Origin of the sequence: Pseudomonas sp. PGPR40 (assembly GCF_022014505.1) — a bacterium.
Classification (GTDB): domain Bacteria; phylum Pseudomonadota; class Gammaproteobacteria; order Pseudomonadales; family Pseudomonadaceae; genus Aquipseudomonas.
The window spans coordinates 1-98,642 of record NZ_JAKLSP010000029.1; the positions used below are offsets into that span (position 1 = coordinate 1).

General features: G+C 58.4%; 96 protein-coding genes, 1 tRNA gene and 3 pseudogenes. 46 read left to right on the plus strand and 54 right to left on the minus strand.

All coding sequences use genetic code 11. From position 1 onward, the window contains the following. The 9 genes from MEB48_RS22500 to ppsA form a co-directional block, all read right to left on the minus strand. Nucleotides 1–283: hypothetical protein (locus MEB48_RS22500; RefSeq protein WP_237886091.1), on the minus strand; the 283-nt coding region annotated here is incomplete at its 3' end. Between the two features lie 92 nt (nucleotides 284–375). Continuing rightward, entirely contained in the window at nucleotides 376–1,410 is a 1,035-nt protein-coding gene (locus MEB48_RS22505) for an OmpA family protein (RefSeq protein ID WP_237886092.1), read from the minus strand. Nucleotides 1,411–1,517: 107 nt separating this feature from the next. Next, nucleotides 1,518–2,108, minus strand: coding sequence for an RNA polymerase sigma factor SigX (gene sigX / locus MEB48_RS22510; RefSeq protein ID WP_237886093.1), 591 nt, complete (start codon nucleotides 2,106–2,108; stop codon nucleotides 1,518–1,520). Nucleotides 2,109–2,192: 84 nt separating this feature from the next. After that, nucleotides 2,193–3,017 (minus strand): mechanosensitive ion channel family protein, encoded by an 825-nt coding sequence (locus MEB48_RS22515; RefSeq protein ID WP_237886094.1) that lies wholly within the window; start codon nucleotides 3,015–3,017, stop codon nucleotides 2,193–2,195. A gap of 2 nt (nucleotides 3,018–3,019) precedes the next feature. After that, nucleotides 3,020–3,268: a hypothetical protein gene (locus MEB48_RS22520; protein WP_007940635.1), complete on the minus strand. Its 249-nt coding sequence runs from the start codon at nucleotides 3,266–3,268 to the stop codon at nucleotides 3,020–3,022. A gap of 63 nt (nucleotides 3,269–3,331) precedes the next feature. Then, a complete protein-coding gene (locus MEB48_RS22525; RefSeq protein WP_237886095.1) occupies nucleotides 3,332–4,327 on the minus strand; it encodes a zinc transporter ZntB in 996 nt (331 codons plus the stop codon). Nucleotides 4,328–4,352: 25 nt separating this feature from the next. Further along, nucleotides 4,353–4,844 (minus strand): ribonuclease E activity regulator RraA, encoded by a 492-nt coding sequence (rraA, locus tag MEB48_RS22530; protein ID WP_084318739.1) that lies wholly within the window; start codon nucleotides 4,842–4,844, stop codon nucleotides 4,353–4,355. A 174-nt stretch (nucleotides 4,845–5,018) separates the two neighbouring features. After that, entirely contained in the window at nucleotides 5,019–6,008 is a 990-nt protein-coding gene (locus tag MEB48_RS22535) for an alpha/beta fold hydrolase (RefSeq protein ID WP_237886096.1), read from the minus strand. Nucleotides 6,009–6,098: 90 nt separating this feature from the next. Beyond that, nucleotides 6,099–8,474 carry a phosphoenolpyruvate synthase gene (gene ppsA / locus MEB48_RS22540; protein WP_237886097.1) on the minus strand — a complete coding sequence of 792 codons (2,376 nt, stop codon included), beginning with the start codon at nucleotides 8,472–8,474 and terminating at the stop codon, nucleotides 6,099–6,101. A gap of 174 nt (nucleotides 8,475–8,648) precedes the next feature. On the opposite strand from ppsA, the gene ppsR reads away from it, so the two are divergent. Next, a complete protein-coding gene (ppsR, locus tag MEB48_RS22545; RefSeq protein WP_237886098.1) occupies nucleotides 8,649–9,467 on the plus strand; it encodes a posphoenolpyruvate synthetase regulatory kinase/phosphorylase PpsR in 819 nt (272 codons plus the stop codon). Between the two features lie 134 nt (nucleotides 9,468–9,601). On the opposite strand, the gene prpD is transcribed toward ppsR, so the two are convergent. From prpD to MEB48_RS22575, 6 genes are all read right to left on the minus strand, one after another. Then, nucleotides 9,602–11,086 carry a 2-methylcitrate dehydratase gene (prpD, locus tag MEB48_RS22550; protein ID WP_237886099.1) on the minus strand — a complete coding sequence of 495 codons (1,485 nt, stop codon included), beginning with the start codon at nucleotides 11,084–11,086 and terminating at the stop codon, nucleotides 9,602–9,604. 199 nt (nucleotides 11,087–11,285) lie between these two features. Next, complete coding sequence (gene prpF, locus MEB48_RS22555; RefSeq protein ID WP_237886100.1) at nucleotides 11,286–12,476, minus strand: 2-methylaconitate cis-trans isomerase PrpF; 1,191 nt, start codon at nucleotides 12,474–12,476, stop codon at nucleotides 11,286–11,288. A 54-nt stretch (nucleotides 12,477–12,530) separates the two neighbouring features. Further along, on the minus strand, nucleotides 12,531–15,128 hold the full coding sequence (acnD, locus tag MEB48_RS22560; RefSeq protein WP_237886101.1) for a Fe/S-dependent 2-methylisocitrate dehydratase AcnD: 2,598 nt from the start codon (nucleotides 15,126–15,128) through the stop codon (nucleotides 12,531–12,533). Nucleotides 15,129–15,336: 208 nt separating this feature from the next. After that, nucleotides 15,337–16,464: a bifunctional 2-methylcitrate synthase/citrate synthase gene (gene prpC, locus MEB48_RS22565; RefSeq protein ID WP_237886102.1), complete on the minus strand. Its 1,128-nt coding sequence runs from the start codon at nucleotides 16,462–16,464 to the stop codon at nucleotides 15,337–15,339. 139 nt (nucleotides 16,465–16,603) lie between these two features. Next, nucleotides 16,604–17,494, minus strand: coding sequence for a methylisocitrate lyase (gene prpB / locus MEB48_RS22570; RefSeq protein WP_038979899.1), 891 nt, complete (start codon nucleotides 17,492–17,494; stop codon nucleotides 16,604–16,606). Then, nucleotides 17,491–18,213, minus strand: a complete 723-nt coding sequence (locus MEB48_RS22575) for a GntR family transcriptional regulator (RefSeq protein ID WP_007902102.1) — start codon at nucleotides 18,211–18,213, stop codon at nucleotides 17,491–17,493. The genes prpB and MEB48_RS22575 overlap by 4 nt, the downstream gene beginning before the upstream one ends. A gap of 298 nt (nucleotides 18,214–18,511) precedes the next feature. On the opposite strand from MEB48_RS22575, the gene rloA reads away from it, so the two are divergent. The 4 genes from rloA (at nucleotide 18,512) to pabB (ending at nucleotide 23,142) form a co-directional block, all read left to right on the plus strand. Further along, nucleotides 18,512–19,048, plus strand: coding sequence for a retropepsin-like aspartic peptidase RloA (gene rloA, locus MEB48_RS22580; protein WP_237886103.1), 537 nt, complete (start codon nucleotides 18,512–18,514; stop codon nucleotides 19,046–19,048). Nucleotides 19,049–19,053: 5 nt separating this feature from the next. After that, nucleotides 19,054–20,589 (plus strand): osmotic stress tolerance membrane protein RloB, encoded by a 1,536-nt coding sequence (gene rloB, locus MEB48_RS22585; RefSeq protein WP_237886104.1) that lies wholly within the window; start codon nucleotides 19,054–19,056, stop codon nucleotides 20,587–20,589. Continuing rightward, on the plus strand, nucleotides 20,589–21,575 hold the full coding sequence (locus MEB48_RS22590) for an alpha-L-glutamate ligase-like protein (RefSeq protein WP_123720822.1): 987 nt from the start codon (nucleotides 20,589–20,591) through the stop codon (nucleotides 21,573–21,575). The genes rloB and MEB48_RS22590 overlap by 1 nt, the downstream gene beginning before the upstream one ends. Nucleotides 21,576–21,804: 229 nt before the next feature. Beyond that, nucleotides 21,805–23,142 carry an aminodeoxychorismate synthase component I gene (gene pabB, locus MEB48_RS22595; protein WP_237886105.1) on the plus strand — a complete coding sequence of 446 codons (1,338 nt, stop codon included), beginning with the start codon at nucleotides 21,805–21,807 and terminating at the stop codon, nucleotides 23,140–23,142. A gap of 127 nt (nucleotides 23,143–23,269) precedes the next feature. On the opposite strand, the gene thrH is transcribed toward pabB, so the two are convergent. Next, nucleotides 23,270–23,887 (minus strand): bifunctional phosphoserine phosphatase/homoserine phosphotransferase ThrH, encoded by a 618-nt coding sequence (gene thrH, locus MEB48_RS22600; RefSeq protein ID WP_008074130.1) that lies wholly within the window; start codon nucleotides 23,885–23,887, stop codon nucleotides 23,270–23,272. A gap of 173 nt (nucleotides 23,888–24,060) precedes the next feature. Between thrH and MEB48_RS22605 the strand changes: the two genes are divergently transcribed. Further along, nucleotides 24,061–24,801, plus strand: coding sequence for a phosphoadenylyl-sulfate reductase (locus MEB48_RS22605; RefSeq protein WP_237886106.1), 741 nt, complete (start codon nucleotides 24,061–24,063; stop codon nucleotides 24,799–24,801). A gap of 190 nt (nucleotides 24,802–24,991) precedes the next feature. On the opposite strand, the gene MEB48_RS22610 is transcribed toward MEB48_RS22605, so the two are convergent. Beyond that, entirely contained in the window at nucleotides 24,992–25,915 is a 924-nt protein-coding gene (locus tag MEB48_RS22610; RefSeq protein ID WP_237886107.1) for a LysR family transcriptional regulator, read from the minus strand. Between the two features lie 124 nt (nucleotides 25,916–26,039). Between MEB48_RS22610 and MEB48_RS22615 the strand changes: the two genes are divergently transcribed. Next, nucleotides 26,040–26,786: a 3-oxoacyl-ACP reductase family protein gene (locus MEB48_RS22615; RefSeq protein WP_237886108.1), complete on the plus strand. Its 747-nt coding sequence runs from the start codon at nucleotides 26,040–26,042 to the stop codon at nucleotides 26,784–26,786. Between the two features lie 109 nt (nucleotides 26,787–26,895). On the opposite strand, the gene MEB48_RS22620 is transcribed toward MEB48_RS22615, so the two are convergent. Further along, on the minus strand, nucleotides 26,896–27,591 hold the full coding sequence (locus MEB48_RS22620) for an HAD-IA family hydrolase (RefSeq protein ID WP_237886109.1): 696 nt from the start codon (nucleotides 27,589–27,591) through the stop codon (nucleotides 26,896–26,898). Between the two features lie 264 nt (nucleotides 27,592–27,855). On the opposite strand from MEB48_RS22620, the gene MEB48_RS22625 reads away from it, so the two are divergent. After that, the gene (locus MEB48_RS22625; RefSeq protein ID WP_237886110.1) at nucleotides 27,856–32,733 is read left to right on the plus strand and encodes an RHS repeat-associated core domain-containing protein; all 4,878 of its coding nucleotides are present in this window, start codon (nucleotides 27,856–27,858) and stop codon (nucleotides 32,731–32,733) included. Further along, nucleotides 32,730–33,125, plus strand: a complete 396-nt coding sequence (locus tag MEB48_RS22630; protein ID WP_237886111.1) for a hypothetical protein — start codon at nucleotides 32,730–32,732, stop codon at nucleotides 33,123–33,125. The genes MEB48_RS22625 and MEB48_RS22630 overlap by 4 nt, the downstream gene beginning before the upstream one ends. Before the next feature lie 53 nt (nucleotides 33,126–33,178). Here MEB48_RS22630 and MEB48_RS22635 read toward each other — a convergent pair whose 3' ends face one another. The 9 genes from MEB48_RS22635 to MEB48_RS22675 form a co-directional block, all read right to left on the minus strand. After that, a complete protein-coding gene (locus MEB48_RS22635) occupies nucleotides 33,179–33,532 on the minus strand; it encodes a hypothetical protein (protein ID WP_237886112.1) in 354 nt (117 codons plus the stop codon). 102 nt (nucleotides 33,533–33,634) lie between these two features. After that, a complete protein-coding gene (locus MEB48_RS22640; protein ID WP_237886113.1) occupies nucleotides 33,635–33,883 on the minus strand; it encodes a hypothetical protein in 249 nt (82 codons plus the stop codon). Between the two features lie 108 nt (nucleotides 33,884–33,991). After that, complete coding sequence (locus MEB48_RS22645; protein WP_237886114.1) at nucleotides 33,992–34,162, minus strand: hypothetical protein; 171 nt, start codon at nucleotides 34,160–34,162, stop codon at nucleotides 33,992–33,994. Nucleotides 34,163–34,290: 128 nt separating this feature from the next. Then, nucleotides 34,291–34,716, minus strand: a complete 426-nt coding sequence (locus MEB48_RS22650; RefSeq protein ID WP_237886115.1) for a glycine zipper domain-containing protein — start codon at nucleotides 34,714–34,716, stop codon at nucleotides 34,291–34,293. A gap of 183 nt (nucleotides 34,717–34,899) precedes the next feature. Next, nucleotides 34,900–35,265, minus strand: coding sequence for a hypothetical protein (locus tag MEB48_RS22655; protein WP_007902140.1), 366 nt, complete (start codon nucleotides 35,263–35,265; stop codon nucleotides 34,900–34,902). A gap of 347 nt (nucleotides 35,266–35,612) precedes the next feature. After that, nucleotides 35,613–35,807, minus strand: coding sequence for a hypothetical protein (locus tag MEB48_RS22660; protein WP_095051910.1), 195 nt, complete (start codon nucleotides 35,805–35,807; stop codon nucleotides 35,613–35,615). 225 nt (nucleotides 35,808–36,032) lie between these two features. Next, a complete protein-coding gene (locus tag MEB48_RS22665; RefSeq protein ID WP_007902143.1) occupies nucleotides 36,033–36,353 on the minus strand; it encodes a YbjQ family protein in 321 nt (106 codons plus the stop codon). A 296-nt stretch (nucleotides 36,354–36,649) separates the two neighbouring features. Then, entirely contained in the window at nucleotides 36,650–36,832 is a 183-nt protein-coding gene (locus tag MEB48_RS22670; RefSeq protein WP_237886116.1) for a hypothetical protein, read from the minus strand. 199 nt (nucleotides 36,833–37,031) lie between these two features. After that, nucleotides 37,032–37,286, minus strand: coding sequence for a hypothetical protein (locus MEB48_RS22675; protein WP_237886163.1), 255 nt, complete (start codon nucleotides 37,284–37,286; stop codon nucleotides 37,032–37,034). Here MEB48_RS22675 and MEB48_RS22680 point away from each other — a divergent pair. After that, nucleotides 37,179–37,924: pseudogene (locus tag MEB48_RS22680) on the plus strand (tyrosine-type recombinase/integrase); the annotation flags it as partial. The gene MEB48_RS22675 and the pseudogene MEB48_RS22680 sit on opposite strands and share 108 nt — an antisense overlap. A 108-nt stretch (nucleotides 37,925–38,032) precedes the next feature. On the opposite strand, the gene MEB48_RS22685 reads toward MEB48_RS22680, so the two are convergent. Both MEB48_RS22685 and MEB48_RS22690 read right to left on the minus strand, forming a co-directional pair. After that, the gene (locus MEB48_RS22685; protein ID WP_237886117.1) at nucleotides 38,033–38,719 is read right to left on the minus strand and encodes a hypothetical protein; all 687 of its coding nucleotides are present in this window, start codon (nucleotides 38,717–38,719) and stop codon (nucleotides 38,033–38,035) included. A gap of 50 nt (nucleotides 38,720–38,769) precedes the next feature. After that, nucleotides 38,770–39,564, minus strand: coding sequence for an endonuclease NucS domain-containing protein (locus MEB48_RS22690; RefSeq protein ID WP_237886118.1), 795 nt, complete (start codon nucleotides 39,562–39,564; stop codon nucleotides 38,770–38,772). 66 nt (nucleotides 39,565–39,630) lie between these two features. Here MEB48_RS22690 and MEB48_RS22695 point away from each other — a divergent pair. Further along, nucleotides 39,631–40,599 (plus strand): annotated as a pseudogene (locus tag MEB48_RS22695) (tyrosine-type recombinase/integrase). A gap of 107 nt (nucleotides 40,600–40,706) precedes the next feature. On the opposite strand, the gene MEB48_RS22700 reads toward MEB48_RS22695, so the two are convergent. After that, nucleotides 40,707–41,396 (minus strand): Abi-alpha family protein, encoded by a 690-nt coding sequence (locus MEB48_RS22700; RefSeq protein WP_237886119.1) that lies wholly within the window; start codon nucleotides 41,394–41,396, stop codon nucleotides 40,707–40,709. A 237-nt stretch (nucleotides 41,397–41,633) separates the two neighbouring features. Beyond that, a tRNA-Ser gene (locus MEB48_RS22705) sits at nucleotides 41,634–41,723 on the minus strand. 307 nt (nucleotides 41,724–42,030) lie between these two features. Here MEB48_RS22705 and MEB48_RS22710 point away from each other — a divergent pair. The 3 genes from MEB48_RS22710 to MEB48_RS22720 all read left to right on the plus strand — a co-directional run bounded on the left by MEB48_RS22710 (nucleotide 42,031) and on the right by MEB48_RS22720 (nucleotide 44,766). Further along, complete coding sequence (locus tag MEB48_RS22710) at nucleotides 42,031–42,720, plus strand: crotonase/enoyl-CoA hydratase family protein (RefSeq protein WP_237886120.1); 690 nt, start codon at nucleotides 42,031–42,033, stop codon at nucleotides 42,718–42,720. A 214-nt stretch (nucleotides 42,721–42,934) separates the two neighbouring features. Continuing rightward, on the plus strand, nucleotides 42,935–43,657 hold the full coding sequence (locus tag MEB48_RS22715; RefSeq protein ID WP_237886121.1) for a lysophospholipid acyltransferase family protein: 723 nt from the start codon (nucleotides 42,935–42,937) through the stop codon (nucleotides 43,655–43,657). Between the two features lie 137 nt (nucleotides 43,658–43,794). After that, nucleotides 43,795–44,766, plus strand: a complete 972-nt coding sequence (locus tag MEB48_RS22720; protein ID WP_237886122.1) for a magnesium and cobalt transport protein CorA — start codon at nucleotides 43,795–43,797, stop codon at nucleotides 44,764–44,766. A gap of 93 nt (nucleotides 44,767–44,859) precedes the next feature. On the opposite strand, the gene MEB48_RS22725 is transcribed toward MEB48_RS22720, so the two are convergent. The 3 genes from MEB48_RS22725 to MEB48_RS22735 all read right to left on the minus strand — a co-directional run bounded on the left by MEB48_RS22725 (nucleotide 44,860) and on the right by MEB48_RS22735 (nucleotide 49,078). Then, entirely contained in the window at nucleotides 44,860–45,594 is a 735-nt protein-coding gene (locus tag MEB48_RS22725) for an amidotransferase (RefSeq protein ID WP_237886123.1), read from the minus strand. 95 nt (nucleotides 45,595–45,689) lie between these two features. After that, the gene (locus MEB48_RS22730) at nucleotides 45,690–47,834 is read right to left on the minus strand and encodes a 3-hydroxyacyl-CoA dehydrogenase NAD-binding domain-containing protein (protein ID WP_237886124.1); all 2,145 of its coding nucleotides are present in this window, start codon (nucleotides 47,832–47,834) and stop codon (nucleotides 45,690–45,692) included. A 38-nt stretch (nucleotides 47,835–47,872) separates the two neighbouring features. Then, nucleotides 47,873–49,078, minus strand: coding sequence for an acetyl-CoA C-acetyltransferase (locus tag MEB48_RS22735; protein WP_237886125.1), 1,206 nt, complete (start codon nucleotides 49,076–49,078; stop codon nucleotides 47,873–47,875). A gap of 639 nt (nucleotides 49,079–49,717) precedes the next feature. On the opposite strand from MEB48_RS22735, the gene MEB48_RS22740 reads away from it, so the two are divergent. Next, nucleotides 49,718–50,539, plus strand: coding sequence for a c-type cytochrome (locus MEB48_RS22740; protein ID WP_237886126.1), 822 nt, complete (start codon nucleotides 49,718–49,720; stop codon nucleotides 50,537–50,539). A gap of 169 nt (nucleotides 50,540–50,708) precedes the next feature. On the opposite strand, the gene MEB48_RS22745 is transcribed toward MEB48_RS22740, so the two are convergent. From MEB48_RS22745 to MEB48_RS22785, 9 genes are all read right to left on the minus strand, one after another. Continuing rightward, nucleotides 50,709–51,518: a transglutaminase family protein gene (locus MEB48_RS22745; RefSeq protein WP_237886127.1), complete on the minus strand. Its 810-nt coding sequence runs from the start codon at nucleotides 51,516–51,518 to the stop codon at nucleotides 50,709–50,711. Continuing rightward, nucleotides 51,515–52,465: an alpha-E domain-containing protein gene (locus MEB48_RS22750; RefSeq protein WP_095051902.1), complete on the minus strand. Its 951-nt coding sequence runs from the start codon at nucleotides 52,463–52,465 to the stop codon at nucleotides 51,515–51,517. Before MEB48_RS22750 ends, MEB48_RS22745 begins: the two co-directional genes overlap by 4 nt. Before the next feature lie 12 nt (nucleotides 52,466–52,477). Next, nucleotides 52,478–53,887, minus strand: coding sequence for a circularly permuted type 2 ATP-grasp protein (locus tag MEB48_RS22755; RefSeq protein ID WP_030131628.1), 1,410 nt, complete (start codon nucleotides 53,885–53,887; stop codon nucleotides 52,478–52,480). A gap of 356 nt (nucleotides 53,888–54,243) precedes the next feature. Continuing rightward, entirely contained in the window at nucleotides 54,244–54,585 is a 342-nt protein-coding gene (locus MEB48_RS22760; protein ID WP_007902188.1) for a ribonuclease E inhibitor RraB, read from the minus strand. A 215-nt stretch (nucleotides 54,586–54,800) separates the two neighbouring features. Next, nucleotides 54,801–55,034 (minus strand): hypothetical protein, encoded by a 234-nt coding sequence (locus MEB48_RS22765; protein ID WP_237886128.1) that lies wholly within the window; start codon nucleotides 55,032–55,034, stop codon nucleotides 54,801–54,803. A 235-nt stretch (nucleotides 55,035–55,269) separates the two neighbouring features. Beyond that, complete coding sequence (locus MEB48_RS22770) at nucleotides 55,270–55,461, minus strand: PLDc N-terminal domain-containing protein (protein WP_063342991.1); 192 nt, start codon at nucleotides 55,459–55,461, stop codon at nucleotides 55,270–55,272. Nucleotides 55,462–55,532: 71 nt separating this feature from the next. Continuing rightward, the gene (locus MEB48_RS22775; protein ID WP_237886129.1) at nucleotides 55,533–56,063 is read right to left on the minus strand and encodes a hypothetical protein; all 531 of its coding nucleotides are present in this window, start codon (nucleotides 56,061–56,063) and stop codon (nucleotides 55,533–55,535) included. Between the two features lie 67 nt (nucleotides 56,064–56,130). After that, nucleotides 56,131–56,649: an ankyrin repeat domain-containing protein gene (locus MEB48_RS22780; protein WP_237886130.1), complete on the minus strand. Its 519-nt coding sequence runs from the start codon at nucleotides 56,647–56,649 to the stop codon at nucleotides 56,131–56,133. Nucleotides 56,650–56,745: 96 nt separating this feature from the next. Then, nucleotides 56,746–58,584: a long-chain-acyl-CoA synthetase gene (locus MEB48_RS22785; RefSeq protein ID WP_237886131.1), complete on the minus strand. Its 1,839-nt coding sequence runs from the start codon at nucleotides 58,582–58,584 to the stop codon at nucleotides 56,746–56,748. A 355-nt stretch (nucleotides 58,585–58,939) separates the two neighbouring features. On the opposite strand from MEB48_RS22785, the gene MEB48_RS22790 reads away from it, so the two are divergent. After that, nucleotides 58,940–59,218, plus strand: coding sequence for a DUF3509 domain-containing protein (locus tag MEB48_RS22790; protein ID WP_237886132.1), 279 nt, complete (start codon nucleotides 58,940–58,942; stop codon nucleotides 59,216–59,218). A 113-nt stretch (nucleotides 59,219–59,331) separates the two neighbouring features. Here the strand turns inward: MEB48_RS22790 and MEB48_RS29475 are convergent. The 4 genes and pseudogenes from MEB48_RS29475 to aroC all read right to left on the minus strand — a co-directional run. Continuing rightward, nucleotides 59,332–59,430, minus strand: a pseudogene (locus MEB48_RS29475) (acireductone synthase); the annotation flags it as partial. A gap of 12 nt (nucleotides 59,431–59,442) precedes the next feature. After that, nucleotides 59,443–59,988, minus strand: a complete 546-nt coding sequence (locus tag MEB48_RS22795; RefSeq protein WP_237886133.1) for a 1,2-dihydroxy-3-keto-5-methylthiopentene dioxygenase — start codon at nucleotides 59,986–59,988, stop codon at nucleotides 59,443–59,445. A 20-nt stretch (nucleotides 59,989–60,008) separates the two neighbouring features. Continuing rightward, nucleotides 60,009–61,181 (minus strand): MFS transporter, encoded by a 1,173-nt coding sequence (locus MEB48_RS22800; RefSeq protein WP_237886134.1) that lies wholly within the window; start codon nucleotides 61,179–61,181, stop codon nucleotides 60,009–60,011. A 34-nt stretch (nucleotides 61,182–61,215) separates the two neighbouring features. Continuing rightward, complete coding sequence (gene aroC / locus MEB48_RS22805) at nucleotides 61,216–62,307, minus strand: chorismate synthase (protein ID WP_030131637.1); 1,092 nt, start codon at nucleotides 62,305–62,307, stop codon at nucleotides 61,216–61,218. A gap of 85 nt (nucleotides 62,308–62,392) precedes the next feature. Here aroC and MEB48_RS22810 point away from each other — a divergent pair, with 85 nt between their 5' ends. Next, on the plus strand, nucleotides 62,393–63,403 hold the full coding sequence (locus MEB48_RS22810; protein ID WP_237886135.1) for an alpha/beta hydrolase: 1,011 nt from the start codon (nucleotides 62,393–62,395) through the stop codon (nucleotides 63,401–63,403). 99 nt (nucleotides 63,404–63,502) lie between these two features. Beyond that, complete coding sequence (locus MEB48_RS22815) at nucleotides 63,503–64,294, plus strand: hypothetical protein (protein ID WP_237886136.1); 792 nt, start codon at nucleotides 63,503–63,505, stop codon at nucleotides 64,292–64,294. A gap of 119 nt (nucleotides 64,295–64,413) precedes the next feature. Here the strand turns inward: MEB48_RS22815 and prmB are convergent, their stop codons facing one another. Further along, nucleotides 64,414–65,322: a 50S ribosomal protein L3 N(5)-glutamine methyltransferase gene (gene prmB / locus MEB48_RS22820; RefSeq protein ID WP_237886137.1), complete on the minus strand. Its 909-nt coding sequence runs from the start codon at nucleotides 65,320–65,322 to the stop codon at nucleotides 64,414–64,416. 238 nt (nucleotides 65,323–65,560) lie between these two features. Here prmB and MEB48_RS22825 point away from each other — a divergent pair, with 238 nt between their 5' ends. From MEB48_RS22825 to MEB48_RS22845, 5 genes are all read left to right on the plus strand, one after another. Further along, entirely contained in the window at nucleotides 65,561–66,151 is a 591-nt protein-coding gene (locus MEB48_RS22825) for a cysteine hydrolase family protein (protein ID WP_008005646.1), read from the plus strand. Between the two features lie 131 nt (nucleotides 66,152–66,282). Further along, nucleotides 66,283–66,603, plus strand: a complete 321-nt coding sequence (locus MEB48_RS22830) for a hypothetical protein (RefSeq protein WP_237886138.1) — start codon at nucleotides 66,283–66,285, stop codon at nucleotides 66,601–66,603. A gap of 75 nt (nucleotides 66,604–66,678) precedes the next feature. Beyond that, complete coding sequence (locus MEB48_RS22835; RefSeq protein ID WP_237886139.1) at nucleotides 66,679–67,236, plus strand: Smr/MutS family protein; 558 nt, start codon at nucleotides 66,679–66,681, stop codon at nucleotides 67,234–67,236. Between the two features lie 77 nt (nucleotides 67,237–67,313). Beyond that, entirely contained in the window at nucleotides 67,314–67,859 is a 546-nt protein-coding gene (gene folE / locus MEB48_RS22840) for a GTP cyclohydrolase I FolE (protein ID WP_205889605.1), read from the plus strand. A 102-nt stretch (nucleotides 67,860–67,961) separates the two neighbouring features. Continuing rightward, a complete protein-coding gene (locus MEB48_RS22845) occupies nucleotides 67,962–68,333 on the plus strand; it encodes a glutathione S-transferase N-terminal domain-containing protein (protein ID WP_237886140.1) in 372 nt (123 codons plus the stop codon). Nucleotides 68,334–68,523: 190 nt separating this feature from the next. Here MEB48_RS22845 and MEB48_RS22850 read toward each other — a convergent pair whose 3' ends face one another. Beyond that, a complete protein-coding gene (locus MEB48_RS22850; RefSeq protein WP_237886141.1) occupies nucleotides 68,524–69,690 on the minus strand; it encodes an aminotransferase-like domain-containing protein in 1,167 nt (388 codons plus the stop codon). 83 nt (nucleotides 69,691–69,773) lie between these two features. Between MEB48_RS22850 and MEB48_RS22855 the strand changes: the two genes are divergently transcribed. The 3 genes from MEB48_RS22855 (at nucleotide 69,774) to MEB48_RS22865 (ending at nucleotide 72,590) form a co-directional block, all read left to right on the plus strand. Continuing rightward, the gene (locus MEB48_RS22855; protein WP_237886142.1) at nucleotides 69,774–70,220 is read left to right on the plus strand and encodes a MarR family winged helix-turn-helix transcriptional regulator; all 447 of its coding nucleotides are present in this window, start codon (nucleotides 69,774–69,776) and stop codon (nucleotides 70,218–70,220) included. Nucleotides 70,221–70,535: 315 nt separating this feature from the next. Then, the gene (locus MEB48_RS22860) at nucleotides 70,536–71,885 is read left to right on the plus strand and encodes an NCS2 family permease (protein ID WP_442969118.1); all 1,350 of its coding nucleotides are present in this window, start codon (nucleotides 70,536–70,538) and stop codon (nucleotides 71,883–71,885) included. 78 nt (nucleotides 71,886–71,963) lie between these two features. Continuing rightward, nucleotides 71,964–72,590 carry a LysE family translocator gene (locus MEB48_RS22865; protein WP_237886143.1) on the plus strand — a complete coding sequence of 209 codons (627 nt, stop codon included), beginning with the start codon at nucleotides 71,964–71,966 and terminating at the stop codon, nucleotides 72,588–72,590. 191 nt (nucleotides 72,591–72,781) lie between these two features. Here MEB48_RS22865 and uraH read toward each other — a convergent pair whose 3' ends face one another. Further along, on the minus strand, nucleotides 72,782–73,135 hold the full coding sequence (gene uraH / locus MEB48_RS22870; RefSeq protein WP_237886144.1) for a hydroxyisourate hydrolase: 354 nt from the start codon (nucleotides 73,133–73,135) through the stop codon (nucleotides 72,782–72,784). Between the two features lie 435 nt (nucleotides 73,136–73,570). Here uraH and puuE point away from each other — a divergent pair, with 435 nt between their 5' ends. From puuE to MEB48_RS22900, 6 genes are all read left to right on the plus strand, one after another. Then, the gene (gene puuE, locus MEB48_RS22875; RefSeq protein WP_237886145.1) at nucleotides 73,571–74,497 is read left to right on the plus strand and encodes an allantoinase PuuE; all 927 of its coding nucleotides are present in this window, start codon (nucleotides 73,571–73,573) and stop codon (nucleotides 74,495–74,497) included. Then, a complete protein-coding gene (uraD, locus tag MEB48_RS22880; protein WP_237886146.1) occupies nucleotides 74,494–75,009 on the plus strand; it encodes a 2-oxo-4-hydroxy-4-carboxy-5-ureidoimidazoline decarboxylase in 516 nt (171 codons plus the stop codon). Before puuE ends, uraD begins: the two co-directional genes overlap by 4 nt. A gap of 88 nt (nucleotides 75,010–75,097) precedes the next feature. Then, nucleotides 75,098–76,093 carry an allantoicase gene (gene alc / locus MEB48_RS22885; RefSeq protein WP_237886147.1) on the plus strand — a complete coding sequence of 332 codons (996 nt, stop codon included), beginning with the start codon at nucleotides 75,098–75,100 and terminating at the stop codon, nucleotides 76,091–76,093. 139 nt (nucleotides 76,094–76,232) lie between these two features. After that, a complete protein-coding gene (locus MEB48_RS22890; protein WP_052963640.1) occupies nucleotides 76,233–76,736 on the plus strand; it encodes an ureidoglycolate lyase in 504 nt (167 codons plus the stop codon). Between the two features lie 50 nt (nucleotides 76,737–76,786). After that, nucleotides 76,787–78,091: a urate hydroxylase PuuD gene (locus MEB48_RS22895; RefSeq protein ID WP_237886148.1), complete on the plus strand. Its 1,305-nt coding sequence runs from the start codon at nucleotides 76,787–76,789 to the stop codon at nucleotides 78,089–78,091. 657 nt (nucleotides 78,092–78,748) lie between these two features. Continuing rightward, entirely contained in the window at nucleotides 78,749–79,534 is a 786-nt protein-coding gene (locus MEB48_RS22900; RefSeq protein ID WP_095051876.1) for an outer membrane protein OmpK, read from the plus strand. 205 nt (nucleotides 79,535–79,739) lie between these two features. Here the strand turns inward: MEB48_RS22900 and MEB48_RS22905 are convergent, their stop codons facing one another. Next, the gene (locus MEB48_RS22905; RefSeq protein WP_237886149.1) at nucleotides 79,740–80,912 is read right to left on the minus strand and encodes a patatin-like phospholipase family protein; all 1,173 of its coding nucleotides are present in this window, start codon (nucleotides 80,910–80,912) and stop codon (nucleotides 79,740–79,742) included. Between the two features lie 35 nt (nucleotides 80,913–80,947). Further along, nucleotides 80,948–81,880, minus strand: a complete 933-nt coding sequence (locus tag MEB48_RS22910; RefSeq protein ID WP_237886150.1) for a lipid A biosynthesis lauroyl acyltransferase — start codon at nucleotides 81,878–81,880, stop codon at nucleotides 80,948–80,950. Nucleotides 81,881–81,998: 118 nt separating this feature from the next. Between MEB48_RS22910 and minC the strand changes: the two genes are divergently transcribed. From minC to MEB48_RS22940, 6 genes are all read left to right on the plus strand, one after another. Further along, complete coding sequence (minC, locus tag MEB48_RS22915) at nucleotides 81,999–82,736, plus strand: septum site-determining protein MinC (RefSeq protein ID WP_237886151.1); 738 nt, start codon at nucleotides 81,999–82,001, stop codon at nucleotides 82,734–82,736. Nucleotides 82,737–82,937: 201 nt separating this feature from the next. Then, the gene (minD, locus tag MEB48_RS22920) at nucleotides 82,938–83,750 is read left to right on the plus strand and encodes a septum site-determining protein MinD (RefSeq protein WP_095051873.1); all 813 of its coding nucleotides are present in this window, start codon (nucleotides 82,938–82,940) and stop codon (nucleotides 83,748–83,750) included. Beyond that, the gene (gene minE / locus MEB48_RS22925; protein WP_223487640.1) at nucleotides 83,750–84,004 is read left to right on the plus strand and encodes a cell division topological specificity factor MinE; all 255 of its coding nucleotides are present in this window, start codon (nucleotides 83,750–83,752) and stop codon (nucleotides 84,002–84,004) included. Before minD ends, minE begins: the two co-directional genes overlap by 1 nt. Before the next feature lie 182 nt (nucleotides 84,005–84,186). Beyond that, nucleotides 84,187–84,822, plus strand: coding sequence for an RluA family pseudouridine synthase (locus tag MEB48_RS22930; RefSeq protein ID WP_030131660.1), 636 nt, complete (start codon nucleotides 84,187–84,189; stop codon nucleotides 84,820–84,822). A 330-nt stretch (nucleotides 84,823–85,152) separates the two neighbouring features. After that, the gene (locus tag MEB48_RS22935; RefSeq protein WP_237886152.1) at nucleotides 85,153–86,442 is read left to right on the plus strand and encodes a M18 family aminopeptidase; all 1,290 of its coding nucleotides are present in this window, start codon (nucleotides 85,153–85,155) and stop codon (nucleotides 86,440–86,442) included. 206 nt (nucleotides 86,443–86,648) lie between these two features. Then, nucleotides 86,649–86,825, plus strand: a complete 177-nt coding sequence (locus tag MEB48_RS22940) for a hypothetical protein (RefSeq protein WP_237886153.1) — start codon at nucleotides 86,649–86,651, stop codon at nucleotides 86,823–86,825. A gap of 45 nt (nucleotides 86,826–86,870) precedes the next feature. Here MEB48_RS22940 and MEB48_RS22945 read toward each other — a convergent pair whose 3' ends face one another. Then, nucleotides 86,871–87,584: a UTRA domain-containing protein gene (locus tag MEB48_RS22945; protein ID WP_007898856.1), complete on the minus strand. Its 714-nt coding sequence runs from the start codon at nucleotides 87,582–87,584 to the stop codon at nucleotides 86,871–86,873. A gap of 351 nt (nucleotides 87,585–87,935) precedes the next feature. Here MEB48_RS22945 and MEB48_RS22950 point away from each other — a divergent pair, with 351 nt between their 5' ends. The 6 genes from MEB48_RS22950 to MEB48_RS22975 all read left to right on the plus strand — a co-directional run bounded on the left by MEB48_RS22950 (nucleotide 87,936) and on the right by MEB48_RS22975 (nucleotide 93,289). Beyond that, nucleotides 87,936–89,000, plus strand: a complete 1,065-nt coding sequence (locus MEB48_RS22950; protein WP_237886154.1) for an ABC transporter substrate-binding protein — start codon at nucleotides 87,936–87,938, stop codon at nucleotides 88,998–89,000. 179 nt (nucleotides 89,001–89,179) lie between these two features. Continuing rightward, nucleotides 89,180–89,986: an alkaline phosphatase family protein gene (locus MEB48_RS22955; protein ID WP_237886155.1), complete on the plus strand. Its 807-nt coding sequence runs from the start codon at nucleotides 89,180–89,182 to the stop codon at nucleotides 89,984–89,986. A 5-nt stretch (nucleotides 89,987–89,991) separates the two neighbouring features. Further along, nucleotides 89,992–90,828, plus strand: coding sequence for an ABC transporter permease (locus MEB48_RS22960; protein ID WP_176466872.1), 837 nt, complete (start codon nucleotides 89,992–89,994; stop codon nucleotides 90,826–90,828). Continuing rightward, complete coding sequence (locus MEB48_RS22965) at nucleotides 90,815–91,615, plus strand: ABC transporter permease (protein ID WP_237886156.1); 801 nt, start codon at nucleotides 90,815–90,817, stop codon at nucleotides 91,613–91,615. Before MEB48_RS22960 ends, MEB48_RS22965 begins: the two co-directional genes overlap by 14 nt. Continuing rightward, the gene (locus MEB48_RS22970) at nucleotides 91,612–92,601 is read left to right on the plus strand and encodes an ABC transporter ATP-binding protein (protein WP_237886157.1); all 990 of its coding nucleotides are present in this window, start codon (nucleotides 91,612–91,614) and stop codon (nucleotides 92,599–92,601) included. Before MEB48_RS22965 ends, MEB48_RS22970 begins: the two co-directional genes overlap by 4 nt. A gap of 34 nt (nucleotides 92,602–92,635) precedes the next feature. Further along, a complete protein-coding gene (locus MEB48_RS22975) occupies nucleotides 92,636–93,289 on the plus strand; it encodes an HAD family hydrolase (RefSeq protein WP_237886158.1) in 654 nt (217 codons plus the stop codon). A 124-nt stretch (nucleotides 93,290–93,413) separates the two neighbouring features. On the opposite strand, the gene MEB48_RS22980 is transcribed toward MEB48_RS22975, so the two are convergent. Beyond that, on the minus strand, nucleotides 93,414–94,376 hold the full coding sequence (locus MEB48_RS22980; RefSeq protein ID WP_237886159.1) for a zinc-binding dehydrogenase: 963 nt from the start codon (nucleotides 94,374–94,376) through the stop codon (nucleotides 93,414–93,416). A 138-nt stretch (nucleotides 94,377–94,514) separates the two neighbouring features. Here MEB48_RS22980 and MEB48_RS22985 point away from each other — a divergent pair, with 138 nt between their 5' ends. Together MEB48_RS22985 and MEB48_RS22990 are read left to right on the plus strand one after the other, a co-directional pair. After that, the gene (locus tag MEB48_RS22985; protein ID WP_237886160.1) at nucleotides 94,515–96,596 is read left to right on the plus strand and encodes a carboxy terminal-processing peptidase; all 2,082 of its coding nucleotides are present in this window, start codon (nucleotides 94,515–94,517) and stop codon (nucleotides 96,594–96,596) included. A gap of 126 nt (nucleotides 96,597–96,722) precedes the next feature. Beyond that, nucleotides 96,723–98,507, plus strand: a complete 1,785-nt coding sequence (locus MEB48_RS22990; protein ID WP_237886161.1) for a bifunctional diguanylate cyclase/phosphodiesterase — start codon at nucleotides 96,723–96,725, stop codon at nucleotides 98,505–98,507. Nucleotides 98,508–98,642 lie beyond the last annotated feature (135 nt).

Below are 98,642 nucleotides of genomic sequence, written 5' to 3' on the forward strand. Positions count from 1 at the left end.
CCAACTTGACCATGACACTGGCCGGTGCCTTTTTTTCAAACCGCGCTAGAACTTCTGCCCACATCGTTTTCGTCACCCTGACTGGAGTTTTGGGGGAGTTTAAACGAAGACCTTGAAAGGGCTGGCTGTAAAAGCGAAACCGCCAGCGGCCGTTACCGCAGAAACGGATATGTACCCCCAACACCAAGCACCAAGCACCAAGCACCAAGCACCAAGCACCGGCAATGAGTTTCTGTAGTCCCAAAGATGTGTAGATACCCATGCCGCGATGGCGGCCGATCAATCAGCCTGAACCTACATGCCACCCCCTAATCATCAAATCGCAGACAAAGAAAAGCCCGGCCTGAGCCGGGCTTTTCCAGAGCTGCGAGCTAATTACTTAGCGCTAGCTTCAACCTGCGCTTCTACGCGACGGTTTACAGCGCGACCAGCGTCAGTAGCGTTGTCAGCAACCGGACGGGATTCGCCGTAGCCAACAGACTGAACGCGGGACGATTCAACACCGTACTGGTTGGTCAGAACGTTCTTAACGGCGTTTGCACGACGCTCGGACAGTTTCTGGTTGTAAGCGTCAGGACCGACGGAGTCAGTGTGACCTTCAACAGTAGTAGTGGTGGATGGGTACTGCTTCATGAAGTCAGCCAGGTTTTTGATGTCGCCGTAGCTGTTAGGCTTGACTACCGACTTGTCGAAGTCGAACTTCACGTCCAGCTCAACACGAACAACTTCAGCAACTGCTGGGCAGCCATCAGCGTCAACAGTTACGTTGGCTGCGGTGTCCGGGCACTTGTCAACGTTGTCGCAAACGCCATCGTTGTCGCTGTCGGCGCAGACTTCAGCCGGTGCTGGAACTGGAGCAGCAGCAGGCTTGGAGCCGCCACCGAAGTTCACACCGATACCAACGCTAGGAGCCCACTCGGTGTCGCCCTGGTCGATGTTGTATTGAGCTTCAACGCCAGCACGGGCGTAGAAGTTGTCAGTGAAGTACAGCTTGGCACCGCCGCCAACGTTGGCGAAAGTGGAACGGTCACGACCGTTCGAACCGTTCTGGTCGATGCTCTGGTCGGAGAAACCGGCCGATACATACGGACGCAGCATGTCGCCTGGGTTGTTGAAGTGGTACAGAGCGTCCAGAGCGGTGTTGGCGCCCTTCACGTTCTTGCCATCATCGGCACGTACGTTGTGAACTTCGTCGTAGGCCAGACGCAGTTCAACGTCGTCGGTCAGGAAGTAACCAACCGAACCACCGAACAGGTTGCCGTCGTTTTTGAAGTTACGAGCGCTGTCATAGTACTCTTTCTTAGCGAAGCCTTCGATTTCAACTGCGCCTTGGCCTTGTGCCAGAGCGCCGAACGAAGTGGCGGCAATAAGAGAACCAATGGCCAAGCCCAAGGTGTTTTTCAGTTTCATCCGTTAAATCCCCATCTGGTGATTGTGAAGCAGTCCCGCAAACCGGGGGACAACTCGGCGGCAAGTCTATCAGAACTTGCCTACACGTAAGAGATATTTGCGCCGAACTAAGTTTCGGCAACGCCTGCAAATTTCTCACGCAATTTGTCTAGAGCGCGTTTGTAACGCATTTTTGTCGCACTCAAACCCATGTGCATTATGTCTGCGATTTCCTGAAATTCCAGTTCTGCGACAAATCGTAGCACCAGAATTTCACGGTCAATCGGGTTCACATACACCAGCCAGCGATCAAGTCCGCCCTTCTCCTCGGGTTTCGGCATCTTTTCTTCAGACGCTTCCTCGAGGGGGTCCAGACTCAAAGCATCCATCAAGCGACGCTTTCGCCGTTCTTTCCGATACTGAGTGATGCACTCGTTGTACGTGATGCTATATAGCCATGTCTTGAACTTCGATTTGCCCTCGAAGTTCTTCAGGCCATACAGCACCTTCAACATCACTTCCTGACAGACATCATCTGCGTCACGATCGTTCCCGAGATACCGTGCACAAACGTTAAATAATGTTCGCTGGTAACGCCGCATCAGTTCTTCATAAGCGCGCGTTACGTGAAACAGCTCGGTATGCGAGCGCGCGACCAACTCCTCATCAGAGAGCTCGCGGGGGTCGTAGCGCGTAGAGAGCGATTGAGCTTTATTCAAAACAAGTCTGGCCGACAGTCAGGTAAATTCCGCCGCAGCCCTCAGGGCATTTTGCGGCGGCATACATTAGCAGGATTTGCCGGGTTAGCGGCTACTCACATGCTGCTCCAAGAGAATCCGATTCGAGAGAGAGACTAGCTCACCCTCGTCCGTCAGCACGGTGGTTTTAACCGTGCCGATTTCCTCGATTTGACCTTCGACCTCGCCAATACGCACTTCTTGCCCAACCTGATACAACTCACGCACATAGATTCCCGCAAGAATCTGACCGGCTATTTCCCGACTTCCCAAACCCATCGCCAGCGCAACCGCCAGACCGACGGTAATCAAGACGATCACGATCACATGGTTGAGCAGGTCAGTCTTGACCTCTAACTGGCTGATCGCAACCGAAATACTGATGATGATCACCAGGCCCTGGGCAATTCGCCCCAGGCCCGCGGAGTAATCAAGTCCTACGCCTTCTGCCGCGCCACGCACCAGCCCATTGGCCAGTTGCGCCAGCAAGACACCCACCAGCAGCACCAATGCAGCGCCGAATACTTTCGGCAAATACAGCGCCAACATGTCCAGCGTAGCCGAAACTCGCTCAAGTCCAAGTGATTCTGCGGCTGAAACCAGAAAAATCAGCAGAACGAACCAATAGACGATCTTGCCGATCAGCGTCGAGATAGGCACCTGCAGGCCGGCGCGGGACAGCAATTTGGTCAGCCCGGTACCGCCCATCAAGCGATCGAGGCCCAGCTTGGCAAGCAATTTGGAGAGAAGCGTGTCCAACAGTTTGGCCACGACAAAACCCAGCAGCAGCACAACCAATGCGCCGAACAGGTTCGGAATGAAGTTCGCAACTTTGGTCCATAACGCAGTCATTGCAGTGACGAGGCTCTGAGTCCAGAGATCAAGTTCCATATTCAATCAGCCTTATCAGCAGTGCGAGCGGTAGGTTTACGAAGACGGGAAACCGGCGCGACGTGGGCCGATCCGTTATTCAGGGCGATCATCAGCGCGGGCAGCCAGCGGCCCAGCAGGCTGAACAGATCGCCGGCACCGACCTGGCGGTTGGCGGTTTTCAGCACGCGGCCCAGGCAGGCATCGTCGTCACGGCTGGACGGCGAAGCTTTGAGCATGTCACGCAAAGACTGTTCGAACGGATCGTGCATACGCACCTCTCGTGATATCTGTGAAAGACGCGGTCAAATTTGCCCGGGTCACATGACTCATCATCAGAACCAGCGCAAACGTCGGTATAGCCACCACTGCCCCAGCGCTACCGAACCTGCCAGCAAGCAGGCGATCAGGAAGCCATAAGGGCTGCTGGAGAACGGAATGCCGCCGACGTTGATACCCAAAAGACCGGTCAGAAAACTCATCGGCAAAAAAATCCCGGTGATGATCCCGAAGCGGTACATCGTGCGGTTCATGCGCACGCTCAAACGCCGGTCTTCGGCCTCCAGGACTAGCCCCACGCGCTCCCGGGTCAATTCCAGCTCCTCGAGATAACGGGTCAGGCTGTTGTTCAATTCGTTCCAGTAATCGGCATCGTCTTCAACGAACCATGGCATTTTTATCCGCGTCAGCTGACCAAAAATATCCCGTTGCGGCGCCAGAAAACGCTTGAGTGAAGCCGCCCTGCGACGGATCTGCAATACGGTCCCGTGCTCAGGTGTATACCGTTCGTCGGCATCCAGCTTTTCTTCTTCCTCATCGACGATTTCGGAGAGGCAGCTGACCAGATCCTGCACTTTATGGGTGAGGTACTGCGCCATATAAAGAATGAGTTCGGAGGCGGTTTTCGGCCCTTTGCCTTCGGCCAGTTGCACCAGCAATTCATCGGTGGCGCGTAACGGCCGCAGACGCAGGGAGATCACCCGCTGGGCTGAACCGAAGATCCGCACCGAGACCATGTCTTCCGGCTCGGCACCTGGATTGAGGTTGATCCCGCGCAGAAACAGCAACAGCTCGGAGTCCGGTAGCGGCAAAAGGCGCGGCCGGGTGTTCTCTTCCAGCAATAAGTCGCAACTAAATTCGCTCAGACCGCTGGATTGACGCAGCCAGGTCCGGGTTTGTGGATGACTGCGATCCCAGTGCAGCCACAGGCTTTCATGGGCCTGCAGCTGCAAATCATCGAGTTCAGTCCGGGCTATCGAACGCGCACCGCCTTTACCGTCCAGCACCAGGGCATGTACCAGCCCCCACTGCGCGTTTTCTTCCTCGAACATCCTCACCCCTTTTATGAAACGCGCTTTATTCAGGCATCTTCAGCGGGCTTGGCGAGATGATCACGCCATTGTTGTCTGCATAAATGTACTCGCCGGGACGGAACGTCACACCGGCAAATGTCACCACAACGTTGAGATCGCCGAGCCCGCGCCTGTCGGATTTCCTCGGGTGGCTGGCGAGAGCCTGAACGCCCAGATCGGTCTGCGCGATGATATCGACGTCACGGATGCAACCGTAGATCACCAGCCCTTCCCAACCGTTATTCGCGGCTTTCTCGGCCAGCATGTCACCCAGCAACGCATGACGCAGGGAACCGCCACCGTCTACCACCAGCACTTTGCCATTCCCCTTGAGCTCGACTTGCTCCTTGACCCGCGAGTTGTCTTCGAAGCACTTGATGGTCACGATTTCGCCGCCGAAAGAATCACGGCCGCCGAAATTGCTGAACATCGGTTCCAGCACCTGCACCAGCTCCGGGTAGGCATCGCACAGGTCAGGCGTGATGTAATGGTTCATCGAGAAACTCCTGTAAAAAGGAAGACAATCGAGTAGGCAGCCTACGCGGGCCAGGGCTGAGCGGCTGCAAACGCGCCGATCAAATCAGCCACCAAAAGTGACCAGAACCGCTTAATGCGTCATATCTTAGCCGCAAGCTGTTCAGAGCGAAATGCCCTTGTTAGAGCATCAGGCTCAAACTGCAGCGACCAAATCCGGCTTTCCACCCAGCAAAGGCGTCTGTTGATCCGCCAGCCAGCGCGCCACCAACGGCCAGACTTCAGTCTGTGCAGACTTGCTGACAAGCATTTCCACGTGACCGAAATTATCGCTAAAGCCTTGCTCGAGGCCAAGGGTGATGAATTGTTTGTGCTCGGAGCCAACCTGATCGAACAGCTTGCGACAGGCCCAGGTCGGGTCCTGATGATCACCCGCGGCGCTCACGGCCAGCACTGGCAACTGAACCTCGGCCAAACCCGCCCACCAGTCCTTGTCAGCATCGCCAAAACGACCGAACAGCCCGTACCAGCGCATGCTTTCCAGGGCCAGGCCAATCGGCTCGTCCTCCGGGCCGCGCTTGAGCCGTGAACCTGACAGCTGGGCGAAACGCTTGAGAATAAAGCGCCCGCTCCATTCCACCGGCGGAAACTTCAATGGCCAGTAGGTGCGGCTGACCTGCGTGCCAAAAAACGCCGCAGAGGCCACCACCGGTTCGCCGATGTATTCACCGCCCAACGCCGCCGCCAGGGTGATCCCGCCCAGCGAATGACCGATCCAGTGTGGGATCTGGCCACTTTGCTCGCGTACGAACGCGCCAATGGCAGGCAAATCGTAACGTGCGTAGTCGGCGACGCGGTTATTGCGATAGTCCTGGTTGCGCTGAGACAAGCCATGTCCGCGCATTTCCGCAATCCACACATCGAATCCCAGACGCGTCAGATAAGCCCCCAGCCCCAGACCTTTGGGAGAGAACCAGAAGCGTCGATTGGAAAAACTGCCGTGCAACAGAATCACTGGCACGCCACGCACCGTCGGCTCATCGGCCAGACCCAGGCGTGTCACAGCCAGTTCGACGGTGCCGTCGGGGCTGTTGCCGGGTTTCAAACGATAGACGTCTTCGCTCAAATCACCGCGCCGTTCGGCGCTGATCAGGGCGACAGGAAATAGGTTGCTGCTGCTTTGCATAATGCTCTTGCACAAAAAAGGGCGGCATCCAGAGGAGCCCGCCCTGCTTGATTCTTAAAGCCCCGGCCATTGGCCGAGGCTTCATTCACATCAAGCCGAAGCCTGACCCTCAGCCAGGAAGAACCAGGTTTCCAGCACGGAGTCGGGGTTCAGCGAAACGCTTTCGATGCCCTGCTCCATCAGCCACTTGGCCAGATCCGGGTGATCCGAAGGGCCCTGACCGCAGATGCCGATGTACTTGCCGGCCTTGTTGCAGGCCTGAATAGCATTGGCCAGCAACTTCTTGACCGCTGGATTTCGCTCGTCGAACAGGTGCGCGATGATCCCGGAATCACGGTCCAGGCCCAGTGTCAGCTGGGTCAGGTCGTTGGAGCCGATGGAGAAGCCGTCGAAGAACTCAAGGAACTCTTCAGCCAGGATCGCGTTGGACGGCAGTTCGCACATCATGATCACGCGCAGACCGTTGTCGCCACGGGCCAGACCGTTTTCAGCCAGCAGATCGACCACTTGGCTCGCTTCGCCCAGGGTGCGAACGAACGGCACCATGATTTCAACGTTGGTCAGGCCCATCTCGTTGCGCACGCGCTTGAGGGCACGGCATTCGAGCTCGAAGCAGTCACGGAACGATTCGCTGATGTAACGCGAAGCACCACGGAAGCCCAGCATCGGGTTCTCTTCTTCCGGCTCGTAGAGCTTGCCGCCAATCAGGTTCGCGTATTCGTTGGACTTGAAGTCCGACAGACGCACGATGACCTTTTTCGGCCAGAACGCTGCCGCCAGGGTGCTGATGCCCTCGACCAGTTTGTCGACGTAGAAACCGACGGGCTCGTCGTAACCGGCGATGCGCTTGTCGACGCTGTCCTTGATTTCTTGCGGCAGCCCGTCGTAGTTCAACAGCGCTTTAGGGTGCACGCCGATCATGCGGTTGATGATGAACTCCAGACGGGCCAGGCCCACACCGGCGTTCGGCAGTTGCGCGAAGTCGAAGGCTCGGTCCGGGTTGCCGACGTTCATCATGATCTTGAACGGCAGATCAGGCATGGCATCCACGGAGTTTTTCTTGATGTCGAAGCCCAGTTCGCCTTCGAAGATGTAACCGGTGTCGCCTTCAGCACAGGAAACGGTCACGCCCTGGCCGTCTTTCAACAGCTGGGTGGCGTTGCCGCAACCGACCACGGCCGGAATGCCCAGCTCGCGGGCGATGATCGCCGCGTGGCAGGTACGGCCGCCACGGTTGGTGACGATGGCGCTGGCGCGTTTCATGACCGGTTCCCAATCCGGGTCGGTCATGTCGGAAACCAGAACATCGCCTGGCTGGACTTTGTCCATCTCGGACACGTCCTTGATGATCCGCACCTTGCCGGCGCCGATGCGCTGGCCGATGGCGCGACCTTCGACCAGCACAGTGCCGGTTTCTTTCAACAGGTAACGTTCCATGACGTTGGCCTGGGTGCGGCTCTTCACGGTTTCCGGACGGGCCTGCACGATGTAGAGCTTGCCGTCGTCGCCGTCTTTGGCCCATTCGATGTCCATCGGGCACTTGTAGTGCTTCTCGATGATCATCGCTTGTTTGGCCAGCTCGCTGACTTCGGCGTCGGTCAGGCAGAAACGTGCACGATCAGCCTTGTCCACGTCGATGGTCTTGACCGATTTACCGGCCTTGGCTTCATCGCCGTAAATCATCTTGATGGCTTTGCTGCCCAGGTTGCGACGCAGAATGGCCGGACGACCGGCCTCCAGCGTGCCTTTGTGGACATAGAATTCATCCGGGTTCACCGCGCCTTGTACGACGGTTTCACCCAGGCCGTAGGCGCCGGTGATGAACACCACGTCACGGAAGCCCGATTCGGTATCGAGGGTGAACATCACGCCGGCGGTGCCGGTTTCGGAGCGGACCATGCGCTGCACGCCGGCCGACAGGGCAACCAGCTTGTGGTCGAAGCCCTGGTGGACGCGGTAGGAAATCGCACGGTCGTTGAACAGGGAAGCGAACACTTCTTTGGCGGCGCGAATAACGTTTTCGACACCACGGATGTTCAGGAAGGTTTCCTGCTGACCGGCGAAGGAAGCGTCCGGCAAGTCTTCGGCGGTGGCGGAAGAGCGCACGGCCACGGCCATGTCAGGGTTGCCGGCCGACAGCGTGGCGAACGCGGTGCGGATCTCGGCGTTGAGCTTCTCGGGGAACTCTGCTTCCATGATCCATTGACGGATCTGGGCGCCGGTTTTGGCCAGGGCATTCACATCGTCGACATCCAGCGCGTCGAGGGCGGCGTGGATCTGGTCGTTCAGACCGCTCAGTTCCAGAAAATCACGATAAGCCTGAGCTGTCGTGGCGAAGCCACCGGGCACCGATACACCGGCACCTGCAAGGTTACTGATCATCTCGCCCAGGGATGCGTTCTTGCCCCCCACATGCTCCACATCATGGACGCCGAGCTTATCGAGGGAAACTACGTACTCTACCAAGGTGATCTCTCCACTAACTGGGTTGGAAAAGCTCAGAAGCCGGCGACTCGAAGGAGCATTTGCCGGCTGTATGGCCTGGACCTGGAAAATAAGTGAGAATGCTGGCCATTGGTGGCCGACAAATCGCGCCTATCATATCCAAGAATCGTTACTAGCTTAAGGCCCAAGGTGCAAATGAAACGATCTGCTTTCTTTATCTCCGATGGCACGGGCATTACGGCCGAAGCCCTCGGTCAAAGCCTGTTGGCGCAGTTCGAAAACATTACCTTCAGCAAAATCACGCGGCCCTACATCGACAACGCGGATAAAGCGCGGGCCATGGTACAACAAATCAACAAAGCCGCCGAAAACGATGGTTTTCGTCCGATTATTTTCGACACCGTTGTCAATCAGGACATTCGTGAGATTCTCGCAACCTCGAATGGTTTCATGATCGACATTTTCTCGACCTTCCTGGCCCCGCTGGAACAGGAACTGACCGAGCATTCCTCCTACACCGTCGGCAAATCCCACTCCATCAATGGCAACTCCAATTACATGGAGCGCATCGAGGCGGTGAACTTCGCCCTCGACAACGACGATGGCGCCCGCACCCACTATTACGACAAGGCCGACCTGATACTAGTGGGCGTGTCGCGATGTGGTAAGACGCCGACGTGCCTGTACATGGCGATGCAATTCGGCATCCGCGCGGCCAATTACCCGTTGACTGAAGACGACATGGAGCGCCTGCAACTGCCGACCGCCCTGCGCGCCCATCATCACAAGCTGTTCGGCCTGACCATCGACCCGGACCGGCTTACCGCCATCCGCAACGAACGCAAGCCCAACAGCCGCTATTCGAGCTACGCGCAGTGCGAATTCGAAGTGCGCGAAGTGGAGAATCTGTTTCGCCGCGAGAACATTCCCCACATCAATTCCACGCATTTCTCCGTGGAGGAGATCTCTGCGAAGATTTTAGTAGAGAAAGGTGTGGAGCGGCGGTTCAAGTAGTTCTTTAACGCCTGTCAGGCCGCCTTCGCGAGCAAGCCCGCTCCCACATTTGATCTTTGTCGTACACAAATCTGTGTTCACTGAAGATCAAATGTGGGAGCGGGCTTGCTCGCGAAGAACGATAACTCGGTCTCCTAGATCACAAACAGATCCACAAACCGGTTCACCGGCGTCGCCTCAAGCGCAGCCTGGTCCTTGCACAACGCAAAGATCTCGGCACTGCGCTGCGCCGTGAACCGCGTCGCCAGATTGGCCTTGAACTTGTCTTCCAACAGCGCAATGCCATCGGTGCGGCGACGGCGATGGCCGATCGGGTATTCCACCACCACGTTTTTGGTGCTGGAGCCATCCTTGAAGAACACCTGGACCGCGTTGGCGATAGAGCGTTTGTCCGGCTCCAGGTATTCGCGAGTGAAACGCGGGTCTTCGACGATGATCATTTTTTCGCGCAGCACATCGATAATCGGATGCACCGCGTGGAAGTCGTCTTCGTACTGCTCGGCCACCAGATTACCGAACACCAAGGGTACGGCGGTCATGTACTGGAGGCAGTGGTCGCGGTCCGCGGCATTGGCCAGCGGGCCGACCTTGGAGATGATGCGGATCGCCGATTCATGGGTGGTGATGACGATTCTGTCGATTTCGTGCAGGCGATTCCTGACCAATGGATGCAAGATGACGGCGGCCTCGCAGGCGGTTTGCGCGTGGAACTCAGCGGGAAAACTGATCTTGAACAGCACGTTTTCCATCACGTAGCTACCGAACGGCCGAGAAAAGCTGAAGGCACGTTTGTCTTCAGGCTTGAGCGCCAGGTCATTGTTGGTGTGGCTGAACAGTACGTCGTAAAAACCCCATTGTCTGGCGGTCAGTACACCGGGAATGCCCATCTCCCCGCGCATCGCAATGTCCGCCAGACGCACGCCACGACTGGAGGCATCCCCTGCCGCCCAGGATTTACGCGACCCGGCATTCGGCGCATGCCGATAAGTACGCAGCGCCTGGCCGTCGGCAAAGGCATGGGACAATGCGGACAGCAGTTGCTCGCGATTGGCGCCCATGAGCTTGGCGGTGACGGCGGTCGAGGCGACTTTCACCAGGATAACGTGATCGATTCCGACGCGGTTGAACGAGTTTTCCAGCGCAATCACGCCTTGGATTTCGTGAGCCATGATCATGGCGTCCAGCACCACGCGAAGGGTCAGCGGGGCATCGCCATTGGCCAGGCGTTTTTGCGACAGATGGTCGGCCACCGCGAGAATGGCGCCGAGGTTATCGGACGGATGCCCCCATTCGGCGGCGAGCCAAGTGTCGTTGTAATCGAGCCAGCGGACGATGCAACCGATATCCCACGCGGCTTTGACCGGATCGAGACGGTAACTGGTCCCGGGCACGCGAGCACCGAAGGGAACGACAGTGCCTTCGACGATGGGCCCCAGGTGTTTGGTGCATTCGGGAAAACGCAGGGCCAGCAGACCGCAGCCGAGGGTGTCCATCAGGCAATGGCGGGCGGTATCCAGCGCTTCTGGAGATTCGATTTTGAAGTTGAAGACGTAATCGGCAATGTCCTGCAGGACCGTGTCGTAGTCGGGGCGTGTATTCAGATCGACGTTGGCGCTCATGTTCGATTCACTCGGTCAGTGGTTCGCTGATGGGACCTCGGTTCAGGATCAATCTTAGTGGGTAACGCCATTCTTGTTATGGAAATGCAATTAACTGTAGGAGCTGGCTTGCCAGCGAAGGCGCTATAACAGGCAACAATGATGTTGAATGTGATGGCCTCTTCGCTGGCAAGCCAGCTCCTACGGGGGTATGCGTTATTTAGAAAGAATCCCCCGGCACGCGGACGTAACCTTCCATCAACACCCGCGCACTGCGGCTCATGATGGCTTTGTTCACGGTCCACTCACCGTTGACCTGGCTGGCCTCGGCGCCCACGCGCAAGGTGCCGGAGGGATGACCGAAGCGCACAGCATTGCGTTCGATGCCGCCCGCCGCCAGGTTCACCAACGTGCCGGAAATCGCCGCCGCCGTGCCGATGGCCACCGCTGCCGTGCCCATCATCGCGTGGTGCAGTTTGCCCATGGACAGCGCACGCACCAGCAAGTCAATGTCAGTGGCCGCGATCGCCTTGCCGCTGGACGCAATGTAATCCGCCGGTTTGGCGACGAACGCCACCTTCGGCGTGTGCTGACGTTTGGCGGCTTCGTCCAGGTGTTGAATCAGCCCCATGCGCAGCGCGCCATAAGCGCGGATGGTTTCGAACATCGCCAGAGCCTTCAGGTCGCCGTTGATAGCGCCTTGCAATTCGGTACCGGTGTAGCCGATGTCTTCGGCATTAATGAAGATGGTCGGAATGCCGGCGTTGATCAGGGTCGCCTTGAGCGTACCGACGCCCGGCACTTCGAGGTCATCCACCAGATTGCCGGTGGGAAACATCGAACCACCGCCACCCTCTTCTTCCGCGGCCGGGTCCATGAATTCGAGCTGCACTTCGGCCGCCGGGAAAGTCACGCCGTCGAGTTCGAAATCGCCGGTTTCCTGGACCTCACCGTTGGTGATCGGCACATGGGCGATGATGGTCTTGCCGATGTTGGCCTGCCACACGCGCACCACCGCCACGCCGTTGTGCGGAATGCGGCTCGCATCCACCAGGCCATTGCTGATGGCGAACGAACCGACCGCCGCCGACAGGTTGCCGCAGTTGCCGCTCCAGTCAACGAAAGGTTTGTCGATGGAGACCTGACCGAACAGGTAATCGACGTCGTGATCGGCCTTGAGGCTTTTCGACAGGATCACGGTTTTGCTGGTGCTGGACGTCGCACCGCCCATGCCGTCGATTTGCTTGTCGTAAGGATCGGGACTGCCGATCACGCGCAGCAACAAAGCGTCGCGAGCCAGGCCGGGAATCTGTGCCGCTTCGGGCAGGTCTTTCAGGCTGAAGAATACGCCTTTGCTGGTGCCGCCGCGCATGTAGGTGGCGGGGATTTTAATCTGAGGTGCGTGAGCCATGATGTTCCTTTTAGGATCGAGCGGGACCGCATGGCCCCGCCCGAACTCATCGTGTTAAACGGCAACCGCCGATTCTTCGAGGAAGTCCTGAGCGAAACGCTGCAATACGCCGCCAGCCTCGTAGATCGACACTTCTTCGGCGGTGTCGAGGCGGCAGGTCACCGGCACTTCGACGCGTTCGCCATTCTTGCGATTGATCACCAGCGTCAGCGTCGCACGCGGGGTGCGGTCGCCGATCACATCAAAGGTTTCGCTGCCGTCGATGGCCAGTGTGTGACGATCGGTGCCCGGCTGAAATTCCAGCGGCAGCACGCCCATGCCCACCAGGTTGGTGCGATGGATGCGCTCGAAGCCTTCGGCGGCGATCGCTTCCACACCCGCCAGACGCACACCTTTGGCCGCCCAGTCGCGGGACGAACCCTGACCGTAATCAGCGCCGGCGATGATGATCAGCGGCTGCTTGCGCTCCATGTAGGTTTCGATCGCTTCCCACATGCGCATGACCTGGCCTTCCGGCTCGACTCGCGCCAGGGACCCCTGCTTGACCTTGCCGTTTTCCTGAACCATTTCATTGAACAGTTTCGGGTTGGCGAACGTCGCGCGTTGCGCCGTGAGATGGTCACCCCTATGAGTGGCGTAGGAGTTGAAATCTTCTTCCGGCAAGCCCATTTTCGCCAGGTATTCACCGGCGGCGCTGTCGAGCATGATCGCGTTGGAAGGCGACAGGTGATCGGTGGTGATGTTGTCCGGCAGCACCGCCAGCGGACGCATGCCCTTGAGCGGACGAGCGCCGGCCAGCGCGCCTTCCCAGTACGGCGGACGACGGATGTAGGTACTCATTTCGCGCCAATCGTATAGAGGCGTGACCTTCGGACCGGTGTCTTCATGGATGGCGAACATCGGGATGTACACCTGACGGAACTGCTCCGGTTTCACCGAGGCCTTGACCACCGCGTCGATTTCTTCGTCGCTCGGCCAGATGTCTTTCAGTCGGATTTCCTTGCCATCGGCAGTCAGGCCCAGCACATCTTTTTCGATGTCGAAACGAATGGTCCCGGCGATGGCGTAAGCCACCACCAATGGCGGCGAAGCGAGGAACGCTTGCTTGGCGTAGGGGTGAATCCGGCCGTCGAAGTTACGGTTGCCGGAGAGCACTGCGGTGGCATACAGGTCGCGGTCGATGATTTCCTGCTGGATCACCGGGTCCAGCGCGCCGGACATGCCGTTGCACGTGGTGCAGGCAAAGGCTACGACGCCGAAGCCGAGCTGCTCGAGCTCATCGGTCAGACCCGCTTCGTCGAGGTACAGCGCCACGGTTTTCGAACCCGGCGCCAGTGACGACTTGACCCATGGCTTGCGGGTCAAACCAAGCGTGTTGGCGTTGCGCGCCAGCAGGCCGGCAGCGATCACGTTGCGCGGGTTACTGGTGTTGGTGCAACTGGTGATGGCGGCGATGATCACCGCGCCATCCGGCATTTGGCCGGGCACGTCGTCCCACTGACCGGCGATACCTTTCGCAGCCAGATCGGTGGTTGCCAAACGGGCGTGGGGGTTACTCGGGCCGGCCATGTTACGCACCACCGAGGACAGGTCGAAAGTCAGCCCACGCTCGTATTGCGCGCCTTTGAGGCTGTCGGCCCAGAGGCCGGTCTGCTTGGCGTAATTCTCCACAAGCTGCACTTGCTCGTCTTCACGGCCGGTGAGTTTGAGGTAGTCGATGGTCTGCTGGTCGATGTAGAACATCGCTGCCGTGGCGCCGTATTCCGGGGCCATGTTGGAAATGGTCGCACGGTCGCCCAAGGTCAGCGCCGAAGCACCTTCACCGAAGAATTCCAGCCACGCGCCGACGACTTTTTGTTTGCGCAGGTATTCGGTCAGCGCCAGCACCATGTCGGTGGCGGTGATGCCCGGTTGCAGCTTACCGGTCAGCTCAACGCCGACGCTTTCCGGCAGACGCATCCACGATGCGCGACCCAGCATCACGCTTTCCGCTTCCAGGCCACCCACACCAATGGCGATCACGCCCAGCGCATCGACGTGCGGGGTGTGGCTGTCAGTGCCGACGCAGGTATCGGGGAAGGCCACGCCGTCGCGCACTTGAATCACCGGCGACATTTTCTCCAGGTTGATCTGGTGCATGATGCCGTTACCCGGCGGAATCACGTCGACGTTCTTGAAGGCTTTCTTGGTCCAGTTGATGAAGTGGAAACGGTCTTCGTTGCGACGGTCTTCGATGGCGCGGTTCTTCTCGAACGCCTCGGGATCGAAACCACCGCGTTCAACGGCCAGGGAGTGGTCGACGATCAACTGAGTCGGCACCACCGGGTTCACTTGCGCCGGGTCGCCGCCTTGCAGGGCGATGGCATCGCGCAGGCCGGCGAGGTCAACCAGTGCGGTCTGACCAAGAATGTCGTGGCACACCACGCGGGCCGGGAACCACGGGAAATCGAGATCGCGTTTGCGTTCGATGAATTGCTTCAGGGATTCGGTGAGCGTGGCCGGGTCGCAGCGACGCACGAGGTTTTCCGCCAGCACGCGGGAGGTATACGGCAGGGTGTCGTAGGCGCCGGGCGCAATGGCATCGACCGCCGCACGGACGTCGAAATAATCCAGGTGGCTGCCGGGCAGCGGTTTGCGGAATTCTGTGTTCATCGGTCAGGACTCGGTCACGGTGGTTACAAAGGGTGGGCGCCAGGCGCAGTTCCCGAAGTGAACACGGTCAAATGTGGGAGCGGGCTTGCTCGCGAAAGCGGTGTGTCAGTCGACATCAATGTTGGATGTCAGTCCGTCTTCGCGAGCAAGCCCGCTCCCACACTGGTTCCCGGTTCATTCAGTAACCAGCGCGGTAGCACCCCACCAGTCAGCGTTGTTCGATTGGCACGAACTTGCGCTGTTCGACGCCGACGTATTCGGCGCTCGGGCGGATGATGCGGTTGTTGGCACGTTGCTCGAACACATGCGCCGCCCAGCCAGTCAGGCGCGAGCAGACAAAGATCGGCGTGAACAACTTGGTCGGAATGCCCATGAAGTGGTACGTCGACGCATGGTAGAAGTCGGCGTTCGGGAACAGTTTCTTCTGTTCCCACATGGTCTTGTCGATGGCTTCGGAAACAGGGAACAGCACCGTGTCGCCCACTTCGTCAGCAAGTTTTTTCGACCAGGCCTTGATCACCTCGTTACGCGGATCGTTGTCCTTATAGATCGCGTGGCCGAAGCCCATGATCTTGTCCTTGCGCGCGAGCATGCCGAGAGTGCCCTCGACCGCCTCTTCAGGCGACGAAAAGCGCTCGATCATTTCCATCGCCGCTTCGTTGGCGCCGCCGTGCAGCGGGCCACGCAGGGAACCGATGGCCGCCGTGATGCAGGAATACAAATCCGACAGGGTCGAGGCACACACGCGGGCGGTGAAGGTCGAGGCGTTGAACTCGTGTTCCGCGTAGAGGATCAGCGAAACGTTCATCACCTTGACGTGCAACTCGCTCGGTTTCTTGTCGTGCAACAGGTGCAGGAAATGGCCGCCGATGCAGGCTTCGTCGGTCACGCAATTGATGCGTTTGCCGTCGTGGCTGAAGCGATACCAGTAGCACATGATCGCCGGGAACGCGGCCAGCAGGCGGTCGGTTTTGTCGTGCTGCTCGGAGAAGTCTTTCTCCGGCTCGATGTTGCCCAGAAACGAGCAACCGGTGCGCATCACGTCCATTGGATGGGCGTCGGCGGGGATGCGTTCCAGCACTTCTTTGAGCGCTTGCGGCAGGTCGCGCAGCTTGCTCAGTTTCTGGGTGTAGGCAGCGAGCTGCGCTTTGGTTGGCAGTTCGCCGTACAGCAGCAGGTAAGCCACTTCTTCGAACTGTGCGTCAGCCGCCAGTTCGCGAACGTCATAGCCGCGATAGGTCAGGCCTGCGCCCGACTGACCCACGGTGGACAGTGCGGTTTGCCCGGCAACCTGGCCACGGAGCCCGGCGCCACTGAGTACTTTTGCTTCGGCCATTGCTGTCTCCAGTTTTCTTGAATTTGTTAGGGGAAACTTGTAGGAGCGAAGCTTGCTCGCGAAAGCGGTGTGTCAGACGACATTGATTTTGAATATCAGTCCGTCTTCGCGAGCAAGCTTCGCTCCTACAGGGCTTTCATTACTTCTTCGCCGCAAACAACGCATCGAGCTTCTGCTCGAAGGTGTGGTAATCGATGCGATCGTAAAGCTCCATGCGCGTCTGCATGGTGTCGATGACGTTCTGTTGCGTGCCGTCGCGGCGGATCGCGGTGTAGACATTTTCCGCGGCCTTGTTCATGGCGCGGAACGCCGACAGCGGGTACAGCACCAGCGACACGTCGGCAGCAGCGAGCTGCTCGGTGGTGTACAGCGGCGTCGCGCCGAATTCGGTAATGTTGGCCAGGATCGGCGCTTTCACGCGGCTGGCGAACAGTTTGTACATCTCAAGCTCGGTGATCGCTTCCGGGAACACCATATCGGCGCCGGCTTCGATGCAGGCGGCGGCGCGCTCCAGTGCAGACTCCAGACCTTCAACGGCCAGTGCATCGGTGCGGGCCATGATCACGAAGCTGTCATCGGTACGGGCATCGACGGCCGCTTTGATGCGGTCGACCATTTCCTGCAGTGAGACGATCTCTTTATTAGGACGGTGACCGCAGCGCTTGGCACCGACCTGGTCTTCGATGTGAATCGCCGCCGCGCCGAACTTGATCATCGACTTCACGGTACGGGCGACGTTGAACGCCGAGGAACCGAAACCGGTATCCACGTCCACCAACAGTGGCAAGTCGCAGACGTCAGTGATGCGACGCACGTCGGTCAGCACGTCATCCAGACCGGTAATCCCCAGGTCCGGCACGCCGAGGGAGCCGGCAGCCACCCCGCCACCCGACAGGTAAATAGCCTTGAAACCGGCGCGCTTGGCCAGCAGTGCGTGGTTGGCGTTGATCGTGCCGACCACTTGCAGCGGATGTTCGCTGGCGACCGCATCGCGGAAACGCTGGCCTGGAGTGCTCTTGTTGGAACTCATGACTCACCTCGTTCAGTGGCTGTCGGGTTAGCGCCGTCCTGGTAGTGACGGGCGATATTGCGTTTGGAGGCGCCGATGTGACGGCGCATCAACAACTCGGCCAATTCACCGTCACGGTCGGCGATGGCATCGAGAATTCGGTGGTGTTCGGCAAACGCCTGGCGCGGCCGATTGGGCGTGGTGGAAAACTGGATGCGGTACATGCGCACCAGTTGATAGAGCTCACCGCACAGCATCTGGGTCAGGGTGCGATTGCCGCTGCCCTGGATGATCCGGTAATGAAAGTCGAAATCGCCTTCCTGCTGGTAGTAGCCGACACCGGCCTGAAACGCCGCATCGCGCTCATGGGTTTCCAGCACCCGGCGCAGTTCGTCGATTTCTTCGACCGTCATGCGTTCAGCCGCCAGACGGCACGCCATGCCTTCCAGGGATTCGCGAATTTCGTAAAGTTCCAGCAGTTCGGCGTGACTCAGCGACACCACCCGCGCCCCGACGTGCGGCACGCGCACCAGCAGGCGCTGGCCTTCCAGACGGTGAATGGCCTCACGCAGAGGCCCGCGGCTAATGCCGTAGGTGCGCGCCAGCTCCGGCTCGGAGATCTTGCTGCCCGGGGCGATCTCGCCTTTGACGATGGCCGCCTGAATACGTCGAAAGACGTTTTCGGAAAGTGTTTCCGAGTCGTCCTGAACTGTGACCGGGGGATCGAGTTGATCCAGCATATTGTCGACACCTTGAAAACCAATGCCGCAAAAACTAGCGAATATGGCCGCCTGCGTCAAAGGATAAATCGATATTGTCGACAATCGTCTAATAACCTCGTTGCACCATAAGGAAGCAACCCCTCAAGTTATAGCCGTCGGCCAGCGCTGGCGCCATAAACCCACCGTGCTAGAATGCCGCCCGCATTTGCTTGTCATCTGCATTGCCTGTCATAAAAAACAGACAGGCATACGAGGGAGCTTGTGCAGCAATGCCAGGGCCTTGAATTGAAGAACGGACCGCTGCGCACCAGGATTTATGAGACTCAAGCTCTTCATCACATTCCTATGTCTTTTGGGCCTGCCAGGTTTCGCCGCGGCAGGGGAAAAGACTGTGTACGGCCTCAATGAGTACGCTTCGCTGGACGGCATCAATCTGGAAGTCGCCGCCAAACTCGACACCGGGGCGAAAACCGCTTCGCTGAGTGCCCGCGACATCAAACGCTTCAAACGCAATGGCGAATCCTGGGTGCGCTTCTATCTGGCTATCGACGCCGCGCATTCGCATCCGATCGAACGACCGCTGGCCCGTGTCAGCAAGATCAAGCGCCGGGCCGGTGATTACGACCCGGAAGAAGGCAAGAAATACACCGCCCGTCCGGTCATCGAGCTGGATATCTGCATGGGTTCGGCTTTACGCAGCATCGAAGTGAACTTGACCGACCGCAGTGCCTTCCAATACCCGCTCTTGATCGGCTCCGAAGCGCTCAAACGTTTCGATGCGCTGGTCGACCCCAGTCTTAAATACGCTGCTGGCAAACCCGCCTGCGCCACCGACGCACATACCGCAGAGTAATTCCAATGCGCTCTCTTACCCTCCATCTGAAACTGCTGATCGCCATCCTGGTGGTGCTGGGCATTTCAGTTACGGCCTATCAGATTTTCGTGCTCGGCATTCCGGTGACCGAAGACGCGACCGACGATTTGTGGAACATCGACGCCAAGGTCGAGTTCGTCGCCAATGCCAAAGACCCGATCAAGATCCAGATGTTCGTGCCACCGTTGAGCCGCGACTACGTGAGCCTCAACGAGAGTTTCATTTCCAATAATTACGGCGTGGCGGTGAACCGTGTCGACGGTAACCGCAAGGTCACCTGGTCGGCGCGTCGAGCCAAGGGCAACCAGACCCTTTATTACCGACTGGTGCTGACCAAGCGCTACAGCGGTGAAAAATCCAAGGTCAAAGGCCCGACCTTCCGCGACAGCATCGCCATCGAAGGCCCGGAAAAAGTCGCCGCCGACGCCCTGCTCGCGCCGATCCGCCAGCATTCGGCCGACGTCGAAACCTTCATCGGCGAAGCCATCAAACGCGTCAACAACCTCAACGACGACAACGTGAAACTGCTGCTGGCCGGCGATCCGTCCACCGCGAACAAAGCCAAAATCGTCGAGTTGGTACTGTCCATCGCCCATGTGCCGGTGGAGAAGGTCCACACCATTCGCCTGGTGGCCGATCAACCACAAATGCCTGAACTCTGGTTGCGCAGCTTCAACGGTACCGACTGGCTGTACTTCAACCCGGAAACCGGCGAACAGGGCCTGCCCACCGACCGCTTGCTGTGGTGGACCGGCGACGAAAACCTGATCACCGTCGATGGTGGCAAAAAAGCCAACGTCACCTTCAGCCTGAACAACAGCGAAATGAACGCCATTCGCCTGGCCAAGCTGACCGACGAAAATTCCGACGCCAACTTCCTCGACTACTCGCTGTACGGCCTGCCGCTGCAAACCCAGCAGACCTTCATGATCATGGTGATGATCCCGATCGGCGTGTTGGTGATCCTGATCCTGCGCAATCTGATCGGCATTCAGACACTCGGCACTTTTACCCCGGTGCTGATCGCTCTCGCCTTCCGGGAAACCCAGCTCGGCTTCGGTATTGTGCTGTTTACGATCATTACGACGCTGGGGCTGTCGCTGCGCTCCTACCTTGAACATTTGAAACTGCAAATGCTGCCGAGGCTGTCGGTGGTGCTGACCTTCGTGGTGGTGCTGATCGCGGCGATCAGCCTGTTCAGCCACAAACTCGGCCTGGAACGCGGGCTGTCGGTGGCGCTGTTCCCGATGGTGATTCTGACCATGACCATCGAACGCCTGTCGATCACCTGGGAAGAGCGCGGTGGCGGCCACGCGATGAAAGTGGCGATCGGCACACTGTTCGCCGCCTCTTTGGCGCACCTGATCATGAGCGTGCCGGAGCTGGTGTACTTCGTGTTCACCTTCCCGGCGATCCTGCTGATTCTGGTGGGCTTCATGCTGGCCATGGGTCGCTATCGCGGTTACCGCCTGACCGAACTGGTGCGCTTCAAGGCTTTCCTGAAGAAGGCTGACGCCTGATGTTCGGTCTCTGGAAGACCTGGAAAGCCCTGGAGGCCCGGGGCATCATGGGGATCAATCGGCGCAACGCAGACTACGTGCTCAAGTACAACAAGCGCAGCCTGTACCCGATCGTCGATGACAAGATCATCACCAAGGAGCGCGCCATCGCCGCCGGCATCCACGTGCCGGAGCTGTATGGCGTGATCTCCACCGAGAAAGAAATCGACAACCTCAGCGAGATCATCGGCGGGCGTACCGATTTCGTGGTCAAGCCAGCTCAGGGTGCCGGCGGTGACGGCATTCTGGTCATCGCCGACCGCTTCGAGGGCCGCTATCGCACGGTGTCGGGCAAGATCATCAGCCACGAGGAAATCGAACACCAGATTTCCAGCATCCTGACCGGTCTGTACTCGCTCGGCGGTCACCGTGACCGCGCGCTGATCGAATACCGCGTGACCCCGGACCAGATTTTCAAAAGCATCAGCTATGAAGGCGTGCCGGACATTCGCATCATCGTGCTGATGGGTTATCCGGTAATGGCCATGCTGCGCTTGCCGACCCGCCAGTCCGGCGGCAAGGCCAACCTGCACCAAGGCGCCATCGGCGTCGGTGTCGATCTGGCCACAGGCCTGACATTGCGCGGCACCTGGCTGAACAACATCATTAACAAACACCCGGACACCACCAACGCCGTAGACGGCGTACAACTACCCTACTGGGACGGTTTCATGAAGCTCGCTGCGGGCTGCTATGAACTGTGCGGTTTGGGTTACATCGGTGTCGACATGGTGCTCGACCAGGAGAAAGGGCCGTTGATTCTTGAGCTTAACGCCCGGCCCGGATTGAACATTCAGATCGCCAACGATTGCGGGTTGACGTTGCGTACCCACGCGGTCGAAGCGCGGCTGGAAGAATTACAGGCCCGCGGAATAATCGAAACAGCGCAGGAACGCGTGGAATTCGTTCAGGAAATGTTTGGGCATATTCCAGCGGTTGAGGGTTGATCCGAGACCGAGGTGCGACATTCGCGGGCAAGTCGGATCGCCGCACCGCTCGCTCCTACAAGGACGCCGCTGTACCTGTAGGAGCGAGGCTTGCCCGCGAAGGCTGATTCACAGTCACCCAATCTTTCAACCTGGCACCAACAGTTCAATCCCCGACATCCCCTCTAGGAGCAAATCCTGCAGAGGACTACAATCGCTCCCCCGCCTCGATGGCTGATCTACCCCGCCCATGTTGACCTGTTCCGTATATCCGCTGCCCTATCGCCCCAACCCCGCCGAATACTTCGCGGCGATTCGTCATGCCCCCGGTGCCGTGCTGCTCGACAGCGGCCGGCCGAGCGCCGAGCGTGGGCGTTATGACCTGCTCAGCGCCTGGCCGCTGGAGCAACTGGCTGTATTACCGGATGAAAGCGGCAGCCATTTCCTGCAACGCCTTCGCGACAACCTGACGCGATTCGGCGAAGCCACTGTTCCTTTCGACCTGCCTTTCGCCGGTGGCCTGATCGGTTATCTGAGCTACGACTTCGGCCGGCATCTGGAAAACCTGCCGAGCCAGGCACAGGACGACCTGCAATTGCCCGACGCACGTTTCGGGCTGTACGACTGGGCATTGATCAGCGATCACCACCAGGCCACCAGTCAACTGGTGTTTCACCCGGCGCTGATCGACAGCGAACGACAGCGGCTGATCGAACTGTTCACGCAACCTGCACCTCGGAAAATCGAGCCTTTCAAACTGGACGGCCCGATGAGTACCGACTTGAGCGCCGACGAGTATCGACAAGCTTTCGAACGCATTCAGCAGTACATCCAGGCCGGCGACTGCTATCAGGTCAACTTCGCCCAGCGCTTTCGCGCGCAATGCCACGGTGATCCATGGGCCGCGTACTGCGCTTTACGAGCGGCGTGCCCGACGCCGTTTTCCGGCTTCCAGAGCCTGCCCGACGGCGACGCCGTGCTGAGCCTGTCGCCAGAACGCTTCGTCAAAGTCAGCGAGCGCCACGTCGAAACCCGCCCGATCAAAGGCACCCGCCCCCGCGGTCTGACTGCAGTTGAAGATGCAGCGAACGCCGCCGAACTGCTGGCCAGCCCCAAGGATCGTGCGGAAAACCTGATGATCGTCGATTTGCTGCGCAACGACCTCGGTCGCACCTGCCGCATCGGCTCGGTGCGGGTGCCGGAGTTGTTCAGTCTGGAAAGCTATCCGAACGTGCATCACCTGGTGAGCAGCGTTACCGGCGAGCTGGCGGATGACAAGGATGCGCTGGATTTGATCGCCGGCAGCTTCCCCGGCGGCTCGATTACCGGCGCGCCGAAGATTCGCGCGATGCAGATCATCGATGAACTGGAGCCGACCCGTCGTGGGTTGTATTGCGGTTCATTGCTGTATCTGGACGTGCGCGGCGAGATGGACAGCTCCATCGCCATTCGCAGTTTACTGGTCAAGGATGGGCAGGTGTGTTGCTGGGGTGGCGGCGGGATCGTCGCGGACTCGGACTGGCAGGCGGAATATCAGGAATCGATAACCAAGGTGAAGGTGCTGCTCGATACTTTGCAGGGCCTGTAACCGACACCATGATCGTTCCCACGCTCTGCGTGGGAATGCAGCCCGGGACGCTCCGCATCCCAAAGCGGACGCAGAGCGTCCATTGAGGCATTCCCACGCGGAGCATGGGAACGATCAGCGGCGGCAATTACAAACTCAACGCCCGATTCGAAGCCTTGATGAACTCTTGCTTCAACTCGGCAAAGCTATGCACCGCCGGGAATTGTGGAAATTCGCGAATCACATTGTCCGGCGCATGGAACAGAATCCCGGCATCCGCCTCGCCCAGCATCGTCGTATCGTTGTAGGAATCCCCCGCCGCGATCACCCGGTAGTAGAGGCTCTTGAACGCCAATACCGACTGACGCTTGGGATCTTTCTGACGCAACTGATAGCCCGTGACACGACCGGCATCGTCGGTAATCAGACGATGGCAGAGCAAAGTCGGGAAGCCCAGTTGACGCATCAACGGCTGGGAGAATTCGTAAAAGGTGTCCGACAGAATCACTACCTGAAAGCGCTCACGCAGCCAGTCGACGAATTCGCTGGCGCCTTCCAGAGGCTTGAGCGTGGCGATCACTTCCTGGATGTCGGAAAGCTTCAGGCCGTGCTCGTCGAGAATCCGCAGGCGCTGCTTCATCAACACGTCGTAATCGGGAATGTCCCGAGTGGTGGCCCTGAGGGAGTCGATCCCGGTTTTTTCGGCAAAGGCGATCCAGATTTCCGGGACCAGCACACCTTCAAGATCCAGACAGGCAATTTCCACAAGACACTCCCATTTTGTACTGTTTATTGAGTCGAGCGAGCAAAAGGACTGCCGAACTCTAGCGACTCGTCCTTCTCTGTGCAACGCAGAGGGCGCACCAGCCGCCGCAGGATTTTGTTACCATCGGCACATATAGAGCGCCCAGCGCCACCGACCTGTAGGAAGCCGCCCTGATGAGCCCATCGTTCGATGTCGTGGAACTCGCCACGACCTATGCCAACAAATCCGCCCAGGACATCCTGAAACTCGCATTCGCCGAGTTCGGCGATGACCTGTGGATCTCTTTCAGCGGCGCCGAGGATGTGGTGCTGGTGGACATGGCCTGGAAGCTGAACAAGAACGTCAAAGTGTTCAGCCTCGACACCGGCCGCTTGCACCCCGAGACCTACCGCTTCATCGAACAGGTGCGCGAACACTACAAAATCGATATCGAAGTGGTGTCGCCTGACTACACCAGACTCGAACCTTTCGTGAAGGAAAAAGGCTTGTTCAGCTTCTACAAGGACGGCCATGGCGAGTGCTGCGGCATTCGCAAGATCGAGCCGCTGCGTCGCAAACTGTCTGGCGTCACCGCTTGGGCCACCGGCCAGCGTCGGGACCAGAGCCCGGGCACTCGCAGCGCGGTCGCGGTGCTGGAAATCGATACCGCGTTCTCCACCCCGGAACGCACCCTGTACAAATTCAATCCGCTGGCGCAAATGACCAGCGAAGAGATCTGGGGCTACATCCGCATGCTCGAGCTGCCATACAACAGCCTGCATGAACGCGGCTTCATCAGCATCGGCTGCGAGCCTTGCACCCGTCCGGTGCTGCCGAACCAGCATGAGCGCGAAGGTCGTTGGTGGTGGGAAGAAGCCACGCAGAAAGAATGCGGGCTGCATGCGGGCAATATCATCAGCAAATCCAAAGCCTGATAGAACGTAGGAGCTGGCGAAGCCTGCGATCTTTTGATCCTTGCGGAATCACTGGGGCGGGTTCAGACGGTAGACCGCGTTATCGTTCTTCGCGGGCAAGCCTCGCTCCTACATGGGGTCTGCGGCGCTCACAATTCCACTGTGGGAGCGGGCTTGCTCGCGAAGGCCGCACCTCGGTTCTGAATCAGACTCACAGAGCACTAAACCGCTGCCCCAACCCCTGCTCCGCAAACTGCTCAATGATGAAATCGACAAATACCCGGGTTTTGCCCGGCAGCAATTTGTGTTCGGCGTAATAGATGGAGATGTTGCCGTCGTCGACATACCAGTCAGGCAACACCCGCTGCAACGTCCCGGCATCCAGATAGCCCACGGCGAACGGCATGCTCACCAACGCAATGCCCAACCCTTGGGCCGCCGTGGCGCAGGCGGCTTCAGAATCGCTCATGGTCATCCGCGCCTTGAGCGTCAGCGGGCTGTGTTGCCGGGCGCGACTGGTCAACTGCCAGGAACGCACGCGCCCCGTCTGCGGCGAGCGTATCAAGATGCCGTCATGGTTTTTGAGGTCATCGGGCTCGGCGATCGCCTCATGCTTCGCCATGTACTCGGATGAAGCCACCAACACCCGATGGGCGGGCGTCAGCTTGCGCGCCACCACGCCCTGGGGCAGTTCGAATCCGCCACCAATCGCCGCATCGAAACCCTGGCCGATCAGGTCGACCTGGCGGTTATCGAAATGCCAGTCCGGGTTGATCGCCGGAAAGCGCTGCAGAAACTCTCCTAGCAACGGCACGATGTACAAGCGCCCGAACACTGTGCCCATGCTGACTTTCAATGTGCCGGCGGGACGTCCTTCGGCGCTGGCCAGGTTGGCCACGGCATTCTGGATCGTGTGCAGGCTGGCGCTGACTTCACCGAGAAACAGCTGGCCGGCCTCCGTCAGCGTCAGACTGCGCGTGCTGCGCTGGAACAGCCGAACACCCAGTCGCGCCTCCAGCTTGGCGACGCTTTTGCCCACCGCCGCCGGCGTCAGACTCAAACGCCGCGCGGCTTCGGCGAAGCTGCCCACCTCGGCGCTGCGCACGAAGCATTCGATACTGCTGAAGGTTTCCATAAGCGCCACTATAAACTTCTGGTTTACACAGACTATAGCAATGACGGTCTACCCGCAGGGTTGTGCGAGGCCGATACTCGACTCCAACAACAAGGCAGCCCGCCTTGAATTTCTGGAGATCGACATGACCACTCAACACCTCAGCGGCAAAGTAGCTCTGATTCAAGGCGGTTCACGCGGCATCGGCGCTGCCATCGTCAAACGCCTGGCCGCCGAAGGCGCTACCGTCGCCTTCACTTACGTCAGCTCCACCGCAAAGGCCGAAGAGCTGCAAAACAGCATTACTATTGCCGGCGGCAAAGCCTTGGCCATCAAGGCCGACAGTGCCGATGCCGTCGCCATTCGCAATGCGGTTAATGCCACCGTCGAAGCGTTCGGTCGCCTGGACATCCTGGTCAACAACGCAGGCGTTCTGGCTGTCGCACCGCTGGAAGACTTCAAACTCGAAGACTTCGACCAGACACTGGCCATCAACGTACGCAGCGTATTCATCGCCACCCAGGAAGCCGCCAGACATATGACCGAAGGCGGTCGCATCATCAATATCGGCAGCACCAATGCCGAGCGCATGCCCTTCGCCGGTGGTGGCCCGTACGCCATGAGCAAATCGGCGCTGGTCGGTCTCACCAAAGGCCTGGCCCGCGACCTCGGCCCACGGGGCATCACCATCAACAACGTGCAACCGGGTCCGGTCGACACCGACATGAACCCCGCCAGCGGCGACTTCGCCGACAGCCTGATCCCGTTGATGGCCGTGGGTCGTTACGGCAAAGTGGAAGAAATCGCCAGTTTCGTCGCTTATCTTGTCGGTCCCGAAGCTGGCTACATCACCGGTGCCAGCCTGACCATCGACGGTGGTTTCGGCGCCTGATGCAGGTCACTGTGGGAGCGGGCTTGCTCGCGAAGGCGTCGTATCAGTCGACATTAATGTTGCCTGACACGCCCTCTTCGCGAGCAAGCCCGCCCCCACATTTCCGGCGTTAAGCCCAATCGAGTGCCGGCAAACCACATGCACCAGGCTTGAACGCCTTCAACGTACGAAGAATGCCATCGGCGTGTGCGTACTTTTCGTCGGCCATCGCCGCATCCGGGATCGCAATCGCCGTCATTCCCGCCGCTTTCGCTGCAGTGACGCCGAACGGTGAATCCTCGAACACCAGGCAATCCTCCGGCGCGACACCCAGGCGCCGCGCCGCCGTCAGGAAGATATCCGGCGCCGGTTTGGCCGCCCCCACTTCCGGGTCATCCGCGGTGACGATGAAGTCGAATAGCGCGAACCAGTCGCGGTGCAAGGTGGTTTTCTGAGCGAACGACTGACGTGAAGAACTGGTGCCCACTGCAATGGGAATGTTATTGGCCTTCAAGTGCCGAACCAGTTCCTCTGCGCCAGGCATCGCCAGCGCCGTCGGAAAACGCTCGCGCATCAGCGGTTCGCGGATCACCAGAAACTCTTCAGCGGTGATCGGCAGGTCCAGCGCCTCGACCACATAGCGCGCCAGATCACCCGCGCCACGGCCGATGATGTTCTGTTTGACGCTCCAGTCGAAGGACCGGCCATAACGCTCGGCAATGATGGACGTGACCTCGGTGTAAATGCCCTCGGTATCCAGCAACAAGCCGTCCATGTCGAAAATCACGGCCTTGATCGGGCCGAACTCATCCAAGGGTGCATTCATCGCATCAGATCCGTTTTCTCATGACATCCCAGGAGCGGCTCAGGCACGACCGGGTCCGTGATGGATTAAAAGGTTCAGCAGCATAGCGAGCGCGATTGGTAGAGAGCAACGGGCAACGCCTGACGGATACCAAAAATCTGTGTCGAGACTCCCGCGATGATTTAGCGACTTCCCCTACACCAAACACCTCCTTTCCCGACTTCTTTCCTTGCTGATCCCCCGCAAAGTCTCGCGTTCCACATTGATCAGCGCGAGGGACTGCGAATGTTCGAACCTGACAAGGTCCTGGCCTTGAACAATGCCATCGGCTTGCTGGTGGTCGCCGCCATGAACCCCGAGCAGCCGAACGTCGAAGCGCTACTCGATGATTTTCGACTCTGCCTCAATGACTACGAAGCCTGGGCGGAAAACTTCTGGACCGGCGGGGCGTTGAATGTCGAACAAGTGTTCAAGGTCGGCAATGAAGTCCGGCTCAGTGCGCCGAAGGACTCCACCGCCCCTGTCAGTTCGACACTCGCCATATGCCCCGCCAGCGGTCCGTTGACTCTGGTGCACCTGTTCGAGGCCGCGCGCTTCGTGCCAATCGGCAATACGCCGGTGATGCTCGAACCGGTTATCTTGCAGCGTAATGGCGAACTGACGTTCGGCGAACCCGTCCACAAAACCATCGGCCCCAGCGGCATCCTCGAAATCCCCGAATGCTGGCGCGGCCAGCGTTATCGCATCACTTTCTTTCCCAATGTTTCCGCTGAGCACGTCAAAGCGCTCTACGCCTCCTATCAAAGCGTGATCGGCGAGCTGGAAGGCTGGTTGCGCAATGAATGGACGAGCGAATTCCAACCGTTGTGGGCAGGTTTTTCCGAGGCAGGGTTCACCCAGCGCTACGGCATGCTGCAACAGGCCGACTGGCGCGGCTTCGAGCGTTCGCTGCACGGTTTGTGGGATGACGTCAAGCAGGTCTACGCCCTGGTGGCAGACCTGCAAACCAACAGCGAAAAACTCCTTGAGTACCTGACCCAAGGCGAGCTTGAGACGCTGCTGAATGCCTCGGCTGAAGCCATCGCCAATGTGTTGCTGATGTTGAGCGATGAACCGTTGATGTTCATCCATCTCGCGGCCTTCACCAGTTGGCTGAGGATGTTGCCGCCGCAGTACATCGCCGAAGTCGTGGCGCAAATTCGTACAGAACTGTTGATCAGTTTCCTGCTGGTGCGCCTCATCGGTCCTACGGGCCTGAAGCTCGGCATGAGCGCCAAAGTATTGGACAAGATCAAGTCCCGGCAGGCTCGACAGTGGTTGGCGGCGGCCAGTTTTCGACTGGCCGAACTGACGGCCAGATCTGACCTGACAGCCCACGCTGGCGCGCTCAAACCGCTCGTGGTCAACGCACGAAATGCTTCGCTGAAACCGGCACCGACGGTTCCGCTGCAGATCAGTGCCGGCGACTCTCCGGTTGTGCAGGTGAACAATCCGGTAGCCATTGCTCGCGACAAGTCCAGCGCCATGACCCGGCTGGGCCGTCACGAACCTCATGACGATGCATCGAACCAGGCGAAAAACCCCAACGGCGACAGTGCCGATTCGGCGGATAGAACCGCTACCAACGGCTGTCCGGTGTCGATGGTCAATGGCGAAGAACTGCTGACCCTGACCGACGGTTCGCTGAATGGGCTGCTGCCGTTTGCCTTCACCCGGTTGTACCGCACCAGCGCGGTGGAGATCGATTGCGGGCTGGGCTGGGGCTGGAGCCATTCACTGGCGCAGCGGTTGGAGCTGGACGATGAACACGTCGTCTGGATCGACCATGAAAATCGTCGCTCCACCTTTCCCTTGCCGAACCGCGAACGCCCGTCGATCCATAACAGTCTGTCGCGCGCCGCGATTTATCTGGGCGATGCTCCCGAAGAACTGATCCTCGCCCAGGCCGGCGACGACGCGCGTTTTTATCACTTTCACAACGGTCGGCTGACGGCGATCAGCGACGCCTACGACAACCGCCTCCATATCACTCGCGACCGTCAGGATCGCATTCAACGCCTCGATAACGGCGCCGGTCGTTCGCTGCAGTTGTGCTATGAGCGCAGGCACCTCGTCGCCATCGAATACCAGTCGTTTCACCGCACCGATGCCATGAATCAAGCCTGGCGTACAGAGCAGACGCTGGCTTTCTATCGCTACGACGCTCGCCAACGCTTGATCGAAGTAACCAATGCCGTCGGGGAAAGCGAGCGTTACGACTACGATGACCGGCATGTAATCCTGCAGCGGCAACTGGCCGGTGGCGCGAGTTTCTTCTGGGAGTGGGAACGCTCCGGCAAGGCGGCGCGTTGCGTGCGGCATTGGGCGTCGTTTGCGCAGATAGACACGCGGTACGTCTGGGATGACCAGGGCAGCGTCACCGTCCAGAACGTCGATGGCAGCGAAGAGGTTTACGAGCACGACGACCGGGCGCGGCTGGTGCGCAAGGTCGGGCTTAACGGTGGCGAACAGCTCAAGGCCTATGACGAACAGGGCCGCTTGGTGGCCGAGCAGGATCCGCTCGGCGCCGTCACTGAATATCGTTATGACGACGTCGGACGGTTGGTGGCGTTGATTCCGCCGCAAGACGAGCCAACATCCTACGAATACCGCAACGGTTTCCTGCATGCACGCTATCGCGGCAAGGCCGTGTGGAAGTACCAGCGCAATGCCCAGGGCGATGTGACCGAGGCCACCGATCCCGACGGCCATATCACCCATTACCACTACGACCCTCAGGGGCGGCTGCTGTCGATCCGCTACCCGGACACCAGCCGACATGTGTTCGTCTGGAATGCCTTGGGGCAGTTGCTCGAAGAGACCCTGCCGGACGGTGGGCAGCGGCGCTTTTCCTACGATGCGCTGGGGCGGCAGACGACCCGTCAGGACGAACACGGAACCGTCACCCGTTACCAGTGGGATCCCGTTGGCCGACTGACCCAGACGATTTTGCCTACCGGCACCAGCCGCGCCTTCAGTTACAACGCCTATGGCAAGATCACCGCGGAACGCGATGAACCGGGCCGCGTCACCCGCTACGAATACGCCGATGACCTGCATCTGGTCAGCCGCCGCATCAACCCCGACGGCACTCAGCTCAAGTACCGCTACGACAACGCGCAGCTGCTGCTCACGGAAATTAAAAACGAATCCGGCGAACACTATCGGCTGGACTACACGCCCAGCGGATTGATCCGACAGGAAACCGGCTTCGACGGCCGCCGCACCGCCTACGTCTACGACCTCAACGGGCACCTACTGGAGAAAACCGAGTTCGGCGATGACGGCTCGCAACTGGTTACGGGGTATCAACGGGATTTGGCCGGACGCCTGTTGGTCAAGACCCTGCCTGACGGTATCCAGGTCGAATACTGTTACGACTCATTGGGCCGACTGACCAGTGTCAACGACGGCCATGACCACCCGCTGGAATTCGAATACGACCAGCAGGACCGCCTGATCACCGAACACCAGGGCTGGGGCACCTTGCGTCATGGCTATGACGCCTGCGGCCAGCTCAATCGTTTACGCCTGCCGGACAACAGCAAACTCGACTACCACCACGCCAAGGGTGGCGCGCTGACGGCGATCGACCTCAACGGCACACGCCTCACCACCCACCAATTCGCTTTCGGCCGTGAACAGCAACGCCAACAAGGTCAACTCACCAGCGAATATGCCTATGACGATCAGGGCCGGCTGAAAGCTCATGCCGTCAGCCAATCTCAACATCCGCTGTACCGTCGCGACTACGCCTACAGCGCCAACGGCAATCTCGACCATATCGCCGACACCCGCCATGGGCAGCGCAGCTACCAGTACGACTCGTTCGACCGCCTGATCCGCGTCCGCCATTCCCGCGACCAACCGCCGGAAAGCTTCGCCCACGACCCGGCCGGCAACCTGCTGATGCAGGATCGTCCCGGCCCGACGACCGTCGAAGGCAATCGCCTGCTGATGCAGGGCGACCGCCATTACGACTATGACGCCTTCGGCAACTTGATCCGCGAACGACGCGGCACCGCGCAAGAACTCGTCACCGAATACCGCTACGACTGCCAGCACCGGTTGATCGGCGTCACTACTGCAGACGGTCGTTGTTCAAATTACCGCTACGACGCCTTCGGCCGTCGCATCGCCAAAACCGTCGACGGTCACACCACCGAATTCTTCTGGCAAGGCGACAACCTCATCGCCGAAAGCAGCCGCGAACACTACCGCAGCTACGTCTACGAACCGGGCAGCTTCCGCCCGCTGGCCATGCTCGACGGCAAAGGACCGAAAAAGGCCTGCCCGTTCTACTACCAACTCGATCACCTCGGCACACCGCAAGAACTCACCGACTACAGCGGCGACGTCATCTGGGCTGCCCGATACGCCGCATATGGCCGCCTCACCCGCCTCAACCGTGACACCCACCAAATCCTCGATCAACCGCTGCGCTTTCAAGGGCAGTATTTCGACGCGGAAACCGGCCTGCACTACAACCGGCATCGCTACTACAATCCGGATGTCGGACGGTACCTGACGCCGGATCCCAGCAAGTTGGCGGGCGGATTAAACGGCTATCAGTACACGCGCAATCCGGCGGGTTGGGTTGATCCGTTGGGGTTGAGTGATTGCCCTGGGACAGATGGGTGTAGGAAGCCGTCGTTTGGGGATGAGGATCCGGCGGGTAAGGTTGGGGTTGATGAGGGGGAGCCAAAAACTCCGTCCTCTAGAAGAGAAAAGGATTACTTATATCGCGGGGATGAACGAGAGCCTGATGATGTATTTCTAAACGGTTTTAAAAGTAAGGGTAAAAGCAATGACCTATTGCTACATTCCATAGACAGTGATAACCCACCCAGTAATTTCATTAGCACGTCCCCGTCGAGAGATGTTGGCAAGCTTTTCGCTACCGGTTATCACACAAAAATAGGTTATCTCTATACTCTTCAAAAAATAGATGGACATGATTTACAGAAAGAGCTTGGACAAGCGTATCTTTTCGGGGTAGAAAAAGAGATAGCCATAGCTAATCGTATAAAAAACGTCGACGTACTTGGAGCCACACTAATCATTGATGACGGTAGAGAGTTAGGCTACTCCATACCAAATCCATATAGGATAATAAAAAAATGATATCAAAAGTCGAAATAACTATAAGCATTGAAGGCGCCAAGGAAGTCGCCAATCTCCTATGTGACAACAAAGATGTGACAATAACTTTCACAATGAAAAGTGGCTTTAACAAAACATATTCAGATAGTGATTTTTACAGGTGCTTCGGTCGTATTCGAGAAGATAACCCCAATATACAATTTCTCTGCAAAGGCTCAAAAATCAACGTACATCCTTCCAGTATGTCATCACAAATGTCGCTTGGATTGAAAGCGTACGAATTGACATTAGGTAAAGCATCATCACTCACCGATATTGTTTACATTTTTGATTATGATGACAACAATCTAACAAATGATCCAAATGAACAGCGACTTTTCTATAGACGCTGGATTGAATCAGAAAAAATCTAATCAGTTATATCAAAAGCCCGGTTTATGTCCGGGCTAATTGGCATTCAGGACCTCTAACCTGGAGCACCACCAGCGGTACTATCCGTCTCGCTCCCTTCACTCTCAGAACCACCTGACTCTCCAGACCCACTTCCAGAACCACTCCCCATCGAACTTCCCCCGCTCATCGAGCCACTTCCCTCCCCCGGGCTGGTGCTGCTCCCGCTGGCATCGCCGCCATTCCCACCACCAATGGTATCCGGTGGCGGTACTTTTCCATCCGAGGAACCCGCATTCATTTCCGAGTAGGGTGGCATCCCGCCCTTGTCGACCGGCGCATCGCGGCCAGACGATTGAGCAAACGCCGCCAATGAACTGATCGACAGTAAGCCGACCACTGTCAGGGTCGTCAATTTTGATCTGATCATGGCGCACCTCCTTTAAAGAGTGCTTTATCTGATCTCTGGCAGCGGTCGTTTTTTAAAGGTGCCGCACAATCGACAAGCGGCGATGGCTCGCTACTCAGGGCTTCAGTTCGGTTCTCCCGATAAATCGTTCCCGGCAATGTCCGGGTCATCGGGATGGGCTTCCACATCACCGCGCTTCACATCATCGGTGGGCACTTGCTCCACTCCAGTGTCGTCATCGGTGGGCACCTGCTCCACGCCGGTGTCGTCATCGTCGGGCGGGCGCTGATCGCGACTCAGAGAGTCGGTAGGTGAAGGCAGCGGATATTCGGGGGTATCGTCGATATCGGAGTCTTTTGGATCAGCGTTCATAACGCACCTCTCAATGGACCTGAAAAGCAGATCCTGACATTTCGAGGACAACACGATAGACGCGGTTCGATTAGAGGGACGATCGGTCGGCCCGACCACAACCCCCTGTCACTCGTCGTCTTCCTCGTCGTATTCGTCGTACTCGATATTGCCCACATCGCCTGCGTCATCGGCATCGTTGAGCGGCACCGTGGCGTCGTCCATCAGAGACCCCGGATCTTCGTTGCCAGGATCGTTGATCGGACCTTCTTCTTCCATGCCTTCGGTTTCCGGAGTCATGACATGCCTCAAAACGTCCAAGGGTGTATGAAGTTCGAGGCGTCCTACGAGCAAACGTTCCAGAGTCCTACTGACAGAAATGAAAAACCCGGCACTGGGCCGGGTTTCTACTGTCACTCGATATCGAGTTAGCGATGCTTGTACTTATTTTTATGCTTGTGTTTGTGTTTGCCACCACCGGAATGCGAGCTGTCGCTGTCATTACCCAGGTTGCTGCCCACCGCGCCACCGGCTGCACCGCCCACGCCAGCGCCAATGGTCGAACCGGTGGAGCCGCCCAAGCTATTGCCGATCACTGAGCCGCCCGCCGCGCCAATACCGCCGCCAACGGCCGCTTCTGTTCGACTGCCCTTGCGCGCACCGACCGCGCTGCCTGCCGCACCGCCGACGCCAGCGCCCACTGCTGCTCCCGTGCTGCCGCCTAGTTGACCGCCGACCACGTTACCCAACGCGCCGCCAAGACCACCGCCCACTGCAGCGGTGCCGTCGCCGGCAGCCATTGCACCCTGAGCGACCAAAAGTCCTAAAACCACCGTGGACAATGTCAAACGCATGATATGAACCTCTAATTTCCGCATCGGGGGAAGAACGGGCCGCGGATAGGCCTCAGCCTGGCACCTGCGTCTGTTGAACAAAGCAAATACCGACTGTACGAGATTTGAGCCACATCCTGGAGAAACGTTCCAAAACGAAAAAGCCCGGCATCGAGCCGGGCTTTTTCAGCGGATCATTCGGGATCAGTGGCCTTTTTTGGACAGATTGCTGCCCACGCCGCCGCCCAATGCACCGCCCAGGCCGGCACCGATGGTGGAACCTGTCTTGCCGCCCAGGCTGTTGCCGATCACCGAACCGCCTGCCGCGCCGACACCGCCGCCGATGGCCGCTTTGGTGCGGCTGCCTTTACGTGCTGCAACAGCACTGCCGGCTGCGCCCGCTACGCCAGCACCAATCGCTGCACCGGTGCTGCCGCCCATTTTCTGGCCGACCACATTACCCAGCGCGCCACCCAGACCACCACCGAGCGCGGCAGTGCCATCACCGGCAGCCATCGCACCTTGAGCAACCAAAAGGCCCAGAACCAGAGCAGGCAGTGTCAAACGCATAACGAGAACCTCAAAAAAGGGGGAAACAGAAAGGCCGGAGATTGAATGCTTTAGAGGAGGCAAAGTCCAGACACAAATACGGAACAACCTCGTCATTGGCGACGGTTGGACAGCATTTACGGAAAAGGTTTTATGACAGGCAAAAAAAAGCCCGCTGGGGAGACGGGCCAGGGTACTGCTTTCTAACGGATGAGCTGAGATTACGTAGGCCGGTGTGAAAAGTTTGTGAAAAAAACACTAGCGCTCGCAAAGTTGTAGGACATTTTCCGGCATTGCCACCGAGCCATGCTTTCTACCCATCAAAAAAAAGAAACCCCGCTCAATGGCGGGGTTCGTGCGGTAACTGTTTACTTCTTGGAAGGCGCACCCAGCTTGGGCATGAATTTCGATTTCGGCCCTCGGGTTCGAGGCACTGCGGATTTGATTTTGTTGATCTTGATACGGTCTTCACCGAAGCTCGGCACATAGTCCGTCTGACCACACTGCACGCAATCATTGATCGGAAACTCTGCCCCGTCGTCTTCGATATACGGCTCAGTCATATCTTCGCTCCTCTCTAACGGGGTCGATACCGGCAAGCCCTTTTTGCCTGAGAAATATCGACCACCCAGGATTCTGAGACTAGCCGGTCATTCCCGGACTTGTGATTCAGATTATTACGCGCCCGACGAATGGCCAGCGTCTGCCTCCCACAAAACCGGATGGCGAATAATCAGAAGGTGCATGTCCTTGGCACGGCGGCGCAATGAAGATTTTTTCACATCCACTTACCGCAGTTTGACCGCCGTCCCGGTCACAAACACCACCACCATCCCACCTTTGCCGGCCGGCATGCTGATCTCATAATCGAGCCCTACCACTGCATCCGCCTGAAGCGCCCGCGCCCGCTCCTTGATCTCGTCGGTGGCCTGAATCCGCGCATCTTTCAATGCCCGCTCCAATGTCTGAGAACGCCCACCGAAAAAATCCCGCATGCCAGCGAACAGATCGCGGATCACGTTAACGCCCTGCACCGACTCGGCGCTGACGATGTCCAGATAAGCGGTGATTTGCCGACCCTCGATGGTGTGGGTTGTGGTGGTGATCATGAAATGTCCTTGTTCAAGCTGTCGTAGATGGGGTGAAACGACGGGGAAAACGGCGCGAGAATTGAGTATAGAGATCGATTCCCGCCGGGGGGTGACAGTCTAACAGGGGGGCGGAACACGCCCGAAACGTAGCTTTGGGGGCAGCTTGAAAAGGTCGTACCCAAAAAGCAGTTTAAGTCCTACATATCGTTCGGAAGCCGCGTCCCGTTCACGCATTGCCCTGGTTTCGAGCGGGAGCCTATTGTCTGAACGTCCCCTAAGCAGAAGCCTCCAGGTTGGGAATAGTGCCTGAAGTATTAGAGCAGCTTAATCAATACCGCAGTAACGGTAGCTACCGTGCCAATCAGCCCAATAGCAACTGCCACTGGATACCAAAAAGTCTCACGGGTCATCTTGCCAGCCTCGGCGTTCAGCTTGCGCTGTTCAGCGAGCAGTTTGACGATCTCCACATGAACCTTTTCCAACTCTGCCTGTTTCATGGTCATTTCCTGCATAACGTTCGTACGTCCGCTCTGGATGATGGGGGCGTCATTTGCACTGCCCTTTGATTCATTTTGCACCCTGCAGGCGCAAAACAAATACCCCTTCCCGAGATGGCCCATGTGGGGTGCTGAAACCTATGGAAGCACCCAACCACCTAGCTTTCCAGCTTTACTTCCCACACGCCTAGCACTTTTCCTACATCATTTTCGGACGCGCCTTTGCTGATGCGCCTGAGCCAGCGGCAGCCATGATTGAAAAAATCCAGACACCAGAAACCACAAAACCCCTGACTTCTCTCGAAATCAGGGGTTTGTGTATATCGAATTTGGCGGTGAAGGAGAGATTCGAAGCAATAGCGTTGCGGCAACCTCTTTTCGAGGTTATGCCAACAAGGCCGAAGTGCATGTTCGACCGCGCTGGGGCAAGGTTCAGGTTGACCAGATCGATCACCTGGACTTGCAGGAGCGGGTGCAGGACACGCTTTCGAAAGCCTCAAGAACAAGACCATCCGCGACATTATCTGCAATGGGCGGCAGGTGTTCAGGTTGTACCGCACTTGCAAAAAGGTCGCGCATGATCCTACCGAGGGTTTGTTCGTTCGCCTACCTGATCCTGAAGCCCCGGATCCATTTACCAGGGCGGAGATCAAACAGATCTTTGAAACGCCGACCAAGCGCACGCAGGAGGTGTTGATGGTGCAGTTCATGATTTGGGCAGGGCTACGGGTGTCGGAGACCATTGCGCTGGCTTGAGACGATGTCGACCTTGAGCAGGGGACGGTTACGTTTCGTCGATCAAAGGTGCGCGGGGATTATCGGGTGACGAAGATTCGGCGCTCGACGCGGAAAGTACGGTTGCTGGCACCGGCATGGGATGCGTTGCGCAGGATCAACGCGATCGACCAGTACAAGAAAGCGGAGACGGTCGATATCGTGGAACGAGATAACAACAGTGCGGCAACACAAATTCACTTCGTCTTCCTGAATAGCAAAAGCGGTTTGCCGCATGTCAGCGACTTTGTCGTGCGGGATCGGTTTTTTAAGGCGCATTTGAATGCGGCCGGGGTCGCTATCGGGGCCGGATATTGTTGGAATGCTGCAACACGCGCTGAATCTGTAGCCAATCGCCCATACACACGGGCGATTCCGGTGCAACGTGGGCAATAATCAGCCGCGGACGTGTGATCGCGCGATGATTTAACGCTCGTAGGTTATGTACTGCTCTGCACCTACGATGTTCTTCAAGCCCGATTTCGGTAACTCAAGCGTGTGGAACCCAACACCAAATTTATCGACATGACCTCGTTTGAGTAAGTAAATCATGTCGTCAGACTCTGCAACCTGACATCCCTCGTAACGATCAAGGTTCTGGTAAACCAATGCACGCGCTGTGCATTCGGTTGCGGTTTTGAGCGCAGCGGATCGGCCTGTATCTGATGGTATCGTTACGAGGAGATACCTCGTGCACCCCATCAATAGCGCTACCATGCAGAGGCACGCTACAAACTTAAACGCCATGGCATGTTCGATTGCTTGATTCCGAATGCGTGCCGCCCATAACGGTAGAGCCGTGGGTTCCTCCGTTTTTTTTCTTGGTTTCTCAAAAAGCACTAATAGGAGAGTCACCGTTCCCACCAACGCAACCGCGAATCCCAAGGCAGCGATATATGAGCCTAACCCAGCCGCTCCATAGGCCACGAATTGCTGTGCACTGATGTTTATGCGCTCAAATGGCACATCTAACACTAGATAGTACTTTTCCAGATGTGCGAATCCACTAAGGGTGAAGGCTCCGACCATACTAGCTATGAATAGGGCCACATCGATACGTAGATATTTTCTGTAACGGCTAAAACTACCGTCCTGTATTGAGCTGTCAGTCAAATGGATAGTCTCATTGAGAGAATAGGAGTGCTGGATTATTCGTGGTGTCCTTATTCCGGTAGTTGAAGTGTTGCTACCTTTGTAACTGCTACGGAAAGTTTGTACTCGAACAACTCCACGTCCTTCATGCTTGAGCAAGCTAGTCGCAGATCCTCGGACATGCTTCGGCACACGATGATACCGCGTACTTTTTGGCCTAACTCCGCGAGATCGCGCCGAACCCAGTTCATATAGCGCAGCAGTTGGCCGATCACGCGGTCGTAGCCCCGAGAGACCTTCAGCTCAATCACGACGAAGGCACCGTTGCGGTCAACAGCAAGAATGTCGATACGTCTGCCTCCACCAGCTTCGTATTCGATACCTCGGAGGTCTTCGTCTTCGTACAGCTTCAAGCCCGCCTCGATGCACTCCAGGTTTTCCGCCAAGTAACGCTGCAGGTCTTTCTCCAGTAGAAATTCGGTAGAGCCGGGTAGATTGATTTCCTCCGAGTCGTCGCGATCAATTTCAGTATCTTCTATTTCTTGCTTGGCGATATCGCCCTTTACCATTTCACGAATTGGCGCTGGATCCTTACCCGCTTCGTAGCGCCGAAACTCGCCAGGAGCAACCTTGAACAGAATGTCGTCAGTTACATTGGTCGAGGGATGATGTAAGCGACTAGGATCGTTCGTGGCAGCCTGGACTAAATGCGCACGGATGCTGCCTGGCTTCAGTTTGGGGTAATTCGTCGCGAACCACTGTATTGCCCGAGCAGCAGTGAAGACTTGGCCCGGTTGCAGGTTCCAGCTCACCAGCATGTCCTTTAGCAACGCGCGAGTGGGCTTATCGTAAATTGTCTTGGCCATGAGGCGTCCTTGCGGCGTTTTAGTTTGATGGTTCGCGCCACATACTGCCTTTACTAGCGCACTGACATCAACTCGGCTTGTATCGCTACGCCCCTTGATCTGTGGCTAAAGATCAAAACCAACAGCGTTGCCGCCACATCCTATCGGGGTTATGCCAACAAGGCCGAGGTGCATGTCCGGCCGCGATGGGTCAAGGTTCAGATCGACCAGATCGATCATCTGGATTTGCAGGAATGGGTGTAGGACACGTTGTCGAAGCGGCTGAAGAACAAGACCATCCGCGACATCATCAGCAACGTGCGACAGGTCTTCCGGCTTTACCGCACCCGCAAGAAAGTCGCTCATGATCCGACTGAAGGGCTGTTCGTCCGCTTGCCCGATCCTGAAGCACCGGACCCGTTCACCAGGGCGGAAATCAAACATATCCTCGAAACACCGCCCCATCGCACGCAAGAGCTGCTGATGATCCAGTTCATGATTTGGGCGGGGCCACGGGTATCAGAAACCATCGCCCTGGCTTGGGAGGATGTCGATCTGCAGCAAGGGACGGTGACGTTTCGTCGATCCAAGGTGCGCGGGGCTTACCGGGTGACGAAAACCCGACGCTCGACGCGAAAGGTGCGGTTACTGGCGCCGGCATGGGATGCTCTCCGCAAGATTGACGCGATCAATCAGGTCAAGAAAGCGGAGACGGTCGATATCGTTGAACGGGACAACAAGACGGTGCGGCAGCACAAACTGCACTTCGTCTTCCTGAACAGCAGAAGCGGCTTGCCGCATGTCAGCGACTTCGTTGTACGGGATCGGTTTTTCAAAGCTCACTTGAACACGGCCGGGGTTCGGTATCGTGGGCCGGGGCAGTGCCGGCATACCTACGCTAGCCAATTGCTGACCACGGGTGTGGCTTCAATCGATTGGATCGCTGAGCAGATGGGGCATACGAATGGGAACATGATTCGGCAGCATTACGGGACTTGGATCAACGAGGACGGCCCGGATGTCATCGGGATGCTACAACACGCACTGAACCTCTAACTTTTCCGCTGGAGGGCGAGGCTTAAACTGCTGCCGGCCGATAACTGCGCAGCCACGAGTCTATGCGGACATTGCTATTTTTGGGCCTAACTCCGGTTCGCGAGACGTCATCGTCGTGGGGGGGTTGGCGCACTACAAGCCTCCACAAATGCCTTGCCTGCGATGGTCGGATTTACCCTTCCATAACTTTCCCCACCACCCCACGTCATCATTGGACGTATGCAGCCCAATCGTGTGAGGTTACTGAGAGATAAAACAACCTCTTCCGAAGGAAGTGGAAACTCTTGTTCCCTCTCTCCTGTAACACGGGCATACGTGGGTAGCTGTGCGGTAATTATTCCATCGTGCTGACACTGTTCGAAAGGCAACGCGAATAGTGCGTCAAGGATTTGTGCGTCGAGATGGGTGAGCTGTTCCAAAATCACTGTATGTGAACGCCGAACCTCACCCCTAAAATCGGCGTTAGCTGCATTTACCAGGAGAGCGGCCCACCGATCTTGAAGAAAATCATCCTCTTCCAGCGTTGCGCCCTGCATCAGCGGAATCGCCAGTTTCAGCGGAACTGCGCGGGTCGGAGCCGATAGACCCGCAAGACGAAGAAATTCCTGCGATTTCAGCATGTAACGGACTTGACGCTCCCAACGCATGTACTTCAACCGATCCTCAAAGATTCCGATCCCTTGCTCAAGTGGCCCAGCAATGTACTTCGCGATAAACCCTCCAGCTTCTCGAGCCGCCTCGATTGCTTGGCCAGTGGTCTTCGCGACTTCTTCTACTGCTTTGGATTCTTCGGTCATGGCAGTCCCATTTGATGTGCAGCCAAATCGCTAGGGCAATCATAGCTACGATAGCGCTTTACCGCCGGGGAAACGCTAGCTCTTGGCACTGCCCGATAGGACTTTGGGGATTGTGCCGGCCAGCACCGGGCCGACTGAGTATTCCCATATTGCTCCCATATCGCCCTTTTTCAGACGCCAGAAACCACAAACCCCCGACTTTCTCTAGGAAAATCAGGGGTTTGTGTTTTCAAAATGTGGCGGTGAAGGAGAGATTCGAACTCTCGATACAATTTCTTGTATACACACTTTCCAGGCGTGCTCCTTAAGCCACTCGGACACTTCACCGTATCTCGTCAAACATGTTCTGTCTGTCGAGGCGCGCTAATGTAGTCGAAAGCTTTTCTGATGGCAAACTTTTTTTGCAGAATTTTCATGCGGTTAGCGATTTAGTCGTTCCGGCGGGTGCCGTGCCATGGCAAACCCGCCAATCTCCGGCTTCGCGCCCTCTTCTATATAGAGGGGAATGCGCGGCTGGCGTGGCCGGCAACGCTTGCCGGGCGGGAAAAGGGTGACCGGGTGGTCAGTCACGGCGCTTTACCTGGCCTACGGCGGTGGGTAACGTCTGCCCTACTTTATTAGAAGGATTGGCGTCATGAGTGAGTTGATTTCTTACCATCTCGAAGACGGTATCGCGACCCTGACCTTGAGCAATGGCAAGGTCAATGCCATCTCGCCGGACGTGATCGTTGCGTTTAACGCGGCTCTGGATCGAGCGGTGGCGGATCGGGCGGTTGTGATCATTACCAGTCAGCCAGGTATTTTTTCGGGTGGTTATGACTTGAAAGTGATGACGGCCGGCCCTAACGAAGCCATAGCACTGGTCGCTGCCGGTTCGACGCTGGCTCGTCGTCTGCTGTCGCACCCGTTCCCGGTGGTCGTGGCGTGTCCTGGACATGCGGTGGCCAAGGGTGCGTTTATTTTGTTGTCGGCTGACTACCGCATTGGTGTCGATGGCCCGTTCAGCATTGGTCTGAACGAAGTGCAGATCGGCATGACCATGCACCACGCCGGTATCGAGCTGGCGCGTGACCGTCTGCGCAAGTCGGCGTTTCATCGCGCGGTGATCAATGCCGAGATGTTCAATCCGCAGAGTGCTGTGGACGCCGGTTTCCTTGATGTGGTGGTGTCGGCCGAAGAGCTGCAAGGCGCGGCGCTGGCGGCGGCTCGTCAGTTGAAGAAGCTCAACATGACCGCCCACAAGAACACCAAACTGAAAGTGCGCAAGGCACTGCTGGAGACACTGGACAACGCGATCATCCTGGATCAGGAGCATATGGGTTAAACCTGAACGCGCTGTACCGAAAAGCCCGACCGTCGTGTCGGGCTTTTTCTTGCCTGTCTGGTTTAAAACCTTACAACCGCTCTAGACCACATCTGACCTATAAGTCGGAAACATGCGCTCAAACATCGGCCATTTTCCACTTCCCTAGCGGCAATTGCCGAAAATAGTGCACATCCGTACACTGCGCCACCTTTTGTCCCGGTGGACCCTTTAAATGCTGTTTGTGTTTCGTATGTTATTGATGGGCTTGCACTTTATTCTGGCCGGGGTGCTTGGGGTGATTCTGGGTCTGTGCCGGCCGTTCAATCCGGACAACAGCCGTTTATGCGCGCGCCTGTATGCGTGGCCGGCGATGTGCATTTTGCGTTGGCGGGTGAAGGCCGACGTCGGGCCGTTGATGGAAAAGCCTGACAGCTGCGTGATCATTGCCAACCACCAGTCCAACTACGATCTGTTTGTGTTCGGCAACGTGGTGCCCCGTCGAACCGTGTGCATTGGCAAAAAGAGCTTGAAGTGGGTGCCGCTATTCGGGCAGTTGTTCTGGCTGGCCGGCAATGTGCTGATTGACCGCGGCAATGCGCACAAGGCACGCCAGTCGATGCTGACCACTACTCGCACCTTGCAGCATGAAGACACCTCGATCTGGGTCTTCCCCGAGGGCACCCGCAACTTGGGCGAAGAGCTGCTGCCGTTCAAGAAAGGTGCGTTCCAGATGGCGATTGCCGCGGGCGTGCCGATTGTTCCGGTGTGTGTCAGCAGTTACGTCAAACACATGCGATTGAACCGCTGGCGCAGTGGGAAAATTCTGATCCGTTCGCTGCCGGCGATTCCTACGGCTGGATTGAGTCTGGATGACTTGCCGATGCTGATCGCCCAGTGCCGCGAGCAGATGCGCGAGTGCATCGACTCGATGGATCGACAACTGCAAGCCGCCTGAATGAAACCCGCCCTGTGCGGGTTTTCTTTTGCCTGCGAACTCTACAGATTTTGCTGACTCTCAAGCAGTAGACAAGGTTAAGCTCAATCCTGCCTGGCACCGCCAGTCTTTACGCTAATAAGAAGTGAATCACCATCATGGGTAGAGTCGTTGCTGCTGCGGTTTACAGCGCCGGTAAGAAAGTCACCAATATCACCCTCGATGAAGGGGCCGCATGGGCTGCCAAGCCTGGTCACTTTGTGTGGATCGGCCTCGAAGAGCCGAACGCCGAAGAGTTGTTCAACCTGCAACGCCAGTTCAACCTGCATGAACTGGCCATCGAAGATGCGCTGGAAAAACACAGCCGACCGAAGCTGGAAACCTTCGGCGATGCACTGTTTATCGTCACGTATTCGCCGATCCGCAATGAAGGCAAACTGCAGTTCATCGAGACTCATATCTTTGCCGGCAAGGGGTACGTCATTACCGCACGCAATGGTCATTCGGCGTCCTACGCCTATGTCCGACAACGTTGTGAGGCGCGCCCGCTGTTATTGGAACATGGGGAAGATTTCGTACTCTATGCCATCCTCGACTTCGTAATTGAGAACTACCAGCCGATGGGCGAAGCGATCCATGCCGAGATCGATGAGCTGGAACGCAACGTCATGTTCGGCTCCTTGAACGAGCGCGACATTCAGAAACTCCACAGTCTGCGCCGTGATGTATTGCGCTTGCGCCGTTTTGCGGCACCGATGGTGGAGATCAGTGAGGAATTGCAGAACCTGACCTTTCCATTTATCGACAAGAACATGCGCCCGTACTTCCGCGATGTGCAGATTCACGTCAGGCGACAGATGGAAGACTTGACGACCCTGGCGGACATTGCCAGCCAGACCATCGAGGTCGGGGTGTTGCTGGAGGCGTCACGGCAGAGCGTGGTGCAGCGCAAGTTTGCGGCGTGGGCGGCGATTCTGGCGTTCCCGACGGCAGTGGCCGGGATTTACGGGATGAACTTTCAGAACATGCCGGAGTTGAGTTGGCATTACGGGTATTTCGGGGTGTTGGGGTTTATTGCTGTTGGGTGTGTCGGTTTGTGGGCGAGTTTCAAGCGTTCGGGGTGGTTGTAGTCAGGAACGAGGCGTCTGCACAATTCGCGGGCAAGCCTCGCGCCTACAGGATCACGCAATCCAATGTAGGAGCGAGGCTTGCCCGCGAAGCTTTTAAGGCTTAACCAGCTGCCCCTCAGGCTTGTGCGCCACAAACCGCATCATCCACTCTGCGACGGTAGTGCCGTGATGCTCGTGTTCAAGACTCGCCATACCTTTCGAATAAATCTGCTCGCCCAGCGCTTCCTTACGAAGATCCAACAATGCGCGTGAAAAATCGTGAATGAACTCCGGATGCCCCTGGAAGCACAGCACTTGATCGTTGATGTGGTACGCGGCGAACGGGCAGAAATCGCTCGAGGCGATGACCGTAGCATTTTCCGGCAGCGCGGTGACCTGATCCTGGTGGCTGATCAGCAGCGTCAGTTCCTCACTCACCGGGCTCATCCACGGCGCCTTGGCCGCAAGTTTGTAGCTATGGGTGCCGACGCCCCAACCCTGGGTCGCCCGCTCACTTTTGCCACCCAATAACAGCGCCAGCAATTGATGGCCAAAACACACACCCAGCAGTTTGTCGCCGCGCTCGTAGCGATTCAGCAGGTACGTCTTGAGGGTTTGAATCCACGGGTCGGTGCCGAAGGAATCGGCCTTGCTGCCGGTGACCAGATATGCATCGAAGGTCAGGTCATCGCTGGGATAATCGCCCTGCATCACGTTGTACACGGTGAACTCGGCAGCGATGGGCTGCTGCGAAAACAGACGCTGGAACATCTGCCCGTAACCCTGATATTGATCGACCAGTTCCGGACGCAGGATGTCGGTTTCCAGAATGCAGATGCGTAACGACATAAAAAATACCTGACACATGAAGGGAATAATGCACACCCCAGAGCCTGCCTCGAAACACGGTGGCAAGGCAAGCCCCGGAGCGCGTCATCGGTCCCTTAGAACAGCGCGTTTTTGGCCGCTTTCTCCAACAGCAGCGCAGGCGGTGTGAAGCGCTCGCCGTACTGCTCGGCCAGATACTGGGCGCGAGCGACGAAGTCTTGCACGCCGTATTGGTTGATGAACTGCAGTGCACCGCCGGTCCAGGCCGCGAAGCCGATGCCGAAGATCGAGCCAACGTTGGCATCCGCCGTCGAGGTCAGCACGCCCTCCTCCATACAGCGCACGGTTTCGATGGCTTGTACGAACAGCAGTCGATCACGTATGTCCTTCGGCGAAATCTGCCCATCGGCTTTCTCGAAACGGCTTTTCAGCTCTGACCACAAATGCTTCTGCTCTGTGGCCGGATAATCGTAGAAACCACCCCCAGCGGCCTTGCCCGGACGCTTGTATTCCTTGAGCAGCAAGTCAATCACGGCGAACGCCGGGTGCTCCATCAGGGTTTTCCCTTCTGCTCGCAAGTCTTTGGCGGTTTGCTCGCGGATATGGCTCATGAGGCTGAGGGAAACTTCGTCGGAGATCGCCAGAGGCCCGACGGGCATGCCGGCCTTGCGCGCTTCGGTCTCGATCATCGGCGCGCTCACACCTTCGCCGAGCATGGCAATGCCTTCGTTGGTGAAGGTGCCGAACACCCGCGAGGTAAAGAAGCCGCGACTGTCGTTGACCACAATCGGAGTTTTCTTGATTTGCAGTACGAAATCGAAACCACGAGCCAGGGTTTCATCGCTGGTATGGGCACCTTTGATGATTTCCACCAGCGGCATTTTCTCCACGGGACTGAAGAAATGCAGGCCGATGAATTTTGTCTGGTCCGGCACGGCGGTGGCCAGGCCGCTGATTGGCAAGGTCGAGGTGTTGGAGGCGATGACCGCGTCCGGGCCGGCGACTGTTTGCGCGGCTGATGAGACCTTGGCCTTCAGTTCGCGATCTTCAAACACCGCTTCAATGATCAGATCGCAACCGGCCAGATCCGCATCGCTTTCGGTGGTACGGATCCGCGCCAGAATCGCCTCGCGCTGCTCCTGGCTCAGATGACCGCGTGCAACCTTCTTGTCCAGCAACGCCGCCGAGTGGGCCTTGCCCTTCTCTGCCGCGGCGAGGTTGATGTCTTTGAGCACCACGTCGATGCCGGCCGATGCACTGACAAACGCGATGCCCGCGCCCATCATCCCGGCGCCGAGCACGCCGACTTTCTTCGTCACATACGGCGCTATGCCTTGGGGGCGCGAGCCGCCGGCATTGATCTCATTGAGCTGAAACCAGAACGTGCCAATGAGATTTTTCGCCACTTGGCCGGTGGTCAGTTCGGTGAAGTAACGGGTTTCGATCAGGTGCGCCGTATCGAAATCCACCTGAGCGCCTTCCACCGCAGCACAGAGGATTTTCTCCGGCGCGGGCAGGCAGCCCTGGGTTTTGCTGCGCAGAATCGACGGCGTAATCGCCAACATCTGCGCGACTTTCGGATCTGACGGCGTGCCGCCAGGGATCTGATAACCCTTCACATCCCAGCGCTGCACAGCGACCGGATGAGCGACAATCCACGCCCGCGCCTTGGCCATCAGCTCATCGCGATCGGCTGCCAACTCGTCGATCAATCGCGCCTGCAACGCCTGTTGCGGACGGATTTTCTTGCCTTCAAGCAGATACGGCAGGGCTTTTTCAATGCCCAGCATGCGGACCATCCGCACTACCCCGCCGCCGCCCGGCAACAGGCCGAGAGTGACTTCCGGCAGGCCAAGCAGCACCGACGGATTGTCCAGCGCCAGGCGGTGATGGCAGGCCAGGCAGATTTCCCAACCGCCGCCGAGTGCCGCGCCATTAATGGCGGCGACCACCGGTTTGCCGAGAGTCTCCAGGGTGCGCAGTTGGCCCTTGAGTGTCAGCACCATGTCGTAAAAGGCTTTGGCTTCGGGTTCGCCGACCTTGATCAGTTCATTGAGGTCGCCGCCGGCGAAGAAGGTCTTCTTGGCCGAGGTGATGATCACGCCGGCAATGGCGTCCTTGTCGGCGACCAGTCGGGCGACGCAGGTGGCCATGGCGTCGCGGTAGACCGCGTTCATGGTGTTGGCACTCTGGCCCGGCATGTCGATGGTCAGGACGACGATCTGGTCCTGACCCTTTTCGTAACGGATGGCTTGGGTCATGGCAATTTTCCTTGCGTCGGATTTTCTTAAAGTCAGGCTCAGAGGCGTTCGATGATGGTGGCAATGCCCATGCCGCCGCCGACACACAATGTCGCCAGGCCATAGCGCAGGCGCCGGGCTTCCAGTTCATCGAGCAGCGTGCCGAGAATCGCGCAGCCAGTGGCGCCGAGCGGGTGACCCATGGCGATGGAACCGCCGTTGACGTTGACCTTATCGGGGTCTATGGCCATGTCCTTGATGAACTTGAGCACGACCGAGGCGAACGCTTCGTTGACTTCAAACAGATCGATGTCTTCAACCCGCAGCCCGGCCTTGGCCAGCGCCTTGCGGGTGGCCGGCGCGGGGCCGGTGAGCATGATGGTCGGGTCGGTGCTGGTGACCGCCGTGGCGACGATTCGCGCTCGCGGCTGCAAGCCCAGCGCCCGCCCCTTCGCTTCGGAGCCGATCAGCATCAGCGCCGCACCATCGACGATCCCGGAACTGTTGCCCGGCGTGTGCACGTGGTTGATCCGCTCGACTTGGCTGTAAACCCGTAAGGCCGTGGCGTCGAAGCCCATTTGCCCGATCATTTCGAAACTCGGCTTGAGTTTTCCCAGGCCTTCTATCGTCGATTCGGCGCGAATGAACTCATCGTGATCGAGCAGGATGATGCCGTTCTGGTCCTGCACCGGCACCAGCGACTTGTTGAACGAACCATTCGCCCGTGCCCGCGCCGCCTTCTGCTGGGAGTGCAACGCGAAGGCATCGACGTCCTGACGGCTGAAGCCTTCAATCGTGGCAATCAGGTCGGCACCCACGCCTTGGGGCGTGAAGTGGTTGTGAAAATTGGTTTCCGGGTCCAGTGCCCAAGCGCCGCCGTCGCTGCCCATGGGCACGCGGGACATCGACTCGACACCACCGACCACCACCAGGTCTTCGAACCCGGAACGTATTTTCATCGCCCCGAGGTTCACCGCTTCCAGCCCCGACGCGCAAAAGCGATTGAGCTGCATGCCGGCCACGCTGACGTCCCAATCGGCCACTTGCGTGGCGGTCTTGGCGATGTCCGAACCCTGATCGCCGATGGGCGTCACGCAACCGAGCACCACATCATCGACCTGACTGGTGTCCAGGGACGTACGCTGCTGCAGCGCCGTCAGCAGCCCGGCCACCAGGTTCACTGGCTTGACGCTGTGCAAGGCGCCATTGGCCTTACCTTTGCCACGGGGCGTGCGTAACGCGTCGAATATCAAAGCTTGGGTCATGACGTCCTCGAACCTGATGGTGATGAAGATCAAAAGATCGCAGCCTTCGGCAGCTCTCCTGCAGGAGTCCGTGTGACCCTGATCTTTATGCACTCACCTTATGCCGAGCAGCCATGGATTCAATGACCACAGTGCTCATTGGCGTTGACGGTCACGCTCAGACGAACGGTAGTCTGCTATCAGATAAATCGATTCACGTCACCAAGCTGTCTAGCCAACGGGCGCCCAAGAAGCTGGCCATAAGCCTCATGCCTTTTTAGAAGCAATAAGCGGATAACACATACGAAATGGATCTAAGCCAACCGTGACGCGGGCCCTAAGGTAAACCTTGTACGAAGTTGTCGTCGGGTTTTGCCGAGGCACTCGTTCTACAAGGAAGTGCAACGCTCTGTCGTCATGGAGATAGGCAGGCAGGCATCAGGAAATAACAAAAAAGGCGGTCAAGCCATGTTCAAGCATTCGAAAGTTCGTCAAGCCGGGCTCATTCTATTCGCCACTACACTGTTGTTGATTTTGCCGAACCTGACCAAGGTGATTGGCTGATCGAGCTTCAGGGTTTTCATTACGCCTGATAAAAATGTGATTTGCTCGCTACCCGGGTCAGCGTGGCTGTGCCAACCTTTGCGGCACTTCCACGACATGGACGGCGATCACTTGAAAGCACTCATTCTGTTTTGGGCCTTGCTGCTCAGCACGCCTCTGTCTGCCGCACAGCTGAATCTTGAGCTGGGCGCGAGCCCTCGCACCTGGCAGACCGAGCAATTGCTCAAGCATCCTCAGGTTCAGACCATCACCATCACTGACGATGTTTCCTATAAACGGGACATGAACTATCGCGCCGTGCCGTTGGCGGCGTTGTTGACGGGCATCAAGCCCGACGATCATCTGCAAGCCGTTGCCCTAGATGGTTTTGCCGCCGAACTGGCTGCCGCGCCGCTGCTCAATACCCAAGGCGCGCGGGCCTGGCTGGCGATTGAAGACCCGGCCCAGCCGTGGCCGCCGCTGTCAGAGGGCAAGCACAGTGCGGGGCCGTTTTATCTGGTCTGGACCGATCCGCAGGCAGGCAACATCAGCCCTGAGCAATGGCCGTTCGAAGTGGCCAGCATCAAGCGCATGGCCCCGGTGGCCGAGCGCTTCCCTGCCCTGCTGCCCGATCCTGCGCTGAAGGCGGACGATCCGGTGAACAAGGGCTTTGCGCTGTTTCAGAAGAACTGCCTGGCGTGCCATCGACTCAATGGGGCGGGAGATGCGCAGTTCGGGCCGGATCTGAATATTCCGTTCAACCCGACCGAGTATTTCGGCGCGGATTTCCTCAAGCGCTACATTCGTGATCCGCAGAGCTTGCGCCAGTGGCCGCAGGCGAAGATGCCGGCGTTCGCAACGACGGTGTTGCCGGAGGGGGATCTGGAGTTGTTGGTAGGGTATTTGAAGCATATGGCGGGACGCAAAGTGAAGCCATAGTCAGTGATCGTTCCCACGCGCAGCAAAGGAATGCAGCCCGTGACTCTCTGCGTCACATCCAAAGCCGAACGCGGAGCGTCCGTGGAGCGTCCGTGGAGCGTCCGTGGAGCGTCCGTGGAGCGTCCGTGGAGGCATTCCCACGCAGAGCGTGGGAACGATCGGTGGTAGGTTACTGCTGTTGGACGGAGATCATCGGCGCTGGCGTCGGCGCAACAAACACCTTCGCATGCATCTGCTCGCCCCCGCCGCCACGGCGCATGCCGCGCACCGGGCAGGCGTCGAGATAATCCAGGCCCACGGCCAGTTTCAGGTGACGCTCCGGGCGGGCCAGTTCGTTGGTTACGTCGAAGCTGTACCAGGCGCCATCCAGCCAGGCTTCAGCCCAGGCATGACTGGCCAGGTGTTCGCTGTTCTCGCTGTACAAATATCCCGACACATAACGCGAGGGAATGCCCAGGCTGCGGGCGCAGGCGAGGAACGCATGGGTGTGGTCCTGGCAGACCCCGGAACGCCCGGCGAAGGCTTGAGCGGCGCTGGTGTCCACTTCGGTGGCGCCCGGTGTGTAGGTCATGTGCTGGTTCAGGCCATGCATCAAATCGATCAGTGCCGTGCGATCCCGGCGTTGTTTGCACGACTTCTGAGCAAACGCGCGCAGGGCTTCGTCGGCTTCGGTCAGGCGCGTGAAGCGCAGGAACGGCAGCGCCGACTGGCTTTCATGCTCGGCTTCGCGCAGTTCGTCGATGTCCACCTGCCCTCGGGCGCCGATAATGATTGCCTCGTGGGGTTCGTCCAGGGTCAGCACATGCAGAATGTTGCCGAACGGATCGAGCTGCGCACGCACCGGGCGTGGCAGATCGAGCTGCCAGCTGAGCACGTGTTGGCGCTCGCTGTCATGGGGGGTCAGTCGCAGGTACTGGATGCTCGCCCGCACCTGATCTTCGTAGTGATAGGTGGTCTCGTGGCTAATGGAAAGTCTCATGCAGCCTCCAGGTAGGAACTGTGTATGGCGTTGCCCAACTGGCGCACCAGCGGGATGAACTCGGTCAGCCAGGCATGCAGGCCTTCGTCGAGAATTTCGTTGATACCGGTGTAGCGCAGGCGTGCGTCCATTTCCGCGGCCAGGCGTTGCGCGGGACGGCCGTTGGCCCCCGGCAATTGGGCGAGGATCTGGTCGATTTCTTCGGTGCAGGCCCGCAGGGATCGCGGCACGTCGGCGCGCAGCAGCAACAACTCGGCCACATGCCGGGCGCCAGGGGCGTCGCGGTAGATCTCGGTGTAGGCCTCGAACGACGATAAGGCTCGCAGCAAGGCGCTCCACTGGTAATACGCGTGGGCCGTGCCGTCGCTGACTGCTTCGGCCTGATCGCCGGCCATTTCGTAACGGGCGTCGAGCAGGCGCAAAGTGTTGTCAGCCCTTTCGATAAAGGTACCCAGACGAATGAAGCGGAACGCGTCGTTACGCATGATCGTGCCGTAGGACGCGCCGCGGAACAGGTGGGAACGTTCCTTGATCCACTCACAGAAACGGCTCATGCCGTAGCGACTCAAGCCCTGCTCGGCAATCCCGCGAATTTCCAGCCAGGTAGCGTTGATGTTTTCCCACATATCGGCGGTGATTCGCCCACGCACCGCATGGGCGCTGACTCGCGCGGCACCGAGGCAGCTGTAGATGCTCGCCGGATTGGCCGCATCCAAAGCGAAGAAATGCAGCAGCCGTTCGGCATGCAGATCGCCGTGGCGCTCCAGGTAATCGTCGAGGGTGCCGGTGATCAGCAACGGCATGGCGAGTTCGTGCAAGCCATCGCCACGACCGTCCTGGGGCATGAGTGACAGCGAATAACTGATGTCGAGCATCCGTGCGAGGTTTTCCGCCCGCTCCAGGTAACGCGACATCCAATACAGATCCGAGGCAGTTCTACTTAACATGGCAGGCTTCCTTCAATCCTCGACCACCCAAGTGTCCTTGGTTCCGCCGCCCTGGGAGGAATTGACCACCAGGGAGCCTTCACGCAAGGCGACACGGGTCAAACCGCCGGGCACAACCCGGGTTTCGCGGCCAGACAATACAAACGGGCGCAGGTCGATATGGCGTGGAGCGATGCCGTTTTCGACAAAGGTCGGACAGGTTGACAAAGACAACGTCGGTTGGGCGATGTACGCGTGGGGCTTGGCTTTGATCCGCTCGCGGAACGATTCGATTTCCGCCGCCGTCGCCGCCGGCCCCACCAGCATTCCGTAACCGCCGGAACCCTGGGTTTCCTTGACCACCAGTTCTGGAAGATTGGCCAGCACGTGGGACAGTTCCGAGGGATTACGACACTGCCATGTCGGCACGTTCTTCAGGATCGGCTCTTCATCCAGGTAGAAACGAATCATGTCCGTGACGAAGGGGTACACCGACTTGTCGTCCGCGACCCCGGTGCCGATGGCATTCGCCAGCACCACGTTGCCGGAGCGGTAGGACGACAGCAGCCCTGGTACGCCGAGCATCGAATCCGGATTGAATGCCAGCGGATCGAGGAAGGCATCGTCGAGGCGCCGGTAGATCACGTCGACGGCTTTCGGCCCGTCCGTGGTGCGCATGAACACCTTGTCATCGCGCACGAACAGGTCCGCGCCTTCCACCAGTTCAACGCCCATTTCCCGGGCCAGAAACGCATGCTCGAAAAACGCGCTGTTGAAGCGCCCCGGCGTCAGCACCACCACACTCGGGTTGTCGAGCGGACTGGAGCTTTTCAAGGTGTCGAGCAACAGATTCGGATAGTGGTCGATCGGTGCGATGCGCTGAGCCGAGAACAACTCGGGGAACAGGCGCATCATCATTTTGCGATCCTCGAGCATGTAGCTCACGCCGCTGGGTGTACGCAGGTTGTCTTCGAGCACGTAATACGTACCGTCGCCATCACGCACCAGGTCGACGCCGGAAATGTGCGAATAGATATCGCGGTGCAGATCCAGCCCTTGCATCGCCAACTGGTATTGCTCGTTGGCCAGCACTTGCTCGGCCGGGATGATGCCGGCCTTGATGATGCGCTGCTCGTGATAGAGGTCTGCAAGGAACATGTTCAATGCCTTGACCCGTTGAATACAGCCGCGCTCGACGACCCGCCATTCACTGGCGGGAATACTGCGGGGAATGGTGTCGAAGGGAATCAGGCGCTCTGTCCCCTGCTCATCTCCGTAGAGCGTGAAGGTAATCCCGGCACGATGAAATAACAGATCGGCCTCGCGTCGCCGTTGTGCCAAAAGCTCGTCAGGCGTTTCGGCCAGCCAACGGGCAAACTCCCGATAATGCGGGCGGACCTGGCCGCCGGCATCGTACATCTCATCAAAATAGGTGCGGATCATGCCGTACTCCTTGTCACCCGGACATCCAGGCCTTCGCAAGGCCCGTGCCATCGGCATAAACGCTTTGATATCAATCAGTTGGATATAGGCGCTGGACGTACCGCACCAATCCTGTGCGGTAAATACCCCAACCTGATCGCCCCCGCTTCATGGCGAAGCAATGCTGTCGCCTAGTAGCAGCATAGCCTGTAGGAGCCGGCTTGCTGGCGAAGGGTCCCTAAGTCATGTGTTGCTCTCGGCGCCGCTTTCGCTGGCAAGCCAGCTCCTACCGGTCCGTATTCAATTTCACATCTTCACAAACGAAAACGGCCAACCCAAAGGTCAGCCGTTATTGAGTATTGTCGCCGTTCATAAGGTTATGCGAGTAACCCTCGTACCTCCTGCTTGACGCCCCATCCTTCGATGATGCCGCCCAAAGGCTCGACCACCGCCTCGAAGTCCTGCTCAAAGTCGCCAATCCCGTCGTAGGTGGCGTACATCACTTTGCTCAGTTCCAGATGCCATGCGCCGTCGTCGCGCACGCTGATCTGGGCATTCAAGGATTCACCACAGAAATGACCTGCCGCCCTGCGCGCCCGCTCCTCGTCCGGGAAAATGGCGTAGAACTCGATGGGATGGAATCGTGAAAAGTCGAAACCGCCTTCTTTCATGCGGCGCAGCACGCTGCTGCTGATGTCTTCTTGATAGGCTGTGCTCATGAAACGTCCCCCTCAGACTGATGGATAGACTTTCCGTATTCCCTGCACTTTCAACCGATTGGTGAGAGCGATACGGCAACAGAGGTTGCCGACGGGAAGCAAGCATGTAGCTGACAAGACCAGACCTTAGCGAGTCATTCGCTGATCTCGCTTGCAGAGTAGCCTCTAGATAGAGCTGCTGCCAAGGCCTGGGTGTGAATGTGACGAGAGGTGTATCAGACTGGAGTAATACTGATGATTTCAATGCTGTTCTGGGATTTCAGACTTTTGACGGTCGGATCATCGGTACGCCCCTCCAGATCATTGAGATCCAGTTCGGCAGCGACCGGCAGGCGCCGGGCGCGAATGAGTTTGGCGGCTTGCTCGCTGTTCGGGCATTCCTCGGACTCGAAGAGTTCGTCCACTGTTTCACCGTGATCATCCACGAAAGTGATTTTCCACTTTTGCATCGGTGCCTCCTCGATAAAACCCATGGATGGGCTTACAAGTATCTGGACTTTTGCCCTGAGTGATCGTTCAAACGGATTACCGCGCGCTGGCATGAAAAAACACAGAAACCTGTGTAGGAGCGAAGCTTGCTCGCGAAAGCGGTGTATTAGTCAATTCACATGTCGACTGATACACCGCTTTCGCGAGCAAGCTTCGCTCCTACAGGGGTTATGCGTTCATTTTAGTAGGATGCAGTCAGATCCGCACATTGCCTCGCGGCCCGGCGATGGCCCAGATGATCAGACCCAGGACCGGCAGCAGGAGGATCAATAGCACCCAGATGATTTTCATCCCGGTCTCGGCGCCACTTTTAAGCACATTGATGATGGCCCAGATATCCAGGGCAAGAACAATCAGGCCAACCAGGCTGTTGAACGTGGAACCCATGGTGACGCTCCCGAAGAGTGGTATGCACTCTTAGGATAGTCGGGCCTTGCAAGGATTCATTTTTATTACCGTCAGACGTGGATTGCCACTTTCAGGGCTTCCAGGGAGGGCGCGGCGGCGATGCCGACTTCCGCGCACAACTCCAGCACCCGTGGCACGTCATTACCGTACACCAGCACTACTTGCAGTTCGTCGTCGAGCAACTGGCTGAAGTTCATCAGTGTGTAACCGCCATTGTCCTTGTTCATGCTGCTCATCTGCACTTGGATGCGGTTAAGCGCCGTCAGGGCTTCGGTTTTGGCCAGCTGCTTGGGTTTGATGTTGAAATCGACACCAGGACCGAACGAAGCGACGATCTGCGCAAACAGGTCCATGTAGGTGTCGGCCTGGAACAGTACGGTTTCCGGCAAGCTGCCGACGACCACCCACTCGCCCAACGGGATCGGGAAGGTGTCGTCGTAGTTGATGTCCGGATTGGCCGCCAGAAAAGCCTCTGGATCGGCGTAGGCCTGAGCCGCTTCGTCAGCGACTTTCAGGATTTCGTCCTCGCTCATGCACCCGGAGCTGATTTTGCTGATGAGTTCGACGAGTGCGGCTTTCATTAGGTGGATCCTGTAGCGAGGGAGATTTGAGGGCGCAAAGGATAGCGCATTACATACAGATTTGAGATCAGGCCAGGATTTTCTGCAGCTGAGCGGTGGTGTCCGCCGCGCCCATGGTTTTGGCCGCGTCCAGCGCGGATACACCGTTGGCATCCTTGGCTTTCGGATCGGCGCCTTTGCTGATCAGGTAGTCGATGATTTCGACACGGTTGAACATCGCCGCCATCATCAGCGCAGTGCGACCGTCGAAGGACGAACCTTCCACTTGCGCGCCCCCCTCAACCAACGCCTTGACCACCGCCAGATCACCCTTGAACGCCGCGCCGGCAATCGGGCTCTGGCCGTTGTCGTTGCGGATTTCAGGATCGGCCTTGTGCTCAAGCAGGACTTTTACCGTCTCGACATGGCCGTGATACGCCGCGAGCATCAACAAGGTATCGCCCTTGTGGTTGCGCAGGTTCGGCGGCAGGCCCTTGGTCAGCAACGCAGCCATCATGGCCGCATCGCCCTCGCGCGCTTTGTTGAACACCTGTTCGGCAAATTCAGAAGCCTCTTCGGGGGTCATCTGGCGGCTTTTGTCTGACATTGGGGACTCCACATTCGGTCAATCGGAAAGCCGATAGTTTCCCGAGCAGTCCTGCACCTGTCACTTGTTTTTTCTCATGGAGGGCCATAGCCAGATTCAATAGCGGTGCTTGCCGCCGTGAATATCCGCCAGCACCTGCTCGGTGACTTGCACGTAAGTCTGGGTCCCTGGTAACCAGGCGTAGATCGGGTCATCGCCGGTTTTGTTCGGGTCGAAAGCTTCGTCCTTGAGTCGGGTCTTCTGGTATTTGAAGGTTCCGGTGGTCTCCATTTTCACCTTTACCCGCAGAAAAAGTGGCACCGCATAGGCAGGCATTTGCTGCCTGGCGAACGCCAGTAATTCGCTGAAATCCAGGGTCGCCAGGGATTCAGCCGGCGTGATTGCCGCCATCCCGGCACGTCCATTGGTGTTGTGGATTTCCACGCCATAGGCCACGGCTTCGGCGATCTGCGGGTGTTGCAGAAGGATGTTCTCGACCTCGGTGGTCGAGACATTTTCGCCCTTCCAGCGGTAGGTATCGCCCAAGCGATCGACGAATTGCGCGTGGCCAAAACCGATGTTGCGCAGCAAGTCGCCGGTATTGAAGTAACGGTCACCCTTCTTGAATACGTTGTGGAGCACGACTTTTGCGGTCTTTTGCGGATCGGTATAGCCGTCCAGCGGCGCCTTGTCGTCGATCCTCGCCAACAGCAAACCCTGCTCGCCTTTGGCCACTTTGCGCATGAAGCCCTTGGCATCACGGGTGGGGGCGCCGCTGTCGTGGTCGTACGCCACCAGTTCCCAGGACATCAGGGAAAAACCGATGGTGTTGTCAAAATTGAGGATGTTGGTGAAGCCGATATTGCCATCGCTGGCGGCGTACAGCTCGCAGATATGGTCAACGGCAAAACGCGTCTTGAACTCGCTCCACGCGCCAGGACGCAGACCATTGCCGATCATCTTTGTCACGTTGTGTCGACTGTCGTCCGGGCTGCGCGGTTGATCCACCAGGTAGCGGCACAATTCGCCGACGTAACCGAGGGTGGTCGCCCGGTACTTGCGCACGTCGCTCCAGAACTGGCTGGCGCTGAACTTGCGGCGGATGGCAAACCCCGACGCCCCGCTGATTGCCGAGCCCCAGCACACGCAGAGGCCGGTGGCGTGGTACAGCGGCAAGGTGCAATAGATGACGTCCTGCGGCTGCATGTCCAGGGCAATCCGCCCGAAACTGGCGGAGCTGCGCATCCAGCGGCCGTGCTTGAACACCCCGGCCTTGGGCAACCCGGTGGTGCCCGAGGTGTAAATATAGAAACAAGGATCGTCGAGAAAAACCTGCTGGCTGCTGACAGGATTATCGCCGCACGCTTCGGCGCTGACCGTCATCAGGTTAATGAAACCATCGGGCGAATTGCCCGGATGGCGACAAGTGTCTTGATCGGCGACAAACCAGGTGCGCGCCGTATCGATAGACACCCGCTCGCGGACCGCATTAAAGGCTGGAACCAGCTCTTCTCCCACCACGATCGCTACAGCCGCCACCAGATTCAAACTGTGAGCCAGGGTGTCGCGGGTCTGGGAGGTATTGAGCAAGGCGCTGATTGCGCCGACCTTGGCCACTGCCAATATCGTCACCAACAGTTCCACGCGGTTCTCGATAAAGATCGCCACCACATCGCCCTTGCCGATGCCTTGGGCGATCAGGTGATGGGCGATGCGGTTGGCCCATTGGTTGACCTGTGCATAAGTGAGTGCTACCTCGCCTTGCAGCAAGGCTGGGCCATCCGGATTGCGCAATGTCGCCTGCTCGAAGCTCCAGCCGAGGCCACATGGCTGGGTTGGGTCCTTGACGTTGGCGGCTTTCATGCCCTTCACCACGCGGGGAATGGCTTTGGCAATGGAAGGCAGTTTGCGGAGCATCATGCCCCAGGTAATCGTGTCGTTCAGCGTCCGGCTCATGGTTGCTCCCGTTCGATCTTTTTATTGTCGGGTGGCGTTGATTGAGGCCGAAAATACGTCAGCGGTTCTTGAGCTGTACACGCGGTTTTTGCAATGTTTTGTATCCGCGACTGGAGCGTTCGAACCGGAGATCGAAAAGCGGAACCCTGGCGTTGTGATTGGTTCCATCGAATCGATGCCGACCACGCAAAATGCAGGATGCACGATGGCCATTCATGCAGATTGCACGAAAGCATAAAGGTACTTAATTTATAACTTATTGATTTATATGTATTTTTAAAGAATCAGGTGCTGGCACAATCACTGCAACTACCTCTCCATGTTGCCCTTCAAGCACACAACGGAGCTGATAGACATGAACCTGATCCAGGAAAAATTTTCGTCGCTATTCTCCAACTTCGAAGTGACCACCCAGCCACGGCCTGACGGCGGCATTCTGCTGACCCTGCGCAGCACGGACGGCAAAGTCTTCAAACGTTCGATTTCCTATCAGCAATTGCATGCCGGCGATCAGCTGTCGTGGGCGATCAGCGCGATTCGCCGTGACGTTGCCGAACAGGCCAGCGAACTGCCGCAGATCTCCATGCTGCAAAGCCAGCAACGGTTCGCCTTGCCGACTTATCACTCGATGTAAGTCGTTACAACGCAATCCCTGTAGGAGCCGAGCTTGCTCGCGAAGGCGGTGTACCAGGCGACATTAATGTTGACTGACCCGCCGCCTTCGCGAACAAGCTCGGCTCCTACAGGTTATGTGTGGTTACAGGGCATCCGCGCAAAGCTGTCGACGGTCACATGCCCTGCCCGTTCCGCGCCCTCACGGGCGGCCGTGCGTGCCGCGTCCAGTTGATCGGTATCGACTCAGTCCTCGAGACGCGGGAAGCGGCTGGCAATGTCATCGCCGGTGAAATTGGCTGCCCAGCCTTCCGGATTGTTGAACAGGCGGATTGCGACGAAATGCGGGTTTTCACCCATGTCGAACCAATGCTTTGTGCCGGCTGGCACTGAGATCAGATCGTTTTTCTCGCAGAGCACGGCGTAGACATAATCGCCGATGTGCAAGGTGAACAAGCCACGGCCGGCGACGAAAAATCGTACTTCGTCTTCACCATGGCAGTGCTCATCAAGGAACTTGGCACGCCACTCGGCTTTTTGCGGGTGATCGCTGTTCAAGCTGATCACATCCACAGTGACGTAACCGCGCTCGGTCATCAGCTTATCGATTTGCTCCTGATACGCGGCGATTACTTCTTCCTGGCTGGCGCCCGGCTGGATTTTCGCCGCGGCTTGCCAACGGTCAAAGCGCACGCCCTGTTCGGCCAGGGTCGAGGCGATGTCTTCGAGGTGGGTCAATACCTTGTTCGGCAGGTCAGGGCTGCTGACGTGGTAAACGGACAGGCTGCTCATCAGGGCAACTCCTTAACGGTTCATGCTTTATGATTCGGGCAAGGCTCATGGCCTCTGTCCTCTTGCATACGCGTGGCAATGATAACGGCAGCGGCGAAGGCTGCGAGACTGGCAATACTAAAGGTCCATGTGGCACCGAGGGCATTCCAGCTATAGCCGGAATACAGCGCGCCCAGTGCACCGCCAGTGCCGGCCAGCGCGGCATACAACGCTTGGCCCTGCCCTTGCTGACGCGCACCGAAGCTACGTTGCACGAAGTGGATGGCAGCCGCATGAAAGCTGCCGAAGGTGGCGGCGTGCAGCACTTGTGCGAACAGCAGCACCCAGAGGAATTCGGCAAACGAACCGAGCAACAACCAACGCAAAGCCGCCAGCAGGAAACTCGCCAGCAGCACCCGGCGCACCGAGAAACGCGCAAGGATTTTGCTCATGACCAGAAACACCAGGACTTCGGCGACCACGCCGACCGCCCAGAGCATGCCGATCAGCCCGCGACTGTAACCGAGTCGCTCAAGGTGCAGGGTCAGAAAGGTGTAATACGGCCCGTGACTCATCTGCATCAGCGCCACGCAACCGTAGAACGCCAATACCCCGGGGTTGCGCAATTGCTGAAGGAATCCCTCCCCCGCCAACCGTTCACTCTGAATCGGTTGCGCGTTAGGCACCCATAAACTGCTGACAACGATCCCGGCCATGATCAGCACCAACGCCAGCGGATAGATGTCGAGGCTGAGCCATTCGAACAATCTGCCGAGCGCGACCACGGTGATGATGAAACCGATGGAACCCCACAGGCGAATCTGGCTGTAGCGAGACGTTTGGCCGTTCAAATGCGCCAGGGTGATGACTTCGAACTGCGGCAACACTGCATGCCAGAAGAACGCGTGCAAGGCCATGACCATCGCCAGCCACGCGTAGCTTTTGCTGACGAAAATCAGTGAGAAAGTCAGTAGCGTACAGACCGCGCCGAATCGCACGATAGCCAGCCGTCGCCCGGTATAGTCACCGAGCCAGCCCCAGATGTTCGGCGCCACGCAGCGCATCAGCATCGGGATCGCCACCAGTTCGCCAATGCGCGCACTGGAAAAGCCCAGATGATCGAAGTACAGCGCCAGAAACGGCGCTGTCGAACCGAGCAAGGCGAAATAGAACAGATAGAAACTGGAGAGCCGCCAGTACGGGAGCGCCGCCACGGTCGTCAAACCGCAGCGGCTGTGAAGTCAGCCATTAAAGCTGACCCAGAACCGGAGTGCTCACACGCACATCGACATTCTGCCCACGGTGACGCAGCAGGTGATCCATCAACACGATGGCCATCATCGCTTCGGCAATCGGCGTGGCGCGGATACCGACGCACGGGTCGTGACGGCCCTTGGTGACGACCTCAACCGGGTTGCCATGGATGTCGATGGAACGGCCCGGCGTGGTGATGCTCGAGGTTGGCTTGAGTGCCAGGTGTGCAACGATCGGCTGACCGGACGAGATGCCACCCAGAATGCCGCCGGCGTTGTTGCTGAGGAAACCTTCCGGGGTCATTTCATCACGGTGTTCGGTGCCACGCTGGGCGATGCTGGCAAAACCGGCACCGATTTCCACGCCTTTGACCGCGTTGATGCTCATCAGCGCGTGGGCCAGTTCTGCATCGAGGCGGTCGAAGATCGGCTCGCCAAGGCCCGGCATCACGCCTTCGGCGACCACGGTAATCTTCGCGCCGACCGAATCCTGGTCGCGACGCAACTGGTCCATATAGGCTTCCAGCTCCGGCACTTTGTCCGGGTCGGGGCTGAAGAAGGCGTTTTCTTCCACCGAATCCCAGGTCTTGAACGGAATTTCGATCGGGCCGAGCTGGCTCATGTAGCCGCGAATGACGATGCCCTGAGTGGCCAGGTACTTTTTCGCAATCGCCCCTGCCGCCACGCGCATGGCGGTTTCACGGGCCGAACTGCGACCGCCGCCGCGGTAATCGCGCTCGCCATATTTGTGGTGGTAGGTGTAGTCGGCGTGGGCCGGGCGGAACAGATCCTTGATCGCCGAATAGTCCTTGGACTTCTGGTCGGTGTTGCGGATCAACAGGCCGATGGCGCAACCGGTGGTGCGACCTTCGAACACACCGCTGAGGATTTCGACTTCGTCGGCTTCCTGGCGCTGGGTGGTGTGGCGGCTGGTGCCGGGCTTGCGGCGATCCAGGTCGCGCTGCAGATCCTCAAGGGAAATCTCCAGGCCCGGCGGGCAGCCATCGACAATGGCGACCAACGCCGGACCATGGCTTTCGCCCGCGGTGGTGACAGTGAACAGCTTGCCGTAGGTATTGCCGGACATGCGGGACGCTCCGTGAAATCGAAACTAAAATACGTAATGCGCGCCAGTATACGCAGGCTACCCGACTAGTTCATCCTCGAACCTTATGGGTGCCCGCGAGTCCAACCGGCACCTTGTGAATGATGGCGTGATGATGCTGCGAGTTCTAGCCTTGAGCCTTACCCTGTTTACCGGCCTGCTCCCCTATGTGGCCCAGGCCACTGTCCTGCAACGCCCGATCAGTCTGGACACGGGGAGCGGCGAGCTTTTCGGCTCGCTGTTGCTGCCCAAGTCCGACACGCCTGTGCCGGTTGTACTGATCATTTCCGGCTCCGGTCCTACGGATCGTGACGGAAACAACCCCGACGGCGGACGCAACGACAGCCTCAAACGGCTGGCCTGGGTGCTGGCCAAACACAACATCGCCAGTGTGCGCTACGACAAGCGCGGCGTGGCGGCGAGCCTGGCTGCGACTCCGGACGAACGCAATTTGTCGGTGGAGGCCTATGTGGCCGACGCAGAAGCCTGGGGCCACAAGCTCAAAACCGATCCGCGCTTTGGCAAGCTGATTTTGCTGGGCCACAGCGAAGGTGCGTTGATCGCCAGTCTGGCGGCGCCGAGCGTCGATGCCGGGGCGGTGATTTCCCTGTCTGGCAGCGCCCGGCCGATCGATCAGGTGCTGCGCCAGCAGTTGAGCAATCGCCTGCCGCCTGCGTTGATGCTGCGCAGCAATGAACTGCTCGACAGTCTCAAGGCCGGCCACACCGACGACAACGTGCCAGCGCAATTGCAGGTAATTTTCCGCCCCAGCGTACAGCCGTATCTGATTTCGCTGTTTCGCCAGGATCCCGCCGCCGCTTTCGCCAAACTGAAAATGCCGGCGCTGATCATCCAGGGCAGCAACGACATTCAGGTCGGCGTGGATGACGCCCAGGCGCTCAAGACTGCCAAACCGGACGCCGAACTGGCGCTGATCGAAGGCATGAACCACGTGATGCGCATCGTGCCCAACGACGTGAAGCGGCAATTGGCCTCCTATAAGGATCCACAATTACCGCTGGCAGCGGAACTCGGCGCGCGAATCATCGGGTTTATTGACGGACTTCGCTCCCGTTAACCCTCCCTAGCCCTCCAGTCCTGAAAAAAACGGCCGATAAGCCTTTGTCGCCAGCGCACTGGCTGGCGGCAAGCAGGGCTTGGACAGGATCTCGCCGTTATGACTGATACCCAGACTTCACCCGACACCACCGCTGAAAAAGACGCACCGCCAGCGGTCGAGCTGCCGTGGGCGGACGTCCACGTCGAGCACCACAAAATGCTCCGCCTGGCGCCGCTGCAAACCGATCGCAACACGGGCGGGCGGCCATTGCGCTTTGTCGAATTCGGTTACGCCGAACGCACTGGCAAAGAACGCAGCCTGCTGCGCATGGCCATCAAACTGCCGGGCCAGCGCGTGCGCAAAGAACAGAATCATCTGGACGTGTGGGTCGACCACACAACCAAACGCGTGCATTTCGGGCCGGAAAGCGGTTTGCAGATCGAGCCGATGAACCGCGGCATCGGGCGCTATATGTCGGCTCAGGGCGTCACGTGGGCGAAAAAGAGATGGCCCGCCTACACCATCGACGGCACTGATCTGAACAATAAGGATGCGCTGAACGAAGACACTCGCCTGCGCCGCGATCACTTTCTGCGGGTGCACGGTTTTGACGTGGTTTACGCCGATGCCCAGCATTTGAAGGGCAGCGTTAAAGAGGTGCAGGTCGGTGATTTGCTCGGCGACTGGAACAGCGAAAAGCTGCAGCAGGTGGAAATCCTCGAAGCCGCGCAGATGCTCCAGCAAGCCGAGCAAAACCTGGCTGAGCAAGAAGTCAAACTGAAGAAGCACGAAGAAAAGGTCAGCAAGTACAAACGCGAAGACGCCGGGCTGCGTTTTACCATTACCTGTCTGGTGGCGTTTGCGGTGTTTCAGGCGGGGTTATTGATCTGGATTGCTACGCAGAGGTGATTGATCGTTCCCATGCTCCGCGTGGGAACGCCTCTACGGACGCTCTGCGTTCGGCTCTTGGGACGCGGAGCGTCCCCGGCTGCATTCCCACGCAGAGCGTGGGAACGATCATCGCGGGGTTAAATGCGAGAAGCGAACAACGCCTGATGATCGCGGCACTGCTCCGCTGTCAGCATGAACACCCCATGCCCACCGCGCTCGAACTCCAGCCAGGCGAAGTCGACTTCCGGGTATAGCGCCTCGACGTGAACCTGACTATTACCCACCTCGACAATCAACAAACCCTTCTCGGTCAGATGATCCGCCGCTTCGGCGAGCATGCGGCGCACCAGGTTCAGACCATCGTCGCCACAGGCCAGGCCCAGCTCCGGTTCGTGCTGATACTCGTCCGGCATGTCGGCGAAATCTTCCGCATCGACGTAAGGCGGGTTCGACACGATCAGGTCGAAACGTTGCCCCGGCAAACCATCGAAACCATCGCCCTGAACGGTGTACACCCGCTCGTCGACACCATGACGTTCGATGTTCTGATTGGCCACTTCCAGCGCTTCGAACGACAGGTCGGCCAGCACCACTTCGGCATTCTGGAACTCGTAAGCACAGGCGATGCCGATGCAACCGGAACCGGTGCACAGGTCGAGAATGCGCGCAGGTTCGGCGCCCAGCCACGGTTCAAAACGCTTTTCGATCAGCTCGCCAATCGGCGAACGCGGGATCAGCACGCGCTCGTCGACAATGAACGACATGCCACAGAACCAGGCTTCGCCCAGCAGATAAGCGGTCGGAATGCGCTCTTCGATGCGGCGTTTGAGCAAGCGTTGCAGATTGACCAGTTCGTCGTCTTCCAGACGGCAATCCAGATAGCTGTCGGCGATTTCCCACGGCAAGTGCAGCGCACCCAACACCAGTTGACGGGCTTCGTCCCAGGCGTTGTCGGTCCCATGGCCGAAAAACAGATCCTCCCCATGGAAGCGGCTGACGGCCCAACGGATATGGTCACGCAGGGTGCGAAGTCGGGAAGTGATCACGGGGCAAACTCCAGAAAAAACGACTGACGATTCTAACAGCCAAAAGGCGCGGCGACGACGCAGGAAAAACACGGGATCAGATGTAGGACTCTTCTATTTTTTCAGCAAGCTATTGAACAGAACGAGTATCTTGACAAGGCTGCGAGCCAACAACGGCGATGCCTACGATGGTAGCGATTCACAGAAGCGCTCCGCCAGAGGACAATGTCGCAAAAGCCCCACCCGAAGGAGCCCCAGAATGTCCGTTCCAAAAACGATGTTTCAACTCAGCGGCCGTGGTTATGCAGCGGCCAACCTGGGTCATGCGACCCTTGTCATCATCGATGCCCAGAAAGAATACCTCAGCGGCCCCTTGGCACTGAGCGGCATGGATGCTGCCGTCGCGAACATCAAGCAACTGGTGGCCGCTGCCCGTGCAGCCGGTCGGCCGATCGTGCACGTACGCCACCTCGGCACCGTCGGTGGGCTGTTCGATCCGCAAGGCGAGCGTGGCGAGTTCATCCCGGGGCTTGAGCCACAAGGCGACGAAACCATCATCGGCAAATTGCTGCCGAGCGCGTTTCACGGCACCGAACTGCTAGAGCGCCTGCAGAATCTCGGCTCGCTGGACCTTATCGTCTGCGGCTTCATGAGCCATTCCAGCGTCAGCACTACCGTACGCGCCGCGAAGAACCTGGGCTTTCGTTGCACATTGGTTGAAGACGCCTGCGCGACTCGCGACCTGCCCTACAAGGGTGGCGTGCTGAGCGCCGAGCACGTTCAGCACACCGAGATGGCGATCATGGCGGACAATTTCGCCACCCTCGCCCAGACCCGCGAACTGATCTGATCGACCTTCGATGAGCGGTCCATGCCGCCGCTCATCCGCAAAAGCCTCTCATTTGCTGTAATTGCCCTAGCCTCAGGAACATCCCGGTCAACTCCCGGTCGAAGGGCCGATACCCATTGAGGAAGGTCGGAATGAAGTTATCCGATGGTTTTGATGCACGCCGCTTGCGGCCCAAAGGCCAAAGAAACTGGCGTTTTCGCTTCGGCGCAGCATTCGCTGCCTTGCTGGCGACGTGCGGTGTGTTGCTGGCGATGGCCGGCGCGGCCAGCCTGCTGGGGAAGCCTCCGGCGCTGGGCGAATTGAATGCCAGCCCGCTGGGCTCGGCGATCATCCTGGCCGTGGGCCTGTTCGTGCTGTACATCGGCGTGTGGCTATGGCGTCGCTGCCGTCGCCGCTCGCGCCAGTCGCGGGAACTGAATATGTCGCCGCACCTGATGAAAAAACACGACTAAGCCCAAAGCCGGACGTTTTGTCGCGCCCCATTCGTCTCGACTTGGGTAAACTGGCCGCCCTTCGCGGAGGCTGACATGCAAGACGACGATTTTTCCCTGTTCAAAAGCGCGATCCAAGGCGTCAAGCCGATCAAGCACGATCGCGCTGAAACCGGCAAACCCAAGGCCGACCGCGCGCAAATCGCCAAGCTGCGCCAGGCCGCCACTGTGCGCACCGATGCCACCACCGTTGACGGTCTGTCCGATCAGTTCGTCATTGATGTCGGCCCCGAAGACGAACTGATGTGGGCCCGCGACGGCGTCCAGGAAAGCCAGATGCGCAAGCTCAAGATCGGACAGATTCCGTTCGAAGGCGGCCTCGATCTGCACGGCATGAGCGTGGAAAAGGCCCGTGAAACCCTGTGGGCCTTTCTGGCCGAAGCGACCAAATTCGAAATCCGCTGCGTACGTGTCACCCATGGCAAAGCGGTACGCCTGGATGGCAAGCGGCCGATGATCAAGAGTCACGTCAACACGTGGCTACGTCAGCATTCACAGGTGCTCGGCTTCACCTCGTGCCAGCCGAAACATGGCGGCGCCGGAGCGGTTTATGTGATGCTCAAACGCACCATGATGGAAGGTCGCGATGAGTGATGCCGTCGCTTCACGCTTGCAGCGCCGTGTCCGTCACCGTACCCTTGCCCTTTGCGTAAAATCCCACAGGTAGTTTCATGTCCCTGGAACAGAATTACACCGAGATTCTCGGCCAATTGGGCGAGGACGCCTCCCGCGAGGGCCTGCTCGACACGCCAAAACGTGCCGCCAAAGCCATGCAGTACCTCTGCCGCGGTTATGAACAGACACTGGAAGAGGTCACCAACGGTGCCTTGTTCAGCTCCGACAACAGCGAGATGGTGCTGGTCAAGGACATCGAGCTCTACTCGTTGTGCGAGCATCACATGCTGCCGTTCATCGGCAAGGCCCACGTTGCCTATATCCCGAGCGGCAAGGTTCTGGGGCTGTCGAAAGTCGCGCGTATCGTTGATATGTACGCCCGCCGCCTGCAGATCCAGGAAAACCTCAGCCGCCAGATCGCCGATGCGGTCCAGGAAGTCACCGGCGCCCTGGGCGTTGCGGTGGTGATCGAGGCCAAGCACATGTGCATGATGATGCGCGGTGTGGAGAAACAGAATTCGACGATGATCACCTCGGTGATGCTCGGCGAGTTCCGTGAAAACGCGGCTACCCGCAGCGAGTTTCTCAGCCTGATCAAGTAACTCTCAGCACGAAGAAAACCGGCATTGATCGCCGGTTTTTTTTCGCCCGTGAAAAATCAGGTAAGCTGCGCGCCTTCTGTTTGCTCCTGTGAGGCTTGTACCGTGTTAGTAAAAGCGCTTCGTGTCGGCCTCGGCCAACTGATCATCTTCATCGATTTCATTACTCGTCCAGGCAAGAAGCAGCGCCCCGCCGCCGCTCAGGCTCAAGTCGAAACGGCTGCCAAGGGCCTGACCCTGTATCAGTTCCACGCCTGCCCGTTCTGCGTGAAAACCCGCCGCACCCTGCGTCGCCTGAACGTTCCGGTGGCACTGCGCGATGCCAAGAACAACGAACAGGATCGCCAGGCTCTGCTGGAGCAAGGTGGCAAGATCAAGGTGCCGTGCCTGCGCATCGAAGAGAATGGCCAGACCACCTGGATGTATGAGTCCAAGGTGATTATTGATTATCTGGATAAGCGGTTTGCTGCAGCCTGATGGTTTTGTGCTGCGGCTGATGGCCTCTTCGCGGGCAAGCCTCGCTCCTACAGGTTGGCGGTGTGTGCGAATGGTCATCTCGCCCCTGTAGGAGCGAGGCTTGCCCGCGAAGACGTCGGCACAAGCACTACAAATCCCAGACAAAAATAAACCGGCCTATTGGCCGGTTTATTGTTTTATACCTGCCCCCTCAGGCCGCTTCTAACGCCTGAGCCTCGCGCACCACCGCCGCCAATCGCTTGAGCCCTTCGTCCAGCCGCGCCGGATCGATGTGGCTGAAGTTCAGTCGAAGGTGGCCGGGGTTATTGTCCGGCTCAGGGAAAAATGGTTCGCCCGGCATAAACGCCACATCCGCCGCCAGCGCAGCCTTGAGCAGCATGCGGGTATCCAGCGGCTGCTTGAGCGTCAGCCAGAAAAACAGCCCACCCTGCGGCACATTCCACTGCGCCAGGTCGCCAAAATGCTTTTCAAGTGCTGACTGGAATGCATCCCGACGAACCCGATAAAAGTCCCGCAACTCGCTTAGGTGCTGCTGGTATTTCTCAGTGCCGATCCATTGCAGCGCTTGCCATTGCCCGATGCGGTTGGTGTGCAGATCGGCCGATTGCTTGAGCCGCAGCAGGTGTGGGAACAGGTCTGGGCTGGCGATCAGATAACCGACCCGCAGGCCTGGCAACAGGGTTTTCGACACGGTGCCGGTGTAGATCCAGCTGGCCTTGTTCAAGCGACTGGCAATCGGCGTGGCACTGCCGCCATCGAAGGTCAGTTCGCGATAGGGTTCGTCTTCGATCAGGGTCACGCCGAACTCGTCGAGCAACGCCGCCACCGCGTCGCGCTTGGCTTCGCTATAACGCACTGCCGACGGATTCTGAAACGTCGGAATCAGGTAGATGAACGCGGGTTTGTGTTTTTCCAGACGGCTGCGCAATTGCGCCAGGTTCGGGCCATCGGCTTCCTGCGGGACGGTAATGCATTCGGCACCGAACAGCTGAAAAATCTGCAACGCCGCCAGGTAGGTCGGCGCTTCAAGCAGGATCTCGGTGCCTTTGTCGATGTAGAGCTTGGCCGCCAGATCGAGGGTTTGCTGGGAGCCGCTCACCACCAGCACCTGACTCGCCTCGCACGGCACACCCAACGCTCGGGCTTGCGCCGCTAGCGCCTCACGCAGCGCCGGTTCGCCTTCGCTCATGCCGTATTGCCCCATGGACAGCGGCATGTCCGCCCACTCGACTTTCGGCAACATGGCTTCGGCCGGCAAGCCACCGGCGAACGACATCACTTCCGGGCGCTGGGCTGCGGCGAGGATTTCACGGATCAAAGAACTTTTAAGGCGCGAGACACGTTCGGAATAAGCCATGGGGGGTCACCGGTAGCGAGGCCTGAGGAAAATGAGTCAAACTGGTTGACCGAAATTACGACAGACCGAGCGGATACGTCAACATGCTTGACCTTAAAAACCCTAGTACTCAGCAACAAGCCATGGAAGCGTTTTTCTTCGGCTACCAGGCCTTCACCGCCAAGGCCGACGAAATGCTCGAGCGTCGCGGCTTGAGCCGGGTGCACCAACGCATCGTGTTTTTCATCGCCCGCTACCCTGCCCTCAGCGTCAAGGAGTTGCTGGCGTTGCTGGGTGTGAGCAAGCAGGCGCTGAACATGCCGCTGCGTCAGTTGGTGGAAATGCATTTGGTGAATAGCGTCGCGTCCGAGACCGACAAGCGTAAGCGGCTGCTGGAACTGACTGACGATGGCGCGCGGTTCGAGCAGTCGCTACGGCGCGAGCAGGTGAAATTGCTCGAGCGGGTGTTTGCCGAGGCTGGGGAGACGGCGGTGAATGGGTGGCTGGCGGTAAATCTGGCGCTGGGTAAAGCCCAGGTCTTTCCAAGCTGATCGTTCCCACGCTCTGCGTGGGAATGCATCCCGTGACGCTCTGCGTCACATCAACGGCGGACGCAAAGCGTCCATGGCGGCATTCCCACGCAGAGCGTGGGAACGATCGTCTATAGCCGATATATCCCTATTGCCAAACTTTTCGTCTACAAAATCAAAAACATTATTTGCTTTATTTGTATACAAAAGCATAATTCGCTTCGTGCGAGTTCCTGACCATCAAGTCAACAAATTCGCAAGTGCCTCAAAGGGTCGCTGCCACCCTCATGGGTCCGGCCCTGGAAATAACAATAAAACTCTTGAGGAGTACTCGCTGTGGAAAGCCGCAAATCCGAAGCCCCGACGCTGGAACTCTCGCCGCCAATACGCAATGGCTGGCTGGAGCGCATCTTCAAACTCAGCTTGCATGGCACCACGGTGAAGACCGAGCTGATCGCCGGTCTGACAACCTTCATCACCATGGCTTACATCATCTTCGTCAACCCGAACATCATGGCCGACGCCGGCATCGATCACGGGGCGGCGTTCGTCGCCACTTGCATCGCCGCTGCACTGGGTTGCCTGTTGATGGGTCTGTACGCCAACTGGCCGGTCGGCCTGGCGCCGGGCATGGGCCTGAACGCGTTCTTCACTTACACCGTGGTCGGCACCATGGGCTACAACTGGGAAACCGCACTCGGTGCGGTGTTCGTTTCCGGTGTGTTGTTCATGATTCTGACCTTCTCACGGATCCGCGAATGGCTGCTCAACAGCATTCCAGTGAGTTTGCGCTTCGCCATGGGGGCCGGCGTAGGTTTGTTCCTTGGACTGATCGGGTTGAAAACCGCCGGTATCGTCGTCGATAGCCCGGCTACGCTGATCAAACTCGGCTCCCTGCGCGAACCTGGCCCATTGCTGGCTGCCATCTGTTTCCTGATGATCGCCGTGCTCAGCTACCACAAAGTGTTCGGCGCGATCCTCATCAGCATCATCACCGTGACTCTGGCTGGTTGGGGTTTGGGCCTGGTGCACTACGAAGGAATTATGTCAGCGCCGCCAAGCCTTGCGCCGACCTGGATGGCCATGAACGTCGCCGGCGTGTTCAACGTCAGCATGATCAGCGTGGTCCTGGCGTTCCTCTTCGTGCACATGTTTGACACTGCCGGCACCTTGATGGGCGTGGCCCAGCGCGCCAATCTGGTGAACCCCGACGGCAAAATCGAAAACCTTTCCCGCGCCATGAAAGCTGACAGTGCATCCAGCGTGTTCGGTGCGGTGGTTGGTGTTCCGCCAGTCACCAGCTACGTGGAAAGTGCCGCTGGCGTTGCAGCGGGCGGTCGGACTGGTCTTACCGCTGTGACCGTAGGTGTGCTATTTATTGCCGCGATGTTTTTCGCACCGCTGGCTGGCATGATTCCCGCTTACGCCACCGCCGGTGCGCTGATTTATGTGGCGATGCTTATGATGGGCGGCATGGCGCATATCGAATGGGACGAGGCGACCGACAGCATTCCGGCGATCGTCACCGCGATCATGATGCCGCTGACCTTCTCGGTCGCCGACGGCATCGCGCTGGGTTTCATCACCTACGTGGCGCTGAAGGCCGGCACCGGCAAGTACAAGGAAATTTCCGTCAGCCTGTGGGTGCTTTGCGCGATCTTCATCGCCAAGTTCATTTTCTTGTAAGCCGTCTACGTTTCAAAAACAGTGTTTCAAACAGCCTCACCCCGTCGGGTGGGGCTTTTGCACATAGGGAGGAAAGTGATGAGTCTGGAAACCTGGCTGCTGTTCAGCGGCGCTGCGCTGGTGGTGATCCTGATCCCGGGGCCACTGTCGTTGCTGATGATCAGCAACAGTCTGAATTACGGTTTACGCCGTTCTTATCCGGCGTTTCTGGGGGGCGTGATTGCGTCGATCTGCCTGCTCAGTGCTTCGGCTTTAGGTCTGGGCGCTTTGTTGCTGGCGTCGGAACAGCTGTTCAGCGCCCTGAAAATCGTCGGTGCGTTGTACCTGTTCTATCTCGCCTGGCAGAGCTGGCAGCAATCGCGTCAACCATCCCAAGGCGCCGAAGTGCCCCAGGCTGCACCGGTGCCGCGCTTTCGCGCACTGTTCGGGCGCGCATTCATGCTCGGCGCGAGTAATCCGAAAGATATTTTGTTCTTTGCCGCTTTCCTGCCGCAGTTTTTGAGTGCTGAGCAACCGTTTCTGCCGCAGTTGCTGGTGATGATCGTCACTTGGACCGTGCTGGATCTGCTGTGCAAATTGGCTTATGGCCTCAGTGCCCATGGCGCGGCGCGGTATCTGCGTAGCGGCAAGGGGCAGAGTTGGTTTAACCGGGTGAGTGCGGGGTTGTTCAGTGGCGCGGGTGCGGCGTCGTTGTTGAGTCGTTAAAGCAAAAGCTTCGCGAGCAAGCCCGCTCCCACATTGGAATGCGTACTCCTGTGGGAGCGGGCTTGCTCGCGAAGGCGTCATCAGCAACACCACATTCCTCAGGGCAAAAAAAAGCCCGCAGTGTGAGCGGGCGAAAGACCAAAGAAGCTATATGCGCAGTCGCTTCTCGGAGGAGGCAGCTACTTGGGGGATCAACTGCCTCGATACGTGGAATAGCTGTACGGCGAAATCAACAACGGCACATGGTAATGATCCTGTTCCGCAGAGATGCCGAAACGCAGCACCACCACATCCAGGAACGCAGGCTCAGGCAGCTGAACCCCACGGGCGCGGTAGTAATCACCCGCGTGAAACTGAAGCTGATAGACCCCGGACCGATAGTCAGCGCCTTGCAGCAGCGGCGAATCGACACGACCGTCGCTGTTGGTAATCGCAGTGGCGACCCATTCCAGCTGCGCCCCCTCAACGCGGTACAGCTCGACCTTGATCGAACTCCCCGGGCAACCGTGTGCAGCGTCCAAAACGTGTGTAGTCAAACGTCCCATTGATTCTGCGCGCCTGCCTGCGTGGAGCAGTCAGACCTCGCGCCTCCCGAAGTCAGTTGAAAAGGAGACCGCACCGTTTCGGAACACGAAAAGCTGCGGCGAGCGAGTGATTAAGACACTTTTACAAAAAATTGTACACAATAAAAGCGACATTTTTACCCCCATCACCGTCATTCAAGGTTTGACAGCGAATCGAACGCTAAACCATAAGATCAAAGGACCTCTTATCCATTAGCTGACCAGTCAGGCAGGTTTCTTGCAATACTCTTCAAAGTGGGCAGTCAGTGAAAAATGCAAAAAATCAGGCTTACAAAGTGAATATAAAGTTGTATACAATCACTCCATCGCTGTGACGCCAGCCTGCCCTCTCATCGCCAGGCCGCCACACATACCCTGACTTTGACCAAGTCGACACGAACAAGAAGGAAGACTGCAGTGAGCGCTGACTATCCACGCGACCTGATCGGTTACGGCAGTAACCCTCCTCACCCACACTGGCCGGGCAATGCCCGTATCGCGCTGTCCTTCGTGCTCAACTACGAGGAAGGTGGCGAGCGCAATATCCTGCACGGCGATAAAGAGTCCGAAGCCTTCCTCTCGGAAATGGTCTCGGCGCAGCCGCTCCAAGGCGAGCGCAACATGAGCATGGAATCCCTTTACGAGTATGGCAGCCGTGCCGGCGTCTGGCGGGTTCTGAAACTGTTCAAGGAATTCGACATCCCGCTGACCATCTTCGCCGTGGCCATGGCCGCCCAGCGCCACCCGGACGTGATCCGCGCCATGGTCGAGGCCGGCCATGAAATCTGCAGCCACGGCTATCGCTGGATCGACTACCAGTACATGGACGAAGCGCAGGAACGCGAGCACATGCTCGAAGCGATCCGCATCCTCACCGAAATCACCGGCGAGCGCCCACTGGGCTGGTACACCGGCCGCACCGGCCCGAACACCCGTCGACTGGTGATGGAAGAAGGCGGTTTCCTCTACGACTGCGACACCTACGACGACGACCTGCCCTACTGGGAACCGAACAACCCGACCGGCAAGCCGCACCTGGTGATTCCGTACACCCTGGACACCAACGACATGCGCTTCACTCAGGTCCAGGGTTTCAACAAGGGCGACGATTTCTTTGAATACCTGAAAGACGCGTTCGATGTGCTGTATGCCGAAGGCGCCGAGGCGCCGAAAATGTTGTCGATCGGCCTGCACTGCCGCCTGATCGGCCGTCCAGCGCGTCTGGCCTCGCTCAAACGCTTTATCGAATACGCTAAAAGTCATGAACAGGTGTGGTTCAGCCGTCGCGTCGACATCGCTCGCCACTGGCACCAAATCCACCCGTATCAAGGGGCCGCGAAATGAGTCACTTCCAAACCCTGAAGCCATCGACCCTGAGCCGCGACGCGTTTGTCGCCGCCTTCGCCGACATCTACGAACACTCGCCATGGGTGGCAGAGAAGGCCTTTGACCTGGGCCAGGACGCTTCGATCGACGAGATCGAAACCCTGCACCAGCGCATGAGCGACATTTTGTTGAGTGCTGATCACGCAAGCCAACTGGCCCTGATCAACGCTCACCCGGACCTGGCCGGCAAAGCTGCCGTCCAGGGCCAACTCACCGAAGCCAGCACCCATGAACAAGCCGGCGCCGGTATTCACCAATGCTCGAGCGATGAGTTCCAGCGCTTCACCGAGCTGAACGATGCCTACAAAGCCAAGTTCAAGTTTCCCTTCATCATGGCGGTAAAAGGCAGCAACCGGCATCAGATCCTCGCAGCGTTCGAAACGCGCATTCACAACTCGGTCGACACCGAATTCAAATGCGCGCTGGCGCAGATCAACAAGATCGCGTTGTTCCGATTACTGACTCTTTAGCAAGCCTGGCCCGAGCGTAAATGAACATAAAAATCGCCCAGGGCCCTGCAAGCATCCCAAGCCAACTTATTAAAGGCAGACAAGAAGAATGAAAGCTTACGCCGTACCTTTCGAGAAGTTCGTCAACCTGGCCGACGCCCGACTGGGCACCAAAATCATCTCGGTCACCGATGACTGGTTCGCAGACGCCAACCGTCTGTTCCAACCGACCCCGGCCGTGTGGAAGGAGGGCGTGTTCGATGACAACGGCAAGTGGATGGACGGCTGGGAGTCGCGCCGCAAACGCTTCGAAGGCTACGACAGCGCGGTGATCCGCCTGGGCGTACCGGGCTCGATCAAAGGCGTGGACATCGACACTTCATTCTTCACCGGCAACTTCCCGCCGTCGGCCTCCCTGGAAGCCTGCTTCCTGACCTCGGGCGAGCCGAACGAAAACACCCAGTGGACTGAAGTGCTGTCGGCCGTCGAGCTGCAAGGCAACAGCCACCACTACCACGAAATCAACAACGACCAGGCCTTCAGCCATCTGCGCTTCAACATCTACCCGGATGGCGGCGTGGCCCGTCTGCGTGTTTACGGCATTCCGTTCCGCGACTGGTCCGCTGTGGGCGACAACGAGCAGGTCGACCTGGCCGCAGCTCTGAACGGTGGCCGTGCGCTGGCCTGCTCCGACGAACACTTCGGCCGCATGAGCAACATCCTCAATCCGGGCCGTGGCATCAACATGGGCGACGGCTGGGAAACCGCGCGTCGTCGTACGCCGGGCAATGACTGGGTGATCGTCGCGCTGGGCCATGCGGGCGAGATCGAGAAAGTCATCGTCGACACCCTGCACTTCAAAGGCAACTACCCGGACACTTGCTCGATCCAGGGTGCATTCGTGAAAGGCGGCACCGACAGCCAGATCGAAACCCAATCGCTGTTCTGGCGTGAACTGTTGCCCAGCCAGAAGCTGGAAATGCACGCCGAACACACCTTCGCCGAGCAGATCAAGGCACTGGGCCCGATCACCCACATCCGCCTGAACGTGTTCCCGGATGGGGGCGTGAGCCGCCTGCGGGTATTGGGCAAGGTCGCGAAATAAGATTGCGATGATCGTTCCCACGCTCTGCGTGGGAATGCATACCGTGACGCTCCGCGTCACAGTGGACGCGGAGCGTCCATGGCGGCGTTCCCACGCAGAGCGTGGGAACGATCAAATTCAAAAGATTAAGAAGACCAGCATGCGCACATTGACGATTGAACCGCTGACCAAAGAAGCCTTCGCCCCTTTCGGTGACGTGATCGAAACCGACGGCAGCGATCACTTCATGATCAACAACGGTTCGACCATGCGCTTTCACAAACTGGCTGTGGTCGAAACCGCCACGCCAGAGGACAAGGCGATCATCAGCATCTTCCGCGCCGACGCGCAGGACATGCCGCTGACCGTCTGCATGCTGGAGCGTCACCCGCTGGGCAGCCAGGCTTTCATTCCGCTGCTCGGCAACCCCTTTCTGATCGTGGTCGCGCCACTTGGCGATGAACCTGTATCAGGCTTGGTCCGCGCCTTCGTCACCAACGGCAGGCAGGGCATTAATTACCATCGCGGCGTTTGGCACCACCCGGTGCTGACGATCGAAAAGCGGGATGACTTCCTGGTGGTTGATCGCAGTGGCACAGGCAATAACTGCGATGAGCATTTTTTCAAAGAGGATGAGCGTTTGATCCTCGCCCCCCACCAATAAGAGAAGGTCTGATCACTCGACGACAGAGTGACAGGCGAGAGGTAAAGACTGTGGAAGCACATCTGTTGGAATGGCTGAACCTGAGCGTGCGCTGGGTTCACATGATCACTGGCGTGGCCTGGATCGGTGCGTCGTTCTATTTCGTCTGGCTGGAAAACAACCTCAACCGGGTCAATCCGAAAAATGGCCTGGCGGGCGATTTGTGGGCGATCCATGGCGGCGGTATCTATCACCTGGAAAAATACAAACTGGCTCCACCGACCATGCCGGACAACCTGCACTGGTTCAAATGGGAAGCCTACTTCACCTGGCTGTCGGGGGTCGCGCTGCTGTGCGTGGTGTTCTACTCCAACCCGACGCTGTACCTGCTCGCGCCGGGCAGCAGCCTGACCGGCCCTGAAGGTGTTCTGCTGGGCATCGGTTCGCTGTTCGTCGGCTGGTTCATCTACTCCTTCCTCTGCGACTCGGCCCTGGGCAAACGCCCTGCTCTGCTCGGCGCCATCCTGTTCGTGCTGATCATCGGCGCCGCTTACGGCTTCAGCAAAGTGTTCAGCGGTCGTGGCGCATACCTGCACGTCGGCGCGATCATCGGCACCATCATGGTCGGCAACGTGTTCCGCATCATCATGCCAGCGCAGCGCGCATTGGTGGCGGCGATTGCCGAGAACCGCACGCCCGATCCGGCGCTGCCGGCCAAAGGCTTGCTGCGTTCGCGGCACAACAACTACTTCACCTTGCCGGTGCTGTTCATCATGATCAGCAACCACTTCCCGAGCACCTACGGCAGCCAGTACAACTGGCTGATCCTGGCCGGGATCGCGGTGCTGGCGGTGTTGGTGCGTCACTACTTCAACACCCGTCACGACAGCCACAAGTTTGCCTGGACCCTGCCCGCCGCGGCGGTCGGCATGATCTGCCTGGCCTACGTGACCGGGCCGGCGCCGATGTCCAGCGCACCTGAAGTGGCCAAGGCGCCTGGGACCATCGAGTACCAGCCACTGCCGGAAACCGCCCTTGGAGGTGGCAAGAAACCGGCTGAAACTGCACCGGCGGCGGCCCCTGAAACTGCACCTGCTCAAGCGTCGAATGCCGGCCCGGACTTTGACAAGGTGCACAGCGTGATCCAGGAGCGTTGTACGGTCTGCCATTCGGCCAAACCGACCAGCCCGCTGTTCAGCGCGGCGCCGGCTGGCGTGATGTTTGATACGCCCGAACAGATCAAGCTCCAGGCCCCGCGCATCCAGGCCCAAGCCGTCGCCAGCCAGATCATGCCACTGGGCAACATCACCCAGATGACCCAGCAGGAACGTGACCTGATCGGCGCGTGGATTGTTCAGGGAGCCCAAACCCAATAAGTAGCAAAAAGCTTCGCGGGCAAGCCTCGCTCCTGTAGGAGCGAGGCTTGCCCGCGAATGGCCCGCCGCGGTCCACCTGATACAAAAATCACAAGAATAAAAATGTCAGGCGGCGCAATGGCCGCCCTTTCACCGCATCATCCACATACATACACGCATGACAGGCAGACCGGTTGCACCCACGGTCGCGGTCAGCGGCTGCCTGCGCCTCAAACAATAAAAACAAGAGGGAGCAACAGATGATTCGTATCCCGACAAGCCTGTCGTTCAACGCCCGGCTGACCGCCGACAACCATGCCCCAAACCTGTCACCGCCGCTCTGTTGCGGGGCACTTGAGCCATGGCGCGGGAATCAGTATTCTCCGCGCCCGCCCGAATCCGCTCTAAAAAAAAGCGCGGATGTAATTTCTGACCGGAAAGCCAACTTACCCCGGCTCTGGACAGTACCAAGGCACCCCCAAAACCACGCTCAATCGACTGTTTTCGAACAGCCGAACGGGCGTTTTTTGGCTTTTTGAAAGCCTTGGCTCAGCTCTTGCTAACAGCATCAAAGCTGACCGAATGGATGATTTTTTACAGCCGCAAGAAAAGGCGCCACACCAGAGCGCCGACCTTAGAAAAATAACGTCGAACCACCTACTTTTTGGGAGCAACCGAATGAAACGTACGTGCACCAGCCTGATGCTCGCGGGATCCTTGCTGGCCGGGGGCCAGGCAATGGCCGGCGACTTGCTGCAATGGCAGAACAACAGCCTGACCTACCTCTATGGCAAGGATTTCCAGGTCAACCCGCGCATTCAGCAAACCGTCACCTTCGAGCACGCCGATGCCTGGAAATACGGGGATAACTTCTTCTTCGTCGACAAGATCTTCTACAACGGCGAAAAAGACTTCAACGCCGGCCCGAACACTTATTACGGGGAGTTCCAGCCGCGTATTTCGCTGGGCAAAGTCCTCGACCAGAAGATCGAATTCGGCCCGATCAAAGACGTGCTGCTGGCCATGACGTACGAGTTTGGTGAGGGCGATACCGAGTCCTACCTGATCGGTCCGGGTTTCGACCTGGCGATTCCAGGGTTCGACTATTTCCAGTTGAACTTCTACCAGCGCCACACCGAAGGCAGTCGCCCGGGCGACAACGTCTGGCAGATCACACCGGTCTGGTCCTACACCATTCCCGTGGGTGATTCGAACATCCTGATCGATGGCTTCATGGACTGGGTGGTCGACAACGACCAGAACAGCAAAGGCACCTACCACGCCAACCTGCACTTCAACCCGCAGATCAAATACGACTTGGGCAAAGCGCTGAGCATTGGCGAGAAGCAGTTGTACGTCGGTGTCGAGTACGACTACTGGTCAGACAAGTACGGGATCAAGGACAGCCAGTACTTCAAGACCGATCAAAGCAACACGAGCTTCCTGGTGAAGTTCCACTTCTGATCGTAAAAAGCTTCGCGGGGCTTGCCCCAATGCCCGTCAGTTAAGCGAAATTCCTGTAGGAGCGAGCTTGCTCGCGAAGATGGCAGTACAGTCAACATTGATGTCGCCTGACACACCGCTTTCGCGAGCAAGCTCGCTCCTACAGGGTTTCGCGGCTTAACTGACGGGCATTGGGGCTTGCCCGCGAATAGCCGCCCCGCCAATCTCAAGCCGGAACCGCAGGCTCCACCAACCCCAGAAACCGGCACAACTCATCGCGCTTGGCCAGTGCATCGCGCCGCCCCAGATCGATCAATTCGCTGCAATACCCCGCCTCGAACAGCAGGTAACTCAGCACCCCCGCCCCGCTGGTTTTGGTCGCCCCCGGCCCGCGCAAAAACAAGCGCAAGGCCGCCGGTAATTCCTGGCGATGCCGTGCCGCAATTTCATCGATTGGCTGACTCGGCGAAATCACCAACACCTCCACGGGCGCCGCCCCCAATGCACGACTTGGCAGGCCGTCGGGCAGCAGATGGCTGAACTGATTCAGACGCTGCAGCAACTCAATGTCACTTTCCAGGCTATCAATGAACGTACTGTTGAGCATATGCCCGCCGATTTGCGCCAGGGTCGGCTGTTGCCCGGTGTAGACACGCTGCAGCGGCTGTTGCGGATCCACCCCGCGCGGGTTGCCGCTGACGCCCACCACCAGCACGCGGCTGGCACCCAGGTGCAAGGCCGGGCTGATCGGTGCCGATTGACGTACCGCGCCGTCACCGAAATATTCTTCGCCGATTTTCACCGGCGCAAACAACAACGGAATTGCCGAACTGGCCAGCAAGTGTTCGACGCTCAATTGGGTCGGCACGCCGATTCGCCGATGCCGCAGCCAGGACTCGATGGTGCCGCCGCCCTGATAAAACGTGACGGCCTGACCGGACTCATAGCCAAACGCCGTGATCGCCACCGCCTGCAATTGCTTTTGCGCGATGGCCTCGGCAATCCCGGGCATATGCAGTTTGTCGTTGAGCAAACCGCGCAGCGGCGAGCTGTTGAGCAGGGCCACTGGCACCGGAGCGCCAATGCCCATCAGATTGTGACTGACAAAACGAGCGGCTTGATGGATCACCCCTGGCCAGTCGCTGCGCAATACCAAATGGCTGCGCAAACCATGCCAGAAGGCGGTCAGACGCTGAACCGCGCCGCGAAAGTCCATCGCCCCACTGGCCAGGCTGACCGCGTTGATCGCGCCGGCCGAAGTGCCGACGATCACTGGGAACGGATTAGCCGCCCCCACCGGCAGCAGCTCGGCAATCGCCGCCAGCACACCTACCTGATAAGCCGCCCGAGCCCCGCCGCCGGAAAGTATCAACCCTGTAACCGGTTCAGCAGAACTCATCGCAACACTCCATGGTGCTTAAAGGGATCGGTGACTCAACCGCGTTTGGCGTACAGCTTCGCCTCGCCCGGTGGACGGGTCTTGAAGCGACGATGGGCCCAGAGGTATTGCTCCGGACATTCGCGCAAAGCACTTTCGACCCACTGGTTGATGCGAATGCAGTCAGCCTCTTCGGTCTCACCGGGAAAACCCTCGAGCGGCGCATGAATCACCAGCCGATAACCACTGCCATCCGCCAGTCGTTCCTGGGTGAACGGCACCACCAGCGCCTTGCCCAGCCGGGCGAATTTGCTGGTGGCGGTGACGGTCGCCGCCTGAATCCCGAACAGCGGCACGAAGATACTTTGCTTGGCGCCATAGTCCTGATCCGGCGCGTACCAGATCGCTCGGCCTGCCCGCAGCAGTTTGAGCATGCCGCGCACGTCGTCACGCTCCACCGCCAGCGAGTCGAGGTTATGCCGCTCGCGGCCACGGCGCTGGATGTAGTCGAACAGCGGATTCTTGTGCTCGCGGTACATGCCATCGATGGTGTGTTGCTGACCGAGCAGTGCCGCACCGATCTCCAGCGTGGTGAAATGCACGGCCATCAGAATCACGCCCTTGCCGTCGCGCTGGGCCTGTTTCAAATGCTCCAGGCCTTCGACATGGGCCAGTTTCGCCAGACGCTTGCGTGACCACCACCAGCTCATGGCCATCTCCAGGAAGGCGATGCCGGTGGAAGCGAAGTTTTCCTTGAGCAGACGCTTGCGCTCGGCAGCGGACTTTTCAGGGAAACACAGCTCAAGATTGCGCTTGGCGATGCGCCGTCGGTCGCCGGCCACTCGATACATCAATGCGCCCAGGGCGCGACCGATCGACAGCAACGCCGGATACGGCAGCTGCACAATCAGCCACAACAGCCCCAAGCCACACCACAGCGGCCAGAAACGTGGAGAAAGAAATGCTGTTCGAAAACGCGGGCGATCCATTAAAGGTTCCGTCAAGACAGTGGCCGCGCATTCTACATCGTTCGACCCGGCTTGCGGCCTGCGGGCGTTCTCGTTATAAGTCTCGGCACTTTTAGTGACAAGCCGTTGTATGCCGACCATGAGCCAAACCGAACCGCTAGACCAAGATCCCGTGTTCCAGTTGAAGGGCAGCATGCTCGCCATTACGGTGCTGGAACTGGCCCGTAACGACCTTGAGAACCTTGATCGGCAATTGGCCGCCAAGGTCGCCCAGGCGCCCAATTTCTTCAGCAACGCGCCGCTGGTACTGGCCCTGGACAAACTTCCGGCCAGCGAAGGCTCGGTCGATCTGCCGGGGCTGATGCGCATCTGCCGCCAGCATGGCCTGCGCACCTTGGCGATCCGTGCCAGCCGCATTGAAGACATCGCCGCCGCCATCGCGGTCGATCTGCCGGTGCTGCCGCCGTCCGGCGCCCGTGAGCGACCGCTCGACGCGCACGAAGGCACTGTTACGAAAAAACCGGAAAAACCACCGGAGCCGACCATCAAACCGACCAAAATCATCACTTCGCCGGTACGCGGTGGCCAGCAGATTTATGCCCAGGGTTGCGATTTGGTGGTGATTTCATCGGTCAGCCCGGGGGCGGAACTTCTCGCCGATGGGAACATCCATGTATACGGCGCGATGCGCGGTCGTGTCTTGGCCGGCGTCAAAGGTGACACGAAAGCCAGGATTTTCTGTCAGCAAATGACCGCTGAACTGGTCTCTATCGCTGGCCACTACAAGGTTTCCGAGGATCTGCGTCGCGATCCATTGTGGGGCTCGGGCGTACAAGTCAGCCTGTCGGGCGACGTGTTGAACATCATTCGGCTTTAACGGATACTGCCGCATTTTCCAAGCATCTCTAAAACGTAGCGAAAACGGCTCAAACGAAGTAGGAAAAAGGCTAAAAGCAGTGTTTACCGGGGGTAAACACCGCTCAGAACCGGATTCCAGCCAAGGCTGTCCGACTGCAGTAGTTTTTCAAGAGATGTTTTTCAGGGGCTAAACGTCCTTTTTCCTTAGGGGTAAAACACCTTGGCCAAGATTCTCGTGGTTACATCCGGCAAGGGTGGTGTGGGTAAGACCACCACCAGCGCCGCTATCGGTACCGGCCTCGCTCTGCGTGGTCACAAAACAGTTATCGTCGACTTCGACGTCGGTTTGCGTAACCTCGACCTGATCATGGGTTGCGAGCGCCGCGTGGTGTATGACTTCGTCAACGTGGTAAACGGCGAAGCCAACCTGCAACAGGCCCTGATCAAAGACAAGCGTCTGGAAAACCTCTACGTCCTGGCCGCCAGTCAGACCCGCGACAAAGACGCGCTGACCGTCGAAGGCGTGGAAAAAGTCCTGATGCAGCTCAAGGAAGACTTCGAATTCGTGGTCTGCGACTCCCCGGCGGGCATCGAGAAAGGCGCCCACCTGGCCATGTACTTCGCTGACGAAGCGATTGTGGTGACCAACCCGGAAGTCTCCTCCGTACGTGACTCGGACCGCATGTTGGGCCTGTTGGCCAGCAAGTCCCGTCGCGCCGAAAGAGGCGAAGAGCAGATCAAGGAACACCTGCTGATCACCCGTTATCATCCAGAACGTGTGAGCAAGGGCGAAATGCTCGGTGTCGAAGATGTGAAGGATATTCTCTCGGTGACATTGCTCGGCGTGATCCCTGAATCCCAGGCGGTGCTCAAGGCATCCAACCAGGGCATTCCGGTGATTCTCGACGACCAGAGCGATGCTGGTCAGGCTTACAGCGATACCGTTGACCGCCTGCTGGGCAAAACCGTGGACCATCGTTTCCTCGATGTCGAGAAGAAGGGATTCTTCGAGCGCCTTTTTGGAGGTAGGTAATGAACCTTTTTGACTTCTTTCGTGCCAACAAAAAGCAAAACACCGCGTCGGTAGCGAAAGAGCGTCTACAGATCATCGTGGCGCATGAACGCGGCCAGCGCAGTACACCGGATTACCTGCCAGCCTTGCAGAAGGAACTGGTGGAAGTCATCCGCAAGTACGTCAATATCGGGTCCGATGACGTGCACGTCGCTCTGGAAAACCAGGGCAGTTGCTCGATCCTGGAACTCAATATCACCCTGCCAGATCGCTGAGTCGATCCGGCAGGAGCCACGGCGGCTCAGGCTCTTACGCACTCCGTAGGAGCGAAGCTTGCTCGCGAACACAGGCAACTCGGTGTATTTGATAGACCGAGGTGATGCATTCGCGAGCAAGCTTCGCTCCTACAGGATGCGGGGCCTGAGCCGCCGTTGGCGTTTGTTACGAGGCTGTTTTAATGCCGTTGTCCAACATCCGCATCATCCATCAGGACGCCGCCGTACTGGTGGTGGACAAACCGACCTTGTTGCTCTCCGTCCCTGGCCGGGCCGATGACAACAAGGACTGCCTGATTACCCGCCTGCAAGAAAACGGCTACCCGGAAGCGCGAATTGTCCATCGGCTGGACTGGGAAACGTCCGGCATCATTCTGCTGGCCCGTGACCCGGATACCCATCGCGAACTGTCTCGGCAATTTCACGACCGCGAAACCGAAAAAGCCTACACCGCCCTGTGCTGGGGACAACCGGAACTGGACAGCGGCAGCATCGACCTGCCTCTGCGCTACGACCCGCCGACCAAGCCACGCCATGTGGTGGACCACGAGTTTGGCAAGCATGCCTTGACCTTCTGGCGTGTGCTGGAGCGTTGTGGCGACTGGTGCCGCGTCGAGTTGACGCCGATCACTGGCCGTTCCCACCAGTTGCGCGTGCATATGCTGTCGATTGGTCATCCGCTGCTGGGTGATGGGCTCTATGCCCACGAGCAAGCACTGGCTGCCTGGCCACGTCTGTGCCTGCACGCGAGCATGCTCAGCTTCACCCATCCCCAGACGGGCGAACGCCTGCGTTTCGAGTGCCCTGCACCTTTCTAGAACAGCAATACGCTCCCTGTAGGAGCGAGCTTGCTCGCGAAAGCGGCATCTCAAGCGACATCCATGTTGACTGTACCGCCGTCTTCGCGGGCAAGCCCGCTCCTACAGCGAAAGCGGCCGCTCAAGCGACATCAATGTTGACTGTACCGCCGTCTTCGCGGGCAAGCCCGCTCCTACAGCGAAAGCGGCCGCTCAGGCGACATCAATGTTGATTGTGCCGCCGTCTTCGCGGGCAAGCCCGCTCCTACAAGGAATCTTCCACACCAGCAGTCCACCGCCAATTCTCTGACCAATACGTTAAACTGGCGCCACTGCTGTCTGGAGCTTCTTATGCGCGAAGAGTTGAACCAAGGCCTGATCGATTTCCTCAAGGCCTCCCCTACCCCGTTCCATGCCACCGCCAGCCTTGTCCAGCGTCTTGAAGCTGCCGGCTATCAACGTCTCGATGAGCGCGAGCCCTGGAACATTGATGCCAACGGTCGTTATTACGTCACCCGTAACGACTCTTCGATCGTCGCGTTCAAAATGGGCCGTCATTCACCCCTGCACGGCGGCATTCGCCTGGTCGGCGCGCACACCGATAGCCCGTGCCTGCGGGTCAAGCCGCAACCGGAACTGCAACGTCAGGGCTTCTGGCAACTGGGCGTCGAAGTCTATGGCGGTGCACTGCTGGCGCCGTGGTTCGACCGTGATCTGTCTCTGGCCGGCCGCGTGACTTTCCGCCGTGATGGCAAGGTCGAGAGCCAGTTGATCGACTTCAAGGCACCGATCGCGACCATTCCGAACCTGGCCATTCACCTCAACCGTGAAGCCAACATGGGCTGGGCGATCAACGCCCAGACCGAACTGCCGCCGATCCTCGCGCAATTCGCCGGTGACGAACGTGTGGACTTTCGTGCCGTGCTCACCGATCAACTGGCGCGCGAACATGGCCTGAACGCCGACGTGGTACTCGATTACGAGTTGAGCTTCTACGACACCCAAAGCGCTGCGGTCATCGGCCTGCATGGCGATTTCATCGCTGGCGCGCGCCTGGACAACCTGTTGTCCTGCTACGCCGGCCTGCAAGCATTGCTGACGGCCGAAACCGACGAAACCTGCGTGCTGGTCTGCAACGATCACGAAGAAGTCGGTTCCTGCTCGGCCTGTGGCGCCGACGGTCCGATGCTTGAGCAAACCTTGCGCCGTCTGTTGCCCGAAGGGGATGAATTCGTACGGACCATTCAGAAATCCCTGCTGGTCTCGGCCGACAACGCCCACGGCGTGCACCCGAACTATGCGGACAAGCATGACGCCAACCACGGCCCGAAACTCAACGCCGGCCCGGTGATCAAGGTCAACAGCAACCAGCGCTACGCCACCAACAGCGAAACCGCCGGCTTCTTCCGCCATTTGTGCATGGCCGAAGAAGTACCGGTGCAGAGCTTCGTGGTACGCAGCGACATGGGCTGCGGCTCGACCATCGGCCCGATCACCGCCAGCCACCTGGGCGTGCGCACCGTGGACATCGGTTTGCCGACGTTCGCCATGCACTCGATCCGCGAACTGTGCGGCAGCCATGACCTGGCACATCTGGTCAAAGTGCTGAGCGCGTTCTACACCTGCCGCGAATTGCCGTAGTTCGAGCGAATCGCAACCTGTGGGAGCGGGCTTGCTCGCGAAGGCGGTGTGTCAGTCGATATTAATGTTATCTGACACACCGCCTTCGCGAGCAAGCCCGCTCCCACACGGATTGCGCTGCTTCTGACTCACGTCTTACCCACAAACCTCCGCTCGCCCGAAAGCCGCCTAGACTTGCAGTACCCCTCTCCGACAAGGCTGTCACCATGATCTCGATGTCATCATTCCACGCCATGCTGATCCCGATTCTTTCCGGGATGATCATGCTCGCAGTCGGCTTCAACTTTCGCGACAAGAACGCTGGCGTGTTCGCGATGTGGGTCGGCATGCTGATGATCCTCGCCACCGTGATCTACAAGATCCTCGCCAAACTCAACGAATAAAACCTCGCGCCCTGATGCTGATGCAGGAGCTGCCGAACGCTGCGTCTACACCACATCCACCCCGACATGAATCGCATCATGGCGCCAAAACTCCAGGTCACAATCGATCAGTCGTTCGTGCTGATCGTAATTGACCCGCGCAATCCGCAACCCCGGGCTGCCCACCGATACTCGTAAAGCCGCCGCCGCGTCCACCGACAATGCCGTCGGCACAATCTCGAAGCGCACCCGCCCGTAATGCAAGTCGTAATGCCGTGCATACAATTCGGTCATCGACTGATTCAAATCGAAGTCCAGAATCCCCGGAAAAAACTGTGGATTGAGGTAGTGCTCCACATACAGCACCAATCGCCCGTCAATCCGTCGCGAGCGGCAGATCTGGATCACGCTCGACAGCGCCGGCAACTGCAACCAGGCACACACCGCCGCCGACGCTGGCTGCAACCGTGCCGAAATCACCTCGGTGGACGGCACCCGTCCCTGGGCACTGACCATCGCGTGAAAGTGGCTGCGCTGCATCAGGTTATAAGCCAGCCGCGGTGGCGACACGAACCAGCCGCGTCGCTCCTCACGATAAATCTGGCCTTGGGCTTCCAACTGCAATAAAGCCTCGCGCACGGTGATCCGCGTGGTACCGAACAACTCACTGAGCTTGCGCTCTGCCGGCAACTTGCTCCCGGGCGCCAACAAGCCGTGGTCGAGCTGTTCCTGCAGAACCTGCCCGATGGCTGTCACCGCTTTGGTGGTCTCGATGCGCATCAACGTTACCTATCTGGACTAGACCAGCACTGGTTCAGGGCAAAAACCGCGATTCAAATCGGCTCCTTCAACTGCCAGCAAGCCTAGGCACTGCATATGACTGACAGATGACAAAGCCGCCGAACGGTCGCGCCAGATACCTGCAATTTTATGGCCAAGTCCCTTTCATATCAGCCTTTTAGCCATGGTCTACGCTTATCTCGCACCCCGCGTATCCGAGCGCAGAAAATTCAGGCCGACCGGTCGTCGACATTAAAATGTCATCCAATCCGCCTAAATTGGCTCAGGTATTGCTGACCTAGACCAACACAACCGCAATCGCAGCGTTGAAAACGCCCAAAGGAGCTTCGGATGAAACAGTTTTTCCTGGCATCACTGTTAGGCTCGACCATTGCCCTGTGCACCTCCGCCATGGCGGCGGATGATCTGAAAACCCTGGAAGCCGCTGCGAAAGCGGAAGGCGCCGTCAACAGCGTCGGCATGCCCGATGACTGGGCCAACTGGAAAGGCACCTGGGAAGACCTGGCCAAGAAATACGGCCTGAAACACATCGACACCGACATGAGCTCGGCCCAGGAAATCGCCAAGTTCGCCGCCGAAAAAGATAACGCCAGCGCCGATATCGGCGACGTCGGCGCCGCTTTCGGCCCGATCGCGGTCAAGCAAGGCGTGGTGCAACCTTATAAGCCAACTACCTGGGAACAGATTCCGGATTGGGCCAAGGATAAGGACGGTAACTGGGCGCTGGCCTACACCGGCACCATCGCGTTTATCATCAACAAAAAACTGCTGCACGGTTCTGAAGCACCGACTAAATGGGCCGACCTCAAGACTGGCAAGTACAAAGTCTCCATCGGTGACGTCAGCACCGCAGCCCAGGCGGCCAACGGTGTACTGGCCGCCGCCCTCGCCAACGGTGGTGACGAGAAAAACATTCAGCCAGCCCTGCTGATGTTCGCCGACATCGCCAAGCAAGGTCGCCTGTCCATGGCCAACCCGACGATTGCCACCATGGAAAAGGGTGAAATCGAAGTCGGCGTGGTCTGGGACTTCAACGGTCTGAGCTACAAGGCCAAGATGGCGAATCCGGATGACTACATCGTGCTGATTCCGTCCGACGGCTCGGTGATTTCCGGTTACACCACCATCATCAACAAATACGCCAAGAACCCGAACGCCGCCAAGCTGACTCGCGAATACATCTTCAGCGATGCCGGCCAAATCAACCTGGCGAAAGGCAACGCCCGCCCGATCCGCGCCGAACACATCAAACTGCCGGAAGACGTGAAGGCCAAGCTACTGCCTAACGAGCAGTACAAAAAGGTCACGCCGATCAAAGACGCCGACGCGTGGGAAAAGACCTCCAAGTCGCTGCCGCAGAAGTGGCAGGAAGAAGTCATCATCAACATGCCGTAAGGCTGTAGCCCGCCATTGGGTGGGCTAGTGGAGATCCAATGTGGGAGCGGGCTTGCTCGCGAAGAGGGACTGACATTCAACATTGATGTTGGCTGACAGTCCGCCTTCGCGAGCAAGCCCGCTCCCACAAGGGATTGGTTGCGTACTTGAATCATCTGTTTTTGCGGAGTTCCAGCCCTATGAAGCACAACGTCATCCTTGTCGTGCTCGACGGCCTCAATTACGAAGTCGCGCGCCACGCCATGGGGCATCTGCAGGCTTACGTTGGCGCAGGACGCGCGGCGCTCTACAAACTGGAGTGCGAATTGCCGGCCCTGTCCCGACCACTTTATGAATGCATCCTGACCGGCGTTACGCCAATCGTCAGCGGCATCGTTCACAACAACGTCTCACGCCTGTCCAACCAGCGCAGCATCTACCATTACGCCACCGACGCCGGCCTGAAAACCGCCGCCGCGGCCTATCACTGGGTCAGCGAGTTGTATAACCGTTCGCCGTTCGTAGCTGCCCGGGACCGTCACACCGACGACCCCGAATTGCCGATCCAGCACGGTCACTTCTACTGGAGCGACCATTACCCGGATTCGCACCTGTTCGCCGATGCGGAAAACTTGCGCCTGCGCCACGCGCCGAACTTTTTATTGGTCCACCCCATGAACATCGACGACGCCGGGCACAAGCACGGCCTCGACACCTCGCAGTACCGCAACAGCGCTCGCTCAGCCGACATCATCCTGGCTGACTATCTGCAAGGCTGGCTCGACGCCGGTTACCAGGTGCTGGTGACGGCTGACCACGGCATGAACAACGACCGCTCGCACAACGGCCTGCTGCCCGAAGAACGCGAAGTGCCGCTGTTCGTCCTCGGCGATGCCTTCAGCTTCAACCAAAACGCCGCACCGAAACAGATCGAAATCTGCGGCACCGTCTGCGAATTGCTGGGCGTGCCCCACGACAAACCTGTGTGCCGGGAGCTGCTCAAGTGAACGCCATGACCCGCGGTAAATGGCTGGCCGCTCTGTGCCTGGTGCCCTTCGCGATTTTCTTCTTCGTGTTCCAGATCGCCCCGCTGCTCTGGGTGATGATCAATAGTCTGGAATCGGAAGAGTTCGGCTGGGGCCTGGCCAACTTCAGCAAAATTTTCAATTCGAAATTCTATCTGCAGGCGATCCGGCACAGCCTCGAGATCAGTTTCTGGTCCAGCGTGTTCGGCATCATCATCGCCGTACTCGGCGCTTACTCCTTGCGCCGGGTCGACTCGAAACTGCGCAACTTCGTCAACGCCTTCGCCAACATGACCAGCAACTTCGCCGGTGTGCCCCTGGCCTTCGCGTTCATCATCTTGCTGGGGTTCAACGGCACCTTCACCATCATGCTGAAACAGGCCGGGATCATTCAGGACTTCAACCTGTACTCGAAAACCGGTCTGATCATTCTCTACACCTACTTCCAGATTCCCCTGGGCGTGCTGCTGCTCTATCCGGCTTTCGACGCCTTGCGCGAAGACTGGCGTGAATCCGCCGAATTGCTCGGTGCCAATGGTTGGCAGTTCTGGCGGCACATCGGTTTGCCGGTGCTGACCCCTGCGCTGTTGGGGACTTTCGTGATTCTGCTGGCTAACGCCCTCGGCGCGTATGCCACGGTCTACGCCTTGACCACCGGCAACTTCAACGTGCTACCGATCCGCATTGCGGCGATGGTCTCCGGCGACATTTCCCTCGACCCGAACCTCGCCAGCGCCCTGGCCGTGGTGCTGGTGGCGTTGATGACCCTGGTGACCATCGTGCATCAGCTGCTGTTGAAGAGGAGCTACCATGTCTCGCGCTGAACTGGGCCCCGTCGGTGTCTATCACCGGGTGGTGGTGTATTTGCTGTTTGCGATTCTGCTGTTACCGCTGCTCGGAACGCTGATCTACTCGATTTCCAGCAGTTGGTCCGCGACTATCATGCCCAGCGGCTTTACCTTCAAGTGGTACCTCCAGCTGTGGAGCGATCCGCGCTTTCTCGACGCGTTCGGCCAGTCGTTGCTGGTTTGCGTCGGCTCGCTGATTCTGTCGGTGGTGCTGATTCTGCCGCTGCTGTTCGTGGTGCATTACCACTTCCCGAAACTCGACGCACTGATGAACATCCTGATCCTGCTGCCCTTCGCGGTGCCGCCGGTGGTGTCATCGGTGGGGCTGTTGCAGCTCTACGGTTCGGGGCCGTTCGCGATGGTCGGTACGCCGTGGATTTTGATCGGCTGCTACTTCACCGTGGCGCTGCCGTTCATGTACCGGGCGATCACCAATAACCTGCAAGCGATCAACCTGCGCGACCTGATGGACGCCGCGCAACTGCTCGGTGCCAGCACCTGGCAAGCGGCGTTCCTGGTGGTGCTGCCGAACCTGCGCAAGGGTCTGATGGTGGCGTTGCTGCTGTCATTCTCGTTCCTGTTCGGTGAGTTCGTGTTCGCCAACATTCTCGTCGGCACCCGCTACGAAACCCTGCAGGTCTACCTCAACAACATGCGTAACAGCAGCGGCCACTTCACCAGCGCGCTGGTGATCTCCTACTTCTTCTTTGTGCTGGTTCTGACCTGGGCTGCCAATATCTTGAACAAGGACAAAAGCGAATGAGCTATGTCAGCGTCCAACACCTGCAGAAAAATTATTCTGGAACCACGGTATTCAGCGACATCAACTGCGAAATCCAGAAAGGTGAATTTGTCACGCTTCTCGGCCCGTCCGGTTGCGGCAAGTCCACCCTGCTGCGTTGTATCGCCGGCCTGACCTCGGTGGACGGCGGCAAGATTCTGCTGGAAGGTCAGGACCTCGTCCCGTTGAGTCCACAGAAACGCGGGATCGGCATGGTGTTCCAGAGTTATGCGCTGTTCCCCAACATGACCGTGGAGCAGAACGTCGCCTTCGGCTTGCGTATGCAAAAGGTCAACGCCGACGACAGCCACAAGCGCGTTGCCGAAGTGCTGGCACTGGTGGAGCTCAACGACTTCGCCGCCCGTTACCCGCATCAATTGTCCGGCGGCCAATGCCAGCGTGTGGCGCTGGCTCGCTCATTGGTGACGCGGCCTCGGTTGTTGTTGCTGGATGAGCCGCTTTCGGCATTGGATGCGCGAATTCGCAAGCACCTGCGCGAACAGATCCGTCAGATCCAGCGCGAACTGGGCCTGACCACGATCTTCGTCACACACGATCAGGAAGAAGCCCTGACCATGTCTGACCGAATCTTCCTGATGAATCAGGGAAAAATCGTACAAAGCGGGGACGCCGAAACCCTCTACACCGCGCCAGTCGATGTGTTTGCCGCAGGCTTCATTGGCAACTACAACCTGCTGGACGCCGACAGTGCCAGCAAACTGTTGCAACGACCGATCACCCATCGCCTCGCGATTCGCCCGGAAGCCATCGAACTGAGCCTGAACGGCGAACTCGACGCGCAGATTCGCAGCCACAGCCTGTTGGGCAACGTGATTCGCTACCGGGTCGAAGCACGGGGCGTGGAATTGGTGGTGGATGTGCTGAACCGCTCGGCGGCCGACCTGCATCCCGATGGTCAGCGCCTGGCGCTTTCCATCGATCCGACGGCCCTGTGTGAGGTAGCCTGATGACTTTGCTGATGTTGAAGAGAGAACTGCACTGATGGCCCTGGCAATTTTTGATCTGGACGAAACCCTGATCCACGGCGACTGTGCCTCGCTATGGAGCGAACAGATGGCCCGCCTCGGCTGGGTCGACGGTGAATCCTTCCTGCGTCGCGACAGGGAATTGATGGATGCGTACGGCAGGGGCCACTTGGCCATGGAGGACTACATGACCTTCAGCCTGGAGCCGATGATCGGACGCACGCCCGAAGAGGTCGAGCATCTGGTCGGCCCGTGGGTGGAAGACTTCATCGAGCCAATCATCTTCAGCGACGCCACCAAAGCCATTGCCGCCCACCGCAAGGCCGGCGACCGGATTCTGGTGATCTCGGCCTCGGGCACGCACCTGGTCGGACCGATTGCCGATCGCATCGGCATCGACGAAATCCTCGCGATCGAACTGGAAGTGGCCCACGGAGTTTATAGCGGCCACACCGTTGGCACCCTGACCTACCGCGAAGGCAAGATTACCCGCTTGCTGGAATGGCTGGATGCCGAAGAAGAAAACCTGGAAGGCGCGAGTTTTTATTCCGACTCACGCAATGACTTGCCGCTGCTGCTGAAGGTGGATTTCCCACACGTGGTGAATCCCGATCCGGTGCTGCTCGAACACGCCGAAAAGGCTGGCTGGCCGATCCATATCTGGAAATAACCCCGCCCACACTGATCGTTCCCACGCTCCGCGTGGGAATGCAGCCCGGGACGCTCCGCGTCCCAGAAGCGGACGCAGAGCGTCCATTGAGGCATTCCTTTGCTGCGCGTGGGAACGATCATCCCTAAACCAGGCTTTCGTCGATCACCAATACCAGTTTGCCGGAAACCTTATTCGTCGCCAGTTCCGCAAACGCCGCTTCGGCATCCTTTATCGCAAATGTCCTGGCCAGTTGCGGGCTCAACCGCCCTTCGGCAAATAACGGCCAGACGTGCTGGCCGAGATCGCTGAACAAGTCAGCCTTGAACTGCTCGTCGCGATTGCGCAGGGTCGAACCCAGCAATTGCAAACGCTTGGCCAGCACCTGAGCCAGATCCAGCTGAGCCTCCCGACCGCCCATCAAACCGATCAGCACCCAACGACCATCGCGAGCCAGCAGCTTGAGATTCAACGCCGCGTAATTGCCACCCACCGGGTCGAGGATCACGTCGAACGGCGCAAGATCATTCAAGCTGTCCAGATCGCGGTTGCGCACCACTCCACCCTGCGCGCCCAACGCTTCACAGTAGGCCAGACGTTCGGCGGAACCGACGCTGACCCAGCACGGATTACCAAACGCCTTGCACAGCTGAATGGCGGCTGAACCGATTCCACTGGCCCCGGCGTGCAGGAGAACTTTCTCACCCGGTTTGAGCGCAGCCAGTTGAAACAAATTCAGCCAAACGGTTGCATACACTTCCGGCAACGCTGCGGCCTCAGCCAGGGACAAACCTTCGGGAACCGGCAGCACATGCCGTCCGTCGACAACTACCTCTTCAGCCATCCCACCCCCGGCCAGCAAGGCGCAAACCCGATCGCCGACCTGCCAGGAAGAGCCCGGACCGACCTCGCTGATTACCCCCGAACACTCAAGACCCAGTACTTGACTGGCCCCCGGCGGTGGCGGATATAGTCCCGCCTTCTGTAACAAATCGGCGCGATTGAGTCCTGCTGCCGCCACCCGGATGCGAACTTGCCCTACATCGCACGCAGGACTCGGCTCTTCAACCCACTCCACTCGCCCCTCAACGCCTTGCAATGCTTTCACAGTGCCTCCATAGTGAGTCTGGACTGAGCCCGAAGCTGTAGCGCCGGGCTTTTTGCATTATGCGACCGGTCCTTGTGGATCCGGCGACTTCAAAGACGGCCTAATATGCGTTATCAATTGTCCCCGCGTCGAATCAGCATGAAGCATCTGCTCCCCAGCACCGCCCTAGCTCTTGTCATTGGTCTCGGTCTTTTGCCGATGTCGAGCAGTTCGTTCGCAGCCAATAGCTGGGACAAGCTTCAGCCCGATCGTGACGAAGTAATCGCCAGTCTGAACGTCGTCGAATTGCTCAAGCGTCACCATTACAGCAAACCACCGCTCGACGATGCGCGCTCCGTGATCATCTACGACAGCTATATCAAGCTGTTGGATCCATCGCGAAGCTACTTCATGGCCAGCGATATTGCCGAATTCGACAAATGGAAAACCCAGTTTGACGACTTCCTCAAAAGCGGCGACCTGAATGCCGGGTTCACCATCTACAAGCGCTACCTGGATCGCGTCAAGGCGCGTCTGGACTTTGCCCTTGCCGAGCTGAACAAGGGCGTCGACAAGATCGACTTCACCGCCAGGGAAACCTTGCTGGTCGATCGCAAGGATGCTCCTTGGCTCAAGACCACCGCAGAACTGGACGACCTGTGGCGCAAACGCGTCAAGGATGAAGTGCTGCGGATGAAGATCTCCGGCAAAGAGTCGAAGCAGATTCAGGAAACCCTGACCAAGCGTTACAAGAATCAGCTGACGCGTCTGGACCAGACCCGTGCGGAAGACATCTTCCAGGCGTACATCAACACCTTCGCCATGTCCTATGACCCGCACACCAACTATCTGTCGCCGGATAACGCGGAGAACTTCGACATCAACATGAGCCTGTCCCTCGAGGGCATCGGCGCCGTGTTGCAGAGCGATAACGATCAAGTGAAAGTCGTGCGCCTGGTGCCTGCCGGCCCGGCGGACAAGACCAAGCAGGTTGCACCGGCCGACAAGATCATCGGCGTGGCCCAAGGCAACAAAGAGATGGTCGACGTGGTCGGCTGGCGCCTGGACGAAGTGGTCAAACTGATTCGTGGGCCGAAAGGTACCGTGGTGCGCCTGGAAGTGATCCCGGCCAGCAATGCGCCGAACGACCAGACCACCAAGATCGTGCCGATCACCCGCGAAGCGGTGAAGCTCGAAGACCAGGCGGTGAAGAAGTCGGTCCTCAACCTCAAGCAGGATGGCAAGGACTACAAGCTCGGCGTCATCGAGATCCCTGCCTTTTATCTGGACTTCAAGGCCTTCCGTGCCGGCGATCCGGACTACAAGAGCACCACCCGCGACGTCAAGAAGCTGCTGACCGAGCTGCAGAAAGACAAGGTTGACGGCGTGGTCATCGACCTTCGCAACAACGGCGGCGGTTCCTTGCAGGAAGCCACCGAGCTGACCAGTCTGTTCATCGACAAAGGTCCGACCGTACTGGTGCGCAATGCCGATGGCCGGGTCGATGTACTGGAAGATGAAAACCCGGGGGCGTTCTACAAAGGCCCGATGGCGGTGCTGGTGAACCGTTTGTCCGCCTCGGCTTCGGAGATTTTCGCCGGTGCCATGCAGGACTATCATCGCGCGCTGATCATCGGCGGCCAGACCTTCGGCAAAGGCACCGTGCAGACCATTCAACCGCTGAACCATGGCGAACTGAAACTGACCCTGGCCAAGTTCTACCGGGTTTCCGGTCAGAGCACCCAGCATCAGGGCGTGCTGCCAGACATCGATTACCCGTCGATCATCGACACCAAGGAAATCGGCGAAAGCGCCCTGCCGGAAGCCATGCCATGGGATACCATTCGTGCAGCCATCAAGCCTGCACTTGACCCGTTCAAACCGTACATCACACAGCTCAAGTCCGAGCATGACGTGCGCACGACCAAGGATGCGGAGTTTGTGTTCATCCGCGACAAACTGGCCCTGGCGCAGAAGTTGATGAGCGAAAAAACCGTCAGCCTCAATGAAGCCGAGCGTCGCGCACAACATGCCGATATCGAAGCCAAGCAACTGACCATGGAAAACATCCGTCGCAAGGCCAAGGGCGAAGAACCGCTCAAAGAGCTGAAGAAAGAAGACGAAGATGCCCTCGCGGGCGAGCCGGACAAGACCAAGCCAGAAGACGATGCCTATCTGAGCGAAACCGGGCGGATTCTGCTGGATTACTTGAAACTCAACACGGCGGTGGCCAAGCACTAAGTTGTGGATGATGGCAATTTAATACTGACGCTCCCCGGAGCGTCATCAAACAGTCATCATTCTGTCGTGAAATGAAGGACTGAGTGCACAGTGCACTCGGTCCTTTTTTTGTCGCCAGAGATCGCCATGACCACAACCGAACAGCTGAGTGCCTTGAGCTCAATACTGACTCAAAGCGGTTTGCACAGCCTGTTCCAGCCGATCATTTCCCTCTCTGAACGACGTATCATCGGTTACGAAGCCCTCAGCCGTGGCCCCTCCAACAGTCCGCTGCACTCCCCCGTCGCCCTGTTCGCGGTAGCCCGTCAGGCCGGTCGCCTCAGCGAACTGGAAATCGCTTGCCGCCAAAGTGCTTGCCGCCGCTTCAATGAACAGCAACTGCCTGGCAAACTCTTCCTCAATGTCTCCCCGGAATCCCTGCTCGAAGCCGCCCACCAACCCGGACGCACTTTGCAACTGCTGCAGGATTTCGGCATACCACCGAGCCAAGTGGTGATCGAACTCACCGAACAGACCCCGACCGACGATTTCCAGTTACTGCAAACCGCCCTGCATCACTATCGGGCGATGGGGTTTTCCATTGCACTGGATGATCTGGGTGCGGGTTATTCAAGCTTGCGGCTCTGGTCTGAATTGCGCCCGGATTACGTCAAGATCGATCGGCACTTTATCGACGGTATTCACCAGGATGCGCTCAAGCGTGAGTTCGTCGGCTCGATTCTGCAGATTGCCAAGGCTTCGCGGGCAAAAGTGATCGCCGAAGGCATCGAATTGCCGGAAGAACTGGCGGTGTTGACGGAGATGGGTGTCGATCTGCTGCAAGGCTATCTGCTCTGCCGTCCGCAGGAGCATCCGCCTCGCGATGCCCGAACCTTGATGCCCAAACCAAACAGCGTCGCCGCGATACTGAACGAGGAAGCCAGTGACCTCAGCGCCCTGCTCAACGACCAACCGGCGGTGACCAGCAACACCCCGACTGCCACCGTGCTGGAAGCCTTCCGCCGCCAGGCCAACCTGAATTCCCTGGCGGTGCTCGACGAACAGGGCCAGCCCTGCGGCATCGTTCACCGTCATTCGCTCTCGGACGCCCTGCTCAAGCCCTTTGCCACCGACTTGTTCGCCCGCAAACCCATCAGCCGCTTGATGAGCGACGACTTCCTTGCCGTGGATCTGAGCCAATCGCTGCAACAAGTCAGCCGCTTGATCACCAGCCGCGCCCGCCAGCGCATCGAAGAAGACTTCATCATCACCCTCAACGGCGGCTATCTGGGTCTGGGCCGAGTGATCGACGTGCTCAAGCTGATTACCGAACTGAAAATCCAGCAAGCCCGCTACGCCAACCCATTGACCCTGCTACCGGGCAACGTGCCGATCCAGCAATGCCTGACACGCCTGCTGCAACAGGAACGGGAATCGGTGATCTGCTACGTGGACATCGACAGTTTCAAACCCTTCAACGACATCTACGGCTACGGTCGCGGGGATGAAGTCCTGCTGTGCCTGGCGCAATGCCTGAACGACCGCGTCGACCCGTCCCGCGACTTCGTCGGACATATCGGCGGCGACGATTTTCTGCTGGTCCTCGGCCCGGAAGACTGGCGCAAACGCCTGAATCAACTGCTGGACGACTTCCATAGCCAATGCCGACGCTTTTATCGAAGCGAACACCTGGAAGCCGGCTGCTTCATCGCCCCCAACCGCCAAGGGGTGCGGCAGGAGTTTCCGTTGCTGTCCCTGTCCATCGGCGTGGTGCATTTGCATCCACAGGCCTGTGGACTACTCGATGCGAGCCAGTTGGCCGAGATGGCCTCACAGGCCAAGCATCACGCGAAGAATGTGCCGGGGTATAGCGTGCATGTGATTGATAGCCTGGACCTGAAGAAGAACTGCTCATTGGGCATCGCTGATTGATCTGGCGCCTTCGCGGGCAAGCCTCGCTCTCATCAAACAAAAAATAACCAATTGATTTAAAAAGAAAAATCACGCTGCCTTCACCAAGTCCATCCCCAGTTTCCGAGCCTTGCGCAGCAAGGCTCGGAACTGACG

Coding starts and splice junctions, on each gene's coding strand:
- MEB48_RS22505 (WP_237886092.1), bottom strand. CDS start 1,410: ATGAAACTGAAAAACACCTTGGGCTTGGCCATTGGTTCTCTTATTGCC.
- MEB48_RS22515 (WP_237886094.1), bottom strand. CDS start 3,017: ATGGAACTTGATCTCTGGACTCAGAGCCTCGTCACTGCAATGACTGCG.
- MEB48_RS22520 (WP_007940635.1), bottom strand. CDS start 3,268: ATGCACGATCCGTTCGAACAGTCTTTGCGTGACATGCTCAAAGCTTCG.
- MEB48_RS22525 (WP_237886095.1), bottom strand. CDS start 4,327: ATGTTCGAGGAAGAAAACGCGCAGTGGGGGCTGGTACATGCCCTGGTG.
- rraA (WP_084318739.1), bottom strand. CDS start 4,844: ATGAACCATTACATCACGCCTGACCTGTGCGATGCCTACCCGGAGCTG.
- MEB48_RS22535 (WP_237886096.1), bottom strand. CDS start 6,008: ATGCAAAGCAGCAGCAACCTATTTCCTGTCGCCCTGATCAGCGCCGAA.
- ppsR (WP_237886098.1), top strand. CDS start 8,649: ATGAAACGATCTGCTTTCTTTATCTCCGATGGCACGGGCATTACGGCC.
- prpD (WP_237886099.1), bottom strand. CDS start 11,086: ATGAGCGCCAACGTCGATCTGAATACACGCCCCGACTACGACACGGTC.
- prpF (WP_237886100.1), bottom strand. CDS start 12,476: ATGGCTCACGCACCTCAGATTAAAATCCCCGCCACCTACATGCGCGGC.
- acnD (WP_237886101.1), bottom strand. CDS start 15,128: ATGAACACAGAATTCCGCAAACCGCTGCCCGGCAGCCACCTGGATTAT.
- prpC (WP_237886102.1), bottom strand. CDS start 16,464: ATGGCCGAAGCAAAAGTACTCAGTGGCGCCGGGCTCCGTGGCCAGGTT.
- prpB (WP_038979899.1), bottom strand. CDS start 17,494: ATGAGTTCCAACAAGAGCACTCCAGGCCAGCGTTTCCGCGATGCGGTC.
- MEB48_RS22575 (WP_007902102.1), bottom strand. CDS start 18,213: ATGCTGGATCAACTCGATCCCCCGGTCACAGTTCAGGACGACTCGGAA.
- rloA (WP_237886103.1), top strand. CDS start 18,512: ATGAGACTCAAGCTCTTCATCACATTCCTATGTCTTTTGGGCCTGCCA.
- rloB (WP_237886104.1), top strand. CDS start 19,054: ATGCGCTCTCTTACCCTCCATCTGAAACTGCTGATCGCCATCCTGGTG.
- MEB48_RS22590 (WP_123720822.1), top strand. CDS start 20,589: ATGTTCGGTCTCTGGAAGACCTGGAAAGCCCTGGAGGCCCGGGGCATC.
- pabB (WP_237886105.1), top strand. CDS start 21,805: ATGTTGACCTGTTCCGTATATCCGCTGCCCTATCGCCCCAACCCCGCC.
- MEB48_RS22605 (WP_237886106.1), top strand. CDS start 24,061: ATGAGCCCATCGTTCGATGTCGTGGAACTCGCCACGACCTATGCCAAC.
- MEB48_RS22610 (WP_237886107.1), bottom strand. CDS start 25,915: ATGGAAACCTTCAGCAGTATCGAATGCTTCGTGCGCAGCGCCGAGGTG.
- MEB48_RS22615 (WP_237886108.1), top strand. CDS start 26,040: ATGACCACTCAACACCTCAGCGGCAAAGTAGCTCTGATTCAAGGCGGT.
- MEB48_RS22620 (WP_237886109.1), bottom strand. CDS start 27,591: ATGAATGCACCCTTGGATGAGTTCGGCCCGATCAAGGCCGTGATTTTC.
- MEB48_RS22625 (WP_237886110.1), top strand. CDS start 27,856: ATGTTCGAACCTGACAAGGTCCTGGCCTTGAACAATGCCATCGGCTTG.
- MEB48_RS22630 (WP_237886111.1), top strand. CDS start 32,730: ATGATATCAAAAGTCGAAATAACTATAAGCATTGAAGGCGCCAAGGAA.
- MEB48_RS22635 (WP_237886112.1), bottom strand. CDS start 33,532: ATGATCAGATCAAAATTGACGACCCTGACAGTGGTCGGCTTACTGTCG.
- MEB48_RS22640 (WP_237886113.1), bottom strand. CDS start 33,883: ATGAACGCTGATCCAAAAGACTCCGATATCGACGATACCCCCGAATAT.
- MEB48_RS22645 (WP_237886114.1), bottom strand. CDS start 34,162: ATGACTCCGGAAACCGAAGGCATGGAAGAAGAAGGTCCGATCAACGAT.
- MEB48_RS22650 (WP_237886115.1), bottom strand. CDS start 34,716: ATGCGTTTGACATTGTCCACGGTGGTTTTAGGACTTTTGGTCGCTCAG.
- MEB48_RS22655 (WP_007902140.1), bottom strand. CDS start 35,265: ATGCGTTTGACACTGCCTGCTCTGGTTCTGGGCCTTTTGGTTGCTCAA.
- MEB48_RS22660 (WP_095051910.1), bottom strand. CDS start 35,807: ATGACTGAGCCGTATATCGAAGACGACGGGGCAGAGTTTCCGATCAAT.
- MEB48_RS22665 (WP_007902143.1), bottom strand. CDS start 36,353: ATGATCACCACCACAACCCACACCATCGAGGGTCGGCAAATCACCGCT.
- MEB48_RS22670 (WP_237886116.1), bottom strand. CDS start 36,832: ATGAAACAGGCAGAGTTGGAAAAGGTTCATGTGGAGATCGTCAAACTG.
- MEB48_RS22690 (WP_237886118.1), bottom strand. CDS start 39,564: ATGGCCAAGACAATTTACGATAAGCCCACTCGCGCGTTGCTAAAGGAC.
- MEB48_RS22700 (WP_237886119.1), bottom strand. CDS start 41,396: ATGACCGAAGAATCCAAAGCAGTAGAAGAAGTCGCGAAGACCACTGGC.
- MEB48_RS22710 (WP_237886120.1), top strand. CDS start 42,031: ATGAGTGAGTTGATTTCTTACCATCTCGAAGACGGTATCGCGACCCTG.
- MEB48_RS22715 (WP_237886121.1), top strand. CDS start 42,935: ATGCTGTTTGTGTTTCGTATGTTATTGATGGGCTTGCACTTTATTCTG.
- MEB48_RS22720 (WP_237886122.1), top strand. CDS start 43,795: ATGGGTAGAGTCGTTGCTGCTGCGGTTTACAGCGCCGGTAAGAAAGTC.
- MEB48_RS22725 (WP_237886123.1), bottom strand. CDS start 45,594: ATGTCGTTACGCATCTGCATTCTGGAAACCGACATCCTGCGTCCGGAA.
- MEB48_RS22730 (WP_237886124.1), bottom strand. CDS start 47,834: ATGACCCAAGCCATCCGTTACGAAAAGGGTCAGGACCAGATCGTCGTC.
- MEB48_RS22735 (WP_237886125.1), bottom strand. CDS start 49,078: ATGACCCAAGCTTTGATATTCGACGCGTTACGCACGCCCCGTGGCAAA.
- MEB48_RS22740 (WP_237886126.1), top strand. CDS start 49,718: ATGGACGGCGATCACTTGAAAGCACTCATTCTGTTTTGGGCCTTGCTG.
- MEB48_RS22745 (WP_237886127.1), bottom strand. CDS start 51,518: ATGAGACTTTCCATTAGCCACGAGACCACCTATCACTACGAAGATCAG.
- MEB48_RS22750 (WP_095051902.1), bottom strand. CDS start 52,465: ATGTTAAGTAGAACTGCCTCGGATCTGTATTGGATGTCGCGTTACCTG.
- MEB48_RS22755 (WP_030131628.1), bottom strand. CDS start 53,887: ATGATCCGCACCTATTTTGATGAGATGTACGATGCCGGCGGCCAGGTC.
- MEB48_RS22760 (WP_007902188.1), bottom strand. CDS start 54,585: ATGAGCACAGCCTATCAAGAAGACATCAGCAGCAGCGTGCTGCGCCGC.
- MEB48_RS22765 (WP_237886128.1), bottom strand. CDS start 55,034: ATGCAAAAGTGGAAAATCACTTTCGTGGATGATCACGGTGAAACAGTG.
- MEB48_RS22770 (WP_063342991.1), bottom strand. CDS start 55,461: ATGGGTTCCACGTTCAACAGCCTGGTTGGCCTGATTGTTCTTGCCCTG.
- MEB48_RS22775 (WP_237886129.1), bottom strand. CDS start 56,063: ATGAAAGCCGCACTCGTCGAACTCATCAGCAAAATCAGCTCCGGGTGC.
- MEB48_RS22780 (WP_237886130.1), bottom strand. CDS start 56,649: ATGTCAGACAAAAGCCGCCAGATGACCCCCGAAGAGGCTTCTGAATTT.
- MEB48_RS22785 (WP_237886131.1), bottom strand. CDS start 58,584: ATGAGCCGGACGCTGAACGACACGATTACCTGGGGCATGATGCTCCGC.
- MEB48_RS22790 (WP_237886132.1), top strand. CDS start 58,940: ATGAACCTGATCCAGGAAAAATTTTCGTCGCTATTCTCCAACTTCGAA.
- MEB48_RS22795 (WP_237886133.1), bottom strand. CDS start 59,988: ATGAGCAGCCTGTCCGTTTACCACGTCAGCAGCCCTGACCTGCCGAAC.
- aroC (WP_030131637.1), bottom strand. CDS start 62,307: ATGTCCGGCAATACCTACGGCAAGCTGTTCACTGTCACCACCGCGGGC.
- MEB48_RS22810 (WP_237886135.1), top strand. CDS start 62,393: ATGGGTGCCCGCGAGTCCAACCGGCACCTTGTGAATGATGGCGTGATG.
- MEB48_RS22815 (WP_237886136.1), top strand. CDS start 63,503: ATGACTGATACCCAGACTTCACCCGACACCACCGCTGAAAAAGACGCA.
- MEB48_RS22825 (WP_008005646.1), top strand. CDS start 65,561: ATGTCCGTTCCAAAAACGATGTTTCAACTCAGCGGCCGTGGTTATGCA.
- MEB48_RS22830 (WP_237886138.1), top strand. CDS start 66,283: ATGAAGTTATCCGATGGTTTTGATGCACGCCGCTTGCGGCCCAAAGGC.
- MEB48_RS22835 (WP_237886139.1), top strand. CDS start 66,679: ATGCAAGACGACGATTTTTCCCTGTTCAAAAGCGCGATCCAAGGCGTC.
- folE (WP_205889605.1), top strand. CDS start 67,314: ATGTCCCTGGAACAGAATTACACCGAGATTCTCGGCCAATTGGGCGAG.
- MEB48_RS22850 (WP_237886141.1), bottom strand. CDS start 69,690: ATGGCTTATTCCGAACGTGTCTCGCGCCTTAAAAGTTCTTTGATCCGT.
- MEB48_RS22855 (WP_237886142.1), top strand. CDS start 69,774: ATGCTTGACCTTAAAAACCCTAGTACTCAGCAACAAGCCATGGAAGCG.
- MEB48_RS22865 (WP_237886143.1), top strand. CDS start 71,964: ATGAGTCTGGAAACCTGGCTGCTGTTCAGCGGCGCTGCGCTGGTGGTG.
- uraH (WP_237886144.1), bottom strand. CDS start 73,135: ATGGGACGTTTGACTACACACGTTTTGGACGCTGCACACGGTTGCCCG.
- uraD (WP_237886146.1), top strand. CDS start 74,494: ATGAGTCACTTCCAAACCCTGAAGCCATCGACCCTGAGCCGCGACGCG.
- alc (WP_237886147.1), top strand. CDS start 75,098: ATGAAAGCTTACGCCGTACCTTTCGAGAAGTTCGTCAACCTGGCCGAC.
- MEB48_RS22890 (WP_052963640.1), top strand. CDS start 76,233: ATGCGCACATTGACGATTGAACCGCTGACCAAAGAAGCCTTCGCCCCT.
- MEB48_RS22900 (WP_095051876.1), top strand. CDS start 78,749: ATGAAACGTACGTGCACCAGCCTGATGCTCGCGGGATCCTTGCTGGCC.
- MEB48_RS22905 (WP_237886149.1), bottom strand. CDS start 80,912: ATGAGTTCTGCTGAACCGGTTACAGGGTTGATACTTTCCGGCGGCGGG.
- MEB48_RS22910 (WP_237886150.1), bottom strand. CDS start 81,880: ATGGATCGCCCGCGTTTTCGAACAGCATTTCTTTCTCCACGTTTCTGG.
- minC (WP_237886151.1), top strand. CDS start 81,999: ATGAGCCAAACCGAACCGCTAGACCAAGATCCCGTGTTCCAGTTGAAG.
- minE (WP_223487640.1), top strand. CDS start 83,750: ATGAACCTTTTTGACTTCTTTCGTGCCAACAAAAAGCAAAACACCGCG.
- MEB48_RS22930 (WP_030131660.1), top strand. CDS start 84,187: ATGCCGTTGTCCAACATCCGCATCATCCATCAGGACGCCGCCGTACTG.
- MEB48_RS22935 (WP_237886152.1), top strand. CDS start 85,153: ATGCGCGAAGAGTTGAACCAAGGCCTGATCGATTTCCTCAAGGCCTCC.
- MEB48_RS22940 (WP_237886153.1), top strand. CDS start 86,649: ATGATCTCGATGTCATCATTCCACGCCATGCTGATCCCGATTCTTTCC.
- MEB48_RS22945 (WP_007898856.1), bottom strand. CDS start 87,584: ATGCGCATCGAGACCACCAAAGCGGTGACAGCCATCGGGCAGGTTCTG.
- MEB48_RS22950 (WP_237886154.1), top strand. CDS start 87,936: ATGAAACAGTTTTTCCTGGCATCACTGTTAGGCTCGACCATTGCCCTG.
- MEB48_RS22955 (WP_237886155.1), top strand. CDS start 89,180: ATGAAGCACAACGTCATCCTTGTCGTGCTCGACGGCCTCAATTACGAA.
- MEB48_RS22960 (WP_176466872.1), top strand. CDS start 89,992: ATGACCCGCGGTAAATGGCTGGCCGCTCTGTGCCTGGTGCCCTTCGCG.
- MEB48_RS22965 (WP_237886156.1), top strand. CDS start 90,815: ATGTCTCGCGCTGAACTGGGCCCCGTCGGTGTCTATCACCGGGTGGTG.
- MEB48_RS22970 (WP_237886157.1), top strand. CDS start 91,612: ATGAGCTATGTCAGCGTCCAACACCTGCAGAAAAATTATTCTGGAACC.
- MEB48_RS22975 (WP_237886158.1), top strand. CDS start 92,636: ATGGCCCTGGCAATTTTTGATCTGGACGAAACCCTGATCCACGGCGAC.
- MEB48_RS22985 (WP_237886160.1), top strand. CDS start 94,515: ATGAAGCATCTGCTCCCCAGCACCGCCCTAGCTCTTGTCATTGGTCTC.
- MEB48_RS22990 (WP_237886161.1), top strand. CDS start 96,723: ATGACCACAACCGAACAGCTGAGTGCCTTGAGCTCAATACTGACTCAA.